Genomic DNA, 115343 nt, shown 5'->3' with positions numbered 1-115343 from the left:
AGGAAGACCTTCTTGTTCCACGCCAGGATCTGCAGAAGATCTTCGTTCTTCGCCGTATTCTTGCGCCCATGGGCACGACCGATGCGATCGAATTCCTCATCGACAAACTCAAACAGACGAAGAATAATTCGGACTTCTTCGACTCGATGAACACCTGATCCTTAGTCGGATTCAACTTTATGAGAGCTGGCGCATCGTCTCGGTGTCGCCAGCTTTTTGTTTGAGCGAGTTGATTCTAACTCGAACTGAAAACCGGGCTCATGGCCATGTTGAATGATACGATCTATGCGCTTTCGAGCGGTGCTCCACCCTCGGGTGTTTCTGTTGTCCGCATCAGCGGTCGGTCGACCAGAGATATATTGGTTCGGCTGGTCGGATCCGTACCGGTCGATCGAGTGGGTTCGTACCGAACGATTCGGAATCGTAACAACCGACCGGTCGACAGCGGCCTTGTGCTGTTTTTTCCCGCCCCGCACTCTTTCACCGGCGAGGATGTGGCGGAATTGCAGATCCACGGCAGCAAGGCCGTGCTGGCGGCATTGTTTAACGAACTCGGCGATATTCCGAATGTTCGTATGGCGATTGAAGGCGAGTTTTCGCGACGAGCCTTCGAAAACGGCAAGCTTGATCTCGTGGAAGTCGAGGGTCTCGCCGATCTGATCAGCGCCGAAACCGAGATGCAGCGCCGCCTTGCGGTCGAACAGAGCGCCGGCGGCGTTTCGGCAATTTATGATTCGTGGGCGGAACGATTGACCCGGGCGCGGGCCTTGATCGAAGCGGAACTGGATTTTCCAGACGAGGACGACGTTCCAGGCTCGGTTTCGGATATGGTCTGGACCGACATGAAGCGGCTTCGCGACGATATCGGGGATCATCTCAAAGCGGCCTCGGCGGGCGAGATCATCAGGGACGGTTTCAAGGTGGTGATCGCCGGCGCTCCGAACGCCGGAAAATCGAGCCTGCTGAACGCACTCGCCCGGCGTGACGTCGCCATCGTCACCGATATCGCCGGAACGACTCGCGATGTTCTGCAGGTCGATCTCGATATTGACGGCTATCTTGTCAAACTTTATGACACCGCCGGTCTGCGCGAGGCGGACGACCGGGTGGAGATCGAAGGAGTACGGCGCGCTCGCGTTGCGCTTCGCGATGCCGATCTTGCGCTGTTGTTGGTCGACATGAGCAATCCCGTGATTCCCGTCAACTTGGAGCAGGCTTTGCCCCATGTTACTGTCGGAACGAAGAAGGACCTCATCAAGATCGGTTCCGGTGGCTATGATCTGGAGATTTCGACGGCGACCGGTGATGGTCTGGCGGAGTTGCGGCAGCTGATCGGGCGCATCGTCGCGGAACGCTTCGGCGGTCTGTCTCTAGCCATTCCCAGCCGACAGCGGCACAGGGATTCGCTGGCGAAATGTTTGGCGGCGCTCGACGCGGCAATATCGGAGCCTGATGCAGATCTTGAATTGCGTACCGAGCAGCTGCGACTGGCGGCTGAGTACCTAGGAAGAATCACGGGGCGGGTGGATGTCGAACAACTGCTAGACGTGATCTTCTCGGAGTTTTGCATCGGCAAGTGATTCACGTGAAACCTTTTGCCGCGCGCCTGGGAGTTTCAAGTGAAATTCTGCTGTTTTGGAGTTTGATATGACCGGTAATGCCTATGATGTGATCGTAATCGGCGGCGGCCATGCAGGCACCGAGGCGGCCAGCGCGGCTGCCCGGCTCGGCGCGAAAACCGCGCTTGTTACCCACAGGCGGGACACGATTGGTGTCATGTCCTGCAATCCGGCGATCGGCGGGCTCGGCAAGGGACATCTGGTGCGCGAGATCGACGCGATGGACGGGCTGATGGGCCGCGTTGCCGATGTGGCCGGCATTCAGTTCAGAATGTTAAACCGGAAGAAGGGTGCGGCTGTGCGGGGTCCACGGACCCAGGCAGATCGAAGGCTTTACCGGCTGGCGATGCTGGCCGCAATCGAAGCGACGCCAGGCCTAGACATCGTCGAGGGTGACGCATTCGATCTCGACGTGCTCGATGGCCGGATCGCTGGTGTCATTATGAAAGACGGCCGGCAGCTTAAGGCGCCAGCCGTGGTCTTGACAACCGGCACCTTCCTGCGCGGTCTTATTCATATCGGCTCAGAAAAGACACCTGCTGGCCGTGTCGGCGAAGCTCCGTCAGTCGGACTATCCGCCACGCTGGCGCGGCTGGGTCTCCGGCTGGGGCGGCTGAAAACCGGGACACCGGCCCGGTTGGATGGCAAGACGATCGACTGGCTGTCCGTCGGCCGACAGGGTCCGGATGAGGAACTCGTGCCCTTTTCCTTCATGACCGATGCCATTACAACCCGTCAGGTCGAATGCGGCGTTACCCGGACAACCGAGGCGACTCACCGCATCATTGTCGACAATATCAAGCGCTCGGCGATGTATTCTGGGCAGATCGAAGGCGTCGGTCCACGTTACTGCCCGTCCATCGAAGATAAGCTGGTCAAATTCGGAGAGCGCGACGGACATCAGGTCTTTCTTGAACCCGAAGGACTGGATGATGATACGGTTTATCCTAACGGCATTTCAACGTCGCTGCCGGCCGAAGTTCAAGCCGCTTTCATCAAGACCATTCCGGGTCTCGAATCGGCAAGGATACTTCAGCCGGGTTATGCTATTGAATATGACCATGTCGATCCAAGAGAACTTACCCCATCACTTGAGGTCCGGCGACTTCGAGGTTTGTTTCTCGCCGGCCAGATCAATGGCACCACCGGTTATGAAGAGGCAGCCGCCCAAGGGCTAGCAGCTGGAATGAATGCGGCCCTACGCAGTTCCGATTCGGAACCGTTCCATTTCAGCAGGACGAGTTCCTACATCGGAGTCATGATTGACGATCTGACATCCCGCGGTGTTACGGAACCGTATCGAATGTTCACCTCGCGTGCGGAATACCGCCTGACATTGCGGGCCGACAACGCCGATATGCGGCTGACACCACTGGCTGTGGAGCTTGGATGCGTGAGCGCCGAGCGCGCCAAGCGATTCGCGACCTATCAGGCGGAGATTGATGCTGGGCGTGCTCAGTTGACGGCGCTTACGCTGACGCCGAACGAGGCCCGACGGGCGGGCTTGAACATCAATCTCGACGGTCAGCGCCGGACCGCTTATGATCTCCTTTCCTATCCGGCCTATGATTTTGCCACACTTCGAGACGTTTGGCCGGAAGAATTGGGTAGGCTTAGATCGAAGGTCGCGGAGGCGCTGGAGATCGAGGCGGGCTACTCGGTTTATCTCGAGCGGCAGGCGGCGGCGATTGCCGATCAGCGGCGCGACGAGGAGCGACGGATACCGACAGATTTTAATTACGACGCGCTGTCGGGCCTCTCTAACGAACTCAAATCGAAGCTAAGCATTGCTCGCCCCTTTAACGTTGCCCAGGCGGCAATTGTCGAGGGTATGACCCCCGCCGCCATTGCGCTGCTGCTCGTGCACCTGCGCCGGCAGCAGGAATTCGCGCGCCAGAGCGCCTGATACAAGATTTGAGAGTCCTTGAGAATGGAACTGAACGGTTTACGTGTTTCACGTGAAACACAGGAACGACTTCAACATTTCGCGATACTGTTTCAGAAATGGGCAAAAACCATCAACTTGGTGGCGCCATCGACGCTCGATGCGCTGTGGCACCGCCATATCGCTGATAGCAGTCAAATTTTTCAAATCTATCCTCGGCCCGTCACTTGGGTCGACCTCGGCAGTGGTGGCGGCTTTCCGGGTGTCATCACCGCCATCTTCTTGGCAGAGCTGCAAGAGGGGTGGGTACATCTTGTCGAAAGCAACCATAAGAAGGCTGCGTTTCTACGTACGGCTCTGCGGGAGACGAATGCACGAGGGAGTGTTCACGCCAGTCGAATCGAAGACGCTCATGGCGAGATCGGCGATTGTGACGCGATTTCGGCGCGAGCTCTTGCCGATCTTGATGGGTTGATCGCCTATTCGGCCCCCTGGATGCTTGGCAAAGAAAATTGTCGGGGGTTTTTTCACAAAGGCCGGGATTACCTGAGGGAAATAGCCGAAGCCCGTGGCCGGTGGGAATTCGATCTGGTAGAACATAAGAGCGCCGTCGAGCATGAATCCGTGATTTTGGAAGTATCGAATCTCCGGCGCTTGGTTTAACAGATCGGATATTGCGGTAATGGCTGGCGAACGACATCGGATAATAACCATCGCAAATCAGAAAGGTGGCGTTGGCAAAACGACCACTGCAATCAATCTGGCAACGGCGCTGGCCGCCATCGGCGAGCGTGTCCTGATCGTAGATCTCGATCCGCAGGGCAATGCCAGCACCGGCCTCGGTATCGACCGCCGCGATCGAAAGCTCTCCTCCTATGACCTGATGGTCGGCGAACGCGGAATCAGCGACGTGACGCTGGAGACAGCCGTTCCCAACCTCTGCATCGTTCCTTCAACGATGGATTTGCTCGGCATAGAGATGGAAATATCGCAGCAGAGCGATCGGGTCTTTAAATTGCGGAAAGCATTGTCCACACCCGAGGCGATGGCATTCTCCTACATTCTTCTCGATTGCCCGCCCTCTTTTAATCTGCTGACGATGAATGCCATGGCCGCCGCCCATTCGGTATTGGTGCCGCTGCAATGCGAATTTTTTGCGCTGGAGGGGCTTAGCCAGTTGCTGGAAACTGTCAATCAGGTTCGCCGGACAGTAAATCCGCGGCTAGACATCCAGGGCATCGTCCTGACGATGTTCGATGCGCGTAACAATTTGGCCCAGCAGGTCGTCAATGACGTGCGGACGCATCTTGGCGAAAAGGTTTACCATACGTTAATCCCGCGCAATGTGCGGGTGTCCGAAGCGCCGTCCTACGGCAAACCCGCTATTCTCTATGATCTGAAGTGCGCGGGCAGCCAGGCCTATCTGCAGCTGGCCTCCGAGGTCATCCAGCGTGAGCGCCAGAGACTGGCCGCGTAAGATTATTTCCGGCGTGAGGTGAGTGTAGATTATGAATGACGATGTATCAAAAAGACGACTGGGCCGTGGGCTTGCGGCGTTGATCGGAGAAATGGATCAACCTGTCCCGGTTGAAGCCGAACGAACTGTCAGCGCCGACCGGATGATCCCGATCGAATTCGTCAGCCGCAACCCTCGTAATCCCCGTCGTTTTTTCGATGACACCGAACTGCACGACCTTGCGAGTTCCATTCGTCAGCACGGCATCGTCCAGCCAATCGTGGTGCGGACGATGTCGCAAGACAGATATGAAATCATTGCCGGGGAGCGGCGGTGGCGGGCGGCTCAACTCGCTGGCCTGATTGAAATCCCGGTCATTATCCGTGACGTTGACGACAAGACCGCGCTTGAAATCGCCATTGTGGAAAACGTGCAGCGGGCGGATCTGAATCCCCTCGAAGAGGCATTGGGCTATGAGCAGCTTATTGCTGAATATGGCTATACCCAAAACGATCTCGGTGAGATTATCGGCAAGAGCCGCAGCCATGTCGCCAACTCCTTGCGCCTACTGAAATTGCCCGACCCGGTTCGCGATCTTCTTGCAGCCGGCAGTCTTTCAGCCGGACATGCGCGCGCGCTTGTTTCAACGCCCGACCCGGCAAGCCTTGCCCGTACGATCGTCGCGAAGGGCATGTCGGTCCGCGATGCAGAGAAACTGGCGCAGAACAATATCAAGGCTCAATCCGAGCCGCAGCAACCGGCCTTGCGCCGCGATCAGAAGGATTCGGATACGCTGGCGCTCGAGCGAACGCTGTCGGATGCCCTCGGTCTTGACGTGTCCATCAATCACAGAAGCAGCGGCGGCCAGATCAAGATTTCCTATAAGTCGCTGGAACAGCTCGAGGAAATCTGCCGCCTGCTGGAAAGGCGATAATCACGCGGATTTGCGGCCGGATTGAAGGGTGGTGGAGAGAAGTGTTTGCATGGCAATGCTGTCTTCCAATACCTGGCGCCGACGGCTCTGAAGGATCGCCGTCTGCAGGCGGTTGGATTCACGCGCAATGCTTTCCGCCGACCAGTTGCGAAGTGCCTGCTCAATGATCGGTTTGCGGCGAAAATGCAGATGCCGGCCCATCGTTTGCATGACTTGAGGCGCCTGCACCCGTTTTTCCTCCATTTCGGCACGCATCATATCCAGAAGCTGGAATTGCCTCAGGCAGGCCTGCAGCACCAGAAAGATCGCGGTTTTTGAACTGCTGATCTTTTGCATGGCATGGAGGAAGCCGTTGAGATCACCGCTGAGGATTGCGTCAACGGCATCATCAATGGAGATCGCGCTGGCGTCCCCGATTATTTCGTTAACGTGATGTTCCTCGACTGTATCGAGGCCGCGGCAATAGAGGGCCAGCTTCCGCACTTCATTTCGAGAAGCGATTCGGTCACCGCCTATCAGGGCGAGCAGCGCCTGGCGGGCCGCCGGCGTAATGCCAAGACTCTCCGCCCCGAGTTCGACGTCGATCAAGCCGTTCAGAGCGCGGCTGTCGTCGGCGTAGGAGGGGATGGTCATGACGGATCGGGCGGCTTCCGCGGCCTTGCGAAGCGGGGATCCCTTCTTCAGATCCCCGGCCTCCACGATCAGGTAGGCGGCTTCGAGCGGTTTCTCGGCCAATAGCGCCAGGGAATCGACGAGGTATTTTTCGTTTGCTGCGCCGCGGATCCAGATGAGTTTTTCGCCGCCGAACAAGCCGATGGACTGAACCTCGTCGACCAGTCGTCCGGGGTCCTTCTGCAGATCGCCTATATCGAGTTTCGTCAGCGAAAAAGGGTCGTCCAGCGCCACGCCGGTCTTCCCGGCGAGCTGACCGGCGCGTTCGGAAACCAAGCCCCGATCCGGGCCGTAAATGACGAATATCCGATAATTCCGCGCCGATTTCTGCAGGAAGGTCTCGAATTCATGGGACTTTATCTCCGCCACCTCGCCGCCCTCAGCGGCTGAGGGCAGCGGCGAGGTCGGCTCCTACGAATTCCGCCGCCTGATCCGCGGCGCGGTTCTCGGCATCGCGGATCGCCCTTTGCTTGGCAAATTCCTGCTCGGAGAAATCCACCAGCGCCGTCGCCTGGCGACTGCCGGCCTTGATCACGTGACCGTCGGCTATTGCGCTCAGCGTATAGGTGACGGTGACGGTTACACGACCGGCGCGCGACGTATCGCCGGATTGCCGGAGGAGCGTATCGGCGACGCTCGAGATGGCGCGCATCTCGACGTGATATTGCGGATTTACCGCTTCGCCGGCGCCCCGCGACGCCAGGAAGATCAGGCGATTGCGAACTTGCTGTTCGACACGACCGGATGCGTCGGAAAAGCCGACTGTGGACAGCTTTTCGGCGACGCCTGAGCTTTCGGAATAAAGCGGCCGGACCTGGCAGGCCGAAAGAAACGCCGAGGCGGCAAGGATCACGGCGAGGCCGGCATTGCGGATGATATCAGACGACAATGTTTACAATCCTTTGGGGAACCACGATGATTTTTTTCGGTGCCTGACCGTTCAGCACGTTCTTCACCGCATCCAGTTCCAGCACGGCGTTGGTGACGGCATTCTGATCCGCATCCCGAGAAATTGTCAATTCGGCGCGCTTCTTGCCATTGATCTGCACGGGCAGAACGACGTCGTTTTCCATGACAAGCGCTTCAACGTAATGCGGCCAACCTGTGCGGGCAAGCAGCCTTGTATTGCCAAGCGTGGCCCAGCATTCCTCGGCAAGATGCGGCGTCATCGGTGCGACGATCTGGATCAGAATCTCGGCGGCGTCGCGCACGGCGGCACGATAGGCGGCATCGCCTTCACCCGCCGCAACCCTCGCCAGCGGCGCGGCTAGCGCATTGACGAGCTCGTAGATGCGGGCGACGGCCTTGTTGAACCAAAGCTTGTCGTAGTCGTTCTGAACGGCCTTCAGCGTCTTATGCGCCGCCTGAGAGATCGCCAGCGCCTCCCCTTCGCTCGCCGGTACGGGTGCAACGGTGGACAGGACGTCGGCCGCTTCCGAAATCAGCCGCCACAGGCGCTGGGTGAAACGATGAGCACCTTCGACACCCGCCTCGGACCAAATGACGTCACGCTCCGGCGGCGAATCGGAGAGAACGAAGAAGCGGGCGGTGTCGGCGCCATAGGAGGCGATGATATCGTCGGGATCCACGACGTTCTTCTTCGATTTCGACATCTTCTCGATCGAGCCGATGGTGACCTCCTCGTCGGTCGCCAACAGCAGGGCGCGGCGTTTGCCGTCGATCTCCTCGATGCGGATATCGACGGGCGCCACCCATTCGCGACCGGCTCCGGAACCGCGGCTGTAGGTTTCATGAACCACCATGCCCTGCGTGAAAAGGCCCTTGAAGGGCTCGGTGGCGGCGACGTGGCCGGTCTCGCGCATGGCGCGGGTGAAAAAGCGGGAATAGAGCAGATGCAGAATCGCATGCTCGATGCCGCCGATATATTGATCGACCGGCAGCCAGCGATTAGCCGCCTCAGGATCAGTGGGCTTTCCTTCCCAGGGTGCGGTGAAGCGGGTGAAATACCAGCTCGAATCGACGAAGGTATCCATCGTATCAGTCTCGCGGCGAGCCTCCTTGCCGCAACTCGGGCATGCTACGTGACGCCAAGTCGGATGTCGGTCGAGCGGATTGCCGGGCTGGTCGAAGGTCACATCCTCCGGCAGTTTCACCGGCAGGTCCTTCTTCGGCACCGGCACGACTCCGCAGGCTTCGCAGTGGATGACCGGGATGGGGCAGCCCCAATACCGCTGGCGCGAAATGCCCCAGTCGCGCAGGCGGAAATTGATCTTCCGCTCGCCCTGCGGCGTGTTGCCGAGCGAAGCCGCCGACAGCCGGTCGGCGACGATATTAAAGGCCTCCTCGGTCGTCTTGCCGTCGAGGAAACGCGAGTTGATCATCACGCCATCGCCGTCATAAGCGGTGTCGCCGATCGAAAAGCTCGCGGCGTCGCCATCCCTCGGCATGACGACCGGAACAAACGGCAGGCCATATTTCCGGGCAAAATCGAGGTCGCGCTGGTCCCCGGACGGGCAGCCGAAGATCGCGCCGGTGCCGTAATCCATCAGGACGAAATTGGCGATGTAGACCGGCAGCTCCCATGAGGGATCGAGCGGGTGCCTGACGCGGATACCGGTATCCATGCCCTTCTTCTCGGCGGTCTCCAGCGCGGCGAGCGAGGTACCGGCGCGGCGGCACTCCTCGCAGAAGGCTTCGATCTCAACATTCCTGGCGGCCGCATCCTTGGCCAGCGGATGATCGGCGGCGATTGCCAGGAAGGAAGCGCCGAACAACGTGTCCGGCCGCGTCGTATAGACCGTGACTTCGGTCTCGCCGGCGGGCGCAGTTTCCGGCACGATCTCCCAGCTCACCGTCAGGCCTTCGGAACGGCCGATCCAGTTCTTCTGCATCAGGCGCACTTTTTCCGGCCACTGGTCGAGCGTATCCAGCGCGTCCAGCAGGTCCTGGCTGAAGTCGGTGATCTTGAAGAACCATTGGGTCAGTTCGCGCTGTTCGACCAGCGCGCCGGAACGCCAGCCGCGGCCGTCGATCACCTGTTCGTTGGCAAGCACGGTATTGTCCACCGGGTCCCAGTTCACCTTGGACTGCTTGCGGTAGACCAGCCCCTTTTCCAGGAAGTCCAGGAACAGATGCTGCTGTTGCTGGTAATATTCGACGTCGCAAGTGGCGAATTCACGGCTCCAGTCCAGCGAAAGCCCCATGGCCTTCAGCTGCGCCTTCATCGAAGCGATATTCTGGTAGGTCCAGGAAGCGGGGTGCACGCCGCGCTCCATAGCGGCATTCTCGGCCGGCATCCCGAAGGCGTCCCAGCCCATCGGGTGCAGCACGTTATAGCCGCGAGCACGCTTGTAGCGGGCAACGACGTCGCCCATCGCGTAATTGCGGACATGGCCCATATGGATGCGCCCCGAAGGATAGGGGAACATTTCGAGGACGTAATATTTTTCGCGCGGATCCGAGTTATCGGTTTCGAAGACCTTGTCTTCATTCCATTTCTGCTGCCAGCGGGGCTCGGCATCGCGCGGATTATAACGTTCGGTAGCCATGGTATTCGAATTTCCGGAAAATCAGGGGAGATTGGTCGAGACCTTCACCATGAAACCACGGTAGCGTCAAGTTTTGCAGCCGCTGCAGGCGTCCGATCTGCATCACAGCCGCGAGATTTCGCCAGCGCGGGTCTTGGCAAGCACAGAATGGCTGGCTAAAGCGCGTCGCTATCCTACAATTTCGCCCGGCAGGTCTGAGGTCTTTGTCTTACGCGACATGCTTTAGTTCATTGCCGATCCTTTTACCCCGATATGTCGAGGCACAATGATGGACCTTCAAGAGCGCTTGCACGACGTGCGGTCGCGAATTGCCGCCGCAGAACGGGAGGCGGGTCGTCCGGTGGGTTCGGTTCAGCTCGTCGCCGTGTCGAAGACCTTCGAAGCTGATGCGATCCGCCCCGCCATCGACGCGGGACAGCGGATCTTCGGCGAGAACAGGGTGCAGGAAAGCCAGGGGAAATGGCCCGCGCTGAAAGCCGGACATCCCGATATCGAGCTGCATCTAATCGGACCGCTGCAATCGAACAAGGCGGCAGATGCCGTGGCGCTTTTCGACGTCATCGAAACCGTCGACCGGGAAAAGATCGCCCGTGCGCTCGCCGAGGAAATGAAGCGGCAAGGCAAGACGCCGCGGCTCTACGTCCAGGTCAATACCGGACTCGAGCCGCAGAAGGCCGGCATTGTCCCTGACGACGCGCCAGCCTTCGTCTCGCTTTGCCGCGGCGAGCTCGGCCTGTTGATCGAAGGCCTGATGTGCATTCCTCCGGCCGAGGAAAATCCCGGGCCGCATTTTGCCCTCCTGGCAAAGCTCGCGCGCAAATGCGGTGTCGAAAAACTATCCATGGGCATGTCGGGCGACTACCAGACGGCCATTTCCTTCGGCGCCACCAGCGTACGCGTGGGATCTGCGATTTTCGGCGCGCGCTGACACGCTGCTTTGGTCGGGCTTCCCTCCCCGCTCAACCCGCTTTAGCCTCTGCATGTCGCGCCAAACTGCTGCGCACTTTGCGCGACATGCAGTAGACTGATCTTGCGGCTTGCATGTCCTGGGGAGGAGCAGATGCAGAACGGCTATCATCAGGCCTATGCGGCCTGGAAACGCGATCCGGAAGCCTTCTGGCGCGAAGCCGCCGCCGCCATCGACTGGTTCAAGCCGCCGGAGCAGGTATTTTCACCTGATGAGGGTATATACGGCCGCTGGTTCTCAGGGGCGGAAACCAACACCTGTCACAATTGCCTGGACCGGCATGTTGCGACGGGACGCGGCGGCGAGACGGCGATCATCTTCGACAGCGCCATGACCGGCGAAAAGCGCAGGTTTTCATACGAGGAGGTACTCGGCGAGGTGAAGGCCATCGCCGCGACGCTGCTCGAACTCGGCGTCGGCAGAGGCGACCGCGTGATCCTTTATATGCCGATGCTGCCGGAGGCGGTGTTTTCCATGCTCGCCTGCGCCCGTATCGGTGCAGTCCATTCCGTGGTTTTCGGCGGGTTTGCCGCCAGCGAGCTTGCCGCACGCATCGACGACAGCGGCGCGAAGCTGGTAATCACCGCGAGCTGCGGGCTCGAGCCCGGCCGTGTGGTCGCTTATAAGCCGCTGGTCGATCAGGCGATCGAGCTTGCGCGGATAAAGCCGGAGCGCTGCCTGGTGCTGCAGCGGCCGCAGCTTCAGGCAGAACTCGCGAGCGGCCGCGACCAGGATTTCGAGGCGGCGGTGGCGCCCCATCGCGGCGCGGAGGTCGCCTGTGTTTCCGTCAAGGCGACTGATCCCCTCTACATCCTCTACACCTCGGGCACGACGGGCCAGCCGAAGGGCGTTGTGCGCGACACCGGCGGCCATATGGTCGCGCTCAACTGGTCGATGCGCAATATCTACGGCCTGAAGCCGGGCGAGGTCTTCTGGACAGCGTCCGATATCGGCTGGGTCGTCGGCCATTCCTATATCGTCTATGCACCGCTGATCGCGGGCGTGACCACGCTGATCTTCGAGGGAAAGCCGATCGGCACTCCGGATGCCGGCGTATTCTGGCGGATCGTCTCGGAATACAAGGTGCGCGTGCTTTTTACGGCGCCGACCGCATTCCGCGCCATCCGGCGGGAGGATGGTGAGGGCGAGATGCTGCGCAAATACAAGATGCCGGATTTCCGGGCGCTGTTTCTGGCCGGCGAGAGGGCGGACCCCGAGACGCTGAAATGGGCGGAGCGCATGCTCGGCGTGCCGGTCATAGATCACTGGTGGCAGACGGAGACCGGCTGGCCGATCGCCGCCAATCCGCTCGGGCTCGGCCCCCTCCGCGTCAAGCATGGGTCACCGACATTGCCGATGCCCGGTTATGACGTCGCCGTACTCGACGATGCCGGCCACCCGACCGAGGCGGGAAGGCTTGGTAATATTGTCATAAAGCTGCCCTTGCCGCCGGGTTGCCTGCCGACCCTCTGGAACGCCAACGATCGTTTCCGGTCGGCTTACCTCGGTGAATTTCCCGGTTACTACAAGACAGCCGATGCCGGCTATGTCGACGAGGACGGGTATCTCTTCATCATGTCGCGCACCGACGACATCATCAATTGCGCCGGTCACCGGCTTTCGACCGGGGCGATGGAGGAGGTTTGCGCGCGGCATCCCGACGTTGCCGAATGTGCTGTGATCGGCGTGACCGATGCGCTGAAGGGTCAGGCGCCCTGTGGTTTCCTGGTACTGAAACGGGACATTTCTCGTGAAGCGGCGGCGATCGAATCAGAGGTCGTGGCGATGATTCGCCAGTCGATCGGCCCGGTCGCAGCCTTCAAAACGGCCATCACCGTTAATCGCTTGCCGAAAACGCGCTCCGGTAAAATCCTACGCGGAACGATGCAGAAAATTGCCGACGGCATACCCTGGAAAATGCCGGCAACCATTGATGATCCCGCGATTCTGGAAGAGATTGCCGAGGCACTGCGCAAGCGCGGTTTCGGCTCGTTACCGATGTAAATTAAGGATGGACGGGTTAAAGCGCGTCGCGATCTTTCGCTCCTCGCGCTTTAGCTCCTTGTTTCCGCATGTCGTTATTGCAATAAAAAACCCCGCCGAAGCCGGCGGGGTTTTGCATGAGACTGCTGGTATTCTCAGTACTGGTCGTCCTCGTCTTCATCCTTCGGGGCCGAGCGCAGCGAGCTCAGCTTGCGGAAGACGGCGTCGGCGTCGATTTCCTTTTCCTCTTCGCGCTCGTAGCTCGGGCTCAGGCGTTCGGTCTCCTGCGCCGATTGCAGCGTTGCGCCAAGCTCGGCGGCGGTCGGCAGCGGACGGCCCTTGGACGCCTTTTCGACTTCCATGTCGAGATCGATCTGGCTGCAGAGGCCGAGCGTGACCGGGTCCATCGGCGCCAGGTTGGCGGAGTTCCAGTGGGTGCGCTCGCGGATCTGCTCGATCGTCGATTTCGTCGTGCCGACGAGGCGGGAAATCTGCGCGTCCTTCAGCTCCGGATGGTTGCGAACGAGCCAGAGAATGGCGTTCGGGCGGTCCTGACGCTTGGAAACCGGCGTATAACGCGGGCCGCGGCGCTTGGATTCCGGCACGCGCACCTTCGGTTCGGAAAGTTTCAGCTTGTGGTTCGGATTGGCTTCGGCGCGGGCGATCTCGTCGCGGGAGAGCTGTCCCGTCGAGATCGGGTCGAGGCCCTTGATGCCCTGCGCTGCTTCGCCATCGGCGATCGCCTTGACCTCGAGCGGGTGCAGTTTGCAGAAGTGCGCGATCTGATCGAAAGACAGCGCCGTGTTGTCGACAAGCCAGATGGCAGTCGCCTTCGGCATGAGCAGTGTTTGAGCCATGGATATAGTCCTTCTATCGTCCGCGCCGGTCGCGGTCCGTGGATTGTCACCACAATGTCCGGGAAATATGCCGCTATATAACCGGACTGTCGCAGAATTGCAATTCTTCCGAAATCAAATGACCTTTGTCTAATTGCCGTGGCGATGCGAACTGCTATGAATTGCCGTGATTTGAAGTTCGGGCCCTGTACAGCTCGCGGTCCGTCGCATGTCCCATGAGGAGGAGTTCCATGTCGGAGAAGATCTATCCGGTCACGAAGCCGGTGAAGGCGCGCGCCCTGATCGATAAGGAGAAGTACCTGAAATGGTACGAGGAAAGCATCGAGGATCCGGACAAGTTCTGGGGCAAGCACGGCAAGCGGATCGACTGGTTCAAGCCTTACACGAAGGTCAAGAACACCTCCTTTACCGGCAAGGTCTCGATCAAATGGTTCGAAGACGGCCAGACGAACGTCTCCTACAATTGCATCGACCGCCATCTGAAGACGAATGGCGACCAGGTGGCGATCATCTGGGAAGGCGATAACCCTTACGTCGACAAGAAGATCACCTATAACGAGCTCTACGAGCATGTTTGCCGGACGGCGAACGTGTTGAAGAAGCATGGCGTCAAGAAGGGTGATCGCGTTACCATCTACATGCCGATGATCCCGGAGGCAGCCTATGCGATGCTCGCCTGTGCTCGCATCGGCGCGGTGCATTCCGTCGTCTTCGGCGGCTTTTCGCCGGAGGCGCTGGCAGGGCGCATCGTCGATTGCGAATCCACCTTCGTCATCACCTGCGACGAAGGCGTTCGCGGCGGCAAGCCGGTACCGCTGAAGGACAACACCGACACTGCGATCCATATCGCCGCCCGTCAACACGTCACCGTCAGCAAGGTCCTCGTCGTTCGCCGCACCGGCGGCAAGACCGGCTGGGCGCCCGGACGCGACCTCTGGTATCATCAGGAAATCGCCAGCGTGAAGGCGGAATGCCCGCCGGTGAAGATGAAGGCGGAAGATCCGCTGTTCATTCTCTACACGTCAGGTTCCACCGGCAAGCCGAAGGGCGTGCTGCATACGACGGGCGGTTACCTCGTCTATGCGGCGATGACGCATGAATATGTGTTCGACTACCATCACGGCGAGATTTACTGGTGCACGGCCGATGTCGGCTGGGTCACCGGTCACTCCTATATCGTCTACGGGCCGCTGGCGAACTGTGCGACGACACTGATGTTCGAAGGTGTGCCGAACTTCCCCGACCAGGGCCGTTTCTGGGAAGTCGTCGACAAGCACAAGGTCAATATCTTCTATACGGCGCCGACGGCGATCCGTTCGCTGATGGGCGCGGGCGACGAATTCGTCACGCGCTCCTCCCGCTCTTCGCTGCGCCTGCTAGGCACTGTGGGCGAACCGATCAACCCGGAAGCCTGGGAATGGTATTACAATGTCGTCGGCGACAAGCGCTGCCCGGTCATCGATACATGGTGGCAGACGGAAACCGGCGGCCACATGATCACGCCGCTGCCGGGCGCCACCGACCTGAAACCGGGTTCGGCGACGACGCCGTTCTTCGGCGTAAAGCCGCAACTGGTCGACAATGAAGGCAAGGTGCTGGAAGGTCCGGCCGATGGCAATCTCTGCATCACCGACAGCTGGCCGGGGCAGATGCGCACCGTCTATGGCGACCATGACCGCTTCATCCAGACCTATTTCTCCACCTACAAGGGCAAGTATTTCACCGGCGACGGCTGCCGGCGCGATGCGGACGGTTATTATTGGATCACCGGCCGCGTCGACGACGTGCTCAACGTCTCCGGCCACCGGCTGGGTACCGCCGAAGTGGAATCCGCCCTCGTCTCGCACAATCTGGTTTCAGAAGCGGCGGTCGTCGGCTATCCGCATTCGATCAAGGGCCAGGGAATTTATTGCTATGTGACCTTGATGGCCGGACACGAAGGCACCGACACGCTTCGCCAGGAACTGGTGAAGCATGTGCGCGCCGAAATCGGCCCGATCGCCGCGCCCGATAAGATCCAGTTCGCGCCCGGCCTGCCGAAGACCCGCTCCGGCAAGATCATGCGGCGCATCCTGCGCAAGATCGCCGAGGACGACTTCGGCGCTCTCGGCGATACCTCGACGCTTGCCGATCCGGCCGTCGTCGACGACCTGATCGCCAACCGGCAGAACAAGGTAACTGCCTGATATAAAGAGCCGCCCCGACCATCCGAGTCCCGAGGCGGCTCACTTTGCTTTGGCTGGCTGAATTTGGACGGCCTGCACGAGGCCCGGATTTGGGCCCGACAATCCGGGCTTAAAAATCGATTGCCCGGCCGTTGATCTCGTAATCCCCGAAGCGGGCGGGCTCGGCGCCGCCGCGGCCGCCGATCTCAGGTGGCAGATCCAGCGGCTTCTGATTCATGCGTCTTTCTTCAGCCTCGGCAAGCGCACGTCGGGCGGCCGGAGACAGTACCTTGCGCGGCGGCTCCGATCCCTCCACCGTCGGCGTTTGGCTATTGTCGTTATCGGCGTCCTGCATGGCCTTCTCCTGCCGGAAATATTGAAAATGGCGGGTGAATAACCAAATCATAATGCGCAGTCGCCGGGATTGAAAGCTTGCGACGCCAAATTCGGAGTTGGAGATTCGCAATGAACCTCGTTCGCACTGCCATGTTGCTTGCCTTCATGACGGCGCTTTTCATGTTCGTCGGTTTTCTGATCGGCGGTCGAGGCGGCATGATGATCGCATTCGTCATTGCCGCCGGCATGAATTTCTTCTCCTATTGGAACTCTGATCGGATGGTGCTTGCGGCCTATCGCGCGCAGCAGATCGATGAGCGAAATGCGCCGGAATTCTTTGCGATCGTGCGCGATCTCGCCCGCAATGCCGGCCTGCCGATGCCGAAGGTCTATCTCTACGACAGCCCGCAGCCGAATGCTTTCGCCACCGGCCGCAACCCCGAAAATGCGGCCGTTGCCGCCTCGACCGGCCTGCTCGCTGCCTTGTCTCCCGAGGAGGTGGCAGGCGTGATGGCGCATGAGCTCGCTCATATCCAGAACCGCGACACGCTGACCATGACGATCACGGCAACGCTTGCCGGCGCGATCTCGATGCTCGGCAACTTCGCCTTCTTCTTCGGCGGCAACCGCGAGAACAATAATCCGCTCGGCTTTATCGGCGTCCTTGTCGCGATGATCGTAGCACCGCTCGCCGCCATGCTGGTGCAGATGGCGATCAGCCGCACGCGCGAATATTCGGCTGACCGCCGCGGCGCCGAAATCTGCGGCAACCCGCTCTGGCTCGCTTCCGCACTCGGAAAGATTGCTCGCGGTGCGGCCCATGTGCCGAATGAGGATGCCGAGCGCAATCCAGCGACGGCCCATATGTTCATCATCAATCCGCTTTCCGGCGAACGCATGGACAATCTGTTTTCCACCCATCCGAACACGGAAAACCGTATTGCTGCGCTCCATGAGATGGCGCAAAGCGGCATGAATGTCTCGACGGGACCGGTGCGTACTGCTAATCCGTCGCGCAAATCGCGCTCTGTTCCGAATACGGGTCGCGGTGGTTCGCAACCGCCAAAAGGTCCGTGGTCTTGAATTCAGACGGAACGACAAAGCCATTCCGCAACCAGAAATCCTCCGCCGGCCGGTCGGCGCCAGCCAAGCCCGGCCTGCAGGCCCGGGCGGCGGCCGCAAAGATTCTGGCCGCCGTCGTCGACCGCAAGCTGCCGCTCGACGGCGCTCTCGATCATGAACATGGCAACCCGGCCTATAAGGCCCTTGGCGAAAGTGATCGGGCGCTTGTGCGTGCCATTTTGAACACGACGCTGCGCCATCTGCCGCGCATTGACGCCGCAATTGACTCGCTGCTGGAGTCGCCGTTGCCGGAGGGGGCGCGGGCCTTGCACCATGTTCTGGCAATCGGGGCTGCGCAGATCCTCTATCTCGACGTGCCGGATCATTCCGCGGTCGATCTTGCCGTCGAGCAGGCCAACCAGGATCCTCGCAATCGCCGCTTCGCAAAGCTGGTCAACGCCGTGCTGCGCCGGCTCGGCCGCGAAAAGGACGAGGTGCTGGTGCGGATCGAAAAAGTTCCGCCGATGCCAACCTGGTTCCTCTCAAGGCTGGAAAAGGCCTATGGGCGCGACGCGGCGCTGGCGATCTCGCAATCGCAGCTCGAACCCGCGGCGATCGATTTGACCGTCAAAGCCGACGCAGAAGCCTGGGCGAAGAGGCTGAACGGCGTTGCCCTGCCCACGGGCGGCGTGCGGCTTGCCGCCTTTGAAGGCGGTATTCCTTCACTCGAGGGCTTCGACGAGGGTGCGTGGTGGGTGCAGGATGCGGCGGCAAGCATTCCGGCCAGGCTTTTCGGCAATCTCTCGGGCAAACGTGCTGCCGACCTCTGTGCTGCGCCCGGCGGAAAGACAGCCCAACTCATCCTTGCCGGCGGCGTGGTGACCGCACTCGATCAGTCGGAAAGCCGGCTAAGACGGCTGCGGTCGAATCTCGACCGGCTAGGCCTCGAGGCGGACACGGTTGCGACAGACCTGACGACATTCAGGCCAACGGAAGGCTTCGATGCGATCCTGCTCGACGCCCCCTGCTCTTCCACCGGCACGACGCGCCGGCACCCCGACGTGCTTTGGACCAAGGGGCCGGATGATATAGCCAGGCTGGCGGCGCTGCAGGAGCGGCTGCTGCGTCATGCGCTGACGCTGCTGAAGCCAGGCGGCACGCTGGTATTTTCGAACTGCTCGCTCGATCCCGCCGAGGGTGAGGAAGTCGTTGCCCGCGTTCTTTCCGATGCGGACGCAATCGAGCGTGTGCCGATCAGCGCTGGCGACTGGCCAGGTCTCGAAGCGGCGATCACGCCGCTCGGCGAATTCCGCACGCTTCCAACCATGCTGAAAATGCCTGAAGGCATCGCCTCCGGCCTCGACGGCTTCTACGCGGCGGTGCTGCGGCGAGCGGCCTGATTCCTCAAATGCATCACCCAAATCCGTACCATGTGAGGATTACACCTTCGCAGAACGTCAGTCGTTCTTTGCAAAACGCCAGAATATCCGCCGATGACACGCAACAATTTTTGTATATTCGAACTTTGTCACGAATTAATTCATTGCGGACGATGAAATCGGCTGCCTTTCACCTATTCTTAACCACGAGGGTCAATAGACAATAGAATATGCAGTCCGGTCGGCGTTTTGCGAGCATGTATGTTCGGGAGGCTTGGCGGCGCGCCTTGCGCCGCGTCGCGCTGCTGCGCCTGAAGCTCATTCGCCCTTCGATCAAGCCGCCCGAGCGTCTGATCGTCGCCCCGACCGATCTTCGCAGCATTGATCCACATGTGGCCGACGAGATTCTCAACGGACGGTTCCTCCTGGCCGGCCGCATGCTGGAAACGGACGGCAAATCGCCCTTCACCTTCACCTTGCCCTCCCGGCCCTTTGCTATCCGCCTGCACAGCTTCGGCTGGCTGCGACACATGCGGGCGCACAAGACGGAACGCAGCTCGGCGGCCGCCCGCGCGATCGTCGACAGCTGGCTTTCCATCCATGCCGGCCGTGTGGAAGGAATTGCCTGGGAGACGGACGTCACGGCCCAGCGAGTCATCGCCTGGCTGTCGCATTCGCCGGTCGTGCTGCAGAATGCCGATCGCGGCTTTTATCGCCGCTTCATGAAGTCGCTTGCTTTTCAGGTCAGGTTCCTGCATCGCATGGCGCCCTATACGCTCGGTGGCCTGGAGCTGTTTCGGCTGCGCATCGCGCTCGCCATGGCCTCTGTCGCCATGCCGGCCCGACCATCTACGCTTCGAAGAGCGGCACAGGCGCTCGACCGCCAATTCGATAGCCAGATTCTCCCGGATGGCGGTCATATCTCGCGCAATCCGCGCGTCGGCTTGGAACTGCTGCTCGACCTGCTGCCATTGCGGCAGACTTACGTCAATCTCGGCCATGATCTGCCGCAGAAGCTGATTTCGGGCATCGACCGCATGTATCCGGCTTTGCGGTTCTTCCGCCATCAGGACGGGGACCTGGCGCTCTTCAACGGCGCGACCTCGACGCTCGCCAATGAGCTGATGTCGGTGCTCAGATATGACGAGACCGCTGGCCAGCCATTCAAGGCTTTGCCGCAGTCACGCTATCAGCGGCTTTCCGGGGGCAAGACGGTTATCATCGCCGATACCGGCACGCCGCCCTCGGGCGGCGCGCTGCGCACCGCGCATGCCGGGAGCCTGTCCTTCGAGATGTCGTCGGGCCGCCATCGCTTCATCGTCAATTCCGGCTCGCCGAAATTTGCCGGACACCGTTATGTGCAGATGGCGCGCACGACCGCGGCGCATTCGACCGTCATCCTCAACGACACGTCGTCCAGCCGTTTTTCACACTCGCCTTTCCTCGATCATGCAATCACCGAACCGGTGAAAACCGTCACCGTCGAACGTGTCGAAATGGAGGATGGGCGCGACAGCATCAAGCTCAGCCATGACGGTTATCTCAGGACGTTCGGCGTGCTGCACGAGCGAGAGCTGACGCTCAATGCGGCAGGTTCGATGGTGACAGGCCACGACCGGCTCATCCGGCGTGAAGGATACGAACGCGGCGAGCCGCTGAAGGCCGTCGCCCGTTTTCATATTCATCCCTCCATCGTTCTGCAGCAGAGCGATGGAGAATCCGTGCTGCTGACGGCGCCGGACGGCGAAAGCTGGCTGTTTTCCGCGCCCGGCAACGAAGTGCTGATTTCCGAGGACATCTTCTTCGCCGACAGCTCCGGCATCTGCGGCTCTGACCAGATCCAGATCGATTTCGATCTGGCCGGGAAGACGGAGATCCGCTGGTTCCTGTCCCGTAAAGCTTAGACGGGATCGCCGGCTCGCCAAATTCGAATCCGGGATTAAATCGAAAGGGAGAGCAAGAGCGCTGTTTGCGCGGCGGCAAAGCTGTGCTAACGCGGCGCCAGCAAGAAACGTCCCCTAAGGCAGGATCTCGTCCGAAAGCCGCTTCCACTTTTCGGCCTCATGCTCTAGCGGATATCTCCCGAAGCCCGAACGGAGAAGGTTCATGGCCGTCATTTCCAAGAAGATCCCCGCCCCCGACAAGGTCGAAATCAGGACCGCTCTCCTCTCCGTCTTCGACAAGACCGGCATCGTCGAGCTCGCCCAGACATTGTCTGAAAGAGGCGTGCGTCTGCTGTCGACCGGCGGCACCTACAAGGCGATCGCCGCGGCCGGGCTTGATGTCACCGATGTTTCCGAGATCACCGGTTTTCCTGAGATCATGGATGGGCGCGTCAAGACGCTGCATCCGACGGTGCATGGCGGCCTGCTGGCGATCCGCGACGATGGCGAACACCAGGAGGCGATGAAAAAGCACGGCATCGAGGGCATCGATCTTGCCGTCATCAACCTCTACCCATTCGAGGAGGTGCGGGCGGCCGGTGGCGATTACCCGACGACCGTCGAGAATATCGACATTGGCGGTCCGGCGATGATCCGTGCATCGGCCAAGAACCATGCCTATGTAACCATCCTGACCGATCCCGACGATTATGCGGAGTTCAAGGAGCAGCTTTCGGCAGATGATGGCAAGACGGCCTATGCCTTCCGCCAGCGCATGGCCGCCAAAGCCTATGCGCGTACCGCGGCCTATGATGCTGCGATTTCCAACTGGTTTGCCGAAGCCCTGGCGGTCGACACGCCGCGCCACCGCGTCGTCGGCGGCGTGCTGAAGGAAGAAATGCGTTACGGCGAGAATCCGCATCAGAAGGCCGCCTTCTATGTCACGGGCGAGAAGCGCCCGGGAGTTTCGACAGCCGTCCTTCTCCAGGGCAAGCAGCTCTCCTATAACAATATCAACGACACCGATGCCGCCTACGAGCTCGTCGCCGAATTCCTGCCCGAAAAGGCGCCCGCCTGCGCGATCATCAAACATGCCAATCCCTGCGGCGTCGCTACCGGTTCGAGCCTGATGGAAGCCTATCAGCGGGCGTTGGCCTGCGATTCCGTTTCCGCCTTCGGCGGCATTATCGCGCTCAACCGTGTCTTGGATGCCGAAACGGCCGAGGAGATCGTCAAGCTCTTCACCGAAGTGATCATCGCCCCTGATGTCACCGAAGAGGCAAAGGCGATCGTGGCCCGTAAGCCGAACCTGCGGCTTCTGTCCGCAGGTGGCCTGCCTGATCCACGCGCTGCGGGTTTGACTGCGAAAACCGTCTCCGGCGGCCTCCTGGTCCAGAGCCGCGACAACGGCATGGTCGAGGATCTGGAGCTCAAGGTCGTCACCAAGCGCGCGCCGACGGCGCAGGAGCTTGATGATATGAAGTTTGCCTTCAAAGTCGGCAAACATGTCAAATCGAACGCCGTGGTCTATGCCAAGGACGGCCAGACGGCCGGTATCGGCGCCGGGCAAATGAGCCGGGTGGATTCCGCCCGCATCGCCGCGCTGAAGGCCGAAGAGGCCGCCAAGGCGCTTGGCCTCACGGTGCCGATGACGCATGGTTCGGCGGTTGCTTCCGAGGCCTTCCTGCCGTTTGCCGATGGTCTTTTGTCGATGATCGCCGCAGGGGCGACGGCCGTTATCCAGCCCGGCGGCTCGATGCGCGACCAGGAGGTCATCGATGCCGCAAACGAACACGGCATTGCCATGGTCTTCACCGGCATGCGCCATTTCCGGCACTGACGCGTGCCGGAGACTTGTCAGGTCCGATCGGCCGGATAGGGCGTGCGGATCAGCAGCACCAGCCCGCCGGCGAGAAACAGTACCAGCGTTGCCATTCCGAGCCGCGGTGAGCCGCTGATATAGGTCGCCAGCGAAAAGAGCAGCGTCGCCATGAAGCTCGTGGCGCGCCCTGAAAGTGCGTAGAGGCCGAAGTACCGGCCGGCTTCCTCAAGGCTGACGCTGCGCGCGAGGTAAGAGCGCGACGAGGCCTGCACCGGCCCGAAGGCGAGCCCGATCAGCAGGCCATAAAGGATATAGGCCTTTTCGGCGGCGGTGCCGAAGAGGCCGCCGGAATCGGTCGTCGGCAGCGGCATCAAACCAAACAGGGTGTAACCCGGCCCGGTCGAGATGATGCCGATGGTGGCGAGAAGCAGCATGGTGAGGCTGATGACGACGGTCACCTTGGAACCGACGCCCCTGTCGATCCGTCCGGCGATCAGGCAGCCGAAGATCGCGACGACGTTCAGGATGATGCCGTAGAGACCGATCTCGATCGTCGCCCAGCCGAACATGCCGGCGGCGAAAACGCCTCCGAGGATCAACAGGCCGTTGACGCCGTCCTGATAGATCATGCGGGCGATGAGGAATCTCAGGATGCCGCGGCGTTCTCTGAGTTCGCCGAGCGTGTTTCTCAGTTCCCGCAGGCCGGCGCGAATGGCGGCGCCGAATGGCAGGCCTCTGCCGACATCGGGTGTGAAGATGAACATCGGCAGGATGAAAATCAGATACCAGACGGCCGAGATCGGCCCGGTAACGCGCGCGTCCTGGCCGGTCTTGGGGTCGAGGCCGAAAAGCGGGTCGAGGCCGAGAACGGTCTTGCCGCTTTCCGGGCTTGCCGCCAAAAGCGTGACGACGGCAATCAGCACGATCATGCCGCCGAGATAGCCAAGCCCCCAGGCGGTGTTGGAGAGCTTGCCCACCTCGTGCTTGGCGACCAGCCGCGGCATCATCGAATCATTGAAGACGATCGAAAACTCGGCCGAAACCGAGGCGAGAATCATGAAGATTACGGGATAAAGGACAGGCGAACCCGGGGCTGCAAACCACAGGCAGAACAGGCTGGCGATCTTGATGATCGCGAAGAAGCCGATCCACGGTTTGCGCGCCCCCGACTGGTCGGCGATCGAGCCGAGTACGGGCGACAGCAGGGCGATGATCACAGACGAGATCGTCGCCATGTTGCTCCACGTCGTCTGGGCCGACACAGGATCATCCGTCAGGCGGGAGACGAAATAGGGCCCGAAGATGAAGGTGGTGACCACAGTGAAGAAAGGCTGGGCCGCCCAATCGAAGAACATCCACCCCCAGATGCCCTTCTCCGTGGCTTTCGGCGGCTGTGTTCCTGTCCAGTCTATGCGATTCAACATCCGCTCCTTTTTCGCGGACTGTCTCACCTCGCCCGGTCGCGCGCAAGATCGGTGAGGATGCCTGCGGCAACGGTAATGCGCGCAAGATTGGGATCACCGCTGTCGCTCAGGCTGGAAAGCTCCTCGACGATGCGGTTGATGCGAACGCGATCCTGCGCATGCCAGGCCTGGACGGGCAGCTTCTCCTTGCCGTGGTCGCAAAGGGCCGAGATGACGATGTCGCGCCGGGCGCTGGCGATCTGGTCGATGCTGCGTGCAAGCGCCAGATTTTCGTAGTGGTCGGAGGTGAGAATTCGGCTGCCGGCCGCCAGCAGCCGGGCTATCCGAAAGGTTTTCGACACCGCAAAATAATTCTCGGCTGCGCGCACCAGCGGCTCGCCGGTGCGCTCGGCAATCTGCATGATCTCCGGCACCAGCGCGAAGCTCTGGAGGTTGGCGATTTCGGCCGCAAGCTTTTCGGGCACGCCCACCTCGACATATTCCGCCTGGCGGGCGGCAGCATCGCCGGCGGCCTGTTCGGCGAAAGCAGGTCTTAATTTCTTCAGTGCGGCCTGCAGCCGGCTAATTACCTCCGCCATATCGGCTTTGGTCATCGCGGTTTTCAACAGCAGGCGCGTGAGAACGGTAAAGCTGTGGCTGATTTCTTCGTAGATGCGGTTCTGCACCTCGCCCGGTATTTTGCCGTCGAGCGCATCCGTGTCGGCCCATAGGCGGGTGAGGTCGAAACCGTCGCGTGCGACGATCGCGGCGCGCACCACTTCCGGCGCCGAAGCCGCCGTCGCGTCCATCATGGCGACGATGAAGCTCGGCCCGCCGCGGTTGATCGCTTCATTGGCAAGCACGGTGGCGATGATTTCCCGCCGCAGCCGATGGCTTGCTATATCGCCGGCGTTCGACTTCTGCATCTTGACGGGGAAATAATTGGAGAGCGTCGCCGCAAAATAGGGGTCGTCAGGCAGATCGCTTGCGGCGAGCGCATCGAAGAGCACGATCTTGGCATAGGACAGCAGCACGCCAATTTCCGGCCGCGTCAGCGGGTTGCCAGCCGTGTAACGTTCAGCCAGCGTCTGCTCATCCGGCAAGGTCTCGACCTTACGGTTCAGCTGGCCGGCGGTCTCGAGCACACTCATAAAGCGGGCGAGTTCCAAGCCGTTTGCCGTGCCCTTGCGTTCGGTGAGCGAGATCGCCAGCGACTGGAGATAGTTGTTGCGCAAGACGAGCGCCGCCACTTCGGCGGTCATCGACGAAAGAAGCTGGTCTCGTTTTGCCCGCGTCAGCCGCCCGTCATGCATGGCGGCCGCCAGCGCGATCTTGATGTTGACCTCGACGTCCGAGGTGTTGACGCCGGCCGAGTTGTCGATGGCGTCGGAATTGCAGCGCCCGCCCCTGAGCCCGTAGGCGATGCGGCCCTTCTGGGTGACGCCGAGGTTTGCGCCCTCGCCGATCACCTTGGCGCGCACCTCCGCCGCCGTAATGCGGATTGGGTCGTTGCTGCGGTCGCCGACCTCGGTATCGGTTTCGGAGGCAGCTTTCACATAGGTGCCGATGCCGCCGAACCAGAGCAGGTCGACCGGGCTCTTCAGGATTGCCGTCATAATCTCGAAGGGCGTGGCCACAGCTTTGTCTATGCCGATCGTTGCGATCGCTTCCGGCGTCAGGGTCACCGATTTCGCTGCGCGGGAAATGATCATCGCCCCCTTGGAAAGGGCGTTTCTGTCAAAATCCTGCCAGCTCGAGCGTGGCAGGTCGAAGAGCCGCCGGCGCTCGGCCAGCGTCTTTTCCATGTCGGGATCGGGATCGATGATGATGTCACGGTGGTCGAAGGCGGCGACGAGCCGGATCTTAGGGGAGAGCAGCATGCCGTTGCCGAAGACGTCGCCCGACATATCGCCGACGCCGGCGACGGTGAACGGCGTCGTCTGGATGTCAACGTCCATTTCGCGGAAATGGCGTTTCACGGTTTCCCAGGCGCCGCGGGCGGTGATGCCCATCTTCTTGTGATCGTAACCGGCCGAGCCGCCCGAGGCGAAGGCGTCGTCCAGCCAGAAGCCTGCCTCCTGCGCCAGAGCATTGGCGGTGTCGGAAAAGGTCGCTGTGCCCTTGTCGGCGGCGACGACGAAATAGGGATCGTCGCCGTCGAGCCTGATCGTATCCTTCGGCGGCACGATCTCGGCGCCTGAGATATTGTCGGTGATCGAAAGCAGCGTACGGATATAGGTCTTGTAAGCTTCGCGGCCGGCATTGAAGATCTCGTCGCGGCTGCCGTTAGCCGGAAGCTTCTTCGGATAAAAGCCGCCTTTGGCGCCGACCGGCACGATAACGGCGTTCTTCACCTGCTGCGCCTTGACGAGGCCGAGCACCTCGGTGCGGTAATCCTCGGCGCGGTCCGACCAGCGCAGGCCGCCGCGCGCCACCTTGCCGAAGCGCAGGTGCACGCCTTCCACCTCGACGCCGTAGACGAACATCTCGCGGAAGGGTTTCGGTTGCGGCAGCCCGTCGACCAGGTTCGGATCGAGCTTGAAGGCCAGCATGGCTTTCGGCGACCCATCGGGGTTCTTCTGAAAATAATTGGTGCGCAGCGTCGCGTCGACGATGTTGACGTAGCGTCGCAAGATACGGTCGTCGTCAAGGCTCGGAACGTCTGCAAGGTCTGCCTCGACCGCCTGGTGCAGGTCGGCGATCTTCCTAACGCGGGCTTTGTCGGAAAGCTTAGGATCAAGCGTGTCGTGAAACAGTCGGAAGATGGCGGCGGCCACACCAGGATATTTGTCCAGTGTCGTTGCGATGTAATCCTGCGAATAGGCGATGCCGGCCTGGCGGAGATAACGGGCATAGGCACGCAACACATTGGCTTCGCGCGCCGAGAGCCCGGCCGAAAGAATCAGCCGGTTGAAGCTGTCATTGTCGATCGTGCCGGCGAAGGCGGCGACGAAGGCTTCCTCGAGCGCCGCGCCATAACGATGCAGGTCGATGTCGCCGCCGTTGCGGGTCTCGAGCTCCATGTCGTGCAGCACGACGAGTTTGGTTTCGCCATCGGCGGTCCGCACTCCGATGTCGAAGGTGCGTTCGCTGACGACATTGAAGCCGAGGTTCTCGAGAAGCGGCACGCGGCGCGACAAGGCGAGTTGACCGCCGGCGTGGAAGATCTTCAGCGAAAGGATAGGCCCTTGTGCTTCCTGGCGATGATAAAACTGGATGCGGAGCGGCTCCCCGGCGGCGCAGGCGCCGATATCGGCAAGGTCGGCCACGGTTTCTTCAGGGGTAAAAGAATCCTGGAAGGCTTGATCGACCGATAGTTTGGGCGACTTGGGTCCGGCGAGCGCTTCGAAACGGTCGTCCCAGCGGGCGGTGATTTCGCGGATCGTCTGCTCGAGCTTTGCCTGCGGGATGCGCGGCGTCTTGCCGCCGGAGCGGCCGATGATGAAATGCACGCGGGCGACGCCGCCTTCGGGGAAAGCCGGGTAATAGGCGGAGACACGACCGTCATAGACCGTCTTCAGATAGGTGCCGATCCGCTCGCGCACGATCGAGTCATATTCCTCACGCGGCACATAGACGATCACCGAGACGAAGCGGTCGAAATGGTCGATGCGCGGCAGGACGCGGACGCGCGGCCGGTCGGCGAGATCGTTGATCTGCTCGGCAAAGCTTGCAAGCAGCGTCGTGTCGATCTGGAAAAGGTCGTCGCGCGGATAGGATTCCAGCGTGTTATCGAGCATTCGGCCGGAATGGCTCATCGGGTCGAAGCCGAAATGCTCCTTCACCTTTTCGATCTTGGACCGCAGCAGCGGGATTTCGGAGGCGAGCGAGGTATAGGCTGTCGAGGTGAAGAGGCCAACGATGCGGAGTTCCCCTGTGACATTGCCCTGAGCGTCGAAGCGCTTGACGCCAACGTAATCCATATAGGCGCGGCGATGAACGATCGACTTTACGTTCGCCTTGGTGACGATCAAAAAGTCGGGGCCGTCGAGGAAGGCGAGAATCTCCGGCGTCGTGGTCACGGCGTCCTTGCCGGTGCGCAGCACGAGAACGTCGGGGTTGGAAAGGATGCCAAGGCCGGCGCCCTTGTCCCGCTCGACCTTGGCGTCGGCCCCCTTGCCCGAATAGACATATTCGCGCATGCCGAGGAAGGTGAAATTTTCGTCGCGCAGCCAGGCCAGGAAGGCAACCGCTTCGGCATGTTCGGCCTTCCTGCGGCCGGCGCCATTGGCCGAAAGTTCGGCGATCACCCCGTCGAGCTTGGCAAGCATCGGCTTCCAGTCCGAGACCGAAAGGCGGACCTGTTCGAGCACGGCCTGGACGCGTTTGACGAGATCGGCAGCCTGGGCGGAGTTCAGCGGGGCGATATGCAGCTGGATATGGCTGACGCGCGTGGCCGGATCGCTCGGGTGGTCGGCGGAATAGAGCGCGGGGGCTTTGCCCTTTTCCATGACGAGGATGGGATGCACGGCCATGAAGAGATCGCGGTAGGTGCTCGTCACCTCACCCATGACCGACTCATATAGGAAAGGCATGTTGTGGTCAGTCACCGACAGCACCGAGACGGCGGTGCCGCCAGGCGTCACCTCGGCAATTGTGTCGATGCTGACGCGGGGCGCCTTGCCGTTCCACGCAGCAAGTTCCTTTGCCGAATGTACGGCGGCGCGCGCCAGCATGTCGGGCGCATAGAGTTCGAGGTCATCATTGCTGGCGCGGCCGAAAAGAATTTCCGGATCGAGATGAGGTTCGCTCACCGCCTCAGCGATCTTGCGCGCAGTTTCGATCTGCTTTTCTCGTTTCGGATTGTTTCTGGCAGCCATGAGTCGCCTCCCCGCAATGGACTGATTTTGTCGCAAGCTAGCAGAAGATTTCTCGAAAAAATCCCTAAAATCGTGGCCGCGGTGATTGTTTTGATGCTTTTCTGACCGCGGAAATGGGAATTATCAGAGATTTTTCGCTTTCGAAGCGAGTTTGGACGGCCCTCTCCGGGGTTTGCTTCCGCTGCACATTTTCATGCTCACGTGAAGAATGGTTGACAGGCCGGCGTCAAAAAGATCATCAAACGCCATCATCATTTCGGACCTCGGTTTCATGTCGGAAAATGCAGCGGGAGCAGTCATTGTTATTTCCAGCCATGTCGTGCGCGGCTCGGTTGGGAACCGGGCGGCGGTGTTTGCGCTGGAGACGCTCGGCCATCCGGTCTGGGCGCTGCCGACCGTCGTTCTGCCCTGGCATCCCGGCCATGGCCGTTCGACGCGGCTGACATTTGCCGAAGCGGACTTCGACGCGGCGATCGACGATCTGATCCGCGCGCCGTGGATCGGTGAAGTGAGGGCGGTGCTTTCGGGCTATTTCGGCAATGCCGCCCAGGCACGCTCCGTCGCCCGGCTGATCGCTGCGCTCCGGCAGAACAATCCCGAACTGCTTTATGTCTGTGACCCTGTCATGGGCGATCTCGGCGGCCTCTACGTGCCCGAAGCGACGGCGGAGGCCATTCGCGATCATCTCATCCCGCTGGCTTCGCTCGCGACGCCGAATCGGTACGAGCTCGCCTGGCTGTCGGGAGCAGCGCTCGACGACAACAGCGCAATCATGGAGGCGGCACTGGCGCTCGGACCGTCGCGTATGCTCGTCACCTCGGCGGTGCCCATGATGGCAGGCGGCACCGGCAATCTCTACCTTTCCGGCCGTCACGCGCTGCTTGCCGAGCACCGCGTCGTCGAGAACCCGCCGAATGGCCTCGGCGATCTGCTGGCCGCCGTTTTTCTGTCGCGCCTGCTGTCAGGCCTCGAGGATGAAAAGGCATTGCAGCTTGCCACAGCCAGCGTGTTCGAAGTTCTTGCACGTGCGGTCAAGCGCGGCAGCAATGAGTTGATGCTGGCAAGCGATGCGTCCAGTCTTTCGACGCCAATGGCCATGGTGCAGATGCGCCGGTTGGTTCACCCCGCGCAACGGCGGAAAAATTGACGCATTTGCCAATGCGCCCATTTTGCGGTGCAGCAGTTGATCTTGTCCTCGGCGCGCGCTAATCCAGAGGCATGCAGCGTTTTCCAAACACTCTTCTGAACGGTTATCGCAACTTCATGAACGGGCGTTATGCCGACGCCCGCGACAGGTATCGGCAACTTGCCGAAAACGGTCAGAGTCCCAGCACGCTGGTCATTGCCTGTTCGGACTCGCGTGCGGCTCCCGAGCTGATCTTCGATGCCGGCCCGGGCGAGCTTTTCGTCGTCCGCAATGTAGCCAATATGGTGCCGCCCTATGAGCCGGACGGCAATTTCCATTCGACATCGGCCGCTCTGGAATTTGCCGTGCAGGCGCTGAAGGTTTCGGATATCGTGGTGATGGGCCATGGCCGCTGCGGGGGGATCCGTGCGGCACTTGATCCGAATGCCGAGCCGTTGTCACCCGGCGATTTCATCGGACGGTGGATGTCGCTGGTCAAACCGGCAGCCGAGCAGATCCAGAGCAATGACGTGATGACCGCGGCCGAGCGGCAAACTGCGCTCGAGCGTGTCTCCATCCGCAACTCGATCGACAATCTCAGAAGCTTTCCGAATATCAAGGCGCTCGAAGAAGCGGGAAATCTTCATCTTCATGGCGCCTGGTTCGACATTTCGACGGGTGAACTCTGGGTGATGGACGCCGATACCCGTGACTTCATTCGCCCGGAAATCCAGGGATAGGCGGGTTTAGCAGTTTTTTAACGATTGCTGCTAAGCTTCTTCGGAATTGGTCGCGCACGACCGACGTTTGATCAACGTGGCGATTGGCGATGAAGTTCGAGACCATCAAAAAGGTAATCCTGGCTGCCATCATGCTGCCCTTCGTCTTCATGGTCATTGAAGGCGTCATCCTCCTGCGGTCTTCGCTCAAGGAATACAGGGATCTTGAGAAGGATCGGCAGTTTGCCGATGTGCTTGCCCGCGCTGGGTCCATCGCCGCCACTGAGATCCTGGCTGAAATCGGCGCCACGCGTCGGTATATCGCCCAGCCAAGCGGCCCGGCCGCCGCCGAGATGCAGCGAAGCCGGGCGATGCTCGATCACGAACGCCGCGCTTTCTATGCCAGCCTCCCCTCTCGCGATGTGCTGGACAAGGGGCTTGTCGACGAATTGTCGGCTCTCAACCTTGCCTACAGCCGTATTGTGGCTGCGCGAAGCGCAGTCGACCAAGGCCGTTATATCAACAGCGATCCCGGCTACATCTACTGGTATGCGGCCCAGAAGCAGCTCGCCGTCGTCGATGCGCTTTCGCCGTTGATCAGTGATCCGGTACTGCTGCAGAAGTCCAACCAGCTGATGGGCATCCTGCTGACCTATTACGGTGAAAGGCTGATCACCGTCGTCGGTACCCGTTATCTTGACCATGGTTTCGTCGCCAGGTTTCCGGTGGAGTTGTTCGTGCAGGGCAAGGTCATGCTCGGCGATGGGATGGACCATATGGTCTTCCATTCCTCAGACTCAACCGTACGCGACATCACTGCCTATCTCGGCCGTAGCAACCAAGTGAAGGCGAATGCGATTACCGATTCCATCCTTGCCGGATCGCGGCCTACGCGCGAGGCGCGCGATATCTGGGCGGTGGCGCAGAACGAGCGCATGGCCTTCCTCCAGCACAAGATCGTCGAAGCCGCCAATGATATCCACGAGACCGGCGAAAGCCTTTCGGCGCGTGCGCACGTTCACCTGACGCTGATCTTCGCGCTCTGCGCCGGCCTGCTCATTCTCGCCACCCTGGTGATGCTTCTGGCGGCAAGGGGGCTGCGTCTTATTGATCGACTGACCAGGGATCGCGAGACGCTGGTGGGCGAGTTGCGCAACGCTGCCCAAACCGACCTTCTGACCGGTCTTTACAACAGGCGTGGCTTCGAAGTCGCTGCGTCAGCGCTTCTTACCCAAGCCGAACACGGGTCCCGTTGGATCTCGGTCGTGCTCTTCGACCTCGATCATTTCAAGAAGATCAACGATGTTCACGGCCATGACGCCGGCGATGCCGTGCTACGACATGTTGCGAGAGTGGCGCGTGAGAATTTCCGTTCTTTCGATCTCCTGGTGCGCCACGGCGGCGAGGAATTCCTGGTGCTTCTGCCGGATTCGACGCCCAATGACGCAGCAGTCATCGCCCAACGCGTGCGCCTGGCGATCGAGATGGCGGAAATTCCTCTGCCGAGCGGCGAATTGATCAAGGTGACGGCGAGCTTCGGATGCGCTGGCCGGGCGAACAACGCCGCCAACCGGAACTTCGAGGATCTGGTCAAACGGGCCGATCTGGCACTTTACGCCGCCAAGGCCTCCGGCCGCAATTGTGTCATTTCCGAGCCGGTCGTGCCGGCCCTTCCGCAGGAGGAGCGACGCAAGGCGGGATCGGTCGGCGGTTTTGATTCCCGCATATGAAAAACGCCGCATATCGCAGCGGCGTTTCCGGGTGTCGTTATCAATGAAGGCTTATCTGCCGCCGTCGATCTGCTGGCCGATATAGGCGATCGCCTGCTGATAGACGCTGGCCGCGTTCCAGCCCTGGATAGCGGCGAAATTCGGCTCGCCCGGCTGATAGCCGGCGCCGGCGCGCCAGCCGTGGCCCTTGAGGAAATTTGCGGTCGAGGCCAGTGCATCGGCGCGGGAGCCGACCATGTCGACCCGGCCGTCGCCATCGCCGTCGGCGCCGAACCGCACGACGTTGCGCGGCAGAAACTGCGTCTGGCCGATTTCGCCATGGGCGGCGCCCCTGGCCTGCGGGCTCAGATAACCCTCGGAGACCAACTGGAGCGCCGCATAGAGCTGGTCGGTGAAATATTCCGAACGGCGGCAGTCGTAAGCCAGCGTCGAAACAGCTGACAGCGTATGCTGGTTGCCCATATAGCTGCCAAAACCGGTCTCCATGCCCCAGATGGCAATCAGAGGGCCGGCCGGGACACCGAAACGGCGCTCGATCGACGCAAACAGAGCCTGGTTGGCGGCCTTCATACTGCGGCCGCGGGAGATGATTGCGGCGCCTCCGCGCTTCTTCATGAAGGCGTCGAAGGATAGCTTGAAGCTTTTCTGGCCACGGTCGGCAGCGATGGTCGGCTTGTTGTAGCTGACATTGGCGAAAGCGCGATTGAGAACCGACTGGCTGACGCCGCTTGCGGCTGCCGTCTGCTTGAAATCGCTAACCCAGGCCTCGAAGCCGGCGCCGGTATTGCCACATTGTGCACCCTGCGCGAATGCCGGTATCGCGTGGAGGACGCCCATTGCCGCAGCGGCCGCCAGAAACAACTTTGTCATGCGCATTGAGAAACCCCGCTCTCGATCTGCATAGTTTTTAGGCGGGCAAGAGAATGCCAGCCGCTCGCGATTTTCTCACGATCGCCTTTTAGCGAGCGCTTATACAGTTGTATTTGCCCCCGGAAAAAGCCCCGCTCGACGAGCAGGGCTTTAACATATTATGGTTTACAAATGGTATCAGGCTGCCTGCTTGCGCGGCTTGACCAGGCCGCGATTGACGAGAAGCTCGGCGATCTGGATGGCGTTCAGCGCCGCGCCCTTGCGCAGGTTGTCGGAAACCACCCACATATTGAGGCCATTTTCGACCGTTGCATCCTCGCGGATGCGTGAGATGTAGGTCGCGTCTTCGCCGGCGGATTCATACGGCGTGATGTAGCCGCCGTTCTCGCGCTTGTCGATGACGAGGCAGCCCGGCGCGTCGCGCAGGATATCGCGAGCCTGATCGGCGGTGATCTCGTTTTCGAATTCGATGTTGACCGATTCCGAATGACCGATGAAGACGGGCACACGCACCGCCGTGCAGGTCACCTTGATCTTCGGGTCGAGCATCTTCTTCGTCTCGGCCAGCACCTTCCACTCTTCCTTGGTATAGCCATCCTCCATGAAGACGTCGATATGCGGGATGACGTTGAAGGCGATACGCTTGGTGAACTTCTTGTTCTCGATCGGGTCGGCAACGAAGACGGCGCGCGTCTGGTTGAAGAGTTCGTCCATGCCGTCCTTGCCGGCGCCGGAGACCGACTGATAGGTGGAGACGACGACGCGCTTGATCTTGGCGAAGTCGTGCAGCGGCTTCAGCGCCACAACCAGCTGCGCGGTCGAGCAATTCGGATTGGCGATGATGTTGCGCTTGGTGAACTGCGTGACGGCGTCCGGGTTGACTTCCGGCACGATCAGCGGCACGTCGGCGTCATAGCGCCAGGCCGAGGAATTGTCGATGACGACGCAGCCCTGCTGGCCGATCTTCGGGGAGAACTTCTTGGAGACCTCGCCGCCGGCCGACATCAGGCAGATGTCGGTATCGGAGAAATCGTAATTCTCCAGATTGGAGACCTTCAGCGTCCGGTCGCCATAGGACACCTCAGTGCCCTGGGAACGCGCCGAGGCGAGCGCCACGACTTCATCGGCGGGGAAGCCGCGTTCGGAGAGGATGTTGAGCATCTCCCGGCCGACATTTCCGGTGGCTCCCGCAACTGCTACTTTGAAACCCATTTCTCAAGCTCTCTTTCTCTTCTCTCCTCTTGTCCGGTGAGGGGAAAGGCGCGACGGATCGCGTCTTCCTGTCCCCAGCCGAGCCGGGGAGAGAGCGGCAGGCCAGAGACGTCAGACGGTTTTCGTCGTCGTTTTGGCCTTAGTTTTGGAAGAAACCGGAACGGCAATTTCCACCCCGGCAACCCGTGCCCGGTCATCGCATGCGGCAATGGCGTGTTCGTCGCGAACCATGGAGATTCCTTTTCCGCTGTTGCTCTTAGAAGGTTTTCCACAGGAGTCAAGGTTTTTGCTTGAGCAGTCGGCAGGCGAAAGGAACCGCCGCAAGCCGGGCGTTTTGACATACCGGAAGATATCCCGACCAGGTTAATGTCGCGCCACCAATATCGGCCTCGTCCTGCGGCGATACCGACCGTCACCTTGTCAGCACCCGTGCTTCTGCCTGTCGGCGGCTTGCCACGCCAATCGCCGGCGCAGGCGCTGAGTATAGCAGGTCTGCTTTCGCAAACCAGGTGAGGCCCGTCCGCCTCCAAAATCGCGTTGCGCGCAGGAGGTCGAACAACCGCCCGATGCGGACCACGAAGCGCGCCGCCATTAGACTAAAGTCATAATCCCAAAGCATCTCTCTTTGCGGGCCATATTTTCTGGCACACTCTCGTCAGGCGTGTCGCGGCCAGGGGTATGCTTTGAGGAAAGCAGGTCGCGCGCGTTGCTCATCACTCTGTGGAGGACAGACAATGGCAAATGTCGCAAGCATCGACGGCGCGAAGGCCGGCCCGATGACCGGCGAGGAGAAGAAGGTCATCTTCGCCTCTTCGCTCGGCACTGTTTTCGAATGGTATGACTTCTATCTCTACGGTTCGCTCGCCACTTATATCGGCGCGACCTACTTCACCCAATATCCCGAGGCAACGCGCAATATCTTCACACTTCTCGCCTTTGCCGCCGGCTTCCTGGTGCGGCCCTTCGGCGCATTGGTGTTCGGCCGTCTCGGCGACCTCGTAGGACGTAAATACACCTTCCTGGTGACGATCCTGATCATGGGTTTTTCAACCTTCCTCGTCGGCATCCTGCCAGGTGCGGCCAGCATCGGCATCGCAGCTCCCATCATCCTGATCGGCCTTCGGCTGCTGCAGGGCCTGGCGCTCGGTGGTGAATATGGCGGCGCGGCAACCTATGTCGCCGAACATGCGCCGAACGGGCGGCGCGGCTACTTCACCTCATGGATTCAGACGACGGCGACTCTCGGCCTCTTCCTGTCGCTGATCGTCATCATCCTGGTTCAGTCGCTGATGGGTCCGGTTCAATTTGCGGCCTGGGGCTGGCGTATTCCGTTCCTGGTCTCGGTCGTGCTGCTCGGCATTTCCGTCTGGATCCGCCTGAAGATGAACGAATCGCCTGCGTTCCAACGCATGAAGGCGGAAGGCAAGGGTTCAAAGGCGCCGCTCAGCGAAGCCTTCGGCCAATGGAAGAACGCCAAGATCGCCATCATCGCGCTTCTCGGCGCCACAATGGGCCAGGCGGTCGTCTGGTACGGCGGCCAGTTCTATGCGCTGTTCTTCCTGCAGAACGTACTCAAGGTGGATCTGCAATCGGCCAATATCATGGTCGCGATCGCCCTGTTGCTGGGAACGCCGTTCTTCGTCATCTTCGGCGGCCTCTCCGACAAGATCGGCCGCAAGCCGATCATCATGGCGGGCCTTCTCATAGCCGCGGTGACCTATCACCCGCTGTTCAAGGCGATGACCTGGACGGCGAATCCGGCGCTTGCCGAGGCACAAGCCTCGATCCGCGCGACGGTCACGGCCGATCCGGCGGATTGCAGGTTCCAGTTCAACCCGACGGGCACGGCGAAATTCACCAGCTCCTGCGATGTGGCAACGGCCTTCCTGACGAAAAACTCGGTGCCATACGATGTCGTGCCAGGTCCTGCCGGGCAGCCGGCAACGGTGAAGGTCGGTAACCAGACGGTCACGAGCTTCGACGCCCTTGCCGCCGGCGACAAAGCGAAGAGCATGACCGCCGCCTTCGAAAAGGGCGTGAACATTGCGCTTCACGATGCCGGTTATCCGCTTAAGCGCGGCGCCGCCAAGGTGCCGGACTCCAAGCTAGATGCCTTCATCGCCGCCAATCCGGAACTGGCGCTCAATGCCGAAGCCGTGCGCGCGGGCGAGAAAGAAACGATGCCGGTCGCCAAGCTGGTGGAAGGCAAGCTGCTGACCGCCGATGAGGCCAATGGCGTCACCGACATGGCAGTCTATAACATCGCCAATGCCGGCAACTTCGCCATGACCGCCGATCCCGCCCGTGTCAACTGGGTCGGCACGGTTGCGATCCTCTTCGTCCTCGTCCTCTATGTGACGATGGTCTACGGCCCGATCGCAGCCCTTCTGGTCGAGCTCTTCCCAACCCGTATCCGCTATACCGGCATGTCGCTGCCCTATCATATCGGAAACGGTTGGTTTGGCGGCCTGCTGCCGGCGACGGCCTTTGCGATGAGCGCCGCTGCGGGCGACATCTATTACGGTCTCTGGTATCCGATCGTGTTTGCGGCGATCACGCTGGTGATCGGCCTGATCTTCCTGCCCGAAACGAAGAACAGGGACATCCACGCAATGGATTGATGACGCGTTCGCTTCTGACAAGCTTTCAGAAAACGGCCCGGCGCTCACAAGGCGTCGGGCTTTTTCCTATTACAGCGCCGCGCGTCTTATTGGACGCGCAAAGGACGCTGTAACATTCAAATGGCTGCATCATTTATGCTTAAATCGATTCTGATTTAAGGAATTATGCAGTGCGGAACAGGCGCTTGGCGAGCGGCCAGCCATCCGGCGCCAGTTTGAAGAGCAGACCGCAACGGGCATAGACGATCGCGGTCAGCAGGGAGAACCAGCCGCCAAAGGCAAGACCGGCGATGACGTCGCTCGGATAATGAGCGCCGACCATGACCCGTGTCATGCCGAACCAGATGGCACAGGCGATAAAGGCAACGCGGTAGCGCGGAAACAGAAGCGCGAAGGCGGCGAAGAAGGCGCCGACCGTGGTGGAATGGCCGGAGGGAAAACTTTCGAAAGCCGCACGGCCTGAAAAAGGCGTGAAAGAAAAGATACCGTAATCGTGGAAGTGATCGGGACGCGCCCTTCCAATCGCCCGTTTCAGGAGATTGGCGAGAAGCCCGGAGAAGACGACCGTGGTGAAGAGATAGGCGCCGATCCAGCTGATATAAAGCGCCTGTGCCTTCGAACGCGCCGCCTTCAAGAGCTTGTAGCCCGCCCTGCCCTGAAAGAAGAGCAGGATGCTGGTGCAGATCAGCCAGGCGGAATCGCCGAAACCGGTCAGGAACTCGCCCAGCTGCTTCACCGACGCGGGAGGCTCGCTGGCGCCGATCGGCGCGTCGAAGAGCAGCATGGAAAGGAGCACGGCGTTGATCGTGATGAAGAGACAAGCCTGCCAGCGCAAAGGCGGCATCGTGGCGTCACTCCGGCGCCAGCGCCTGTCCAGGGAAATCCAAAATGCCCGCATTCAGTCGTCCGTTCGAATTAGAATTCGAGCGCCGCGCGTCCGACAGGCGCTCCATCACTTTGAACTGGCGCATAAGCCGGAAAATCGTTTCCAGCTGGAAGTATGCACCGTGAAATCCGGCGCAAAAATACACGAGATTATGGCCAAGGATAGCCCGTTTTGGCTAATTCGACCGAACCGGCGGTTGTCATCCCTGAAAAAGCCCTCCGCATACGTGATGCGAAGGGCGTGAAACTGTTTCACGTGAAATATATCAGGCCGCCAGCGCCTTGAACTCGGCAAGGATCGCATCGCCCATTTCGACGGTGCCGACCTGTCTGCAGCCGTCGGCCATGATGTCGCCGGTGCGGATGCCCTTGTCGAGCACGTTGGCAATCGCCCTTTCCAGATCGTCGGCTTCCTTCACCATGTTGAAGGAGTAACGCAGGCACATGGCGAAGGAGGCGATCATGGCGATTGGATTGGCGATGCCCTTGCCGGCAATATCGGGGGCCGAGCCGTGCACCGGCTCATAGAGCGCCTTGCGCTTGCCGGTCTTGCCGTCGGGCGCGCCGAGCGAGGCCGAAGGCAGCATGCCGAGGGAGCCAGTCAGCATGGCGGCGACGTCGGAGAGCATGTCGCCGAAGAGATTGTCGGTGACAATGACGTCGAACTGCTTGGGCTGGCGCACGAGCTGCATGCCGCCGGCGTCGGCCAGCATATGTTCGAGCTGGACGTCGGAATATTTCGCCCTGTGCGTCTCGGTCACCACCTGGTTCCAGAGCACGCCCGACTTCATGACGTTGCGCTTTTCCATGGAGCAGACGCGGTTCTGGCGCGTGCGGGCCATTTCGAAGGCCACGCCGGCGATGCGTTCGATCTCGTAGGTATCGTAGACCTGCGTGTCGATGCCGCGCTTCTGGCCGTTGCCGAGGTCGATGATCTCCTTCGGCTCGCCGAAATAGACGCCGCCCGTCAGCTCGCGGATGATCAGAATATCAAGGCCTTCGACCAGTTCCGGCTTCAGCGACGAGGCCGAGGCGAGGGCCGGATAGCATATGGCGGGGCGCAGGTTTGCGAAGAGCTGCAGGTCCTTGCGCAGGCGAAGCAGGCCGGCTTCCGGGCGCACGTCGTAAGGCACGCTATCCCATTTCGGGCCGCCGACGGCTCCGAAGAGAACGGCATCGGCGGCAAGCGCCTTCTGCATGTCGGCTTCCGAGATCGCCGCGCCATGGGCGTCATAGGCAGAACCGCCGACAAGGCCTTCCTCGGTGACAAAACCGGCATCCATCGTCTCGTTCATATAGGTGATGATCTTGCGGACCTCGCCCATGGCCTCGGGACCGATGCCGTCACCCGGCAGCAGGAAAAGATTGCGCGCTGTCATGAAACCCTCCTGGAAAAACAAGTTGCGGCTTCTTAGACCCCGGAAATGGGCATTTCAAGCGAGAGAAAGGGTGAATCGGTACGCTTCGCTCTCAGCGCGCCGATGGTTGCTCCGAGGCCGGCAACCGGATTAGAACGGCAGGCTCAGTATTTATTTTCCCGGATGTCGCCCATGCCTTCAGCACCCCTTCATCTCGACACGCCTCTGGTTCGAACAGCATCTGGCTACAGCGCCAGCGGCAAGCCGCTCTGGCTGAAGCTCGATGCACTTCAGCCTTCCGGCAGCTTCAAGCTGCGTGGCGTTGGCCGGCTTTGCCAGCACGAGGTGGAAAAAGGCGCGCGCGAGATCTTCTGCGCCTCGGGCGGCAATGCCGGTATTGCCGCGGCCTTTGCCGGCCGGGCGCTCGGCGTGCCGGTCACGATCGTCGTGCCGGAGACGACGGCGGCCGATGTTCGGGAGACGATTGCCGCAACCGGTGCGAATGTGCTTGTCCATGGAGCGGTTTTCAACGAAGCCAATGCCTATGCGATCGAACTCGCCCGCAGCTGCAAGGCGAGCTATGTGCATCCGTTCGACCATCCGCTTCTGTGGGATGGTCATGCCACGCTGATCGATGAGGTCGTGGCCAAGGGTGCGACATTCGACTGCGTCGTCACCAGTGTCGGCGGCGGCGGACTGCTTGCCGGCATTGTCGAAGGGCTGAAGCGAAACGGCCTAACCGACGTGCCCGTCATCGCGGTTGAAACCGAAGGGGCGGCTTCGCTACATAAAAGCCTGCAGGCGAACGAGCGTGTTACCCTCCCAGCCATCACCTCAATCGCCACGTCGCTCGGTGCACGGCAGGTGGCGCAGCATGTCTTCGAGCTGCCGAAGCAGCATCCGATCGAAAGCGTCGTCGTCAGCGACGGCGATGCCGTTGCCGCCTGCCTGAAGTTTGCCGATGCGCACCGCCTCCTCGTGGAGCCGGCCTGCGGTGCGGCGCTGGCCGTTGCCGATGTGCATGCCGGTCTGCTTCAGCGCTTTGACAGCCCGCTCATCGAAGTCTGCGGCGGCATCGGCGTGTCGCTGGAAAAACTGAAACTCTGGAAAGAGAAATTTCTCTGAGCTGCGGCGAGGATGTTGCAGCGTCCTTGCGCGTGTGAAAGAAAAAGCCGGGCGAAAGCCCGGCTTGATCAATCGGCAATTCGTCAGGGCTTAAGCGGCCCATGGGTGCGACGCGGCGTTCTTCTTTTCGAACTCATCGATCGCCTTGCCCTTTTCCAGCGTCAGACCGATATCATCGAGGCCGTTCAGCAGGCAGTGGCGCTTGAACTCGTCGAGATCAAATTTGATGGAGCCGCCATCGGGGCCGGTGATCTCGAGGTTCTCGAGGTCCACCGTGAGGATGGCATTGGAGCCGCGCGAGGCGTCGTCCATCAGCTTGTCGAGATCTTCCTGGCTGACCTTGATCGGCAGGATGCCGTTCTTGAAGCAGTTGTTGTAGAAAATGTCGGCGAAGCTCGTGGAGATCACGCAGCGGATGCCGAAATCGAGCAGCGCCCAAGGAGCGTGTTCGCGCGAGGAACCGCAGCCGAAATTGTCGCCGGCGACAAGGATCTTGGCGTCGCGATAGGCCGGCTTGTTCAGCACGAAATCGGGATTTTCGGAGCCGTCTTCATTGTAGCGGGCTTCGGCGAAAAGGCCCTTGCCGAGACCCGTACGCTTGATGGTCTTCAGATAGTCCTTCGGAATGATCATGTCGGTGTCGATGTTGACGACCGGCAGGGGCGCTGCAACGCCCGTGAGCTTCACGAATTTATCCATGACCCATGCTCCATTCAGCAAATCTACTTTCCTGAATGTGCATCTAGTCCAGTTTTTTGCCGAAATGAAGGAGAATCTTTCTAAAGTGGCGGCCACGCGACGTTCGCGTGGCCTGGCGACGGTGCACGGCCTGTTACTCGGCGGGCGCGTTCAAGCCCCAGAGGACGCCGAACGGATCGCGAAGCTGGCCGTAGCGGTCACCCCAGAACATCAGTTCGACCGGCATGACGACTTCAGCGCCGGCGGCCACCGCACGATCCCACCAGAAATCGATATCGTCGATAACAAGCTGGATGGCGAAGCCTTCATGGCCTTTGAAGGGATGGCCGTATTCAGGATAGGCATCCGCCAGCATGAGGGAGCTGTCATTGATATAGAGATGAATGTGCATCGTCCGGCCGCTTTCATCGACCGGCACCCTGTGGGCCTCTTCGGCGCCGAAGGCCTTCTTGTAGAATTCCGCGGCTTTTACTGCGCCATCGACAGTGAGATAGGGCAGCAGGCCATTCTTCACCGGCGGCAACTTGGCCGGTTTGTTTTCCGTCGTCGTATCCATGCTCGTCCTCCATCGTTTTTGAGCGCCGGCTGAAAGCCTGGCTGCTTCAAAGACGTATCACGGAAGCATGATCCGACAGTGTCGGCGAGTTTTTTTGAAGGCAGGTCTTAGAGATCGATGATCGTGCCGCGACCATCGTTCCAGATGCGCATTTCCGGCTTACCGTTGTTTGCCTTGGCGCGGACGGGGGCGGGCTTCATCTTCATCGAAAGCGCGCGTCCGACCATGAGCACGGTCAGGATGCCGCCGACGGCAAGCGTCACCGAGAAGGTGAGAAGCAGCATGGCGACAAAGAAGGTGGCGCCGGCAAGCATGAAGAAGATGGAGCGAATGTTCTGCATGGTTTGAAACCTTTCTACCGAAAGGAATGTGGTTCTTCTTTTTTCTGTCTGCAAGGCAAGCATGGCTTTTTGTTGTCTTGCCGCGTTCTGAGAAGCTTGGCACTAATGGCTGATGAACCAAATCCCGCCTTTCCGTTCCTTAAGTCTGCGCCGCTCGGTGCTGAGTGTGCCCGCCATCAATCTGCGCGCCCTCGAAAAGAGCCATTCCCTTGATTGTGATGCCGTTATTTTCGATCTGGAGGATTCGGTCGCGCCCGAGAACAAGGGGCAAGCGCGGGAAAATCTGCGTGCTTTTTTTGCCGGGCCGCCGCTTGCGGGCAAGGAAAGGGTCATCCGCATCAATTCTTTGTCATCTGAATTCGGGGCGGCGGATCTCGATCTGGTCAAGGCGCTTTTGCCCGACGCCGTTCTCCTGCCGAAGGTGGACGAGCCTCGAGTTATCGCTGAGACCAGCGATCTGCTTGCCGATGCACAGGCGCCGGAGGAGCTGCGCATCTGGGCGATGATCGAGACGCCGCGCGGCGTGCTGAATGTCGGGGCGATCGCCGAATCCGGCTGCATGCCGGGGGCACGGCTCGATTGCCTCGTCGTCGGCCTCAACGACCTGCGCAAGGAAACGGACGTCCTGTCGCAGCCTGGGCGAAGCTTTCTCGTGCCCTGGCTGATGCAGATCATCCTGGCGGCCAAGGCTTATGGGCTTGATGCGCTCGACAGCGTCTTCAACGATTTCCGGGATGCCGAAGGTTTCGACGTCGAATGCGGGCAGGGTCGCGCCATGGGTTTTTCCGGCAAGATGTTGATCCACCCCTCGCAGATTTCGGCCGCCAACCGGCATTTCGGCCCGAGCGAGGAGGAGATTGCCGAAGCGCAGGCAATCATATCAGCCTTTGCGGATCCGGCTGCCAGGGGCCTCAACGTCATCAATGCGAACGGGCGGATGATCGAGCGGCTGCATCTTGTCCAGGCCGAAGCTCTGGTTCATAAAGCTCACCTGATTTCTGCAAGAAAGCCCGCCTGATGAAACTCTATCGCTTCCTGACCGGCCCCGACGACGCTTCCTTCTGCCACAAGGTCACCGCCGCCCTCAACAAGGGCTGGTCGCTGGAGGGTTCGCCGACCTATGCCTTCAATGCGGCAACCGGCGCGATGCAGTGCGGCCAGGCAGTCGTCAAGACTGTCGAAGGCAAGGATTACGATCCGGAGATGAAGCTCTCCGAGCAATAGCGTCTTCTGCCGGACGCGCGGTTTCAGCGTTCGGCGGCTTCCTCGGCGCTGGCCTCGATCCGCTCCATATCCTCGTCGCTCAGCCCAAAATGGTGGCCGATCTCGTGGATCAGGACGTGGGTGATGATATCGCCGAGCGTCTCGTCGTTCTCGGCCCAATAATCGAGAATGGGGCGCCGGTAGAGGCGGATGTGATTCGGCATTTCGCCGGTTTCCACCGTGAAACGTTCGGAAATGCCCCTGCCCTCGAAAAGGCCGAGCAGATCGAAAGGGGTTTCCAGCGCCATATCCTCGAAAACGTCGTCATCGGGAAAATCCTCGATCTCGATCGTGAGGTTGGTCGTCAGCTGGCGGAATTCATCGGGCAGATGGCTGTAAGCCTCCATGGCCAGCGACTCGAAAGTGCTGATCGTCGGCGCATGGCGGTCCCGCCAATCATCGCTCTGGTCTATGCGGGCCATGAATATTCCTTCCTTTGCGGGCCCATATAGAACCTTTGCCGCCGATTTTCGAGTGCGGAATCAAAGGCAGGAATAAATTCATAGAAAATGGTTGTTGACTCTTCCTCAGCTCTCTGGAATCCATAAGAACATAACAGGAACAAGACGGACGGAGTAAACGCCATGGCGCAGAACGCCTTGGCGCGCGAGCGGCTTTTTGCGCTCCGCGAAACCATCGCCAAGCTGGAAGGAAAACCTGCGCCGGCACTTGCGGCAGCGGAGCGGGAAGCCCTGGCTTCGGGGAGGACCGGGCGGCAGGATGCGGAACGGAATGGGCGCGGACAGCGCCTGCCGTTCGGCGTGACACCGCTCGACGAAGCGATGGAAGGCGGGCTGCCGCTCGATGCGATAACGGAAATCCGTTCCACGCTTTTGCGGGATGCGGGAGCCGCCTGTGGGTTCGCACTTGCGGCCGCAGCGCTGCTGCAGCGGGTGGAGGAGGAGGCGAGCGACTGTTCGCCAATACTCTGGATCGGCGATACGGTCTCGACGATGGAGGCTGGCCTTCCCTATGCGGTAGGTCTGCAGGATTTCGGCTTGCGGCCCGAGCGTTTCCTGCAGGCTTTGCCGCGCAAGCTCGATGAGGCGCTCTGGCTTGCGGAAACCGCGGTGGAAAGCGGTGCCTTTTCGGTCGTCATCCTGGAGATCAGGGGCAATCCTGTACATTTCGGTCTGACCGAGAGCCGGCGGCTCGGTCTTCGCGCCAAGGCGGCCGGCCGGCCTCTCTTCCTGCTTCGGCAGGCGGGAGAGGAGGAGGCAAGCAGCGCCGTCTTCCGGCTGCTTGCCCAGCCCGCACCGTCCGGCATGCGGGCTCTGTCAGATGGATCGAGGCTTGCCGGCAGCATCGGCAATCCGGTTTTTCGTCTCAGCCTGGAGAAGAGCCGTAACCCGGCTCCGCTCTCCCTTCTTCTGGAGTGGAACCCTCATGAACGTCAGTTTTTCCCCATCGGCGAACCAAGGCACGCTCTTACTCCAGACGAACGGTCAGCGTATCCTGGCGCTCAGCTTTCCGCATCTTCCGACGGACAGGATCGCCCGCAGAAAATGGGGCCTTTCCTGGCGTTTGAAAGGGCGTCCTGAGGCTGCGCCGATCGTCTGTGCCGGAAAGCACGAGAATGCCATGCGGCTGACGGCGCTGGACGAGGCCGCGGAAGCGCTTGGCCTGAAGAAGGGTCAAGGCGTCGCGGAAGCGCGCGCCATGCACCCGAAGATCGATATCGTCGAGGAGGATCCGGCCGCCGACGCGCGGTTGCTCGAAGCCATCGCCGACTGGTGCGACCGCTATACGCCGCTGGTGGCGATCGACGGACGAGACGGGCTGTTTCTCGATATTAGCGGATGCGTCCATCTTTTCGGCGGCGAGAGAGCGCTGCTGAATGATATTCTCCTCAGGCTCTTCCATATGGGGCTCGACGTCCAGGGTTCGATCTCCTCTTCGCCCGGCCTTTCCTCGGCCGTCGCCCGTTTCGGCAATGGCGGCGTCATCGAAGACGAGGAAATGGAAGATGTGCTGGCGCCGCTGCCGGTCGCCGCGCTTCGGCTGAACGAAGAAACCGTGGCATCGCTGAAGAAGCTCGGGCTGAAATATATCGGCGATGTCATGAACGCGCCGCGGGCGCCGCTGACCCGCCGTTTTGGAGCAAGCTTGCTTTTGCGGCTCGATCAGGCGCTCGGACATGACGAGGAACCGGTTTCGCCGCGCCTGCCGGTTGCGAGCCTTTCGGCCGAGCGGCGGCTGGCCGAACCGATCGGCACCGAAGAGGATATTCTCGCCCTTGCCGGCCAGATCGCCATGTCGCTGAAACCCTCCCTGGAAGCCCGCGGCGCCGGCGGCCGCGTCTTCGAACTCGTGCTGTTTCGGGTCGATGGCCGGATTTTCCGGATTTCTGTCGGCGCTTCACGGCCGCTCAGGGAGCCGAAGCGGATCGCGGATCTTTTTTCCCAGCGTCTGCAGGCAATCCATGACGATCTCGATGCCGGATACGGTTTCGAGATCCTGCGGCTGAATGTCGTGCGCCATGAGCCCTTCGAGGACACGCAGGGCGATTTCGATGGCGGCCGGCAAAGAGAGATATCGCTTGCAGCTTTCATCGACCGCGTCTCGGCGCGCCTTGGCGCGGACTGTCTTCAAAGCTTTCAGCTCCGCGAAAGCCATGTGCCGGAGCGTGCGGTTATCGCATGCCCACTCATGGAGAATTTTCCGCCGCAGCGCAGGAGCGGGGAAAGTCGTCTTTTCCCCGCTCGGAGCGAGCGGCCCCTGAGGCTTTTTGCCAAGCCGGAACCGGTGGAGGCTTTGCTTGCCGAAGTTCCGGAGGGGCCGCCGCAAAGTTTTCGGTGGCGCCGCATTCAGCATCAGGTTCAGCGCAGCGAAGGCCCGGAACGGCTTGCCATGGAGTGGTGGATCGATGGCGCCGACGCCAAAACGCGTGACTATTTCCGTGTCGAAGACAATTCCGGGCATCGTTTCTGGATTTACCGCGAAGGCTTTTACGGTGAAGAGCCGCCGCCGCGCTGGTTCATGCATGGGATTTTCGCATGAGCGCGGCACCTGCATTTTTCGAGATCGGCGCCCGCACCAATTTCTCCTTTCTGGAGGGTGCCTCGAAGCCTGAGGAAATGGTGGTGCAGGCCGCCGCACTGAAACTTTCCGGTCTTGGAATCGCCGATCGGAACTCAGTTGCCGGCGTCGTCAGGGCGCATGCGCAGGCGCAGGAGATCGAAGAGAAATTCAGAAGAAGGTACGAGAAGAATCTCGATGACAGAGAGGAGGAGAAGGTTCTCGACCCAATCCGGATTCAGCCGGGCGCCCGCCTCGTCTTTTCGGATGGAACGCCTGATATCCTTGCCTATCCTGAGAATAGGCGAGGGTGGGCGCATCTCTGCCGTTTGCTGAGTGCGGGAAATCTGAGAGCAGAAAAGGGATCCTGCCTGCTTTACGAGGCGGATATCATGGAATGGGGAGACGAGATGATGCTCGCCCTTGTTCCCAGCCAGGCCGCGGCCATAGGATTTGCGGCCCAACAGGAATTGGAAGCCTGTCTCGCACGTTTCCGGAACCGTTTCGGCAAGGCGTTTCACGTGGCGCTGGCGCCTGCCTATGATGGCCGCGACAGGCAGGTTTTCGCAGCACTTTCCGTGATCGCCGCCCGCTACCGCATTCCTGTCATCGCGACCAATCAGCCGCTCTATCACCATACGGATCGCCGTCCCCTTTCCGATATTGTCATCTCGATCCGCGAGCATGTGCCGATTGCCGAGGCAGGTTTTCTTCTTGCTCCGAATGCCGAGCGTTATCTCAAGGGCCAACGTGAAATGTCCCGGCTCTTTCGGGACTATCCGGAGGCGATTGCCAATACCGGGACATTTTTCGGCAGACTTTCGTTTTCGCTCGATGAGTTGAAACACAATTATCCGCCGGAAAACGATCCTGGCGAGACACCTTATGAAACCCTCGAACGTTTGACGAGGGAGGGGGCTAAGAAGCGCTATCCGGATGGCGTTCCTTCTGAAATCCAGACCCAGATCGACTATGAACTCAATCTCATTCGGGAGAAGAAATACGAGCCTTATTTCCTGACGGTCCATAAGCTCATCCAGCATGCACGTTATGAATTGAAGATCCTGTGCCAGGGCCGCGGTTCTGCCGCCAATTCAGTCATCTGCTATTGCCTCGAGATCACGGAAGTCGATCCGACCAAAAGCACGTTGCTTTTCGACCGCTTCATTTCGATGGATCGCGACGAGCCGCCTGACATCGATGTGGATTTCGAGCATGACCGGCGCGAAGAAGTCATCCAGTACATCTACAGAAAGTATACCAGGGAGCATGCCGGGCTGACGGCCGGTGTCACCACCTATCGCACCCGTTCCGCCGGCCGCGAGGTCTCCAAGGCCTTCGGGCTTTCAGAGGACGTCCAGTCGGCGATCAGCAGCCTGGTCTGGGGCTGGTCGGAGGATAATCTGTCGGAGCGTGATGCCAAGGCGGCGGGGCTCGAGATTTCGGATCCGGTGACATCAAACGTTCTGCGCTATGCGTCCGAGCTTCTCGGATTTCCGCGTCATCTGACCCAGCATGTCGGCGGCTTCGTCATCACACGGGACCGGCTCGATGAAGTCGTGCCGATCATGAAGACGGCGATGCCGGACCGCTACATGATTGAATGGGACAAGGACGATCTCGACAACGTCAAGATCCTGAAGGTTGACGTTCTGGCTCTTGGAATGCTGACCTGCCTCAGAAAGGCTTTTTCACTGCTCGAACTGCATTATGACGTGAAGAAAACCCTTGCCGATCTCGGCAACAGGGAACACGGAGACGAGGGCGTACCGGTTTATGACATGATGTGCCGGGCCGATACGCTGGGCGTCTTTCAGATCGAAAGCAGGGCGCAGATGAGCATGCTGCCCCGGCTGAAGCCGCGACGATTCTACGATCTCGTGATCGAAGTGGCGATCGTCCGTCCGGGACCTATTCAGGGCAATATGGTTCATCCCTACCTGACCCGGCGGGAGCAGTCGCATTCTCCCGGCTTCAAGATCGACTATCCGAAAGACGAGATGATTCCGATCCTCAAACGGACGCTCGGCGTGCCCCTGTTTCAGGAACAGGCGATGCAGATCGCGATCACGGCGGCGGGATTCTCACCTGCCAAGGCCGACCGCCTGCGCCGCTCGATGGCGACCTTCAAGCGGTTGGGAAAGGTCAATGAGTTCAAGGACGATCTGATCAATGGCATGACCAGCAGAGGCTATCCGAGGGATTTCGCCGAACGCTGCTTCAGCCAGATCGAAGGCTTCGGCGAATATGGCTTTCCGGAAAGCCACGCGGCTTCCTTCGCGCTGCTGGTCTATGCCTCGTCCTGGATCAAGGCCTATTATCCCGACGTCTTTTGCGCTGCCATGCTCAATTCGCAGCCGATGGGCTTTTACGCACCGGCGCAGCTCGTTCGGGACGCCAGGGAACACGGGGTCGAAATCCGGCCTGTCGACGTCAATAGATCCAATTGGGATTGCCATCTCGAAGAGGCGGTGTTCGACAGAAATGCCGTCGACAGGCGGCATGCCGATATGCGGGACATCATCAAGGCAAAGCGAGCCGTCCGCCTCGGCTTTCGGCAGGTCAAGGGTCTGTCCGAGAAAGCGCTGGAGAGCCTTCTCGCCAATAGAGGCGATGGTTATGGCTCGGTTCGCGATCTCTGGCTGCGGTCCGGCCTCGACAGAGGCGATATCGAAAGGCTGGCGGATGCCGATGCCTTCGGCTCGATCGGCCTGTCGAGACGTGAGGCGCTTTGGGCGGCAAGAGCCCTTGATACGAAATACGCTCCTGAAAAATTGCCCCTGTTCGACCGGGTGAACCATATCGATCTGCAGGTCGAACCGAAGGCCAGCCTGCCTGACATGCCGCCGGGCGAGCAGGTGATCGAGGACTATCGTTATCTGTCATTATCGCTGAAGGCGCATCCGGTGTCCTTCCTGCGGGAAGAATTCCGGAAGATCGGCATCACGCGCAATGTCGATCTCCTGACGGTGCCGAACGGAAAGAGGGTGACAATTGCCGGTCTGGTGCTGGTACGCCAGCGCCCGGGTTCGGCCAAGGGCGTCATCTTCATGACGCTGGAGGATGAGACCGGCGTTGCCAATGCAATCGTCTGGAGCAAGATATTTGACAAATACCGGGCGGTCGTCATGGGCGCCCGGCTCGTGAAAATCCGTGGCAGGCTGCAAAGCCATAGCGGCGTAATCCATACGGTCGTCGAGCATATCGAGGATATGACGCCGGCTCTTGGCATCCTGCAACGCGAGGCCCGACGTTTCGGGGCCTGCGAGCGCGCCGACGAGGTGCTGAGACCAGGGGTCGACGCACGGCAGAGAAGGCTTGCGAATGCGACGGAGAGGGCGGAATTGGAAAGGCGGGCGAGTGTCACAGGCCGCCATGCCGGTGCGGAGGAAACCGCCGAGGTCATGCCGCGCGGGCGGAACTTTCATTGAGCGGCCGGATCGACCGGGGCATGCGCTCATCCTGTGATCGCCGTACAATTCCACTCGATTTGCAACAGGCCTCGCCCATCGATTCCAATCGATGCGTCGGATTCGAATTTTTTCTTGACAGCCACCATCTTCTTTAGCAGAAAACACGATAGTCAGTGTCATGTTTGGAAATGAAGACGTGCTTGTCTGCAGCTGCAATTACATAACCGACAAGGAAATCCGGGAGGTTATCACCAGCCTTCTCGATGAAGACTGCTGGCAGCTTATCGTGCCTGCGAAGGTCTATCACGCCATGGAAAAACGCGGCCGTTGCTGCGGCTGCTTCCCTAACGTGGTCGACATCATCATCCAGACGACCGAGGAATATCACGCCCGTCGCCACTCGACGGAAGCCGAAATATTTGATTTCATGTCACGCTTGAAGCAATTCCATGAGGAAAACAGGAGAGCGGACATTGAAAGGCGACAAAAAGGTCATCGAGCGGCTTAACGAGGCACTGTTCCTCGAACTCGGTGCGGTCAACCAATATTGGGTTCACTATCGTCTTCTCGAGGACTGGGGCTACACCAAGCTCGCCAAGAAGGAACGCGCCGAATCCATCGAAGAGATGCACCACGCCGATCGGCTCGTTGCACGCATCATCTTCCTCGAAGGCCATCCCAATCTGCAGACGCTCGCACCGCTGCGCATCGGCCAGAACGTCAAGGAAGTCCTGGAAGCCGATCTCGCCGGCGAGTACGACGCCCGCACGGCCTACAAGAAGTCGCGCGATATCTGTCATGAGGCCGGCGATTACGTTTCCATGAAGCTTTTCGAAGAGCTGCTGATGGATGAGGAAGGCCATATCGACTTCCTTGAAACCCAGCTCGATCTGCTCGAGAAAATCGGCGAAAGCAAATACGGCCAGCTCAACGCCGATTCCGCCAACGAAGCCGAATGAATTCCTAAGCAATATCGGCCGTCTCTGACGGCCGGTACTCCCGATCTGAGGTTGTCGGAGACGATCCAGCTGCCAGGCATTCGAATGCACCAGCCATGCCTTCCTCCTGCTGCAAGCCCAAACGCGGTCGCCCTGCCGCAATCAGTCTTCCGATTGAAGCGTTGCCAGGTGCTGAAATTCGGCGACCACCTGGTCGTAGACGGCGCGCTTGAAGGGCACGATCAATCCCGGCAGTTCCTGCATCGGCTTCCACTCCCAGGCATCGAATTCCGGCTCGTGGCCGCCAGGCGGCGGGTTGATGGCAATCTCGCCTTCTTCGCCTTCGAAGCGGAAGGCGAACCAGCGTTGCGTCTGGCCGCGGAATTTTCCCTTCAGCCCGATGCCGATCAGTGCCGGCGGCAGGTCGTAATTGATCCAGTTCCGCGCTTCGGCGAGCAGGGTCACCGTCTTGATGCCGGTCTCCTCGTAAAGCTCGCGATAGGCGGCATCCAGGGGATCCTCGCCTCTGTCGATGCCTCCCTGGGGCATTTGCCAGAGCTGCGGTGAGCCGTCATATTCGGAATTGCCGTCGGGAATGCGTCGCCCGGCCCAGACCAGACCATCGCGGTTCAGGATCATCACGCCGACGCATGGGCGATAGGGCAGATCCTCGGCTTTCACGGTCGCCTGGCTCATCTTCTTCTCCATTCAGGACATCATCTCAGGGGTTTTTAGGATCGTTGGACAACGCCGCGACACCGACGATTTCGATCCCGCGCATCGACGCCTCCTCGCTCCACTTCGCAATGGCGTCGATGCTTTCGTCAAAAGCCGAAGCGATACCAATCGCCTGGCCGTTCTTGCGAGCGACGCGCTCGAGTTCGTCGAGTTTTTTCAAGATGGCGTTGACATCGAGCTGGCCGTCAAGCTGCAGATCGGCAATCGCATAGGGTAGCTCGGTTCCCTTGGCGACCGCCGCCGTTTTCGACTGGGCCGAAGTCCCATCGTCGAGGAAGAGCAGGCCGCGCTTGCGGATGTCGCGCATGACAGGCTCCATGGCGGCGGGGTCGGAGAGGAAACGGCCACCGAGATAGTTCATGATGCCGGTATAGTTGGTGATCTCGCCCATCGCCTTGTGCAAGTTCTCGATATTGCGGGCGACCGGTTTGCTTGTCAGCAGGGTTTCCGGGCCCGGATCATTGGCCGGGTAATCAAACGGCTCAAGCGGCACCTGCAGGAGAATCTCGTGGCCGCCGCGGCGGGCTTCCTGCATCCAGCGCTGCAGACTGTTGCCGCTCGCGGCAAAGGCGAGGGTGATTTCCTCCGGCAGTTCGGCGATGGCGCGCTGCGTTCCCGTCTGGCTGAGCCCAAGGCCGCTGACCACGATGGCGATGCGGATGCCGCGCGCTTGGGATGAAGGACGGGCATATTGGTCCATCGGCCGCCGACCGTCCGGGCCGACGATCGGCAGCCTGCCAAACGCGGTCTCTTCGAGCAAGGCTTCGTTGGGTTGAGCTGCCAGGCGCGGATCCTGGCCGATCTGCATGGCATCGACCAGCACCGGCCCGCTGCCGTCGCGCGGGCGGGGACTGTATTTGGTGACGACGGAGCCATCTCCGGTGACCGTCTGCTCGACATTGGCGCCCGAGCGTGGATCGGCGCGAGGAATGCCGTTCGCCGCCTGATTGGCAGCGGTCGTCGGTGGCGTACCGGACTGTTCATTTGCTGCCTGTTCGGCCGCAGGCGACCTGGCGCGCTCAAGCCCATCGCCACGAAAGGCGGTATAAATAGAAAAGCCGCCTATCGCGAAGAGGCACAGGCTGGCGGCGATGCGGCCGACGCGCAGCACACCCGGACGCCGGCTGCCGGTTTTGCGGTTGCGCCCTAAAGGCGCATGCAGGTCCGTTCCCAATTTTCTCGCCCGCTCCAAAACCGGGAAACAGCAGAAAGGGTCAAGGCCGGGCGAGTGCCCGGCCTTGCGATCATCGATTACTTGGCGACGACGGCCTTATCCGGGTTCGGCGGGAAGGCTGGATCGTTCTTCTTGCCGCGCAGAAGGTCGAGCGCATAGTTCAGCTGAACGTCATCCTTCGGGTCCGGCGGCACATAGGCAACGGAGCCCGAACCCTCGTCGGTTTCGCTCTGGCCCTTGATGTGGCCGCGCAGGCTGGATTCGCCCTCGGTCACCATCTTGCCCTGCAGTTCCTCCGGCAGCGGCTCCTCTACCTTGATGTCGGGCGTAATGCCGGTGCCCTGGATCGAGCGACCGGATGGCGTGTAATAGAGCGCCGTGGTCAGGCGCAGCGCGCCGTTTTCGCCGAGCGGAATGATCGTCTGGACCGAACCCTTGCCGAAGGAACGGGTTCCGAGAATGGTGGCGCGGCGCAGATCCTGAAGGGCGCCGGCGACAATTTCCGATGCGGACGCGGAACCGCCGTTGATCAGGACGATGACCGGCTTGCCATCGGTAAGGTCGCCCGGGCCGGCATTGAAGCGGCGGGTTTCATCCGGATTGCGGCCGCGCGTCGAAACGACCTCGCCACGCTGCAACAGGGCGTCGGAGACGTTAATCGCCTGGTCGAGCAGGCCGCCCGGATTGAGGCGCAGGTCGAGGACATAACCCTTCAGCTTGTCGGCCGGAACGGCGTCCTTGATCTTCTTGATCGCCGTTTCCATGTCGGGATAGGTCTTTTCGGTGAAGGAGATGATGCGGAGGTAACCGACATCGTCCTCGACGCGCGACTTGACTGCCTGGACGGCGACGACGTCACGGACGATCGTCAGCTCGATCGGCTTGTCGGCGCCCTTGCGGATCAGCGTCAGCTTGATCGGCGTGTTGACGGCGCCGCGCATCTTTTCGACAGCGTCTTCCAGCTTCAGGCCACGAACGGACTGCCCGTCAATCTCGGAGATGTAATCGCCGGCGAGAACGCCGGCCTTGGCGGCGGGCGTGTCATCGATCGGGGTGATGACCTTGACCAGCTCGTCTTCCATGGTGACTTCGATGCCGAGGCCGCCGAACTCACCCTTCGTCTGGGTGCGCATGTCTTCGGCGTCCTTCGCATTCATATAGCTCGAATGCGGGTCGAGCGAGGACAGCATGCCGTTAATGGCGTTCTCGATCAGCTTGTCTTCGGCCGGCGGTGTGACGTATTGCGCGCGCACGCGTTCGAAAACGTCGCCAAATACCGACAGCTCCTTGTATGTGGAGGATCCGGCTGCTTCTGCAGGCACACCTGCCGAGTAGATGACGCTCATCGCGGTCGCACCCATCAATGCGCCGACCAGAACAAGAGAAGCCCTACGAATCATTGCGTGCCTTTCCAGTGTCCTTGGCGGTCCACCACGGTCGGGAATCGACCGGTTTACCGTCTTTTCGAAATTCAATGTAAAGCGTTGGCCGGTCCGTTTCCAGCGCCAATGCGGTTGCGCTTGCCACTCTTTTCGCTCCCATCACGGCGAGCGGCTCGCCGGAGAAAACGAATTTTCCCTGACGGGTATTGATCGTATCCATTCCCGAGAGAACCAGGTGATATCCGTCGCCCACGTCGAGAATGATCATCTGACCGTAGCTGCGGAAAGCACCGGCGAAAACCACCAGGCCATCTGCCGGCGCAGTCACCACCGTCTCCGGGTTGGCGGCGACCGTCATTCCCATGGCTTCGTGCCCGGTGCCATCGGCATCGCCGAACTGGCGCAGGATATCGCCTGCCACGGGCAGTTCCAATTTCGCCCTCAATTCTGCGAAGGGATATGCGGGCGCAATGCGGTTTTTATCGGGCACGCCGCTCTCGGCCAGCGCCTTCGCCTGAGCCCGTTGCTCGTCCGTCAGGAGCTTGCGGTTCTCCTCGGCCTGGCGGGCGGCGGCGGCCGCTTCCCGTACTGAAGCGATCTCGGATTCCATAGAGGCGACAAGGCCTTCCAGGCTGGTCGCCTTGCCTGCCAGTTCCTCCGACCGCTTCCTCTCGGCCTCCAGTTCGGCGGCGTTGCTGCGGCTGAGCTTGTCGTTTTCGGCGAGCAACAGGTCCATGCGCCGCTCTTCCTCGATGCCGTCAGCCATCGTCGCCGTGAGCGCAGTCTTCTCGGCGGCGCTTGCCGTCTGCAGTGCCGCCAGGCTTGCGAGATCGGCGACGAGCTTGTCGGTCTTCTTGCGCATGCCGGGCACGACGGCACCGAGAAGAATGGCGCTGCGCACGGAAGCAAGCGCGTCGTCAGGCGTGACGAGCAAAGCCGGCGGTGGATTGCGGCCCATGCGCTGGAGCGCCGCCAGCACTTCCGCCAGCAGACCGCGGCGCTCATGCAGGGAACGGCGGATGCCATCCTCCTTGACGCCGAGATCGGCAAGCTTCTTCTCGCTCTCGAGGATCTGCGTTTCGAGCCCCTTGCGGCGGGCGGCGGAATCGATCAGCGCCTGGCGAATGCTCTGCGTGTTCTTTTCCAGATTGCTGATGCTTTGCTGGAGTTCGCTCACCTTGTCCGAGGAGAGGCTGATTGTCTTCGACAGGGTTTCTAGCTCGGCGCGGGTCTGATCCCGTTTGGCGGCGAGTTCGGCGGCCGGATCGGGCGGCGGCGGCTCGGCCGCCGGCGCGTTAAAAGATTGCGCCGCCTCCGGAGCGGCATCCTGGGCCTGTACTGAAAACGGGCTTGTCGACACGAGGGTGACCGCAACACCGAAACCGGCCGCAAGTGCCGGCAGGATCACGCGGTGTCGCCTGGTTGGAGTCGTCGTCATGCTTGTCCGGGCACTCTCTCAAATCGCGCGGAGACTAAGCTGATTTGGCATGCTTTGCCAGGAAGTTTGCAGGAGAATGGCTGCCTGAGCAAAACACGGCTGCGTGACAATGCGACGCATATTGCCAAAGGCATGGGCGGAAACGGAATGGTCAGACGCGGTGATAGGGGTGGCCGGAGAGGATGGTGACGGCGCGGTAGAGCTGCTCGGCGATCAGCGTGCGCACGAGCTGGTGCGGCCAGGTCATCTTGCCCAGGCAAAGCGTGGCGTCGGCCCGGTCGTAAAGGGCGGGATCAAGGCCGTCGGCTCCGCCGATTGCGATCGTCAGCTCGCGCTTGCCCTGGTCACGATAACTGGCAAGCAGGTTTGCGAAGGCTTCGCTGTCGAGCGCTTTGCCGCGTTCGTCGAGAAGAATGAGAATGCTGCCCTCGGCCAGCGACTTCAAAAGCATCGCCGCTTCCTCGCGCTTGCGGGTCTCCGCATTGGATGCGCGGCTTTCGCCAACTTCGGCAACACGGGTGAATTCGAGGCCGACGGCGGAGCCGGCCTTGGCAAAGCGGTCTAGGTAACGGGCCACAAGATCCTTTTCAGGGCCGGACTTCAGCCGTCCCACCGCAAAAAGGCCAATTCGCATTCCCCGCTCCTGCTCATGACGGCATTTCAGGCACACGATGCGCCACGGCCGGCTTCTCATCTTTTCCGGCCAGTCAAATGCCGCGACTCAGGCGCCGGACGATGCCGGTTCGCCGGTCAATGCCGTGTTTCTTCATCCATATCCGGAGCCGCCCACATCTTTTCGATGTTGTAGAACTCGCGGATTTCAGGGCGGAACACATGCACGATAATGTCACCGGTGTCGATCAGGATCCAGTCGCCGCCTTCCTGACCTTCGACGCGGGCCGTACCGAAGCCTTCGTCCTTGAGATCGGTGAGCAGGTGATCTGCGATCGCCAGGACATGCCTGTTCGAGCGGCCGGAGACGACGACCATGTAGTCTCCAAGCGCCGATTTTCCGGCAATGTCGATGGTGACGATATCTTCAGCTTTGGAGTCCTCAAGGCTGGTGAGGACGGCTTCTAAAGCGCGGGCAGCGGCATCGGCGCCACGTTCCGCACTCTTCGGGATAACGGCGAGCGTTTTTCCCTTGGCGTGTACTGTTGTCAGTTTTTTCCCTTTCCTGGAATGACAAACCATGCACAACACGAGATCCGATCGAGACCGGATCATGGTTAAGATAGGCATCAAACCATCAATGTTTCAAGACGTGCTAAGGTACAGAGCGGCCGAAAATCCGATCTGCCGTCCGAATTGAAGAATATTGCTGCCCAGGCTGCTTGTGCGGTCGGTGTACAGTTTCCGTGCCGCGGCGTAAAGTGCGGCAAATTCCTCGATTTCTCGATTCGATGACCGACCCAGCCGCAAAAACACCTGTTCCCGTCCTGCGAATCAGCTTTCCGAATGAGCATCGTCTCGGTCACGGCAAGATGGAGTTGCTGGAGCATATCCGCGTGACCGGATCGATCTCGGCGGCCGGGCGGGCGATGGACATGTCCTATCGCCGCGCATGGCTGCTCGTCAGCGAGATGAACGGGATGTTCCGCGAACAGGTGGTGGAGCCGCAACGCGGCGGCCAGAAGGGCGGCGGCGCGGCGCTGACGCCCTTCGGCGAAGAATTGCTCACGCGCTTTCGTCGGATGGAAAGAACCCTGCGCGCAAGTCTTGCCGACGATCTCACCTGGCTCGAAGACAAGTGCAAGTAGCCTACCGACCTGACGCGGCCGACTGATCAGGTCTCCAGAGCAACCGTCTTGATGATGGCGAAGACGGTTTTGCCAGGCTGGAGATCGAGGCGTTCGCAGGAAAGCGCGGTGATGCGCGAGAGAATGGCGACGCCGCCGCAGTCGAGCCGGATTTCAACCGTCCCGTCCTCATCCGACGAGATCTGGTCGATTCTGCCGTCGAGAATGTTCAGCGCACTGAGGCCCTCCGGTCTTGCGGTCGCCAGCATGACGTCGCGCGAGGGGATGCGGATGCGGACCGGCTTGCCCGGCGCAAGCGGCGCACCGGGAACATGCAGCCGACAGGATTTCAGGGCGACGATCGACAGATTGTGATGCGCGTCGGAGCTTTCGACGACGCCCTGCAGCAGCGCGCCCGCCTCCCGCCGGTCGGCAGTCGCCGAGGAGCGGCTCAAAATGTCGACGGCCGGGCCAGCTGCCTCCACCCTGCCGTCGCGCATGACGATCACTTGGTTTGCGAGCCGCGCCACCTCGGCGATCGAATGGCTGACATAGACGATTGGGATTTCGGTCTCATCGCGCAACCGCTCAAGATAGGGCAGGATCTCGGCCTTGCGCGCCTCGTCGAGGGCAGCAAGCGGCTCGTCCATCAAGAGCAGGCGGGGCGAGGAGAGGAGGGCGCGACCGATCGCGACCCGCTGTTTTTCGCCACCGGAAAGTCTTGCGGGGCTGCGTTCCAACAGCGTTTCGATGCCCAGCAGCTCGACGATGCGATCGAGGCTCTCCCCGCGCGCAGCCCTCGGTGCGAACCAGCGACCGTAGGAAAGATTGGCGCGGACGCTCAAATGCGGGAACAGCCGTGCCTCTTGAAAGACGTAACCGAAACGGCGGCGGTGTTTCGGGACGAAGATGCCGGCTGCCGTGTCGGTGAGCCGTTCGCCGTCAAGGGCGACGAGCGCCTCATCCGGACGCGCGAGACCCGCGATGATGCGGATCAGCGAGGTCTTGCCGGAGCCGGAGCGGCCGAACAATGCGGTGACACCGCCTTCGGAGGTGAAAGCGGCGTCGAGCGAGAAGGCGCCGAGCCTTTGTCTTGCCTCGACGATCAGCGTCATTCCGGATCGATCCTCCGGCCGGCGAGACGAGCGAGGAATTCGGAGGCGAGCAGGGCGGCCATGGAAATGACGACGGCGACCAGCGTCAGCCGCAGCGCGCCGGCATCACCGCCCGGCAGTTGGGTGAAGGTATAGATCGCTGCAGGCAGCGTCTGCGTCTCGCCCGGAATGTTGGAGACGAAGGTGATGGTTGCGCCGAACTCCCCCATCGCCTTGGCGAAGGAAAGGATCATCCCGGTGATAATGCCGGGCAGGGTCAGCGGCAGAGTAATTGTCAGGAAAACCCAGGCAGGACTGGCACCGAGGGTTCCGGCCGCCTCTTCCAGCTTGCGGTCGACCGCCTCGATCGACAGGCGGATGCTGCGCACCATCAGCGGAAAGGCCATGACGGCGCAGGCGAGAGCCGCGCCAGTCCAGCGGAAGGAAAAGACGATGCCGAAATGCTGGTCAAGCAGGCTGCCGATCGGGCCGCGACGGCCGAAGAGGATGAGAAGAAGGAAACCCGTGACGACGGGAGGCAGGATCAGCGGCAGGTGAACGGCGCCGTTCAGCACCGACTTGCCCCAGAAGCGGCCGCGGGCCAGCAGCAGGGCAACGAGAATGCCGAAGGGCAGGCTCGCCAGCATGGCGACGATCGAAACGCGCAGGCTGAGCAGGATCGCCGTCCATTCCTCATTGCTCAGACCCAGTGTATCCAATCGAAACCGTCTCCCTGAAAATCGAAGTCGCCGAAGCAAGCCTCAGTTTGATGACGAGCCTGCGGTGTCACCCAACGCCCCTCATCCGCCTGCCGGCACCTCCCCCGCGTGAGGGGAGAAGAGATTTACCGCACCGTCTTCCTCAAACTCAACGCGTTTGCCACGCCCGAGTTACGGGAGAGGGTTAGGGTGAGGGGCAGCCGCGGCTTGATGCCTGACACCTGCTGTACATCAACCGATTGCCGATGCTCGGGACAAGCCCCGAGTATGACGAAAGTAATTGGTCGATTTTGTCAGGAGCCTCGACTGACGCTAGGCTGCCGCCCCTGATTCCGCAACCATCTCAATCCTTCAATCACTTCAAAACAATAAAACCCTGGGCAGCGAAGAAGGCGGCACCCTTTTCGGACTTCAGGAAGTCGAGATAGGCTGATGCATCCGGATTCGTGCTCTCGGCAAGAATTGCGATCGGATAAATGATCGGCGGGTGGGACTCGGCCGGGAACGTGCCGACGATCGCGACACCCTTATCGGCTGCCGCGTCGGTCTGGTAGACGATGCCGTAAGGCGCTTCTCCACGGGAGACGAGGGCGAGGGCGGCGCGCACGCTTTCGGCGCCGGCCACCTTTGATTCAACCGATGTCCAGACGCCGAGCTTTTCCAGCGCGGCCATGCCGTATTTGCCTGCCGGGACCGATTTCGGCTCACCCATGGCAAGCCTGCCGTCACCGAGCAAGCCGGCGAGATCGAAACCATCCTTGATCTCAACCGGCTTTGCCCTGTCCTTTTCGGCAACGAGCACGATCCGGTTACCGAGCAGGTCCGAACGGGTGCCGGCTTTGATCAGCTTCTTCTCCGCGAGATAATCCATCCAATCGCCATCGGCCGAAATGAAGATATCAGCCGGGGCGGCGTTTTCGATCTGCTTGGCAAGCGCCCCGCTCGCCGCATAGGAGGCGACGGCTTCCTTGCCGCTCTCCTTGGCCCAGGCGGCACTGGCGGGGTCGAGCGCATTCTTGAGGCTCGCGGCGGCAAAGACGGTCAGTTTTTCAGCGGCTGCGGCCGACGCCGGCAGCGCTGCCGCGCCTAACCAGAGAGTCGTGATCGCGGCGGTTGCCAGTTTCATCCATTGGCAGCGGTTCTGCATGCCGTCACTCCCGGGATTCGAAATATCTCGAGGAATATAACGACGCTCCCAGTTTGGCTAGGGATATATCTAGGAAAATATAACCGTATCGATGGACAAACGGCCCTACCTATTCATGAGGTGCATTGCTTTCTAAGACGAAGATGTTCGCGGGGCTGCAATGAGCCGCGGACGGCGAGCGGTCAGGCAGAAGACCCGCAGGGGCAAAGACGCTGTTTTGCAGGACTTGCCGATTAAAGAGGCAGCATTCCAGGGGTAGTTACCCGCAGTATTGCATCGTCTGCATTGCTGCGTTGCACAAAATGATATTCACCTTCCCGCGGAATATGGTACAACACACCTATCGAAACGGCTTTCTCCTCCTCCCATAGCCGTTCGACAGGATCGGCAACACTCCTCCTCCCAGTTGTCGGTCGAGTTTATAAGCCCGACGGATCTCCTCCCCCGTCGGGCTTTCTCGTTTCCGGGATTTCTCTGAAAATCAGCTATCTGACCGTGCCCGGCAACGCGCCGTTGCGGATTGCCGTCGAGCTCAGGCCGGAGCGCGGCCCGTGGATGAAGGTCCAGGCCGGCGCTCGCTTCTTCCAGAGTACCCGCGCGTCGTCCTCGTCAATGCGGGCAAAATCGAAGGTCCTCGTCATTTTCGAAGAGAGGTAGGAGAGCGTTGCGCCCGGCCGGTCGATCACCGCGATTGGAAAGGTGCGGGCGATCTCCTGCCATTTCTGCCATTTGTGAAAGGTTTGCAGGCTGTCGGCGCCCATGATCCAGATGAAATGCACATGCGGATTGCGGGCCCTGACGCGGGCCAAAGTGTTGGCGGTAAAGCTGACGCCGAACGCCTGCTCGAAAGCAGTGACCTTGATGCGCGGATCGGCGGCGACACGCTCGCTTTCGGCAACGCGCTCGGCGAGAGGCGCGAGAAAATTGCGGCTTTTAAGCGGGTTGCCGGGAGTCACCATCCACCAGAGCTGGTCGAGGCCGAGCCGCTTGATGGCGATTTCGGCGACGAGCGCATGGCCCTCATGCGGCGGATTGAACGACCCGCCGAACAGGCCGACAATCATGCCGCGCTCGCTGTGCGGCATGCGGAGATAACGTCGGTCCAGCTTTTCCGTCGTCACGTCAGGGTCGGGTCTGTCCGGCACCGCGCACCCGGTATTTGAAGGAGGTGAGCTGCTCGACGCCGACGGGGCCGCGGGCATGCATCTTGCCGGTGGCGATGCCGATTTCCGCGCCCATGCCGAACTCGCCACCGTCGGCAAACTGGGTCGAGGCATTGTGCAGCAGGATCGCCGAATCGACTTCGGTGAAGAAGCGCTGAACGACAGCGGGATCCTCGGCAATGACGGCCTCGGTGTGGTTCGATGAGTATGTCTGGATGTGGGAGATCGCGCCCGATATGCCGTCAACGGTGGCGACCGAGATAATCGCGTCGAGATATTCAGTCGACCAGTCTTCCTCCGTCGCGGCTTTCATGCCGGGTACGACTTCCAGCACCGTTGCGGAGCCTCGGATTTCGCAGCCGGCCTCGGTGAGAACCTCGAGCAACGGGGCCAGGTGCGTGCCGATGGCGGCATTGTCGATCAGCAGGGTTTCGACCGCGCCGCAGATGCCGGTGCGGCGCATCTTGGCGTTGACGACGATCTTCTTCGCCATCTCGATATCGGCTGATGCATCGACATAGATGTGGCAGAGGCCTTCAAGGTGAGCAAAGACCGGCACGCGCGCCTCGCTCTGGACACGGGCCACCAGGCTCTTGCCGCCACGCGGTACGATGACGTCGATTGCCCCATCCAGCCCGCGCAGCATGGCGCCGACGGCGGCGCGATCTGTGACCGGAACAAGCTGGATAGCATGCTCTGGAAGCCCTGCGGCCTTCAGCCCCTCGACAAGGCAGGCATGGATAGCGCGCGATGAACGACGCGAATCGGAGCCGCAGCGCAGGATAACCGCATTGCCAGCCTTCAGGCAGAGGGCGCCGGCATCGGCCGTGACGTTGGGGCGGCTCTCGAAGATGACGCCGATGACGCCGAGCGGGGTGCGGACGCGCTCGATCTTCAGGCCGTTCGGCCGGTCCCAGGCGGCGATGACTTCGCCGACCGGATCGGCAAGCGCCGCGATGGCGCGGATTCCCTCAGCCATCTCGGCGATGCGCTTGTCGTTCAGCGTCAGCCGGTCGACAAAGGAGGCGAGGGTTTCGCTGCCTTCGATATCCTTCAGATCCTTGGCATTCTCAGCGAGAATATGCGCCTTGTTCGTGAGGATTGCGTCGGCCATGGCGCTCAACGCCTTGTTCTTTGCTTCGGTAGACGCAAAGCCCAGCGGTCGCGCGGCAGCCTTCGCCTTGCAGCCGATGTCATTCATCAGCGCATCAATGTCAGGGCCTGGCGCAACGGTATCAAGCATAGCTTGCGTCCTTCTTCTGCCTTTCAGATTTCTGTCCAATCTGGGCGGTCATCACCATGTCGTCGCGATGGACCATGGCGGCGCGCCCGGCATAACCGAGGATGGCTTCGATCTCCGCCGACTTGCGGCCGGCGATGCGGCGGGCGTCCTCGGCGTCGTAGCTTGCCAGGCCGCGGGCGATCTCGCGGCCGGCAGGGCCGATGATCGCCACCGTATCGCCGCGGCTGAAAAGCCCGGAGATGCTGCGCACGCCGGCGGGAAGCAGGCTCTTGCCAGCGCCGAGCGCCGTCACGGCGCCGTCATCGACGTGCAGTTCGCCAGCCGGCTGCAGCTGCCCGGCTATCCAGGTCTTGCGGGCGGTGACGGGCGTTCCGGAGGGAGCGAACCAGGAGGAGCGCGCGCCGTTTTCGATCGCCGAGAGCGGGCTTTCCGTCTTACCCGAGGCAATGATCATGGCGCAGCCCGAGGTCGTCGCGATCTTGCCCGCATCGATCTTGGTACGCATGCCGCCGCGCGAAAGCTCGGAGGCCGCGCCGCCGGCCATTGCTTCGATCTCGGGGGTGATTTCGGCGATCGTTTCCAGGAAGGTCGCGTTCGGATCGAGATGCGGCGGCGCGGTATAGAGGCCGTCGATATCGGAGAGAAGAATGAGCAGGTCGGCGCCCGTCATCGTCGCCACCCGGGCGGCGAGACGGTCATTGTCGCCATAGCGGATCTCGCTGGTCGCGACAGTGTCGTTCTCGTTGATGATCGGCACGGCGCCGATCTTCAGCAGCTGGTTGATGGTGGCGCGCGCATTGAGATAGCGGCGGCGCTCCTCGGTATCGCCGAGCGTCAGCAGGATCTGACCGGCGACGATCTCGTCGTGCGACAGGCTCTCCGACCAGGCGCGCGCTAAGGCGATCTGGCCGACGGCGGCGGCAGCCTGGCTTTCCTCGAGCTTCAGTGCGCCCGAGGGCAGGTCGAGCACCGAACGGCCGAGCGCGATTGCCCCTGAGGAGACGACGAGCACGTCGATCCCCTTGGCCTTCAGCCCCGCAATATCGGCGCACATGGCATCAAGCCAAGCCTTCTTCAGCCCGGCTTTGCGATCGACCAACAAAGCGGAGCCGATCTTGATGACGATGCGGCGGTAGCGGCCGAGCGGCTTACGGCTGGTCATCGGCCCCATCCTCGTCCTCGCCCTCTTCGCTGACGATCATGTCCCGATGCCGGAGTTTCGGCGCCTTGGCCGGCTTTTCCTCGGCATTGTTCTCGACGATGATGTCGCGCAGCGCCCGCAGAACCTCGGTCATGCCCCTTCCTGTCACAGCCGAGATCTGGAAGGGGGTCTTGCCGCAGGCCTTGGCCAATTCCTTCGTCTTCTTCTTCAGTTCCGCCTCATCGAGCACGTCGATCTGCGACAGCGCCACGATCTCGGGCTTGTCGGTGAGCTCATTGCCATAGGCTTCGAGCTCGTGTTTGACCGTCTTATAGGCCTTTCCGACCTTTTCCTCCTGGGCGGAGACGAGATGGAGCAGCACCCGGGTGCGCTCGACGTGGCCGAGGAAACGGTCGCCGATGCCCACACCCTCATGGGCGCCTTCTATGAGGCCCGGAATATCGGCGAGAATGAACTCCCGTTCATCAACGGTGGCAACGCCGAGATTGGGATGCAGCGTGGTGAATGGGTAGTTGGCGATCTTCGGCCGGGCGCGGGTAACCGATGCGAGGAAGGTCGACTTGCCGGCATTGGGCAGGCCGACGAGGCCGGCATCGGCAATCAGCTTTAGCCGCAGCCAGATGGTTTTTTCCTCGCCGGGCAGGCCGGGATTGGCCCAATCCGGCGCCTGGTTGACCGAGGTTTTGAAATGGGCGTTGCCGAAGCCGCCATTGCCGCCATGGGCGAGGCAGTAACGCTGGCCTTCCTCGGTCAGGTCGCAGATCATCGTTTCCCGGTCTTCCTCGAAGATCTGGGTTCCCACCGGGACCTTCAGCGTCACGTCGCTGCCGTTGGCGCCGGTGCGGTTGCGGCCCATGCCATGGGTGCCGATCGTCGCCTTGAAATGCTGCTGATAGCGGAAATCGATCAGCGTGTTGAGGCCATTGACGGCCTCGACCCAAACGTCGCCGCCGCGTCCGCCGTCGCCGCCATCGGGGCCGCCGAATTCGATGAACTTCTCGCGCCGGAAGGAAACGCTGCCCGCGCCACCATCTCCGGATCGGATATAGACCTTTGCTTCGTCGAGAAATTTCATTTTACTTCCAATATTCGTGGCAGTTGGACGGCCCGTCTTGGCCCATTCGATATAGGCGGTTCCGACGGAGGTCAAAGATTATCGTGAATTTCGTGAGCTATAACATACAGTACGGCTTCGGTCTCGACGGCCGATACGATCTCAAGCGCATTGCCCAAAGCCTCGAAGGCGCCGATGTCATCGCGCTCCAGGAGGTAACCCGCGGCTTCTGGCGCAACGGTTTTGCCGACATGGTGGCTGACATTGCCGCCTTCTTTCCCGACCATTTCTGGGTGTATGGGCCGGCCTGCGACATCCATATCGAGGGGGGCGAAGGCGGCCTGCAGCCGGTGCGCGGCACGCGCTTTCAGTTCGGCAACATGGTGCTGTCGCGCTGGCCGATCCTTTCGACCCGGACGCTGCTTCTGCCGCGCAGCCGGACGATCGCCAAGATCAACCTGCAGCGCGGCGCAACCGAGGCGCTGATCGCCGCGCCCAGGGAAGCGGTCCGTCTCTATTCCGTTCATCTCGACCATGTCTCGGCGGACGAGCGCATCCGCCAGCTGCATTTCTTGAACGCGCGTATCAACGCCTTCGTACAGGAGGGCGGATCGCTGACGGGGGGAAGCGAGCTTGAGCTGCCGGAGCCGCCGCTGCCCACGGATTATATCATTATGGGCGATTTCAATATGGAGCCCGAATCGCCCGAATATTGTGCGCTTGCCGGCGCCGGCGGCGGATATTACGGCCGTGTCGCCAGAATCGGCACGCCGGTCGACGCCTTTTCGGCGCTCGGCGCCTATCCCCCGGGAAGCTACAGCTGGATGGATCCCGAGGATCGCGGCAAACGCATGCATCTCGATTATTGTTTCGTCAGTTGCGGCCTGGAGGGCCGGTTGAAATCCGCCCGGATCGATACGCAATCCGTCGGTTCCGATCACTTTCCCGTTTGGGTCGAGATCGGCGATTGACGGAGACGCCGCCGAGCCGGCGGCGTCTCCTCTTAACTATGAGAGCACGACGTTGTCCGAAAACCGCTCACAGTTTTCGGCATCATGCTCGGTTATGCGACCTTGCGCGGCTGCAGCGCGCCCGGCTGCAGCACGGTTTCGATGTGCGACACCATGGTGTTGCGGGCGAAACAATAGATTTCGCCGCAACCCGTCATGCGGAACCCGAGCTTCTCCTGCAGTCGCAGCGAAGCCGGGTTGTCGGCGAAGACACCGGAATGAACAGGCGTCTCCGGCATGCGGCGCGAGAAGCGCTCGATGATCGCCGCCACCGCCTCGCTCATATAGCCGCGCCGCCAGTAGTAGCGGTTCAGCCAGTAGCCGAGGTGCCAGCGGCCGTGGCGCAGCTCGATCGAGACGTTGCCGATATGGACATCGTCCGTGCAGGTGATCGCAAGCGGCCAGTCCGGCAGGGCGCCAGAGGTGACCGGCACCAGCCAGTCCAGCGCATCCTGCCGATCGAAGGGCGCGGGCACGCGGGAGAGCATGCGCGTCACCGCAAAATCGGAAAGCGATTCCGCGATGGCGGGCGCGTCGCTCAGCCTGTGCGGGCGGAGCGTCAGCCGGGCGGTCGAGATAACAGGCGCGGGGCCGGGCATCATCGACTTGGAATCCGGCCTTTGCAGTGCCGTCGTGCTCATGCGATGTTCCCCCAGCTTCGGAGGGACATCCAGGTCTTGCGGTCGAGCCTGTACCACTCCACCGGCACGTTGCTGCCGAGCGCAAGCGAGGCCGCAAGTCCCGATCCCTGGAACTGGAAGCCGCACTTCTGGATGACGCGCCGAGAGGCGACGTTCATCACCCGGCAGCGGGCATCGATCTGGTCGACGTCCTGCCGCGTCCTGAACACCATGTCGACGAGGGCATGGCAGGCCTCGGTCGTATAGCCCTGGTTCCAATAGGGCTCGCCCAGCCAGTAACCGATCTCGACGGTCTTGCCGTCGCTATGCGGTTCGACGCCGCAGCACCCCATGAAGGCGCCGTTTTCGGCCTTGGTGATGGCATAGACGCACTTACCAATCTCGCCATTTCGCGAACGCCAAACAAAGTCGGCGGCATCATTGGCGGTATAGGGGTGCGGCATACGCGATACCATGGTGGCGACTTTGGCGTTGTTGGCGAGATGGGCAAGGGCGTCGATGTCTTCTTCGTGGGGCGCGCGCATGACGAGCCTTTCCGATAACAAGACAGGGCAATCGGTCCTTAACCGCTCCGGCCTCAGCCGTTCCTTGGAAGACCGCTGGTCTTCCCGGGAAGACCGGGATTGGTCTACCCTTATCAATTCGCCTTGCATGTTCAGTCCTCCTGTTTGGACAAAGAAAAAGGGGAGATGGCGCCCCATCTCCCCTGTTTTCTGGACTGAACCTGGTACGGTCAGCCGGGTCGATGAGACGCCGGCTGTTTTTGAGCGCTACCGGCTTATTCCGCTGCTTCCGCTTTCGGCATGACAGACACGTAGACGCGACCGTTGGCCTTCGTTCGGTAGTCCACATTGCCGGCGGTAAGTGCAAAGATCGTATGATCCTTGCCGAGGCCGACGTTGGAACCGGGATGCCACTGCGTACCGCGCTGACGCACGATGATGTTGCCTGCGATGACGGCTTCGCCGCCGAACTTCTTCACGCCAAGGCGCTTGGATTCGGAATCGCGACCGTTGCGCGAGGAACCGCCAGCTTTTTTGTGTGCCATTGGAGTTCTCCTTTAAACCTGAAACCCGTTGATCTTACTTGGCAGCCACGATGTCCGTGATACGGACGACCGTGTGATGCTGGCGATGGCCGCGCGAACGCTTCGAATTCTGACGACGGCGCTTCTTGAAGGCGATGACCTTCTTGCCGCGGGTCTGGTCGACGACTTCCGCCTTGACGGAGGCGCCGGCAACGAAGGGCGCACCGATCGCCGCGTCGGCGCCTTCGCCGATCACGAGGACTTCGGTGAATTCAATGGAGTCGCCAGCGGATGCTTCAAGCTTCTCGATGGTCAGCACGTCGTTGGCTGCCACACGGTACTGCTTACCGCCGGTCTTGATGACTGCGAACATTTTTTATCCTTTCATGTTCGTTCCGGCGCTCCCCGCTATTTCAGCAGGTGGCCGTCTTTTTATCAGTCGAAGTTAAGCAGGGATTTCAGGGAACTAGCCCGGAACTCTGGTCTGCCGGTGAAACCCCGCGCGAGCGCGGAGCGGGCAAGGCGGGACTACTCCACACCTATTGCGCAAGCGGGATACGCGAGTGACGGAATGGTGTCAAGGCAAAAGGATGGAATGTTTCGACTTTTCGGCTTGCCAACCTGTCATATGCCCGTTATGAGAACGCCCGCGCCGAACAAGCGCCGACCAAGACCGCGGAGAGGTGGCAGAGTGGTCGAATGCACCGCACTCGAAATGCGGCATACCTGCAAGGGTATCGTGGGTTCAAATCCCACCCTCTCCGCCATAAGCACCGTTTTTTCAGTTGGCTGACGCCGCAATCCCGCATGAGCCCATGTCTTGCACAACATTTTGATGGCCGTTGATCCGGCGGTAATATTCTTGCGGCGGTCGGGATAGCTGCCGGTCGGCCTCTTCGCCTTGATCTTGTCCATTATCCCACGCAGCTCCATGTCTCGCGGTCTTTGAAGCCACTCTCGAGCGATATAGACCAGATCTCGCTCCCGCTTGCGCTCCGTTTGTGAGCGACCGTGACATCAATCCCATAGCGCGCTTTTATGTGGAACAGCCACCATTGACGTCAGCGGCGTCATGATAGGCGGATAGATATTCCGGGGCGTGCAAAAGTGGGGACGAGTTGCATGAAAAAATTCTTATTGCTTTGCGCCGGGATTGGATTTCTCGCGTCAGGGGTGATTGCACAAGTTGCGACGCCGGGGTCGTTCGAGGAGTTCATGAACGACGTTGCAAGCACCAACCCTTTAGCCCACGCGATTTTCACAGATCACATGGATGGAGCGAAGGAAATTCACGCGAAGCTTCAGGCTGGAGACGAGGAGGCCGCGCTGAAAGCCGCGTACGACATGATCCAAAAATACGGCCACGCCGCATTCTCGGGTGCGAGCGACGCTTCTGCGATTGAGGTGTTCAAGAAGGGAGGCGATGTCATTGACGCTCTGGGCGATCACTATCCGCGTGGTTGCATGGAGTTTGTTCGAAATGACATCTCTTCTGAAGCCCTGTCTATTCCCAGCGTGAATGAGGCCTATCGGAAGTATCAGGAGGCTCAGCGTCTCGCATATGAGGATGGAAAGCTCCACGAGCCGATTCCGAGGATGGAGATCGCAGATATGTATAAGGTGGTTACTGAGGATCTAGGAGAAACCAGTGCCGAGCGGCGTATGTTACTGAATCCTGGGAACGCTCACGCCATCGCACTATGCGCAATCATCAGAAAGAACTTCAACATATCAGCAGTGCGGGAGCCACTGCGTGGGTCATACGCGAGGGCAAATTGACATCGAAGAAATAGCACCGTCTCTGCCACTCATTCACTGTCCATCTGGCTGCACAAGCCTGATTTTCAAGTGAAATCAGCCCGACTCTCCCTAAATGCGATTTCCGGTCAGGGCCGGCGGTAGCTCGCCGCCAGCAACGCCGCCAATTGGGCGCGGCACTCGCGGAGGGGGCCGACATCCTGGCTTGCCTTTGCCATTGTCATGGCGCCTGAATAGGCGGCAATGACCAGCGTTGCGACTGTCCGGGGATTGAGCCCGATGGCGCGTTTTTCCTCCAGATCTGCCGCAAACTTGGCGGAAAGCGCTTCGTGCCAGTCTCCGAATACGGCATCGACAAGTGCGCGCATTTCGGCGTCATGCTGTGAAACTTCCATTGCCATGTTGTTGAGCGGACAACCGGAGACCCGGTCCTTTTGTGTCAGTTCACCGATGATGGCTTCAAAAATAAGGTCTATGGCGGTCGGTGTATCCGCACATGTGCGCAGCGGTTCGATCCATGTCTGCCGAACGGCAGCAGCGACGCGGTCACGGATGACCGCAAGCCCGAGGTCGCGCTTTGCAGGAAAATGATGCGCCATTGCGCCGCCCGACACGGAAGCCCGCTCGCGCAGCTCAAGCATGCCGGTTGCGAGATAACCCTGCGTTACAAAGGCGTCATAGGCAGCATCGATAATCCTGCGGCGCACGCCCCCGGGGTCGTTGATTCTCTTGTTTTCGATCATCGCGTCTCACGTGAATCCGTACGTACACTAGCAGCTTGACAAAACAGGTCAATTGTCCTGTCTATAACAGGATGATCGACCTGTCAGGAAAAGCCATGAACCCTCATATCGTATTCGAACTTCGGCGCTATCGGCTTCTTCCCGCGCGCAGAGAGGCATTGATCGAGCTGTTCGATCGCGAGTTCGTTGAGCCCCAGGAGGCGCTGGGCATGCGCGTCGAAGGGGAATTTCGCGATCTCGGCGATCCCGATTGCTTTGTGTGGGTTCGATCCTTCAAGAACATGGACGCCAGAACGGATGCGCTCGCATCCTTTTATTCGGGCCCGGTCTGGAAGCAGCATGGATCGGCCGCCAACGCGACGATGCTGAATTCCGACAATGTTCTGCTGCTGAAGCCGGCGGCCGGCGTTCTTCCATTTGCGCATAACCTGCCGAGGCAGAAAGAGGCGGAGCGCGCGGGAGCACAAGGGCTGATCGTCGTGAATATCTGCTCGCTCGCACCCGGAACGGAGGAAGATTTTTCGGAATTTTTCCGCGACAGGGCGATGCCGGCCATGTTGGCGGCCGGTGCGCGGATCGAGGCGGTGTTTATGGCCGAGCGAAACAGGAACGGTTTTCCTCGCTTGCCGGTTCGCGAGGGAGAAACGGTGTTCGTCTGGTTTGAAGCTCACGCGGATCAAAGCGGTGCAGCCGCCTACCAGCACCGATTGCGGCAGAACCCGATCTGGACGGCGCAGATTTATCCATGGATGGACAGCCGGTGCTGGCGGAGTATCGATGTCGCACTGTTGACGCCGACGTCGCGGTCGCTTTGCGCCTGGTGAGCGATCTTGCCCGCACGTCGACGTAATTTCTTCCCCGGCAGTCACTGAAAAGATATTTTAGGATCGATCCGGATCGATTTTGTCATGCAATCCAGTTGATCGGCTCGTTTTGCGAACTATCATCAGGGTCGGATAATGGCGGCACGTCTGCAGAAATCGCCTCCGTCTTCACCTTCATCTCATCGTCGCCCGTCAAGTCCTGATCGCTCCCACTTTCAATCGAGGTTTCCCATGCGCATCGCCGTCGGCGGCATTCATATCGAGTGCAGCACATACAATCCCGTTCTGAACGAGGAGAAGGATTTTCGGGTGTTGCGCGGGGAGGGGCTGATGGAATCACCCTATTTCGCCTTCCTGAAGGATTATGGTGCCGAGTTCCTGCCGACGATCCATGCCCGCGCCATTGCCGGTGGGCCGGTATCGCGTGCCACCTATGAGGGCTTCAAGAGCGAATTTCTCGAGGGGCTGAAGCCGCTGCTGCCGCTCGATGGCCTCTATCTTGCCATGCACGGCGCCATGTATGTCGAGGGCATGGAGGATGCCGAAGGCGACTGGATCAGTGCGGCCCGCGCGCTCGTCGGCGAGGCATGCACCGTCTCGGCAAGCTACGACCTGCACGGCAACGTCACCCAGCGCATCATCGATGCGCTCGACATCTACTCCACCTATCGCACCGCCCCGCATATTGATGTCGAGGAGACGATGCGCCGCTCGGTCTCGATGCTGGTCAAGAGCTTGAAAACCGGCACAAGGCCGTTCGTTCTCTGGGCGCCGATCCCGGTCGTCCTGCCGGGAGAGCGCACCAGCACCGTGGATGAGCCGGCTAAGAGCCTCTATGCCAGGCTGCCCGAGATCGATGTCATTGATGGCGTCTGGGACGCATCGCTGATGGTCGGTTACGTCTGGGCCGACGAACCGCGCGCCACGGCCGCCGCTATCATGACCGGTACCGATCGTGCCGTGCTGGAGCGCGAGGCGAGACGTCTCGCCAAGGCCTATTGGGATGCCCGCGAAGACTTCGTCTTCGGCTGCGAGACAGGTTCAGTCGAGGAATGCGTTGCCAAAGCGATCACCAGCCCGACCGCTCCTGTCGTGCTCGCCGAATCCGGCGACAACCCGACCGGCGGCGGCGTCGGAGACCGGGCCGATGTCTTGGCCGAGCTGATAGCAAGAGGTGCCGACGGTGTCGTATTTGCCGGCATCGCCGACAAGGCGGCGACCGAGGCCTGTTATGCGGCAGGTGTCGGTGCGGAGCTTGCCTTGAGCGTCGGCGCCTCACTCGATACCAAGGGCAGCAGACCGGTCCATGCCCGCTTCACCGTCAAATTCCTGCATGAGACCCCCGACCCCGCCGATCGGCAGGCAGTCGTTTCGATCGACGGCATCGATCTCGTGCTTTCGGCCAAGCGGCGGCCCTACCACAATATCGCCGATTTCACCCGGCTCGGCCTCAATCCGCACGCAGCCAAGATCGTCGTCGTCAAATCGGGCTATCTCTCGCCGGAACTGGCGCCGATCGCCAATCCCAACCTGATGGCGCTGTCGGAGGGCGTGGTCGATCAGTTCGTCGAGCGCCTGCCGCGGCTGCGCAAGCAGCGTCCGACCTATCCCTTCGACAAGGATTTTGGCTTCGAGCCGCAGGTCTTCTTCTCCGCTCGTTCGCATCGCATTTGAGGCTCAATCGAGCAGAACGATATGGTTCGGCCAAAAAGGATGTTCGGCATGACCGGATTTACGACCCGTCCTGAAATTCTCGGCACTTTCGGCGTCGTCACCTCGACGCACTGGATCGGCTCGGCGGTCGGCATGAGCATTCTCGAAAAGGGCGGCAACGCTTTCGATGCGGCGGTGGCGACCGGTTTCGTGCTGCAGATCGTCGAGCCGCATCTCTGCGGCCCCGGTGGCGACCTGCCGGCGGTGATTTATTCAAAGAAGAAGGACAAGGTCGAGGTCATCTCAGCCCAAGGGCCAGCACCCGCCGGTGCGACGATCGAGCACTATACGAGGGAAGGCCTGACGCTTATCCCCGGTGACGGCCTGCTTGCGACGGTCATTCCCGGCGCCTTCGACGGCTGGATGCTGATGCTGCGCGACTACGGCACGATGAGCTTGCGCGAGGTGCTGGAACCGGCGATCTACTACGCGGAGCATGGCCATCCCCTGCTGCCGCGCGTCTCGGCCACCATCAAGGGGCTGGCGACTTTCTTCGAGAAGGAATGGCCGACCTCTTACCAAACCTGGATGCCTGGTGGCCTCGTGCCCGAGGCGCATGCGAACTTCCGCAATCCGGTGCTTGCTGCGACCTGGAAGCGCGTCATTGCCGAGGCCGAGGCGAAAAGCGGTCGGGAGGCGCAGGTGGAAGCGGCGCGCGACGCCTTTTATCGCGGCTTCATCGCCGAAATGATCGATGAGTATATTAAGGCCGCCGAGGTGATGGATGCAAGCGGAAGCCGCCACAAGGGCGTGCTGACAGCAGACGATATGGCCAACTGGTCGGCGACGATCGAGGCGCCGCTGACCTATGATTATCACGGCTGGACGATCGCCAAGACCGGGCCATGGGGCCAGGGGCCGGTCTTCCTGCAGACCCTGTCGATCCTGAAGGGTTTCGACCTCGCCGCGATAAGATCGGATGGCGCCGATTTCGTTCATACCGTCGTCGAAGCGATGAAACTCGCCTTTGCCGACCGCGAGGTCTATTACGGCGATCCCAGTTTTTCCGAGATCCCCGTCGCACATCTGCTGTCGGAGAGCTACGCTTCCGAACGCCGAAAACTCGTCGGCGCGGATGCCTCCTTCGACCTTCGCCCCGGCATCATTCCGGGTTTCGAAGCGCAGCATGATCTGACGATGAAGATGCTCGGCGCCGAGTCCAAGACCGGCGCCGTCTACGAGCCCACCATGGCGCATCTGTCTGAAAAGCGCGGCGACACCGTACATATCGACGTGATCGACCGTGAGGGCAACATGGTCTCCGTCACGCCGTCCGGCGGTTGGCTGCAGTCGTCGCCCACCGTGCCGGGCCTCGGCTTCTGCCTCAATTCGCGCGCGCAGATGTTCTGGCTAAAGCCAGGTTTGCCGACATCGCTTGCTCCGGGAAAACGGCCGCGCACGACGCTGACGCCCTCCCTCGGCCTCCATGAAGGCCGCCCAGCCCTTGCCTTCGGCACGCCGGGCGGCGATCAGCAGGAGCAATGGCAGCTTTCCTTCTTCCTTCGCCACGTCAATCACAAGTTGAACCTGCAGGCGGCAATCGATCAGCCGCTCTTTCACACCGCTCATTTTCCGAGCTCCTTCTATCCGCGCACCCGCGAACCCGGCAGCCTGATGGCGGAAGCGAATTTCGGTCCTGATGTGCTCGACGCGCTCGCCCGAAAGGGCCACAAGCTCACGATCACAGATGCCTGGACGATCGGCCGGTTGACCGCCGCACGGCGCGATGCCGACGGGCTTATGCGCGCCGCAGCCACCCCGCGCCTCATGCAGGCCTATGCAGTCGGCCGATAGCGGCCGCTTCGCAGAGGGCTTGCAAGGCTTCAAGCATTGCCGGAAATCCGCTGTGCCGGTGCGGTGCGCAGCCGTCCTTTTGCTGCACCGCTTATATGACTTATGCTAGATATTATTTCACCGATAATTGTTAACGACCAATCGCCTCCGTTTGTGTTCTCTTATCCTTGCGAATCAAAAAGGTTTGATTTGCCCGGGGACGACCACCATGTTCAAGCATGGGGCGGTGCAACAGTTGGGTAGGAGCCTATGCTGCAACGGATCGAAGACATTGATGCAGCCCTCATCGACAGGCTGCAGCATTCGGCTTTCAAGTACTTCCTGAAATATTCCAATCCCGAAAATGGCCTGGTGGCCGATACCTCGATCGGCGGCGTGCCGGCCAGCATTGCGGCTGTCGGCTTCGCTCTTTCCTCCTATCCCGTTGCTGTCGAGCGTTGTTGGATCACCCGCAAGGAAGCAGCCGAGCGCACGGTCAATACGCTGCGTTTCTTCGCCGAGGCACGCCAGGGCGAGGAGCGCCATGCGACCGGCCATCGCGGCTTCTTCTACCATTTCCTCCATATGGATAGCGGCAACCGCGCCTGGAACAGCGAGCTTTCGACGATCGACACCGCGCTGCTCATCGCCGGCGTGCTGACATCAGCGCAATATTTCAATCGCGAAGACGACGAGACGGAGACAGAAATCCGTGAACTCGCAACCTTCATCTACGAACGTGTCGACTGGCGCTGGGCGCTGAACAAGGGTGACACCATTTCCATGGGCTGGAAGCCCTCATCTGGTTTCCTGCGCTGGCGTTATCACGGCTTCGACGAGGCTATCATCCTTTATGCGCTGGCGCTCGCCTCGCCGACGCATCCCATTCCGCAGTCGAGCTACGACGCCTTCACATCGAGCTATTCCTGGATGACGTTCGGTGACCAGCCGTATCTCTATGCCGGTCCGCTGTTCATTCACCTCTTCTCGCATGCCTGGATCGATTTCCGCGGCATTCAGGACAGGCCGATGACGGAGCGTAACTGGGATTACTTCCGCAATACCCAGGTCGTGATCAACATGCAGCGTGACTATGCCGAGCGCAATCCCGGCGGTTTCGTCGGATACAACAGGAATGTCTGGGGCTTTACCGCCTGTGACGGCCCACCGCCGACCCGGCGCATGCGCGGCGGCCGCCAGCCCAAGGTCCTGGGTTATGCCGCACGCGGCGCCCCACTCGGACCCGATGACGGCACGATCGCACCCTGGGCCGCGCTTGCCTGCCTGCCCTATGACCGGCAGGCGGCCCTCGACGGCACCAAGGCGCTTCTGACCACCTATCCTAACCTGCTGTTGGAAGGCGGCTTCCCCGGCGGCTTCAATCCCACCGTCCAGACCAAACGGCCGGAAGGCTGGGTCGACGACCGAACCGTCGGCATCGACCAGGGGCTTGTCGTCATGACCGTGGAAAACGAGCGTTCCGATTTCATCTGGAAGCTGATGCGCCAATCGCCGGTCATCCGCCTCGGGCTCGAGCGCGCCGGCTTTACCGGTGGCTGGCTTGAGGGCATCGAGCCGCAAGAGCTGGTGCGCAGGGCCGGTTAGATCATGCTTAGCGCTCGAAGACGTGCGCCTTGCCCGATATATCCAGGCGAACGAGGTCGCCTCGCGAGGGAAGGGCGACGCTCGAGGTCTTGATCCGAATCGGCGGCAGGGCAACGCCATCCAGCGAGACGGCGACGGTGCAGACCGCGCCGCCGAACTCCACCTCGACCACCCGCCCGCCATAGTCGCGATTGCTTCCATCAGCAATGACACGGATCTGCTCGGGCCGCAGCATGATTTCCGCCTTACCTTGCCGGCTGCCCTCGACGGCGACGCGGCCGAGGGCGCAGTCGGCCTCGCCGTTCCGGATGATGGCCGGAAGCAGCACCGCATCACCGAGGAACAGCGCGGTCTCGCGATCCCTCGGATGCAGATACAGGGATTGCGGCGATCCGGCCTGGATCAGCCGCCCTTCCCTCAAGACCGCGACCTGATCGGCAAAGCTCAGCGCCTCTTCCTGATCGTGCGTCACGAGAACGGCGGTGATGCCGGCCGCCTGCAGCACACGCGCGACGGCCTTGCGCATGTTTTCACGCAAGCCGGTATCGAGCGCCGAGAATGGCTCGTCGAGCAGCATCAGCCGCGGCTTGCGACCGAGCGCGCGGGCGAGCGCCACGCGCTGCTGCTGACCGCCGGAAAGCTGGTGCGGGCGCCGCGCCAGCATGCCGCGGTCGAGCTCGACCAAATCGAGCAGCTCGGCGATGCGCCGGTCACGATCGGCCGCACCCCGTTCAAAACCGAAGCCGATATTCTCGGCCACGCTCAAGTGCGGAAACAGCGCGCCATCCTGCGAGACGATGCCGATGCCCCGCTTGTGAGCCGGCACCGCCGCCGGGCCATCGGCCAGCACGTCGCCATCCAGTGTAACCTTGCCGGCATCGGCTTGCTCGAAGCCGGCGATGATGCGCAGCAGCGTCGTCTTGCCCGAGCCGGACGGGCCGACGACGGCGGTGCGGCTGCCGGCCTGAACGTCGAGCGAAATATGCTGCAACGCCTGGACGGGCCCATAACGCTTGCTGATGTTTTCGATCGTGAGCAGTGTCATTGGCCGGCGGTCCGTTTCGATTGGGCATAAAGCGTCAGAGTGAGCGGCAGCGACAGCACGACCATCATGAAGGCGTAGGGGGCGGCCGAGACATAATCGATCTCGCTCGTCAGCGACCAGAATTTCGTCGCCAGCGTATCGATGCCGTTGGGCGAGAGCATCAGCGTCGCCGTCAGTTCGTTGGTGATACCAAGTGCAGTCAAGGCAACGCTGGCGGCTGCTCCCGGTGCGGCAAGCCGCATGGTGATTTGCCGTACGGCCTGACCTGGGGTTCGGCCAAGGCCCATCGCGGCTCGCTCCAGCTCCACCGGTGCCTGGGCAATGCTGGCGCGCAACCCGACCATGGCGCGCGGCAGGAAAAGCATGACATAGGCGACGAGCAGCGTTGCGAAGGTCTGATAGAGCGGCAGCACCAGGCGTACGGTGATCGTCACCAGCGCCAGCGCCACGACGACGCCCGGCAACGAGCCGACATAATAATGGCAGGCTTCGAGCACGCGCTGGAAGCGCCCGGGCGCGCGCACGGAGAGCCAGGCCATGGGTGCTGCGGCAATCGTCGCCAGCACGCCACCGGCAACGGCAAGAACGATCGTCTGCACGAAGGCGCTGCCGACCTCGATGCGCCAGATCTCGCTGCCGCCGAGATAGAGCCAGCGGCCGAGCGTCATCAACGGCACGCCGAGCGTCAGCACCGCCAGGACTAAAGGCAGCAGGATGGCCGGGATCACGAACCAGCCGAGACGCCGGCGATCGGCCGGACGCGGCGAGCCGGAACCGACGCGGGCATAGCGTTCATTGCCGCGCAAGAGAATTTCGAGGCCGAGCAGGAAAAGACAGCAAGCGACGAGAACGCCGCCGAGCATGTTGGAGGCCGGGCTGTTGTAGGAGGATTGAAACTGGTCAACGATCGCGGTTGCGAAAGTATCGAACCGGATCATGACGAACAGGCCGTATTCCGACAGCAGATGCAGCGCAATCAGCAACGAGCCGCCGCAAACGGCAAACCGCAGTTGCGGCAGCACGGTGCGGAAGAAGACGCGCCAGGGATCGAGACCAAGCGAGGCCGCGGCATCTTCGATGGCCGGATCGAGACGGCGCAGCGCTGCGGCAACCGGCAGATAGAGGAAGGGATAATAGGCGATGACCGAAACGAAGACGCCGCTTTGAAGGCCGCGCATGCCGGGAATGAGGCTGACCCAGGCATAGCTGTGCACGAAGGCGGGCACCGCGAGCGGCGCGATCGCCAGCCAGGCCCAGAGCCTGGCGAATGGAATATCCGTGCGCTCGGTTAGCCAGGCAAGCGTCACGGCAAGCGCGACCGACAGCGGAATGGTAATCGATTCCAGCAGAACCGTATTGACGAGAAGGTCGCCGACGCGCGGCCGGAAGACCAGCGCCTTCACCGTTTCCCAGCCGACATCATAGGTGACCCAGCCGATGAAGCCGAGCGGCACGAGGCTGAAGATCGCGAGGACGGTTGCGAGAAGCACCACGGAAGCGTGCGGCATGCGCCCGCGCGGCAAAACCATTCGCATGGTCCGGGGCGCGGCCGGCGCATCGTTGCCGGATGCGAGCAATCTGTTGTCCTGCAGCAAGGCCGATGCCTTCACACGCTGAAAAAGTGAGGCAACCGCCTTCGAGAGGACGGTTGCCGGATATCGTCATGCCCTAAGGTTTTCTTGACCCAAAAGCAATAGTTTTGGCCGGAAGGAGCCTGCGGCAGAAGGTCAGATAAGACCCGCGGCCGTCATCAGCTCCACGACCTTCTTGCTGTCGAGGGTGGAAGCTTCGACCTTTGGAGCGTTGAGATCGGCCAGCGGAGTGAGCTTGTCGTTAGAGGGTGCATCCTTGCCGATGGCATATTCATAGGACGTGCCGTCCTTGAGAATTGCCTGGCCGGCCTTGCCGGTGACGAATTTCAGGAAAGCCTGGGCTTCCTTCATGTGCTGGGTGGACTTCAGGACGCCGCCGCCCGAAACACTGACGAAAGCGCCCGGATCCTGGTTCTTGAAATAGTGCAGCCCGACATTCTTGCTGTTCTCGCCGGTTTTGGCCTGATCGCCGAACCAGTAATAATGGTAGATGACCGCGCCTTCGACTTCGCCTGAATTGACGGCCTTCATGGCGACGCTGTTGCCCTTGTAGGGGGTGGCGTTGTCCTTGAGGCCCTTCAGCCATGCCTTGGTGGCGTCTTCGCCCTTCAACTGCAGCAGGGAGGCGACGATAGCCTGGAAGTCGGCGCCGGCGGGTGCTGCACCCCAGCGGCCCTTCCAGGCCGGATCGGCCAGGTCGAGCAACGACTTCGGCAGCTTGTCTTCGCTGAGCTTCGTCTTGTCATAGACGAAAACCGTGGTGCGGGCGGCGATGCCGGTCCACATGCCGTCGGCCGGGCGATACTGCTCCGGGACCTGGTCCAGTGTTTCCTTTTCGACCGGCGCAAAGAGACCCGCTCCATCGACCAGCGCCATGGCCGGCGAATTCTCCGTCAGGAATATGTCCGCGGGAGAAGCATCGCCTTCCTGGACGATCTGGTTGGCGAATTGCATGTCGCTGCCCTGTCGCATGGTGACCTTGATGCCGGTCTCCTTGGTGAAGGCATCGATCCATTCGCGGCCGAGGCTTTCGTGCTGGGCGTTGTAGACGACGAGGCCTTCGTCCTGCGCATTGGCGCCGCCTGCGAGCGCCGTGGCGGTGAGAAGCGAAGCGGCGAGCGCCAGCAGGTGGGGAAAACGGTTAACAGCAACAGTCATGATGGCCTCCATGGCAATGTCACCCGGCGGGGTAAGAGGCGTATATTTTTCTGGACAAGCTATTTCAAGTTTCGCCGCCGGGAAAGAGCATCAAAATATCTTGACCCTATGATTCAAACCACGAGGGAAGAAATCTCGATTCAGCCAGAAGGCGACGCTCGGCCAGCATCGCCTTTTTCGAGATGCTTATTCGACGTCGAACTTGACGCCTTGGGCGAGCGGCAGCGTGCTGCCGTAATTGATCGTGTTGGTCGCGCGGCGCATGTAAGCCTTCCAAGCGTCGGAGCCGGATTCGCGCCCGCCGCCGGTCTCTTTTTCGCCGCCGAAGGCGCCGCCGATCTCGGCTCCCGAAGGCCCGAGGTTGACGTTGGCGATGCCGCAATCCGAGCCGCGCGCCGAAACGAAGGTTTCCGCCTCGCGCATGTCGTTGGTGAAGATCGACGACGACAATCCCTGCGGCACGGCATTGTGCAAGTCCAGCACTGCGTCGAAATCGCTGTATTTCATCACATAGAGGATCGGGGCGAAGGTCTCGTGCTCGACCGGGCCGGTCTGCGCGGGCATTTCGACAAGCGCGGGACGTACGTAGAAGGCATCGGCCGAGCCATTGTCGACGCGTTCGCCGCCGGTCACCTTGCCGCCGACCGATGCCGCCTCGCGAAGCGCTGCCTGCATCTTCTCGAAAGCCTGGCCGTCGATCAGCGGTCCCACAAGCGTGCCGGCTTCCAGCGGATTGCCAATGGTGACCGAGCCGTAGGCCTTCTGCAGGCGTGGCACCAGTTGGTCGTAGACGCTTTCATGGACGAAGAGACGGCGCAGCGTCGTGCAGCGCTGGCCAGCCGTTCCCATGGCGGAGAAAGCGACGCCGCGCAGCGTCAGGTCCAGATCGGCGCTCGGGCAGACGATCGCTGCATTGTTACCCCCAAGTTCGAGGATGGCGCGGGCAAAACGCTGCGACAGGCGCGGGCCCACGGCGCGGCCCATGGCCGTCGAGCCGGTGGCTGATACAAGCGGGATTTTCGGGTGGTCGACCAGCACCTCGCCGACCTCACGGCCGCCGATGATCAAGGTGGACAGATTGGCGGGCGCCTTGCCGCCCTCGGCGACGAAGCGCTTCAGGGCCTTTTCGAACAGCGCCTGCACGGCAAGCGCGGTCAACGGCGTTTTTTCCGACGGTTTCCAGACGGTGGAATTGCCGCAGACCATCGCAAGCGCTGCGTTCCACGACCAGACGGCGACCGGGAAGTTGAAGGCGGAAATGATGCCGATTGCGCCCAGCGGGTGCCAGCTTTCCATCATCCGGTGTTCGGAGCGCTCAGTGGCGATCGTCAGGCCATAGAGCTGACGCGACAGGCCGACGGCGAAATCGCAGATGTCGATCATCTCCTGAACCTCGCCGAGGCCTTCGGAGGTGATCTTGCCGACTTCGATCGAGACGAGGCGGCCGAGCGCCGTCTTGGCGCTGCGCAGCTCCTCTCCGAGCAGGCGGATCAGCTCGCCGCGCTTGGGCGCAGGCACGGAACGCCATTCGAGGAAAGCCTTATGCGCCTCTTCGATCGCCGTTTTCGTTTCGGAGACGGAATGTTCTCTGAGTTTGCCGATTTCCTTGCCCGTGACCGGCGAGGCGACGGACAGCGTGCCGCCATGATAGCGGCCGGCATCGACGCCGAGTTCGGCGAGCAGCTTGGCGGTTTCGGTGGCGAGGTCGAGGACGGCGATGGTCATTGTCGTGTTTCCAATCTTATTGTTCTCAGGAGCGCTGTCGGTTCTCAGAAGCGGGCATCGGCGAAATGGGCGACCTGAGCGCCGGCTTCGTACCATAGTTCCTTGAGCGCACGGAAGCTCGGTTCGGTGGGTGACGTCAGCGGCAGCGGCAGATCGGCCTCGGCAAGCCGGCCGAGAATATGTTCGGCCAGAGTTCGGCCGAAGACCGTGCCGGGGGCTATGCCGCGGCCATTATAGCCCGAAAAGCCGATGACATTGGGGGCGAATTTGTGAAAGCGCGGCAGCGCATTGTCGGTCATGCCGATCTGCCCGTACCATTCGCATTCGAATTCGACGTCGCCGATATCGGGAAAGAGCCGCTTCAAGGCGCGCTTGGCCCAGCCCTTGTGCACCGCAAGCCCGGTATTGCGCAACGCGCCGACGCTGCCGAAAACGAGCCGTCCAGCCTGATCCATGCGGAAGGAGGACAGAATATCCTTGGTATCCCACGCGCCTTCCCGCCCCGGCAGTATCGACTGACGCAGATTGTGGCCGAGCGGCACGGTGGCGAAATTGAAATAAGGCAGATAGACCTGCTCGTTGCGGACCTGCTCGAATGGGCCGGTGCTATAGGCATCGGTCGCGACGATGATCCATTCCGCGCTGACCTCGCCGCTCTCCGTCTTCACGGTCCAGCGGCTGCCGCGACGCTCCGTTGCGATGACGGGGCTCGATGTATGGATGACGACGCCCGCCTTGACGGCGGCATGGGCGAGGCCGCGCGCATAGGCAAGCGGCTGCAGCGTTCCGGCGCGCATGTCGAGCAGTGAGCAGGCATAGGCCTCGCTGCCGGTGCGCTTGGCCGTCTCAGCTGCATCGAGCAGCACGACGGGCGCGCCGCGGGCTGACCATTGCGCCGCGCGCTCCTCGACCTCCTTCAGCCCGTCGGCGCCGACGGCGCAGTGCAGAGTGCCGTTGCGTTCGAGTTCGCAGGCGATTCCATGTTTGTCGATCAGTTCCATGACGAGCTTCGGCGCATTGCCGAGCAATTCGAGCAGGCGTTCGCCATGGATTGGGCCGAGCACGCCGGGCAGGTCGTTGGGCATCACCCACATGCCGGCATTGATCAGGCCGACATTGCGCCCCGCGCCGCCGAAACCGATCTCTTTCGCCTCCAGGAGCACCACCTTCGACCCGGCTTCGGCAAGATGCAGGGCTGCGGAAAGACCGGTATAGCCACCGCCAACGATGACCACGTCGACCGGCACCGCGCCTTGGAGAGCCGAGGTCGCCGGCGGTTTGCCTGCGGTCTTTTCCCAGAGGCCGTGGGAGCGCGGATCATTCAGCATGGCACGGTCCGATCGGATTGAAACCGGAATACTCTAGCGCATAAGAACAGGTGTTGAAGCGGTGATTTCACGCAACGGTCCTCAGCTGCAGGCCCGTGAGCCCGAGCGCCTCCATCGCGGCATCCAGCGACGCGGCCTGCCGTTCCGCATAAAGCGCCAGTTCGTCCTGAACGGTCGCTCCGAGTGCGGTCTCGAAGGCGTCGCGGTTCGAGCGCGTCGCATAATTCTGCTGCTGGTCGGTGCCGAGATTCGACTGGAAGATGCCGGCCGCACTGACGGGCAGGAAGTCTTCATAGACAATCGGCGCAAAGGCGAGGTAGCCCTTGGCGATCAGCGCTTCGGGATCGCGCGGCAACGTGCTGGCCACGGCAGCTTCGATGCCGGCAGGTGTGGCGGAATAACGGAAGAAGGCGAGATCCTGCCTGCGCAGCTCATCCCAGCTGTCCGGCAGCGCCTTGAAGCGCTCGGCCAGTTCCTGATCATAGGCGCCGGCCTTGGCGCCGCCGGCGCCGACCTGCACTTCGCCGCGCACAGAAGCCAGCAGCTGGTCGTAGAGTGTCCGGCCCTTCGCCGTCAACGCCACGCCGCGTTGTTCGATCTCGCCGAAGCGGGCGGTATGCGTACCCTGGACCGCGCCCTCGTCTCCTAAGAAGACGATCGCCTCCTCCAGCGCCTTGAAGCTCGTCTGCCGCAGCAGGATATCGCATTGCCGGCGCGGCGGCCCTTCGATCACGGCCTTGGGCGTGATGCCGCGTTCCGGCATTCGGGCCTGCACGGCATCGATATCGAGCGTGCGCGGCGTCAGGTGGTTGATGTGCGGCCCCTTGAAGCTGACGACGTCGGCAATCAGACGATGCGCGTCGTGCAGGCGCTTGTAGGTTTCGGCACTGACCGTCGCCTCGCCGTGCCAGCGGAAGGTTTCAAGCGCTTCGGCGACGAATTCGGTCGCTTCCGCCTCGGTCAGGCCGCCATTCTGCTCGTGGCGCTCGATCAGTGCGATGGCGCGCGGCGTATAGATGCGCCGCGCTGCCAGAATGGTTTCGGCCTCCCGACGCAGGCTTTCATCCTCGATCAGTTCCAGGCGCAGCAGCGAGGTGAAGACGCGGAAAGGATTGATGTTGAGCGCCGTCTCGTCGATCGGCCGGAAGCAGGTGGAGTGAACCGGTACGCCGGCAACCGAAAGATCGTAATAACCGACCGCCTGCATACCCATGACGGCAAACAGCCGGCGTATGGTGAAAAGCTCTTCCGCCGTACCGAGCCGGATGGCGCCGTGGCGCTCGACATCGATGCGATCAAGCTCACCGGCACGCGCCAGGCGCTCGCGTAGATCCGGATTGCTTTCGAGGAAGCCGGCATTCACATCCGCCACCAGTTCGATCAGCGTGCCGTATTGCGGCACCTCCGTCCGGTACATCTGCGACATCGCTTCGGTGAATAGCGAACGGATACGGTCTGTGGAAACGAAGGCTTGCGGCATCTTGGAAAACTCCGGCTCATTCCGTTTTTGCAGGATGAAACTCTTTACAATCTCTAGAAAGCCGAAAATATCGATATTTCGGAAATAGCCCATTCTGAAACGGAATGACAGAATGACAATGCGCGCTTCAAGACGTTTCCTGCCGTCGATTTCGCACCTCGCCGCCTTCGAGGCGGTCGCCCGTACGGGCAGCGTGACCGCGGCGGCGCGCGAGCTCGATCTGACGCAGAGCGCCGTCAGCCGTCAGGTGAGCGCGCTGGAGGAGCAGCTTGGCGTCGAACTCTTCCTGCGCGAACGCCAGACCATGCGGCTGACGCTGGCCGGCGACAGCTATGCCCGGGAGATTCGCGAGGCGCTGCGGCGCATCTCGAGCGCCTCCCTGAACCTGCGCGCCAATCCGCATGGCGGCACGCTGAATCTCGCCATCCTGCCGACCTTCGGCACACGCTGGCTGGCGCCGCGCCTAGGGCGCTTTCTCGGCGCCAATCCCGGTGTGACCATCAACCTCGCCACCCGGCTTTCGCCCTTCGACTTCCGGCTCGATTCGATCGACGCCGCGATCCACTTCGGCCACCCGCACTGGCCCGGCGCGGAACTGACCTTGCTGATGTCGGAGCGCACGGTGCCGGCCTGCAGTCCTGATTTTCTGAAACAGCACCGGATTTCGCGGCCAGAGGATCTGCTTGCCGTACCGCTTCTGCATCTGACGACGCGCCCTGACGCCTGGGAGCAATGGTTCGCCGGCAACGGCGTTTCCTTCGAAAACGTGAACGGTATGCTCTTCGACCAGTTCGCCACCGCCGCGCAAGCGGCGATCGCCGGCCTCGGGGTGGCGCTGTTGCCGACATTCCTGATGCAGGAAGAGCTCAAGCGCGGCGATCTCGTCGCCGCCGTCGGCCGGGAGATGGAGAGCCGCGAGCGCTATTATCTCGCCTTTCCCAGCGAGCGCGCCGATTATGCGCCGCTTGCCGCCTTTCGCGACTGGATCGTCGCGGAAGCGGCCGCGCGCCCGGCCGCGTGAGGAACGGCTTGCATCGGCATGGTGCTTTCGACCATTATGCGCGCCAAACAACGTTGCAGGAAATTTCCATGAAGCCGATCTTCGTCCAGCTCCAATGCGCACCCGGCAAGACCTATGAGGTCGCCGACGCCATCTACCAGACCGAGCTGGTCTCGGAGCTCTATTCCACAAGCGGCGATTACGATCTGCTGTTGAAGGTCTATATCGAGGAAGGCCAGGACATCGGCAAATTCATCAACGACAATATCGCCAATATTCCGGGCATCGTCCGGTCGTTGACGACGCTCACCTTCAAAGCCTTCTGAATTCCCGTCAGACACGGTTAACCCTGTCGCGAAGAATCGCTTCCCCAGGACGTCGCTGAAACCACGCCTTAACGCCTGCGATATCTGGTCGCTGCTATAAAATCCGCGCCAACACGCGTTTTGGCATGCGCAGCGATAGGTGGAAAATGGCGATCGTCGAGGCAGATAGGGCGTGCGAGAATCCGCAGCCGCAAACGGCTCCGCTGATCGTCCATGTCGTACGCCAGTTCCTGCCCAATCGCGGCGGCTTGGAAGACGTCGTCGCCAATCTCAGCCGCCAGACCCTCCGGCGTGGCTATCGTGTCCGCGTCGTCACGCTGAACTCGCTGTTCACCGCGCCTGAGGATAGGCTGCCGGCTCGGGAGAATATCGACGGCATGGAGGTGGTGCGCATCCCCTGGTCCGGCAGCAGCCGTTATCCGCTGGCGCTGGAGGTTTTTCGCCATCTCGGTGATGCCGATCTGCTGCACGTCCATGCCATCGACTTCTTCTTCGACGCGCTCGCCTGGGGCCGGATGCTGCACGGCAAACCGATGATCGTCACCACCCATGGCGGCTTCTTCCACACCAGGAAATACGCGGCGATCAAGAAGATATGGTTCCGCACGCTGACCCGCGTCTCGGCGAGGGCCTATCGCCGCGTCGTCTGCTGCAGCGCCTCCGATCTCAAGCAGTTCTCCGAGATCGCGCCTGATAGCGTGCTGATCGAGAACGGCGCCGATATCGGCAAGTTCGCCGATACCGCGTCGCGTCGCGCAAGGCGCCGCATCGTCACCATCGGCCGATTTTCGGTGAACAAGCGGCTGGACCACCTGCTTGACGCGATGGCGGTGCTGAAGAGCGGCGATCCGGAATGGCATCTCGACATTGTCGGGGCCGAATCCGACCTGAACCGGGTGGATATCGAAGGCGAGATCGAAAGCCGGAACCTGACCGGCCGCGTCACCCTGCACGTGTCGCCAGACAATGATACCATCCGCCGCATCATCACTGAGGCTTCACTCTTCGCCTCCGCCTCGGAATATGAAGGTTTCGGGCTGGTGGCGCTGGAGGCGATGAGCGCCGGCCTGTTGCCGGTGCTGAACGCCAACGATGCCTTTCAAACGCTCGCCGGCCGGCATCCCATCATCAGGCTTGCCGATTTCACCAGTCCGCAGACCGCCGCGGCCGCCATGGAATCGGTCTATGACGACCTTGCGCGCCGACAGGACGCCGTTCGCTCGGAGCTTCTCGACGCCGCTCGCGGCTATTCCTGGGATATCGTCGCCGGGCGCTACATCGATCTCTACAGATCGCTTGATATCGTCGCCGCGGAAAGCCTCTGATCCCCGCCTGCCGGAAGATCTGCTTACGCTCTGGCGAGACGAACGATCTCGTCGAGCACGAACTTGCGTGATTGCGGCGGCGTCAGATTGTGGTCGGCATCCGGCAGCATCAGCAGCCGCACATTGGGATAGCGGGAAAGTCTGGCGCCGCGCGGGCCGAAATGGAAATAGACATGGTCGAGGCCGACGTCGCCTTCGCTGTAAATCAGCGTCAGCGGCACTTTGCGCTTGCCGAACAGGGCGAAGGACTGCCGGACCTCGCGGGCGATGTGACGCCTGTCGGGAAGCAGTTCGAGCAAGGGCGCGATGAAGGGCGACAGTCGCCGGCCGCCGGCGATGACGATGTTTCGCAGTGCCGACACCACGTCCACCTGCCCGCGCAGAAGCCGCTTCAGCGTGTCGAGCCGCGCCAGGCGCTGGCCGTAATCGTCGAGGCTGCGGGGAACGGAGACGACATGCTCGCGGCGCACCGGCACCTTCGGATCCCAGTAATAGACGAAGGGATTGATCGAGACGACCGCCTTCAGCCGCTCGTCGGCGACGCCGGCGCGGAAGGCGACATAGCCGCCGCTGCACCGGCCGGCGACCATGACGGGGCCGGCAACGACGCTTTCGAGCAGATCGAGAGCGGCGATCGCGTCGTCGGTCTGCGTCATCGAGTAAAGCACCTGCTCCGGCGCATCCGGCCGCGGCGGACTGTCGCCGACATTGGCGGAATCAAAGCGCAGAGAAACGACGCCCTGGCGCGCGAGTTCCCGCGCCATATCCACTGTCGTCCGCCCCCATCCGGCATGCCGGTCATAAGCAGTCGACAGGAAGAGCACGGCATTGCCCTTGATCTCTCCGAGCGGCCGGCTGACGACACCGACCAGATGATCGTGGCTTCCGAAACGCACCGGTGTTTCCACGAAACCTTCGCCGGCAAGCGGCGTGGTTTCGATCGCTGCCGGCGAATGCGCGGCGGATCTCTCCGCCGTCGTCGCCTTCAGCCAAGCCGTCAGAAGCTCGACGACGGCCATGGGTGTCTTGGCGAAGAGCGGATTGGTGACGAGCTCGTCATAGCCGTCGAAGACTTTCTGTTCGACATCGGCGCCAAGCGCCTTCAGCGCATCGGCAAAGCCGGTATCCTCCGCCCTGACCGGGCGTTCCAAGATCAGATAACGCGACGCTGCCAACCCTTGCGGCGAACCGATGTTGAGTTTGCCGAGCTCGGCGGCGATCTCTTCCGGCATGACAAGCCCAGCGATCTGCACCTTTGCCGCCTGCACGTGCTGCTGGCCGAGGCCGAGATCGGCGTCGATGATCTTGGACCACATGTTGAGTTCACGCAGATAGGCGCGGCCGCTTAGCACCGGCGCCAGCATGACGAGGCTGTCGACGCCATCGATCGAGGAGCCGATGCGCTGGGCAAGGGTTGCGCCAAGACCTTGTCCGATCAGGATGATGCGGTCGCAGCCGGTAAGCGATTTCAGCTTGGCGGCCGCCGCGCGAATCGAGTTTTCCCAGGTTTCCAGCTTTGCCGGCAGCGCCCCGAAATCGAGCGCATCGCCAGTGCCGCGGTAATCGAAGCGCAGGCTGGGTACACCAATATCGGAGAAATGTTCGGCCGCGACGCGGAAGAATTTGCGGCTGCACATTTCCTCGAAGCCCCATGGGCTGACGAAGAGCACCGCGGCCGAGCGCTTCCTGGTCTCAGGATTTTCAGGCATGAACAGGCCGATCGTGCCGTCGAAGACGACAGGCAAGGCGGCGTTGCGTCCCGCACCTTCGGCCGGTTCGAGCGAAAATTCGCCGGGCGCGACCTTGGCGCGGTCGGGATCGCCGGGGCGCCCCGGCGCGATGAAGTCGACAACGCGGCCGACCGACCGCCGCAGCGCCGACGGCATCTTTTCGACAATGGAGCGCATGACCTCGACATCCTCGGCAGGCACGGCCCGCAGCACCCGGAGTGCTGCGAAATGGGCGAGCGTACCGGCGATAATCGCGAAGACAAGACCGATCAGGCCTTGGACGAATTCCAGCACCGATATCGCCGCGCAGGCGCACAATATGGCGGCGAGCGTCACCTTCGTCAGGCTTGCGTAGAGACCCGAAAGCTGGGACCCGAATCCTGTCTGTCTGATCATCATCACCGACATCGCCACGAACACGAGAATGCGCACGAGTGCGGCCCCCTCGGCGGCAAGCCTAGGTATGATCAGTAAACAACCCGCTACCATGAGGAGGCCACCTATCACACTGATGTTGAGGCGGGAGCGGGCTTTGTCCATCGACAGCAGATAGAGGCTGAGGATCTGCATAAAGGTATAGGCAGGCGCGACGAGCGCGAGCAGCGCGACCACCGTGCCGCTGCGGCGGAAAGCTTCCCCGAACACCACGAGCACCAGTTCGCTGGAGATCGCGGCAAGCCCGAAGCTCATCGGCAGCACGATATAGGCCATGCTGCGCGTGACGGCGGCGAAGACCTCGACGGGCAGGGTCGAATCGTCGCTGCTGTGCCGCCGTTCGGAATAATAGGGCAGCAGGCTGCCGGTCATTTGGATCGGCAGCTGCAGCGCAATGTTGGCGATCGACAGGCCGACCGCATAATAGCCGACCATTTCCACCGACCAGAACTGCTGCAGGAAGAGCAGTTCGAGCCGGTTGAGGAAGATGGAATCGATGATGAACTGGATCGACAGGATGACCGAGGAGGAGGCGAGATACTTCAGCGAAACCCCGCACCAGTCGCGCCGTGCAAGAAGGATCGGCAGTGTGGCGAAAAACAGCACGAGCTGGCCAAGTGCATAACCGACGAGAACGCCCTCGACGCCATAGAGAACGGCGCCGGCGGCGACGCCGGCGAGCTGTATGATGGAGACCGCAACTGTCAGCTTGAAGAAGGTGCCGAGCTTCTTTTCGCCGATCAGGTAGAATTTGACGAAAGACCCGATCGCCTGGACGAAAAACAGCGCGCCGGTGACGAGCGCGACGGAAGGCGCGGTTTCCGCCCAGTGCATCTCCTCGGAAGTCAGGAAAAACAGGGCGTAGAGCGCCAGCAGCAGCACCGTCGAAAATATCATGAAGCTGACGAGAATGGCGGCGAACCCCCGCCGCCGGCGCGCGTCATAGCCCTCCGCCGAAAGCTGCGGCAGGGTCTTCAACAGCGTGATGCTGGACCCAAGCTCGGCGATCGAGGCACCTGTCATCACCAGCCAAAGCGAGAAGGCGACGATGCCGTTGGCCTCCGGCCCAAGCAGCCGCGCGGTGATGATTGAGGAAACGAAGCCCGTCAGCAAAAGCAGCATGCCTGCCGCCGCATTCATCACCGAATTTGCGATAATACCCTTCGACATCTGTCCATCCGTCAGGATCGACCCAAAGCGCGTTGCGATCCTTCAGATTCGCTTCTCACGCTCTAGCTCTTTGTTTTTACGCTTATCGTTATCGCAACCGCTGCGCATTTTTTTGCGCGATGTGCTCTAAGCCGCATACCCGCCATCTCTAATGCGAAAATGTTAAAATAAAGCGGAGTGAGGACGTCACCTTAGCTGGCCTGCATCGCCGCCAGCTTCTGGAGCGCCTTCTCATAGCTGTTCTCTGCGAGGTAGCGCAGCAGGAACTCCCGCGCCTTCGTGGCCTTCTCTCGTGCGCGCTCGGGCGCACGGAAGATATCGCCGAGATGCGCGGCCGCGATTTCAGGAGAGGGATTCGCCCAGACCGCGCTCGGCAACCCCGCAAATTCTGGATGGCAATCGACGACGGGAATGAGGGGAGAGGCGACCAGCCAGCTGTTCTCGGGATCGCAGAAATCTTCGGTCCCTGACCAGGCGGTGGAAACGACCGGGGTGCGATGCATGATCGCCTCGGCTACAGTCAGCCCGAAGCCTTCCGAGCGATGCAGCGAAAGATAAGCGTCGGAAGAGCGGATAAGGCCATTGATCTCGGCGTTCGAGAGCTTGTCCGTGACGATCTTGATGCGGGCGTTGCCGGCGACCGAAGCAATCAGTTCGCGCAAGCCCTCATCCCTGCCGATATCGCCGCTCGCCTTCATCAGCAAAAAGGCGCTCGGGCATTCGGCGCTGAACAATCTGAAGGCCTCGATCACCGCCTGCGGGTTCTTTCGGTTGATCGAAGAGCCGGCGCTGAAGATGAAGCTGACGAGAAAGGCATCTTTCTCGACGCCGAACTTCTCCCGCATGCCCTCCGTCGCCGGCTTCTCGGTTACGGGATGCGGAACCACGATGACGGGTGCCGCCGTCAGCGGCGCAATCGCCCGTCTGGTGAATTCCGAGGGTACGAAGACGGCATTCATGTAACGCAGCCCATTGCGCCATTCCGCAGGCACGACCTCGAGCTCCCAGGCGAAATAGCCGATGTTGAAAGTGCGGGTAAAATTCGCGAGCCCTTTCTTCGCGATGGCGCGCGGCAGCATCGGCGGATTGAGATGCCAGATCCGGCTTCCCGGCAGGTCGTTGGAAACATGCGGCGGCGCCCATCCGGCGAAGGATTTCTCATCCGGATGCGTGCTGACGTCGGATAGCAAAATCGCCCGCCCGGCCTCGGAAAGAGCGCCGGCGCAAAGCCTTGCCGATTCGCCGACGCCGACAGGCATCGAGAGATAGCCGATGATCTCCACCGGCTTGCGGGGATTGAAGGCGACACGCGACCGTGGGATAAGGCGCTGCAGGACGTGGGCGCGCAGAAAGCGGTATGTCTTTCTCAAATCACGATCTTTCGGTGGATTTGTATCATTCTTAGCAGGCAGCATAGTTTGCACGACATACTCTAGCCCGCGAACCCGACGCGTCGTGAACTGCCCAGATTTCTGATTTCGCCCGTCGGCGGAGCATCGCTCTCCGTGCCGGGTAGTGGATGGAGCCTCACGCGCCGCAATGCACCCGGAGCAAGGTGGAACCAGTCGTCGTCGGGCCTATAACCGCCCACGTCGATATGCACTGATTGCGCCAGCCGATCGCTCCTGAGATCGACGACCCAGTCGTCGCCGTCCTTGGCCAATGATGCCTCGATCGTGGCGTCATGCAGCGCCTTGCCTCGTCCGCAGGGGAAGTGGAAGCTTTCTGCGAGAACGACGCCGTCGGCGAGGGAGCGCAGCCGAGCGACGCTTGCGTCATGCGCCGGCGGACCGAAACGGAAGGCATAGGTCGTATCGAAGAAAGCGCCGAACAGCGCGGTGCAGGCAAAACGTTCCACGCTCCTTGCCGCCAGCTTGAGCCCCATGTTGCCGCTGACGACCTGTTGCCTTCCATTGCGCAGGCAGAGGACCTCGAGTTCCAGGTCGAGGGCGCTGTCCGTCTCGTTGATGACATGCACGTCGAGACCATTGGTTCCCTCATCAGTGAAGACCGCCTGGATCGGCCGGAAGGCGCGGCGCATCGCATACCAGACGGGTTTCGGCTCCCCTGTGGAATCGATGACGCCCCAGCCGGGGCCGGGCAGCAGATCCTGCAGCGTCCAGACCAGCGCGCCGTTGCAGCCGGAGCCTTTGCGCCTCCATTCGGCGAAGGATTCCTCGATCACCTCGCCGGTAACGGCGCGGGAAAGATCGAGATATCGTTCCAGATCTTCGCGCCGCAGCCGGGCCGGGTCGAAATCGTAGAGAAGCTCCAGATAGAAGTCGCGCACATCCTCGAAATCCCACGATGCGCTGCGGTCGCGGGGCACACGCGCCTTCCACAGCGGGCTGTGGACGGCGGGGACGTCGAGATGGCGCTGCAGCGTCCTTTGCTGCGGCACATGCGCAAAGGCAAGGCATTCCGAGGCAAAGCGCACATCGGCGCGGCGGGCGTCGGCAATCGGCCGCATATAGGCGCCGACGCCGTAATAATGCGCGACGCCTGAATTGGGCGAGAACGGCATCGCTCCGCCATGAGGCGAGTTTGGAACATAGGGCACGTCGGGACGCATGCGTGCGGCGATGGCCGGAATGATCTCGTCGGTGACCGGCCCGCTCCAGAATTCCATAGGCAGGCCGAGCATCGCCGCCTGCTGGTGGATCTCGCTGCCGCCGCAAAGCACCGCCAGGGAAGGTGACGCCTGGACGCCGTGCAGGAATTCCTCGACCTCGGCATGCACATGACCGAGAAACGCCTTGTCGTTGCGCGGATAGTCGAAATTGGCGAACATGAAATCCTGCCACACGAGCAGGCCGAGCTCGTCGCAGAGCGCAAAGAAATCAGGCGTCTCGTAAGCCATGGTGCCGGCGATGCGGATCATGTTCATGCCGGCTTGGGAGGCAAGTCCCAGGAACGGTTCATAATCCGCCCGCCCTCCCGGCAGCCGCGCAATATCGGCAGTCGTCCAAACTGCGCCGCGGCAGAAGATGCGCTCGCCGTTGACAATGAGCGAGAAGTCTTCGCCATCGGCAGAGCGGTCGACGTCGATGCGCCGGAAGCCGGTCCTGCCGAGCGAATATTCCGCGCCGTCAAAAACCAGCGTCATTTCATAAAGACGCGGTGTGCCGTGCGTATGCGGCCACCAGGGCTCGATATCGGACAGCTTGAGGATAGCCGAGTAATGATTTTCGCCAATCTTCTCGAAGGGCTGCTCCATGCCGGCGCAGCGCAGCAGCATTGCTGGATCTTCGGCATTGGTATGCAGGGAGACGCTCAGCCGGCCGACGCCGTTTTCCTCCAGGACCGCGCGGATGGAGACATTATCGATCGACACGGTATCGCGTTGCACCAGTGAGATCGGCCGCCACGGCCCGACGGCGTGAATATCGGGGCACCAGCCCGGCATATGGCCGAGCAGCGTCGTGCGGAAATTCTTCAAACCAACCGGCGTGATCATCTGCGGCCGCCAGCGCGCCCGCGGGCCGGGCTCGGACAGGCGTGGCCCGAGCGCTCGGAAGCAGAGCGCCAACTCGTCACCCCCCAGGAGTGTCACCGGGAGTTCGTGCGCCGTGAACATGCTTTCGGAAAAGAGGATTTCTTCGCCGTTGAGGAAGACATTGCAAACCGTGGCAAGCCCGCCGAAACGCAGAATTGCTTCGCCGGGTTCGGCATCAAAAAGCCGGCAGAGATACCAGGCGTCTTTCGTGTTCAGCGGCTCGGGATTTTCCCGGTCAAACAGCCCGGCCTTTTCAAGCGCTGCCGCAACGGTACCCGGGACGGGGGCAGGAATGAACTGCGCGGAAAGATGAATATCGTGCGGTACGGCGCAGGCGCCCGGCTCCGTCAGGACCAGATTCCAGCCTTCGGAAAGCACGCTTTCCCGGGCTCCGATGCTTGCCAAACGCCCCCGCATTGTCTGATCTCCGGCCTCAGATTCGCTCCGCAAGCGATGCCATCATGGAATCCCATGCATCGGCGGCCGGATCAAGTGCCGCCTGAAGCGGCTCGAACTTCCTGCGGGCGACAGCGCGGGCAAGTTGGAACTGCACGGATTTCGCCGCGTCGGAAATTCGCCGGGCATCCTCGGCGGCCGCCGCGAATTCGGTTGAGGACAGCCAGCTCAGATAATCAGCCGCCAGCTCGAAATTGGCGCCCACCTGACGGAGCGTGTTGAAGGCGTATTTGTGGAAGAATCCGAACGGCCGCTCCGCCACCGCTTCCACCTGCTGCGGGAAGACGCGGGCAAAGGCGCGGAGCGGGTTTTGGCGGGGGCGCCTGGCGAAGTGAAAACCTGCAAGGCGCCGCGCGGTCGCGCGAAGATGCGCTTCATCGGCGGGCTTTTCCGGAAAACGCGCAAATTCCGTATAGGGGAGGAACGGCGGGTCGCTCTCCGTCAGCTGCTGCTGGAACAGCCCGTCGAAATCCTCGCCTTCGAGGTGGAAATAGCCGGCATTGTGAAAATATTCGACGCGCTTTGCCGCAACGTCCAACCGGTTGACCGCAACCGTCGTCTTCCCGTGCTCCTGCCGATAGGCGGTGCCACGGGTATCCGGCATATAAAAGGAATCCATTTCGATCAGGCAAAGACGACCCCGCGCGATCTGCACTTCGACATGCCGTTCGACGCGGTCGTAGAGCGCAAGCTCGGTCGCGCGGATGCCGTAGAGCGCTTCGAGATCTTCGAGCGGAACTTTGAAGAAGGTGAATTGGTCGCCCTCGAAATCCTGCGCCAGGGTGAAACCCAGCATCGCCTCGGGGGCAGCGCCTGAAGTCGCCAGCACTTCGATCCAGAGATCGACATAACAGTTGGTTTCCGGCCATGCGCGCTCGCCGGAATGCAGCGCGTGCTGCCGGTAGGTTTCCGGACTTATCCCCGGGAAGACCGATGTCACCGATGTCATCAGCCCCACAGCGTTTTCCGTATGCTGGCCGGCCATTCCTTCACGTCGAGACCATGATGGTGGAAGAGGGCGAGCGCGATACGCTCCAAACCGAAGCCGACGCAGGCGGTGTGCGCAACGCTGCCGTCTTCGAGATTGAGGCCCCACTTCAGTCCGAAGGAGTCCTGATGGTAATTGAAGCTCATGCAGGCGGTCGGCTTGGCAACTGAGGTAATCGGAATCAGCAGTTCGAACTTCAGGTTCTGGTCACGCTGATTGTTGACCATCATCTTGCCGGCGCGGCCGAAGAACGGATCGTTGGCAACGTCGATGGTCACGTCGAGGCCGACCTGCTTCATCATTTCGAGGCCGCGGTCCATCCACTTCTGGCGGAAATCGGTGACGTGCTGCTCAGTTCCCATGCAGACATATTCGCGCATGCGGAAGAGCTGCTGGCGGGCCGGATCGTTCGACGGTTCGTGGCGGAAGCAATAGGACTGCAGATCGAACAGGCCGCCGGTCTTCGGCAGGTTGCCGCGCTTGGCGACTGTCGGATAAAGCGGGTAGCAGGCAGCCGGCGTCAGCACGATATCGGTCGCCTGCTGGCCCTTGGTCCAGTCGTCTCCGACCTCCATGCATTCAAGCAGGCTCATATGATCGAGCTCGCTGCCGCAGAAACTGTGCACGGTGCCGGCCAGCTGCGGGAAGCTCTTCATGTAGCCGCTCTTTTCGAAGAGCGCGCGGTTCATGCCGGGCGGAAAACGCATCGCCTCGGCGCCGTCGGCGCCGCCGAACGTATCGATCAGCCGTTCGAAGGCGGTGATGACATCTTCGAACTGGCCGCTGCGGCCATAGAGACCGTCAACGCCGGTGTCGATCAGCAGGCCGGATTCGAAGAGCCGGTCGAGAAAAGAGGTCTGCATATCCATGGCTTTACCCCAGTAGGCTAGTGTCCTGCTTGTGGACGAGAAGCATGCTCGACGTATTGCCGAGGATGCGGTCGTTCGAGATCATCAACTGTGCGGAATGCGCGTCGCGCAGATGCCGCCCGAGGCTGAAGGGCGTGCCATTTTTATAACCCATGATGCCGCAGATCAGCATGGCGTGGTTGACGATCTCCAGGATCGTCTCGGAAGAGGCGATCTTGACATTGTTCATCGCCACGGCAAAACCCATCGACGACAGCCGGTCGGGATTGGCTTTGGCGTCCTCGTAGGCCTTTAGGCCGGCAACGACGTTGGATTTCACCATCTGCAGCAGATTCGAAACCTCGGCGAGGCGTAGTGCTCCGGGCGGCTGGGCGTCAGGGGCCTTGCGGGCGGCGGCGCGCACGAAGGCCTGGGCGCGCGCTACGGCGTCGACCGCGATGCCGTACCAGACGCCACTCCAGAGCAGATGCGAGGAAGCGAGCATGGATTGCGCGGCGATCTCAGCGAAAGGCTTCGGCAGGATTTGCCGCGCCGGTGCTTCGCCTTTGAAGAGGAAGCCGTCCGAGCAGGTGCCGCGCATTCCGAGCGTATTCCAGACATGCGTTTTCTCGAGCGTGTACTGATCCTTGAGGAAAGCCGTCAGTACCTGGTCGGAAGAGGCGGCCTGCGCATGGGCACGCGAAGTGATGAGGATGGCGTCAGCATGCGACCCATAGGAAATGACCGTTGCATCCTTTTCGAGTCGGCAGATATCCCCGTCGACCTCGATGGCGCAAATGCTGTTGCGGAGGTTGCCTCCGATGCCGCCTTCGGTGGTGGCCGATGCGATCAGCAGCTGGTCGGCAGCGATGCCGCGCATGAAGCCGCAATGCCATTCGCTATCGGCGCCGTGTTCGACGAGGCTGGACAGCTTGATGTGGTGCATGGCGAAGACCATGGCGCTTGCCGCGCAGGCCTGGCTGAGCATCGAGCACAATTCGGCGATTTCAGTGATCGAGGCCGATTCCCCGCCGAGATGGCGCGGCACCTGAATGCCGAGCAGCCTTTCGGCCTTCATCGCATCCACGGCTTCCCGTGGGAAGCGGCCTTCGACGTCGACCGCATCCGCGTGTTTCGCCGCGACTTCAGCGACGCGGGCGACCCTTGCGACAAGCCCGTCTTCAATGATCTTGACGGGGAAATTCATCAGGCGACCTTCCGGCCGTCCCGTATGAGATCGACGGTTTTGGCGATGGCCGAAATACTTGCAAAGGATTTGCGGTTCAGCAGATTGTCGGGAAATTCGATGTCGAATGCCTCTTCAATGCCCAGCATCAGCTGCACCGAAGCAAAGGACGTCAGACCTGCCGCATAAAGATCGGCGTCGTCGGCGATCTGGTCGACCGACGTCGGAAGTTTGCCGAATTTGGCTACGAGGTCGCGGATTGTCTTATTCATCCCATCACTCCAAGATACTCATGATCCCGAACCGGCGTTCATCGCCTTGTCATGAGCGTTCTTTTAGTGCGGAAAACAGAACATTCCGCTAATTTGTTGGGTTAAATATGATTGTCACTCACAGTTAGAACTTTAGCGATCATCCCGATACAGGCTCGAATATTAATTTTATTTCAATGGGCTAATATCATTTGAGCAATTATGCGCGACACAGCTTCCGACGCGGCGAGTACAGAAATGACACGGAAAGTATGACTTCGCGTCATCAGGCCGGCGGATAGGAATGCTCGCCGCCGCGGTAATCCGAAACGGAATAACAGCCGTCGCCCGTGGCCTGAACAGTGCTTCCGCTGACGACGGCCTTGCCGTGACCGCCTGGGATATCGAGGATGTAGGTCGGCTGGCAGAGGCCGGAAATCCGCCCGCGCAGCGCCGCCACGATCCTCTGGCCCTCCTCGATCGTCAATCTGAAATGGCCAGTGCCGGGCGCAAGATCGGGATGATGGAGGTAATAGGGTTTGACGCGGATTTCGACGAAGGCCTTCATCAGTTCGGCCAGCACCTCGGGATCATCGTTGATGCCCTTGAGCAGCACCGTTTGGCTGACCATCGCGATGCCGGCATCGACGAGGCGCGCGCAGGCCGCGCGCGCTTCCGTCGTCAGTTCCCTGACATGGTTGGCATGCAGCGCCACATAGACGGTCTTGCCGCTCGCCTTCAGCGCGGCGATCAGCGCCGCATCGATCTTCTCGGGATCGACGACCGGAACGCGGGTGTGGAAGCGCACGATCTTCACATGCGCGATCGCGGCAAGCGCCTCCATGATGTCGCGGAGCCGGCGCGGCGAAAGCACCAGCGGATCGCCGCCGGTCAGGATGACCTCCCAGATCTCCGGGCGGCCGCCGATATAATCGAGAGCTGCCTGCATCGCCGCCGCATCGAGCGTGCCCAAACCCTGCGGCCCGACCATTTCGCGGCGGAAGCAGAAGCGGCAATAAACCGGGCAGACATGCACGGCCTTGAGCAACACGCGGTCGGGATAACGATGGACGATGCCTTCGACAGGGCTGTGGGCATGGTCGCCGATCGGATCGGCGCGTTCTTCGTGGGCGACGATAAGTTCGGCAGCGTCAGGCACGAACTGCCGCGCGATCGGATCATCAGGATCGGCGCTGTCAATCAGTCTGGTCATCGCGGGCGTCAAGGCAATGGCGTAACGAGCGGCTATTTCGTCAAGAATTGCGCGATCGCCAGCCGTGGCTAACCCCGCCTTTAGAAGATCGTCGACGCTCTTGACCGGTTTGAGGACGTTCATCGTCCATACTCCGCAACCGGCGCCCAGAGCACCTGATCGATGCGCGACGCTCCAGTGGCCAACATCACCAAGCGGTCAAAGCCAAGCGCAATGCCGCTTGCTTCGGGCATCAGCGAAAGTGCCGCCAGGAAGTCTTCGTCGATTGGGTAGCTCTCGCCGTAGACACGGGCCTTTTCCGCCATCTCGATCTCGAACCGGCGCCGCTGCTCGTCGGCATTGGTAAGCTCGCCGAATCCGTTGGCGAGCTCGACGCCGCAGGCATAGAGCTCGAAACGTTCGGCAACTCTGGGGTCGCGTCTCGAGGGACGCGCAAGTGCGGCCTCGGAAATCGGATATTCGTCGAGAATGGTGATGCGGTCGAAGCCGAGATGCGGCTCGATCTTTTCGACCAGCACCCGGCTGAAAAGATCGGCCCAGCCGTCATCATCGGCAACACGCATGCCGATACGCTTGAGCTCGATTGCCAGATGTTCGCGATCGGTTGATCCGTCGGCGGCGACGGAGGCGAGGAGATCAATGCCGGCATGGCGTTCGAACGCTTCGGCGACGCTGAGCCGCTCCGGCCCGGCAAAGGGATCGCACTGCCCGCCGCGATAGGTCAGCTTGTCGGCCTTTACCGTTTCGGCCGCCAGCGCCAGGATCCGCACGCAATCCATCATCAGGCTCTCGTAGCTTTCGCCGGCCCTATACCATTCGAGCATGGTGAACTCGGGATGATGCAGCGGCCCGCGCTCGCGATTGCGATAGACATGGGCAAAGCAGGAAATGCGCTGCTCGCCCGCCGCAAGCAGCTTCTTGCAGGCGAATTCCGGCGAAGTGTGCAGGTAAAACGGCGCCGTCTGGCCGTCCGTCGTTACCGCTTCTGTCGCGAAGGCATGCAGATGCGCTTCGTTGCCGGGTGAGATCTGCAGTACCGCGGTATCGACCTCGATGAAATTCTCGCGCGCGAAAAACCCCCGCAATGCCGCCTGGACCGCATTGCGCCCGATCAGGAACGGGCGGCGATCGGCATGCACGGACGGGGTCCACCAGGGAGACGCTTTGGCCGAAAAGTTCATTCCAAGCTTTCTTCGCCGGAGAAACCGGTATGGGGGTGGCTATTTCCCGGATTTTAGGTTAGTTGCGCCCCAAGAAAAACATCTGTGTCTTCGGGGCGTCTCGACAGTCCTCTACGACGCCGAAAGCCGAGTTACAAGGAAGTCTTATGGTCAAGGTCATCGCCTCTTCGGTCCGCAAGGGCAACGTTCTCGACGTGGACGGCAAGCTCTACGTCGTTCTCACCGCCCAGAACTTTCATCCGGGCAAGGGAACGCCGGTCACCCAGGTCGACATGCGCCGCATCGTCGATGGCGTGAAGGTTTCCGAACGCTGGCGCACCACTGAACAGGTCGAGCGCGCCTTCGTGGAAGACGTCAACTTCCAGTATCTCTATGAGGACGGCGAAGGCTTCCACTTCATGAATCCGGCAACCTACGACCAGGTGGTCGTCAGCCAGGAAACCATGGGTGACCAGAAGGCCTATCTCCAGGAAGGCATGACCTGCATCCTGTCGATCCACGAAGGTATCCCGCTGGCGCTCGAGCTGCCGCGCCACGTGACCCTCGAAATCACCGAGACCGAACCGGTCGTCAAAGGTCAGACGGCATCCTCTTCCTACAAGCCGGCTATGCTGTCCAACGGCATCCGCACCATGGTGCCGCCGCACATCGACGCCGGTACCCGTGTCGTCATCGCGACGGAAGACAACTCCTACGTCGAACGCGCCAAGGATTGATTTGTGATTTGACTGCATCACAAGGCCGGTTCCGACCGGCCTTTTATGTATCTGCTTGTCAGAGATGCGGGTTGCGCGACCGGTATTTCTTGACGAGCTTCTGGTTGATCTCGGCTGCGCCCGGCATATTGGCGCTGAGATAGACCGGCGCATCGCCGGATTTCGAAAGCTCCGAGGCGACTTCGGCAAAAATCGCGTTGATGACCGTCACCCCGACCGCCGTCGAGACAGGCCCAACCCGAAGCCCCGTGCCTTCGAGCTCGACAACGGCGTCTCCCGGCGGCAGTCCGTTGTCCAGCACCACATCGGCGACGTCGGCAAGGCGCCGGCGGCCATTGGCGATCGCTGAGGAATAGGCAATCGACGTGATGGCGATCACCTTTGCGCCAATTTCGCGCGCATAGTCGGCGGCTTCGATCGGGGCGGCGTTCACGCCCGAATTGGAGGCGATGATGATGACATCGCCCGGCTGCATGCCGTAACGCTCCAGCATCGGCCGCACCAAGCCCTGTGTGCGCTCATAGACCGAGCTGATCACCGCCCCCTCGTGCAGCATGGCCGACCCGACGAGCACCGGCACGGTGAAGGCGAGCCCGCCGGCGCGATAGTGCACTTCTTCCGCCAGCATATGCGAATGGCCGGTACCGAAGACATAGACGCGTTTGTCGCCGCGGGCAGCATCGAGGATGACCGCCGCTGCTCTGGCCATCGGCTCGGCAAGCGTCTGCTTCAGCTCTTCAAGCCGGCCGATCAGATTGGAGAAATAGGCGTCCGTGATGTCAGTCATCCCACGTCTCCTTGATCTCAGGCGGCCTCGCCGGCAAGCCAGGTGGATGTAACAGTGAGGGCATCGGTCAGATGGACAAGATCGGCGCGCGCGCCCGGCGAGAGATAGCCGCGGTCGGCAAGCCTCAGGAAACGCGCGGGATAAAGGGTCGCCATGCGCAAAGCTTCGGCGAGCGTCAGATCGAGATAAGTGACGCCGTAGCGGATTGCCGAAATCATGTCGATGTCGGAGCCCGCGAGCGTCCCGTCGGAAAGCACGAGCTTCGAACAGAATCCCCCCCTTTCGCGCCGGACGGTGCGTCCATTCAGCGTGAACGAGTCCTGCTGCGAGCCGACAAGCGACATGGCATCGGTGACGAAGAACAGCTTGCCTTCGCCGCGCTTGGCGCGCAGGGCCGTGCGCAGTGCCTTCGGATCGACGTGATGGCCGTCGGCAATGATGCCGCACCAGGTCGCGGGATGATCAATGGCTGCGCCGACGAGCCCGGGAGCACGGTGCCCCATCTGGCTCATGGCGTTGAAGAGGTGGGTGACGCCACGCGCTCCGGCATCGAAACGCTCCTCCGCCGCCTCGCTCGAACAATCGGAATGACCAAGACTGACGATGACGCCGGCTTCGGCAAGCTCGCGCACCTGGGCGACCGTCACTTGCTCGGCCGCAATCGTGACGAGCAGCGTGCCGATTGCCTCACGTGCCCGAATAAATGCCTTGACGTCGCCGTCCTCCACCGGCCGCATCAGCTCGGCCAGATGAGCACCCTTGCGGGCTGGCGCCAGATGCGGGCCTTCGAGATGCAGTCCGGCGACGCCGCGGTTTTCCTTGACAGCCTCCTTCGCCGCCTCAATGGCGGCATTGGTCGCCTCCGATGTATCGGTAATCAAGGTCGGCAACAGCGATGTCGTGCCATAGGGCCGGTGCCCGCCGGCGATAATAGCCATCGATGTCGCGGAAGGCTCGTCGTTCAGCATCCGGCCGCCGCCGCCATTGACCTGCGCATCGATGAAGCCGGCCGACAGGACGCCACCCTCAAGTTCAACCTTCTCGCCATCAGGCCGGTCATTTGCCGCGGCGATCCTTTCGACGCGGCCGTCGGCAACGATGAGCACCTTGTCGTCATGGAAGTGCTCGCCGTCAAAAATGCGAGCGCCGACGAAGATCTTGCGCCCCATCAGACCGTCTCCGTCACTTTGAGCAGATTCGCTGGCCGGTCGGGGTCGAAGCCCTTGCGGCGCGTCACCGACTCGATCAGCCGGTAATAGACGAGCAGCGACACCAGCGGATCGATCAGGCCGTTGCCCGTCGTCGGCACACGCAGATTGATGCCGGAGAGCGGCTGCGTGGAGAAACCGACCGTGGTGGCGCCGAGCTTCTGCAGGCGCTCCAGCGCCTGGCCGTTATTGGCGAAGGCCGCGTCGTCAGGGGAGAAGGCGACGATCGGAAAGCCCGGCTGCACCAGGCGCATCGGGCCATGCATCAGTTCCGCCAGCGAAAAGGCCTCGGCATGCAGGCCGGATGTTTCCTTGGCCTTCAATGCTGCTTCGAGCGCGATCGCAAAGGCCGGGCCGCGGCCGGCCGTGTAGAGCGAGGTCGCATTGAACAGCACCTCCTCGGCCGCCGCCGTGTCGATCCCGGCGGTCGCCGAAAGCGCCTCCGGCAGCTTGCCGAGTGCCGTCTGCAGGTCGGACGCGTTACCGATTGCCGCCGTCACGCCGGAAAGCGCGGCGACGGAGGCGATGAAGGACTTCGTTGCCGCAACACTTCTTTCCGCGCCGGCATTGAGACCGAGGACGATGTCTGCCTGTTTCGCAAGCGGGCTATCGGTAACGTTGACGATGGCGATCGTCGTTGCGCCGCCCTTTTTGGCCGCCTCCTGCAGGGCGACGATATCGGGACTTGCACCCGACTGCGAGACGGTGAAATGCACACCGCCCTTCAGGTTAAGGGCGGCGCCATAGACGGACGCAATCGACGGGCCGACCGATGCGACCGGCACACCGCAGGTGATCTCGAAGAGATATTTGAAGAAGGTGGCGGCATGGTCCGAGGAGCCGCGCGCCGCCGTCGTCACCACGCTCGGGCGGGAGGACGAAAACAGCCTGGTGATTTCGGCAAAGACCGGCTTTTCCTTTTCGAGAAGCATGGCCACCACCTCCGGCGACTGGCCGGCTTCCTGCAGCATCAGCGACTGGTTTTCACTCATGGTCATCTCCAATTCTCAATTCGGCGACGAAATCATAGGCATCGCCGCGATAGTGCGAGCGGGTGTATTCGACGACACGCTGGTCTTCCAGCCGCGAGACACGTTCGATCAGGAGCGCCGGCGCTCCTGTTTTGACGTTCAGCATTGCAGCGTAGGACGCATCCAGTGTGACGGCGGTCAGACGCTGCAGCGCGCGCACCGGCCGATGGCCGTTTGCCGCCAGCGCATCGTAAAGCGATCCCTCGCCGCCGGCGTTCTCCCCGAGAAATTTGACCGGCACCACGGCGCGCTCGATCGCCAGCGGCAGCCCGTCGGCGAGGCGCAGCCGGTCGAGCCTCAGCACCGGCTCGTCGCCGCCGAGTCCGAGCAGGAAGGATTCTTCCGGCGACGGCGTGTTGACCTCCTGCGACAATATTCGTGCGGCCGGCAGACGCCCGCGCGAGCGCATGTCGGCGGAGAAGGAGGAAAGCCGCCAGAGCGACTGTTCCATGCGCTCCACCTTGCCCGATACGAAGGTACCGCTTCCATGGCGCGATTCCAGCGCGCCCGCCGCCATCAGGTCGCGATAGGCGGTGCGTACGGTGACGCGGCCGAGCTTGAGAGCCTCCGCAAGGTCGCGCTCGCCCGGCAGCGCCGCGCCGGGCTTCAGCAATCCTTCCTGAATGAGACTGGTCAGCGCCTGAGCCAGCCGCTTGTAGAGCGGGCCGGCCAGAGCGTCGTCGCGCAGGCCGCGTCTGCTCAGTTCCGCTATCAGACTGGTTCTATTCATGGGTTGGCAATAGAACCTATATAGAACCAATGAGCAAGGGTAAATCGAAGGTGGAGATGAAAAAACCCTCCCCGGTTGGCCGGAGAGGGTTCACAACGATCTAATTTGAAAGCCGCGCGTCCGTGGGGCGCGCGCCTCTTTCAGCTCTTGGTGAAGATATAATCCGTCTCCTGGCGCAGCACCTCGCCCGGACGTAGGACCGCATTCGGGAAGCCCTCGTGGTTGATCGCATCCGGCCAGACCTGGGTCTCCAGGCAGAAGCCTGCGAACGGGCCGTATTTACGCCCGTCGAGGCCGGGAGCCCCTGTGTTGAGCTTAAAGCCGGCATAGAACTGCACGCCCGGCTCGGTGCTGCGCACTTCCAGCGACACGCCGGAATAGAGGCTGCGGGCGAGCGCGACGGTCCGCTTGGCGGTGCGTTCGCGGGACAGGCAGAAATTATGGTCGTACAACACCTGTTCGCTGCCGACGAAACGCTTCATCGGGGCCATCTCGCGGAAATCGAATTCGGTTCCGTCGACGGGCCGGATCTCGCCGGTCGGCACCTGCTTCTCGTCGGTCGGCAGATAGTGATCGGCGGCGATCATGATGTCGTGGCCCAGCGCATCCTCGCGGCCGTCGAGATTGAAATAAGCGTGCTGGCAGACATTGGCGAGCGTCGGCCGATCGCTGGTCGATTCGTAGGTGATCGACAGTTCCCCATTGCCATGCACCCGGAATGTCGCCTGGATGGTGCAATTGCCGGGATAGCCGGCGCGGCCGTCAGGATCGACGATCTTCATTATCAGGCGGTCGACTTCATGCTCGACGATCGTCCAGTTGCGCTTGGCGATATTGTCGCTGCCACCATGCAGATGCGTGACGCCGTTTTCGTTTTGCTCGAGCTGGTAGTCCTTGCCATCGAGCGTGAACCTGCCGCCGCCGACGCGGTTGGCGCAGCGGCCGGGTGTCGCGCCGAAATAGGCCGAATAGAGGGGGTAGCTGTCGAAATCCTCAAAGCCGAGCTGCAGCGGCGCGTCATGGCCCGCAAGGCGCAGATCCTGGATAACCGCACCCCAGGTGATGATTCTGGCCGTCAGCCCTCCGCCCTTAATCTCTGCGCGGTAGACGGTTTCACCCGCCTTCGTCTGCCCGAAAACTTCTCGCTCCAACTTCTCCGACATAATCGACATCCGTTCCGTTCTTTTCCTGGGGGTAGGTCGGGAACCTGCCTTCATTTGCTCCAAACCGCAACCGGTACGACCAGAAAGAAATGCGGCAGCGGCAATGCTGCGGGCCTTGATGTGAAATGCGGCCAGCGACGCTCAGAGATCCATACCAATCTCTTCGAGATCGTAGGGCGTCGTCTGATAGATCTCGTTGATCCAATTGCCGAACAGCAGATGCGCATGGCTGCGCCAGCGGTTCTGCGGCGCAAGCGATGGGTCATTATGCGGGAAGTAATTGTGCGGCATCTTGATCGGCACGCCGGCATCCACATCGCGGAAATACTCGTCGGAAAGCGAGGTGGAGTCATATTCGACGTGGTTGAACATGTAGAGCCGACGGCCCCTCTTTTCGTGCACGAGGCATACGCCCATCTCGCTGGACTCCATCAGGATTTCCAGGCTTTCGGATTTTTCGATATCTTCGCGGCGTACCTCGGTCCATCGGGACACCGGCACCTCGAAGTTGTCGGAAAAGCCGTTCAGATAGATGGAGGAAGGTTTGAGGTTCCGGTGGCGGTAGACCCCGAAGGCCTTTTCCTTCAGCTCGTATTTCGGAACGCCGTGGAAGTGATAGATCGCCGCCATAGCGCCCCAGCAGACGTTCATCGTCGAATGGACGTTGGTCTCCGTCCAATTGAAGATCTCCTGCATCTCTCCCCAATAGGTAACGTCCTCATAGGGCAGAAGCTCGATCGGCGCCCCGGTGATGATGAAACCGTCGAACTTGCGCTGCTTTACCTCTTCCCAGGTCTGGTAGAAGGCGAGCAGGTGATCTTCGGACGTGTTCTTCGCCTTGTGCCCGCCGATGCGGATGAGCGACAGCTCCACCTGCAGCGGCGAAGCGCCGACGAGGCGGGCCATCTGCAGTTCTGTCTTGATCTTGTTGGGCATCAGGTTGAGCAGGCCGATCTGCAACGGTCTTATATCCTGACGGATCGCCATCGTCTCGGTCATCACCCGCACACCTTCCTGAACCAGGGTTTCGAAGGCGGGCAGAGTATCGGGGATCTTGATGGGCATTGAGGTCACTCGATCAAAAATAAAAAACCGGCGGCGACAAAAAATCGCTACCGGTCCGCACGCGGCCCTTTAGCGACTTTTTTAACGTGGCTGCAAGCCGGCCGGCCAAATCACCACGGAGTGCCTTAATTAGTCCCAGTTGAGCCGCGAATCAACTGCCGAATGCATGCGAGAGCGGCCCGCGCAAGCATCATCACAGTTTAATGACTGATAGAATCTGTTGATAGACCGCTAACGCCACCATGTTAATAATGACAGCATGGGCGTTGTTGGAAAAGCATGATGGCAGATAAGATCGAGGGGAGGCCGAGCGCCAGGAGGCAAGACAGGGTTGGTTACGATTTCAGCCTGACATATCGCCTCGGAGTAATGTTCTCGGCATTCTGGAATTCTGAAGTGCGTGGCAAGGTGCTGTTTTTGGCCACCGTGCTGATCCTCGTCATCCTGGCGACGGCTTATGGCCAGGTCATCCTCAACGAGTGGAACGCCCCCTTCTACGATTCGCTCGAGCGCCGGGATCTCGGCGAATTCTTCCACCAGCTCGAAATCTTCGCGATGATCGCCGGCACGCTGCTGCTGCTCAACGTGCTGCAGGCCTGGCTGAACCAGATGACGGCGCTCTATATGCGTGAGGGCCTGTCGCGCGATCTCGTCGACCAGTGGCTGAAGCGTAAGCGGGCGCTGCGGCTCGCCTCCAGCGGCCTGATCGGCGTCAACCCGGACCAGCGCCTGCACGAGGATTCCCGCAATCTTGCTGAAAGCACCACTGGCCTGGTCCTCGGCCTCTTACAGTCGACCATTCTTCTGGTGAGTTTCATCGGCGTGCTTTGGGAGCTGTCGAGCGGCTTCGTCTTCCGCATCAGTGGCCACAGTTTCTCCATTCCTGGATATATGGTCTGGGCAGCGATTTTCTATGCCGCTTCCGCCTCGGTGCTGAGCCAGGTTGTCGGCCGCAAGCTGGTCAAGCTCAATGCCGACCGGTTCTCGAAAGAGGCCGAACTCCGTTTCACGCTGATGCATGCCAATGAGAACATGCCAGCCATCACCGTCGCGCGGGGCGAAGAGAACGAGCGCCGGCGCATCAACACCGATATCAGCTCGGTGCTGCGGGTCGTCAGGCGACTTGCCATGGCCAACACCAACCTCACCTGGGTTTCGGCCGGCTACGGCTGGCTGGTGATCGTCATCCCGATCATCGTTGCAGCCCCGGCATATTTCTCCGGCGGCCTCACCCTCGGCCAGCTGATGATGTCGGTCGGCGCCTTCAACCAGGTCAATACGGCGCTGCGCTGGTATGTCGCCAATTTCGGCCCGATCGCCGAATGGCGTGCCACGCTGATGCGCGTTACCGACTTCCGCCAGGCATTGCTCGATATGGACGAGGACTTCGATCTGAAGGGCAGCATTGCCTATGAGAACACCGCATCCGACACGCTGACGATGAAGGATGTAGTGATCAATGCCAAGATCGGCGAAGACATCGAGGAATGCGGCGGTTTTCGCCTGCGCGAAACCGATGTCGTGATCAAGGCCGGCGAGAAAATCATGATCAACGGCGATCATAGCGTCAACCGAAAGCTGCTGTTCCAGGCCATGGCCGGGCTCTGGCCGTGCGGCAGCGGCACGATGGGCTTGCCGCCGGTCGACGACATGCTGTTCGTTCCGCAGATCGCCTATGTTCCCGGCGGCACGCTGCGCGAGGCGCTGGCCTTCCCCGAAAGTCCCGATGCCTATGAGAAGGCCGCCGTCGAGGCGGCCCTCGAAAAGGCCGGCCTGCACTCTCTCGTCGCACGGCTGGATACCCGCGCCCGCTGGGACAAGCTGCTCGACGGCGACGAACAGAAGGCGATCGGTTTCGCCCGTCTGCTGCTGGTACGCCCGCGCTGGATCATCTTCGACGAAGTGCTTGAGGGCATGGAGCCGGAATGGCAGGAGACGATGTGCCGAGTGCTGGCTTCGATGCCCGAAACCGGCATGATCTATATCGGCCGCTCTGAAACCTATCTGGAGGCGCTGCAGCCGCGCGTGCTGCATCTGCAGGCGCTGCCTTCGAGGTCCGAGGAGCCGCAGCAGCAGGCCGCCAGGACCGGCGCCAGCGCCAGCGCCGGCGCTTCAGAGCGCCGCGTCATCCGGCTGGACCCTGCCCGCACCGATTGACGCGAGCGGCTGAGTGCGAAAATCTCAGCCTTCCAGCTCTTCCCGCAGCATTTCGAGCTCCAGCCACTCCTCTTCCATCTTGGTCAGGCTGGCGCGCAGCTTTTCCATCTCGCTTGCAAGCCGGTTGAAGGCAGCGGGGTCGCGCGTGAAGAGATTGGGATCGGCCATGACAAGTTCGCGCTTGGCGATCTCGGCTTCGGCTTTGGCGATCTCCTTCGGCAGATTGTCAAGCGCGAATTTCTGCTTGAAGGAGAGCTTACTCTTCGAGCCTCCGCCGGAAGCTGCTGTCTCCTGCGTCTTCGGCTTCTCCGCCGCCTTCTCGGCCTTCCTGCGCTCTTCGAGCGCGCCTTTGCGCTGTGCCAACATATCCGTGTAGCCGCCGGCATATTCGATCCATCGACCGTCGGGCGCATCCGGCACGGCGGGCGCGATCGTCGAGGTCACGGTGCGGTCGAGGAAGTCGCGATCGTGGCTGACGAGGATGACGGTGCCGGGAAAACCGGCGACAATTTCCTGCAAGAGATCGAGCGTCTCGATGTCGAGATCGTTGGTGGGTTCGTCGAGGATCAGGAGATTTGCCGGGCGGGAGAGGATGCGCGCCAGCATCAGCCGGGCGCGCTCGCCGCCTGAGAGGCTTTTGATGGGCGTACGCGCCTGTTCCGGCTGGAACAGGAATTCCTTCATGTAGCCGGTGACATGGCGCTGCTCGCCATTGACGAGCAGGTTTTCGCCGCGCCCGTCCGTCAGGTAGTTCGCGAGCGTATCCCCGGGGTCGAGGTCTTCTCGCTTCTGGTCGAGGGTGGCGATCTCCAGATTGGTGCCGAGCTTAATGGTGCCGCTGTCCGGCGAAAGCTGGCCGGTCAACATCTTCAGGAGTGTCGTCTTGCCGGCGCCGTTCGGCCCGACGAGACCGATGCAATCGCCGCGGTGCACGCGGATCGAGAACGGCGTGACGATTGCCCGGTCGCCGAAGCTCTTGGTGATCTTCTCGGCCTCGATCACCAGCTTGCCGGATTCCTGTGCGTCCGAAACGGTCGCCTGGACCGTGCCCTGCGGCCCTTTGTGGCCGCGATATTGCGAACGGATCGTCTGCAGCTCGCCAAGCCGGCGCATGTTGCGTTTGCGCCGTGCCGTGACGCCGTAGCGCAGCCAGTGTTCCTCGCGCTCAATTGCCTTGCCGAGCTTGTGCTGCTCCAGCTCCTCGGCCTCCAGCACCTGGTCGCGCCAGGCTTCGAAATGTGCAAAGCCCCTGTCGAGCCGGCGCGAGGTGCCGCGGTCGAGCCAGACGGTCGCGGTCGAAACCTTTTCGAGGAAACGACGGTCGTGCGAAATCAGCACCAGGGCGCTGCGTGTTTTCTGCAGCTCGCCTTCCAGCCATTCGATGGTCGGCAGGTCGAGATGGTTGGTCGGCTCGTCGAGCAGAAGAATGTCGGGCTCCGGCGCCAGCACGCGGGCAAGCGCGGCCCGGCGCGATTCGCCGCCGGAAAGGGTGTTCGGATCTTCCTCGCCGGTGAGGCCGAGATGCGACAGGAGATAGGCAACGCGATAGGGGTCGTCGCCCGGTCCCAGCCCAGCCTCGGCATAGGCCTGTACCGTGCTGAAACCGGCAAAATCCGGTGCCTGTTCGAGATAACGCACCGTCGAGGAGGGATGGCGGAAGACTTCGCCGGACTGCGCCTCGACCATACCGGCGGCGATCTTCAACAGCGTCGATTTTCCCGAGCCGTTGCGCCCGACGAGACAGATCTTGTCGCCGGGCTCGACCTGCAGGGAAGCACCCGCCAGCAACGGCGCGCCGCCAAAGCTCAGGAAGATGTCGTCGAGTTTCAGAATGGGAGGGGCCAAAAATCAGACTCCGGAAAGATCATAGGGTCGGGCAAGCACGATCGCCCGGCCGCTCTTGAGCGAAAAGCGAACCTTGCCTTCCGCGACGTTGGAAATTGTGCGTGACGAGCCGAAAGGCAGCTGGAAATCTGCGAGCTGATAACGCGCATTCTCGATGGAGAGCCCCTTCAGCTCGCTGAACCCGGAGACTGAGAACAGGCTGCCTTTGGGAAGGTCCAACTCGATCGTGCCGGCAAGCAGCGGCACGGCCTCTTCCTTGCCAGAGGTCAGCAGCACGTCGAAACCCTCTTCGGCAAGGCCAACGGCCGACAGCAGGTGCTGAAGCGCGTGGTCGGAGCGTTCGCCGGCGAGCGCGCCCGCCAGGATGAGCCGCCGCGCGCCCCGGGCGACCGCTTCCAATACGGCGATTTCGCCGTCTGTTGCCGCCTTCGCTGCGGGATAGGGCTGTTTCGGCACATCGAGAAAATCCCCTTCGAGCTCGGGGGGCGTGGAATCGAAATCGCCGACCCAGAGCTCAGGGATGACACCAAGCGCCATCGCATGCCGCATGCCGCCATCGGCCGCGATGAAGCGGCTGCCGCCGATGGCGCGACGCAGGCGCTCCGTCGGGCTGAGTTCGCCGCCGAGCAGAATGGTGAAGGTGGATTGGCTCATGGGCACTGCCCTTAGCGCAAACGGGGGGGCGAGGGGAAGAGGCACCGACAGATCGGCGCCGCCACCTCAGCCCGGCGTATCCTTGTCACGCGACAGGAATATCGCCTCGTAACCGGTGATGAAGCGCTCGAAGAGCGTCGCGAAGCGCTCGACATCCGCCGCTGGCCAGTCGGAGACGATCTCGGAGATGATGGCCATTTTCTGCGCGTGGATCTCGGCAAGCAGCGCCTGGCCGGCGTCGGTGATGACCACGACGATCCGCCGTGCATCCGCCTGGGAGGCCTCACGGCGCAACACGTTGCGTCCGACCATCTCGGCCACCACCCGGCTGGCGCGCGACGGGTCGATGCGCAGCATCTCGGCGATCATGCCGACGGTGACCTCGCCGACGGGCTCAGCCCGCCGCACGGCGTCGAGCACGTCGAGATGGGAAAGTTCAAGGCCCGGCGCGGCACTCTGGATCGCCAGCCTGCCGATAAGCCGCCGCCCGGTCATCAGACGCATGCGCGCCATGCTCCGGCCAATGCGAGGCAGGTTCTCGTCGCCCGGCTCGGCCCGGCGGTTGGACAGAATCTTCGTCAGGGTCTCGTTCATGACGGAATCATAACAGAGCGGGCGTCAAAATTGAATATGCCGAGGTCATTCATATGCCATTGACAAATACATGCTGATAGCACATAAAGCGGGTCGAACCGGAAATACGCCCTCATGGACATGCAACCCGCGTCTGCGCCGCTCGTGACGGATCCCCGTCGCCTGCTTATCCTCTTCTTCTTTCTGATGACCGCCATGTTCATGGCGACACTTGATAATCAGATCGTCTCCACGGCGCTGCCGACAATCGTTGGCGAGTTCGGCCATCTCGAACGTTTCGGCTGGATCGGCTCGGCCTACCTCCTGGCGCTCAGCGCCGTCATGCCGCTCTACGGCAAGCTCGGCGATCTTTTCGGCCGCAAGTATGTGATGATGACCGCGATCGCAATCTTCACCGCCGGCTCCGCGGTCTGTGGCCTCGCCGTCTCGATGAACACGCTGATCGCCGCGCGTGTGCTGCAGGGTCTCGGTGGTGGCGGGATCATGGTATCGATCTTTGCCGTCAACGCCGATCTGTTCGAGCCGCGTGAGCGGGCGCGCTATCAAAGCTACTCCAGCCTCGTGCTGATGGCTTCGGGCGCGATCGGCCCGGTGCTCGGAGGGACGATGAGCGACCTCTTCGGCTGGCGCTCGATCTTCCTCGTCAACGTGCCGATCGGTTTCATCGTACTGGCCGGCCTTGCTTTCATGCTGCCCTACCGCAAGCCGAATCGACGCCCGAAGATCGATTATGCCGGCGCGCTCCTGATCGCGCTCACGACGACGAGCATCGTGCTTGCCACAGACAGCAGCGAATTGTTCGGTTCGTTGATTTCACCACAGAGCATGGGGATCGTCGCCTTCGGCGTCGTCTGCGCCGTGAGCTGGGTGTTCGTCGAGCGTCGCGCGCCGGAGCCGATCGTTCCGCTGCAGCTCTTTCGCAACTCGACTTTCAGTCTGCTCCTGGTGATATCGGTCATGGGAGGTGCGATCGCCATCGGCATGGTCAACTATCTCGCTCTCTTCCTGCAGACGACGACCGGCCTTTCGCCATCGGCCGCCGGCCTTCTGTTCATCCTGCTGACCGGTGGTCTCGTCTGCGGCTCGCTGTCCGCCGGCCGTATCATCTCGATGACCGGCCGCTACAAACCCTTCGCTATCGCAAGCTTCACCTGCAGCGCTACTGCCTTCGCGCTGATGTCGCAGGTCCACGCGGGAACGCCGATCGCCTTCATCGGCGCGATCATGATGCTGCATGGCATCGGCATCGGTCTTGCGCAGCAGGTTCCCGTCATCGGCGTGCAGAATGCCGCACCGGCCCGCGACGTCGGCGCCGCGACCGGCTCGGTCACGCTCTCTCGCATGGGCGGCGCCTCGATCGCCATCTCAATCTACGGCGCCATCATCGCCACCGGCCTCGGCAAGGTCGGCGCTCCCATTCCCGGCGCTGCCGATATCGAAAAGCTCACGCCGAAAATGATGGCCGCCCTCCCCGAAGCCAGCCGCCGGGCTGTCGCTGATATCTATGCCGCCGCCTTCTCGCCTCTTTTCATGACTTCCTGCGCGATTGCCGTAATCGGCCTTGCCGCCGCCATGATGCTGAAACCCGTGCAGTTGCCCCGCGCCAGCGAAACGAAGCGACCGCAACAGGCCACGGCGGAAGCAGCGGAATAACCTGCCGGCGTGTAGGGGTCATATTCACCGGCACGCGTCCCTCGTGGCAGTCATAACTAGTAGTTGCAGTTTTCCCGCAGTGCTGCCGCTTTCCGTCCGGTTGTCTCAATCGTTCCGTTCTTTTTCCGCGCCGTCGACAAATCTGCGCGTCGTGACGGAACTTTCGCCATAATTTCATTCGAGCGAAGGGAGACCTTGATGTCCGAGGCTTGCCAAAATGCAACGACGCCACAATTAAACAGAGTTTCGCTATGCAACCGATGCGAAAATCAGCTACAGCAACGACTTGTATCGGCCTAGAGTGCAGCGCGAGATCAGGGGTGCGCACCTGTTGAGTTCCCCTTGCCAAGGCCGGTCCCAATCTGCGGTAAACCGGCAAAACAGCGACATGATGCGGAGAACCAGACTGGACAGCTTGACGACGTGGAAATCGCCCGCGCTTTCCAGTGATGCCATCTCCGCGACGCGTCGCTTCGCCCGTCGCCTCGTGCTGCTTTCAACCGTCGCGGTGGCGTTGAACGGGTGTCAGTCGCTGATCGAACAATCCTACCAGCCGAGCATCTCGCCTTCCTCCAATCCCCAGATCGTTGACGAGGTGCAGAAGAACGATCCCCGTGCGGCGATGGGCGCCCGGGAGCATCCGCGTATCGTGGCGAGTTACGGCGGCGAATATAAGGATGCCAAGACCGAGCGCCTCGTCGCCCGCATCGCCGGCGCGCTGACGGCGGTGTCGGAAAATCCGAGTCAGTCCTACCGGATCACCATCCTGAACTCGCCCGCGATCAACGCCTTCGCGCTGCCAGGCGGTTACCTCTACGTCACCCGTGGCCTACTCGCCCTTGCCAACGACGCCTCGGAAGTCGCCGCTGTGCTGTCGCACGAAATGGGCCACGTGACGGCGAATCACGGTATCGAGCGGCAGAAGCGCGAGGAAGCCGAAGTCATTGCCAGCCGCGTCGTCGCCGAGGTCCTCTCCAGCGATATAGCCGGCAAGCAGGCGCTTGCCCGGGGCAAGCTGCGGCTTGCCGCCTTCTCTCGTCAACAGGAGCTGCAGGCCGATGTCATCGGCGTGCGCATGCTCGGCGAAGCCGGATACGACCCCTATGCCGCCGCCCGCTTCCTCGATTCCATGGCGGCGTACAGCCGCTTCATGTCGGTAGACCCGGAAGCCGACCAGAGCCTCGACTTCCTCTCGAGCCATCCGAATTCCGCTCAGCGCATCGAGCTTGCCCGCACACATGCGCGCGCTTTCGGCCAGGAAGGGACCGTCGGCGACAAGGGCCGCGATTATTATCTCGACGGCATAGACGGCCTGCTCTACGGCGACAGCCCGGAAGAAGGATACGTGCGCGGTCAGACTTTCCTGCATGGCGGCCTCGGCATCCGCTTCGACGTGCCGGCGGACTTCAAGATCGACAACAAGGTCGAGGCCGTAATGGCCACCGGCCCCAACGACATCGCCGTCCGCTTCGATGGCGTCGCCGACAACCAGAACCAGAGCCTCACAAATTATATCTCCAGCGGCTGGGTGACCGGCCTCGATCCATCGACCATTCAGCAAATCACTGTCAATGGCATGGAAGCAGCCACCGCGCGCGCAAGTGCCGACCGCTGGGATTTCGATGTCACCGTCATTCGCAACAATGCGCAGATCTTCCGGTTTCTGACCGCCGTGCCGAAAGGCAGCGGCGCCCTCGAACCGACGGCCAATGTTTTGCGCGCCAGTTTCCGACGCATGACCCCGGCGGAAGCCGCCTCGCTGAAGCCGCTGCGCATTCGCGTCGTTGCCGTCCGGCCCGGCGAGAACATATCGACCCTCGCTGCCCGGATGATGGGCACAGACCGAAAGCTGGATCTCTTCAAGCTCATCAATGCCTTGCCGACGGGTGCGGCGGTTTCCCCTGGCGATCGCGTCAAAATCATCGCTGAATAAAAAAAGCCCGGCTTGCGCCGGGCCCAGACTGCTGACAAACCCGTCGATTTTTTCGGCGGGTTTTGCTTTTTTGGCGATTGGATTCTTTGCCGGTCGTGTTG

Annotated in this window: 96 protein-coding genes, 1 tRNA gene, 1 pseudogene and 1 riboswitch (1 of these 99 running past the window's edge); of the genes and pseudogenes, 40 read left to right on the top strand and 58 right to left on the bottom strand. The window is 61.3% G+C overall.

Features of this window, described 5'->3' with window-relative positions; genetic code table 11:
• The 6 genes from rho to FFR93_RS32840 all read left to right on the top strand — a co-directional run.
• Window positions 1–158 carry the final stretch of a transcription termination factor Rho gene (gene rho / locus FFR93_RS32865; RefSeq protein ID WP_003571435.1) on the top strand. Its footprint begins 1108 nt before the window's first position, so 158 of the gene's 1266 nt are visible here — the last part of the coding sequence; the start codon falls outside the window, past its left edge; the stop codon is at window positions 156–158.
• A gap of 102 nt (window positions 159–260) precedes the next feature.
• Complete coding sequence (mnmE, locus tag FFR93_RS32860) at window positions 261–1580, top strand: tRNA uridine-5-carboxymethylaminomethyl(34) synthesis GTPase MnmE (RefSeq protein WP_138396280.1); 1320 nt, start codon at window positions 261–263, stop codon at window positions 1578–1580.
• Window positions 1581–1647: 67 nt separating this feature from the next.
• Window positions 1648–3525, top strand: coding sequence for a tRNA uridine-5-carboxymethylaminomethyl(34) synthesis enzyme MnmG (mnmG, locus tag FFR93_RS32855; RefSeq protein WP_138396279.1), 1878 nt, complete (start codon window positions 1648–1650; stop codon window positions 3523–3525).
• Between the two features lie 24 nt (window positions 3526–3549).
• The gene (gene rsmG / locus FFR93_RS32850) at window positions 3550–4167 is read left to right on the top strand and encodes a 16S rRNA (guanine(527)-N(7))-methyltransferase RsmG (protein WP_082930559.1); all 618 of its coding nucleotides are present in this window, start codon (window positions 3550–3552) and stop codon (window positions 4165–4167) included.
• Between the two features lie 19 nt (window positions 4168–4186).
• Window positions 4187–4981, top strand: a complete 795-nt coding sequence (locus FFR93_RS32845) for a ParA family protein (RefSeq protein WP_064708155.1) — start codon at window positions 4187–4189, stop codon at window positions 4979–4981.
• Window positions 4982–5012: 31 nt separating this feature from the next.
• Entirely contained in the window at window positions 5013–5894 is an 882-nt protein-coding gene (locus tag FFR93_RS32840) for a ParB/RepB/Spo0J family partition protein (RefSeq protein WP_064708154.1), read from the top strand.
• Here the strand turns inward: FFR93_RS32840 and holA are convergent, their stop codons facing one another.
• The 3 genes from holA to leuS are packed head-to-tail and all read right to left on the bottom strand — an operon-like array spanning window position 5895 to window position 10075.
• Window positions 5895–6935: a DNA polymerase III subunit delta gene (gene holA / locus FFR93_RS32835; protein WP_138396278.1), complete on the bottom strand. Its 1041-nt coding sequence runs from the start codon at window positions 6933–6935 to the stop codon at window positions 5895–5897.
• 10 nt (window positions 6936–6945) lie between these two features.
• Complete coding sequence (gene lptE, locus FFR93_RS32830; RefSeq protein WP_064708152.1) at window positions 6946–7455, bottom strand: LPS assembly lipoprotein LptE; 510 nt, start codon at window positions 7453–7455, stop codon at window positions 6946–6948.
• Window positions 7445–10075 (bottom strand): leucine--tRNA ligase, encoded by a 2631-nt coding sequence (leuS, locus tag FFR93_RS32825; RefSeq protein WP_138396277.1) that lies wholly within the window; start codon window positions 10073–10075, stop codon window positions 7445–7447. The genes lptE and leuS overlap by 11 nt, the downstream gene beginning before the upstream one ends.
• Window positions 10076–10343: 268 nt before the next feature.
• Between leuS and FFR93_RS32820 the strand changes: the two genes are divergently transcribed.
• Both FFR93_RS32820 and FFR93_RS32815 read left to right on the top strand, forming a co-directional pair.
• Entirely contained in the window at window positions 10344–11003 is a 660-nt protein-coding gene (locus tag FFR93_RS32820) for a YggS family pyridoxal phosphate-dependent enzyme (RefSeq protein ID WP_064708150.1), read from the top strand.
• A 132-nt stretch (window positions 11004–11135) separates the two neighbouring features.
• On the top strand, window positions 11136–13046 hold the full coding sequence (locus FFR93_RS32815) for a propionyl-CoA synthetase (protein WP_138396276.1): 1911 nt from the start codon (window positions 11136–11138) through the stop codon (window positions 13044–13046).
• A gap of 134 nt (window positions 13047–13180) precedes the next feature.
• Here FFR93_RS32815 and FFR93_RS32810 read toward each other — a convergent pair whose 3' ends face one another.
• Complete coding sequence (locus tag FFR93_RS32810) at window positions 13181–13882, bottom strand: DUF1013 domain-containing protein (protein ID WP_138396275.1); 702 nt, start codon at window positions 13880–13882, stop codon at window positions 13181–13183.
• A gap of 230 nt (window positions 13883–14112) precedes the next feature.
• Between FFR93_RS32810 and acs the strand changes: the two genes are divergently transcribed.
• On the top strand, window positions 14113–16068 hold the full coding sequence (gene acs, locus FFR93_RS32805; RefSeq protein WP_138396274.1) for an acetate--CoA ligase: 1956 nt from the start codon (window positions 14113–14115) through the stop codon (window positions 16066–16068).
• Between the two features lie 109 nt (window positions 16069–16177).
• Here acs and FFR93_RS32800 read toward each other — a convergent pair whose 3' ends face one another.
• Window positions 16178–16402 (bottom strand): DUF1674 domain-containing protein, encoded by a 225-nt coding sequence (locus tag FFR93_RS32800; protein WP_138396273.1) that lies wholly within the window; start codon window positions 16400–16402, stop codon window positions 16178–16180.
• A gap of 110 nt (window positions 16403–16512) precedes the next feature.
• Here FFR93_RS32800 and htpX point away from each other — a divergent pair, with 110 nt between their 5' ends.
• From htpX to purH, 4 genes are all read left to right on the top strand, one after another.
• Window positions 16513–17466, top strand: coding sequence for a zinc metalloprotease HtpX (gene htpX, locus FFR93_RS32795; RefSeq protein WP_064708145.1), 954 nt, complete (start codon window positions 16513–16515; stop codon window positions 17464–17466).
• Window positions 17457–18845 (top strand): RsmB/NOP family class I SAM-dependent RNA methyltransferase, encoded by a 1389-nt coding sequence (locus FFR93_RS32790; RefSeq protein WP_064712465.1) that lies wholly within the window; start codon window positions 17457–17459, stop codon window positions 18843–18845. Before htpX ends, FFR93_RS32790 begins: the two co-directional genes overlap by 10 nt.
• 209 nt (window positions 18846–19054) lie before the next feature.
• A complete protein-coding gene (locus tag FFR93_RS32785) occupies window positions 19055–20728 on the top strand; it encodes a heparinase II/III family protein (protein WP_138396272.1) in 1674 nt (557 codons plus the stop codon).
• 202 nt (window positions 20729–20930) lie between these two features.
• A complete protein-coding gene (gene purH, locus FFR93_RS32780; protein ID WP_138396271.1) occupies window positions 20931–22547 on the top strand; it encodes a bifunctional phosphoribosylaminoimidazolecarboxamide formyltransferase/IMP cyclohydrolase in 1617 nt (538 codons plus the stop codon).
• Window positions 22548–22564: 17 nt separating this feature from the next.
• Here purH and FFR93_RS32775 read toward each other — a convergent pair whose 3' ends face one another.
• Window positions 22565–23953: an MFS transporter gene (locus tag FFR93_RS32775; protein ID WP_138396270.1), complete on the bottom strand. Its 1389-nt coding sequence runs from the start codon at window positions 23951–23953 to the stop codon at window positions 22565–22567.
• A 23-nt stretch (window positions 23954–23976) separates the two neighbouring features.
• Window positions 23977–28752 carry an NAD-glutamate dehydrogenase gene (locus FFR93_RS32770; protein ID WP_138396316.1) on the bottom strand — a complete coding sequence of 1592 codons (4776 nt, stop codon included), beginning with the start codon at window positions 28750–28752 and terminating at the stop codon, window positions 23977–23979.
• 271 nt (window positions 28753–29023) lie between these two features.
• Between FFR93_RS32770 and pdxY the strand changes: the two genes are divergently transcribed.
• The 3 genes from pdxY to FFR93_RS32750 all read left to right on the top strand — a co-directional run bounded on the left by pdxY (window position 29024) and on the right by FFR93_RS32750 (window position 32327).
• On the top strand, window positions 29024–29899 hold the full coding sequence (gene pdxY, locus FFR93_RS32760) for a pyridoxal kinase PdxY (RefSeq protein WP_064708241.1): 876 nt from the start codon (window positions 29024–29026) through the stop codon (window positions 29897–29899).
• A gap of 71 nt (window positions 29900–29970) precedes the next feature.
• A complete protein-coding gene (locus FFR93_RS32755) occupies window positions 29971–30618 on the top strand; it encodes a carbonic anhydrase (protein WP_064708139.1) in 648 nt (215 codons plus the stop codon).
• 89 nt (window positions 30619–30707) lie between these two features.
• Entirely contained in the window at window positions 30708–32327 is a 1620-nt protein-coding gene (locus tag FFR93_RS32750) for a GGDEF domain-containing protein (protein WP_138396269.1), read from the top strand.
• 51 nt (window positions 32328–32378) lie between these two features.
• Here the strand turns inward: FFR93_RS32750 and FFR93_RS32745 are convergent, their stop codons facing one another.
• From FFR93_RS32745 to FFR93_RS32735, 3 genes are all read right to left on the bottom strand, one after another.
• Window positions 32379–33203, bottom strand: a complete 825-nt coding sequence (locus tag FFR93_RS32745) for a lytic transglycosylase domain-containing protein (protein WP_064712467.1) — start codon at window positions 33201–33203, stop codon at window positions 32379–32381.
• A 171-nt stretch (window positions 33204–33374) separates the two neighbouring features.
• On the bottom strand, window positions 33375–34409 hold the full coding sequence (locus tag FFR93_RS32740) for an aspartate-semialdehyde dehydrogenase (protein WP_064708136.1): 1035 nt from the start codon (window positions 34407–34409) through the stop codon (window positions 33375–33377).
• A gap of 111 nt (window positions 34410–34520) precedes the next feature.
• The gene (locus FFR93_RS32735; RefSeq protein WP_138396268.1) at window positions 34521–34733 is read right to left on the bottom strand and encodes a hypothetical protein; all 213 of its coding nucleotides are present in this window, start codon (window positions 34731–34733) and stop codon (window positions 34521–34523) included.
• A gap of 410 nt (window positions 34734–35143) precedes the next feature.
• On the opposite strand from FFR93_RS32735, the gene FFR93_RS32730 reads away from it, so the two are divergent.
• On the top strand, window positions 35144–37030 hold the full coding sequence (locus tag FFR93_RS32730) for an MFS transporter (protein WP_064712469.1): 1887 nt from the start codon (window positions 35144–35146) through the stop codon (window positions 37028–37030).
• Between the two features lie 163 nt (window positions 37031–37193).
• Here the strand turns inward: FFR93_RS32730 and lpxE are convergent, their stop codons facing one another.
• Window positions 37194–37928, bottom strand: a complete 735-nt coding sequence (gene lpxE, locus FFR93_RS32725) for a lipid A 1-phosphatase LpxE (RefSeq protein WP_197491964.1) — start codon at window positions 37926–37928, stop codon at window positions 37194–37196.
• A 253-nt stretch (window positions 37929–38181) separates the two neighbouring features.
• The gene (gene leuB / locus FFR93_RS32720; RefSeq protein ID WP_064712470.1) at window positions 38182–39294 is read right to left on the bottom strand and encodes a 3-isopropylmalate dehydrogenase; all 1113 of its coding nucleotides are present in this window, start codon (window positions 39292–39294) and stop codon (window positions 38182–38184) included.
• Between the two features lie 171 nt (window positions 39295–39465).
• On the opposite strand from leuB, the gene FFR93_RS32715 reads away from it, so the two are divergent.
• On the top strand, window positions 39466–40398 hold the full coding sequence (locus FFR93_RS32715; RefSeq protein ID WP_138396267.1) for a pyridoxal-phosphate dependent enzyme: 933 nt from the start codon (window positions 39466–39468) through the stop codon (window positions 40396–40398).
• A 90-nt stretch (window positions 40399–40488) separates the two neighbouring features.
• Here the strand turns inward: FFR93_RS32715 and leuD are convergent, their stop codons facing one another.
• The 3 genes from leuD to FFR93_RS32700 all read right to left on the bottom strand — a co-directional run bounded on the left by leuD (window position 40489) and on the right by FFR93_RS32700 (window position 41994).
• Window positions 40489–41097 (bottom strand): 3-isopropylmalate dehydratase small subunit, encoded by a 609-nt coding sequence (gene leuD / locus FFR93_RS32710; RefSeq protein ID WP_064708129.1) that lies wholly within the window; start codon window positions 41095–41097, stop codon window positions 40489–40491.
• Between the two features lie 133 nt (window positions 41098–41230).
• On the bottom strand, window positions 41231–41653 hold the full coding sequence (locus FFR93_RS32705) for a glyoxalase/bleomycin resistance/extradiol dioxygenase family protein (protein WP_064708128.1): 423 nt from the start codon (window positions 41651–41653) through the stop codon (window positions 41231–41233).
• Window positions 41654–41760: 107 nt separating this feature from the next.
• Complete coding sequence (locus FFR93_RS32700) at window positions 41761–41994, bottom strand: hypothetical protein (protein ID WP_064708240.1); 234 nt, start codon at window positions 41992–41994, stop codon at window positions 41761–41763.
• Window positions 41995–42106: 112 nt separating this feature from the next.
• Between FFR93_RS32700 and FFR93_RS32695 the strand changes: the two genes are divergently transcribed.
• Window positions 42107–43012, top strand: coding sequence for a CoA ester lyase (locus tag FFR93_RS32695; RefSeq protein ID WP_138396266.1), 906 nt, complete (start codon window positions 42107–42109; stop codon window positions 43010–43012).
• Window positions 43012–43218 (top strand): DUF1737 domain-containing protein, encoded by a 207-nt coding sequence (locus FFR93_RS32690; protein WP_009996762.1) that lies wholly within the window; start codon window positions 43012–43014, stop codon window positions 43216–43218. The genes FFR93_RS32695 and FFR93_RS32690 overlap by 1 nt, the downstream gene beginning before the upstream one ends.
• Window positions 43219–43241: 23 nt before the next feature.
• On the opposite strand, the gene FFR93_RS32685 is transcribed toward FFR93_RS32690, so the two are convergent.
• A complete protein-coding gene (locus FFR93_RS32685) occupies window positions 43242–43679 on the bottom strand; it encodes a metallopeptidase family protein (RefSeq protein WP_138396265.1) in 438 nt (145 codons plus the stop codon).
• A gap of 162 nt (window positions 43680–43841) precedes the next feature.
• Between FFR93_RS32685 and FFR93_RS41655 the strand changes: the two genes are divergently transcribed.
• From FFR93_RS41655 to bfr, 5 genes and pseudogenes are all read left to right on the top strand, one after another.
• Window positions 43842–44798, top strand: a complete 957-nt coding sequence (locus FFR93_RS41655) for a hypothetical protein (protein WP_064712474.1) — start codon at window positions 43842–43844, stop codon at window positions 44796–44798.
• Window positions 44782–46257, top strand: coding sequence for a DNA polymerase Y family protein (locus FFR93_RS32680; RefSeq protein WP_281407920.1), 1476 nt, complete (start codon window positions 44782–44784; stop codon window positions 46255–46257). The genes FFR93_RS41655 and FFR93_RS32680 overlap by 17 nt, the downstream gene beginning before the upstream one ends.
• On the top strand, window positions 46254–49706 hold the full coding sequence (locus FFR93_RS32675; RefSeq protein WP_138396263.1) for an error-prone DNA polymerase: 3453 nt from the start codon (window positions 46254–46256) through the stop codon (window positions 49704–49706). The genes FFR93_RS32680 and FFR93_RS32675 overlap by 4 nt, the downstream gene beginning before the upstream one ends.
• A gap of 87 nt (window positions 49707–49793) precedes the next feature.
• Window positions 49794–50196 (top strand): annotated as a pseudogene (locus tag FFR93_RS32670) ((2Fe-2S)-binding protein).
• The gene (bfr, locus tag FFR93_RS32665) at window positions 50162–50647 is read left to right on the top strand and encodes a bacterioferritin (RefSeq protein WP_064696427.1); all 486 of its coding nucleotides are present in this window, start codon (window positions 50162–50164) and stop codon (window positions 50645–50647) included. The pseudogene FFR93_RS32670 and the gene bfr overlap by 35 nt, the downstream one beginning before the upstream one ends.
• A gap of 141 nt (window positions 50648–50788) precedes the next feature.
• Here the strand turns inward: bfr and FFR93_RS32660 are convergent, their stop codons facing one another.
• The 6 genes from FFR93_RS32660 to rsfS form a co-directional block, all read right to left on the bottom strand.
• On the bottom strand, window positions 50789–51322 hold the full coding sequence (locus FFR93_RS32660) for an RNA pyrophosphohydrolase (RefSeq protein ID WP_064708122.1): 534 nt from the start codon (window positions 51320–51322) through the stop codon (window positions 50789–50791).
• A gap of 25 nt (window positions 51323–51347) precedes the next feature.
• Entirely contained in the window at window positions 51348–52538 is a 1191-nt protein-coding gene (locus FFR93_RS32655; protein WP_138396262.1) for a divergent polysaccharide deacetylase family protein, read from the bottom strand.
• A 77-nt stretch (window positions 52539–52615) separates the two neighbouring features.
• A complete protein-coding gene (locus tag FFR93_RS32650; RefSeq protein ID WP_138396261.1) occupies window positions 52616–53938 on the bottom strand; it encodes a S41 family peptidase in 1323 nt (440 codons plus the stop codon).
• Entirely contained in the window at window positions 53928–55328 is a 1401-nt protein-coding gene (locus tag FFR93_RS32645) for a murein hydrolase activator EnvC (protein WP_138396315.1), read from the bottom strand. The genes FFR93_RS32650 and FFR93_RS32645 overlap by 11 nt, the downstream gene beginning before the upstream one ends.
• Before the next feature lie 181 nt (window positions 55329–55509).
• A complete protein-coding gene (gene rlmH / locus FFR93_RS32640) occupies window positions 55510–55992 on the bottom strand; it encodes a 23S rRNA (pseudouridine(1915)-N(3))-methyltransferase RlmH (protein ID WP_064708118.1) in 483 nt (160 codons plus the stop codon).
• Window positions 55993–56108: 116 nt separating this feature from the next.
• Window positions 56109–56552, bottom strand: coding sequence for a ribosome silencing factor (gene rsfS, locus FFR93_RS32635; protein ID WP_064708117.1), 444 nt, complete (start codon window positions 56550–56552; stop codon window positions 56109–56111).
• A 209-nt stretch (window positions 56553–56761) separates the two neighbouring features.
• On the opposite strand from rsfS, the gene FFR93_RS32630 reads away from it, so the two are divergent.
• Window positions 56762–57118 carry a winged helix-turn-helix domain-containing protein gene (locus tag FFR93_RS32630; protein ID WP_138396260.1) on the top strand — a complete coding sequence of 119 codons (357 nt, stop codon included), beginning with the start codon at window positions 56762–56764 and terminating at the stop codon, window positions 57116–57118.
• A 26-nt stretch (window positions 57119–57144) separates the two neighbouring features.
• Here FFR93_RS32630 and modC read toward each other — a convergent pair whose 3' ends face one another.
• From modC to obgE, 7 genes are all read right to left on the bottom strand, one after another.
• Window positions 57145–58212, bottom strand: coding sequence for a molybdenum ABC transporter ATP-binding protein (gene modC, locus FFR93_RS32625; protein ID WP_138396259.1), 1068 nt, complete (start codon window positions 58210–58212; stop codon window positions 57145–57147).
• A complete protein-coding gene (modB, locus tag FFR93_RS32620) occupies window positions 58209–58910 on the bottom strand; it encodes a molybdate ABC transporter permease subunit (RefSeq protein WP_064712483.1) in 702 nt (233 codons plus the stop codon). Before modB ends, modC begins: the two co-directional genes overlap by 4 nt.
• 355 nt (window positions 58911–59265) lie before the next feature.
• Entirely contained in the window at window positions 59266–60057 is a 792-nt protein-coding gene (gene modA, locus FFR93_RS32615) for a molybdate ABC transporter substrate-binding protein (protein WP_138396258.1), read from the bottom strand.
• Window positions 60058–60542: 485 nt separating this feature from the next.
• Complete coding sequence (locus FFR93_RS32610; RefSeq protein WP_246569430.1) at window positions 60543–61142, bottom strand: nicotinate-nucleotide adenylyltransferase; 600 nt, start codon at window positions 61140–61142, stop codon at window positions 60543–60545.
• 37 nt (window positions 61143–61179) lie between these two features.
• A complete protein-coding gene (locus FFR93_RS32605) occupies window positions 61180–62463 on the bottom strand; it encodes a glutamate-5-semialdehyde dehydrogenase (protein ID WP_138396256.1) in 1284 nt (427 codons plus the stop codon).
• On the bottom strand, window positions 62456–63625 hold the full coding sequence (gene proB, locus FFR93_RS32600) for a glutamate 5-kinase (RefSeq protein WP_064708110.1): 1170 nt from the start codon (window positions 63623–63625) through the stop codon (window positions 62456–62458). The genes FFR93_RS32605 and proB overlap by 8 nt, the downstream gene beginning before the upstream one ends.
• A complete protein-coding gene (obgE, locus tag FFR93_RS32595; protein WP_138396255.1) occupies window positions 63612–64700 on the bottom strand; it encodes a GTPase ObgE in 1089 nt (362 codons plus the stop codon). The genes proB and obgE overlap by 14 nt, the downstream gene beginning before the upstream one ends.
• Window positions 64701–64783: 83 nt before the next feature.
• On the opposite strand from obgE, the gene FFR93_RS32590 reads away from it, so the two are divergent.
• Window positions 64784–65650 (top strand): endonuclease/exonuclease/phosphatase family protein, encoded by an 867-nt coding sequence (locus FFR93_RS32590; protein ID WP_138396254.1) that lies wholly within the window; start codon window positions 64784–64786, stop codon window positions 65648–65650.
• A 92-nt stretch (window positions 65651–65742) separates the two neighbouring features.
• Here FFR93_RS32590 and FFR93_RS32585 read toward each other — a convergent pair whose 3' ends face one another.
• The 4 genes from FFR93_RS32585 to rplU all read right to left on the bottom strand — a co-directional run bounded on the left by FFR93_RS32585 (window position 65743) and on the right by rplU (window position 67730).
• A complete protein-coding gene (locus FFR93_RS32585) occupies window positions 65743–66330 on the bottom strand; it encodes a GNAT family N-acetyltransferase (RefSeq protein ID WP_138396253.1) in 588 nt (195 codons plus the stop codon).
• Window positions 66327–66983 carry a GNAT family protein gene (locus tag FFR93_RS32580; protein ID WP_011427247.1) on the bottom strand — a complete coding sequence of 219 codons (657 nt, stop codon included), beginning with the start codon at window positions 66981–66983 and terminating at the stop codon, window positions 66327–66329. The genes FFR93_RS32585 and FFR93_RS32580 overlap by 4 nt, the downstream gene beginning before the upstream one ends.
• Window positions 66984–67108: 125 nt before the next feature.
• Complete coding sequence (rpmA, locus tag FFR93_RS32575; protein WP_004676172.1) at window positions 67109–67378, bottom strand: 50S ribosomal protein L27; 270 nt, start codon at window positions 67376–67378, stop codon at window positions 67109–67111.
• 34 nt (window positions 67379–67412) lie between these two features.
• Window positions 67413–67730: a 50S ribosomal protein L21 gene (rplU, locus tag FFR93_RS32570; RefSeq protein ID WP_007824851.1), complete on the bottom strand. Its 318-nt coding sequence runs from the start codon at window positions 67728–67730 to the stop codon at window positions 67413–67415.
• Between the two features lie 304 nt (window positions 67731–68034).
• Between rplU and FFR93_RS32565 the strand changes: the two genes are divergently transcribed.
• Both FFR93_RS32565 and FFR93_RS32560 read left to right on the top strand, forming a co-directional pair.
• Window positions 68035–68124 (top strand) — tRNA-Ser (locus FFR93_RS32565).
• Between the two features lie 355 nt (window positions 68125–68479).
• A complete protein-coding gene (locus FFR93_RS32560) occupies window positions 68480–69136 on the top strand; it encodes a hypothetical protein (RefSeq protein WP_138396252.1) in 657 nt (218 codons plus the stop codon).
• Between the two features lie 107 nt (window positions 69137–69243).
• Here FFR93_RS32560 and FFR93_RS32555 read toward each other — a convergent pair whose 3' ends face one another.
• On the bottom strand, window positions 69244–69858 hold the full coding sequence (locus FFR93_RS32555) for a TetR/AcrR family transcriptional regulator (RefSeq protein ID WP_138396251.1): 615 nt from the start codon (window positions 69856–69858) through the stop codon (window positions 69244–69246).
• A gap of 95 nt (window positions 69859–69953) precedes the next feature.
• Between FFR93_RS32555 and FFR93_RS32550 the strand changes: the two genes are divergently transcribed.
• The 4 genes from FFR93_RS32550 (at window position 69954) to FFR93_RS32535 (ending at window position 75773) form a co-directional block, all read left to right on the top strand.
• The gene (locus FFR93_RS32550) at window positions 69954–70682 is read left to right on the top strand and encodes an NIPSNAP family protein (protein ID WP_064708104.1); all 729 of its coding nucleotides are present in this window, start codon (window positions 69954–69956) and stop codon (window positions 70680–70682) included.
• 231 nt (window positions 70683–70913) lie between these two features.
• Window positions 70914–72356 carry a M81 family metallopeptidase gene (locus tag FFR93_RS32545; protein WP_138396250.1) on the top strand — a complete coding sequence of 481 codons (1443 nt, stop codon included), beginning with the start codon at window positions 70914–70916 and terminating at the stop codon, window positions 72354–72356.
• 48 nt (window positions 72357–72404) lie between these two features.
• On the top strand, window positions 72405–74189 hold the full coding sequence (locus tag FFR93_RS32540) for a gamma-glutamyltransferase family protein (RefSeq protein WP_138396249.1): 1785 nt from the start codon (window positions 72405–72407) through the stop codon (window positions 74187–74189).
• 249 nt (window positions 74190–74438) lie between these two features.
• The gene (locus FFR93_RS32535) at window positions 74439–75773 is read left to right on the top strand and encodes a glucoamylase family protein (protein ID WP_138396248.1); all 1335 of its coding nucleotides are present in this window, start codon (window positions 74439–74441) and stop codon (window positions 75771–75773) included.
• Window positions 75774–75780: 7 nt separating this feature from the next.
• On the opposite strand, the gene FFR93_RS32530 is transcribed toward FFR93_RS32535, so the two are convergent.
• From FFR93_RS32530 to FFR93_RS32505, 6 genes are all read right to left on the bottom strand, one after another.
• Window positions 75781–76818 carry an ABC transporter ATP-binding protein gene (locus tag FFR93_RS32530; protein ID WP_138396247.1) on the bottom strand — a complete coding sequence of 346 codons (1038 nt, stop codon included), beginning with the start codon at window positions 76816–76818 and terminating at the stop codon, window positions 75781–75783.
• On the bottom strand, window positions 76815–78395 hold the full coding sequence (locus tag FFR93_RS32525) for an iron ABC transporter permease (RefSeq protein ID WP_138396314.1): 1581 nt from the start codon (window positions 78393–78395) through the stop codon (window positions 76815–76817). The genes FFR93_RS32530 and FFR93_RS32525 overlap by 4 nt, the downstream gene beginning before the upstream one ends.
• Window positions 78396–78545: 150 nt before the next feature.
• Entirely contained in the window at window positions 78546–79568 is a 1023-nt protein-coding gene (locus FFR93_RS32520; protein WP_138396246.1) for an iron ABC transporter substrate-binding protein, read from the bottom strand.
• Between the two features lie 186 nt (window positions 79569–79754).
• Window positions 79755–81293, bottom strand: a complete 1539-nt coding sequence (locus FFR93_RS32515; protein ID WP_138396245.1) for an aldehyde dehydrogenase family protein — start codon at window positions 81291–81293, stop codon at window positions 79755–79757.
• Between the two features lie 44 nt (window positions 81294–81337).
• Window positions 81338–82621: an FAD-binding oxidoreductase gene (locus FFR93_RS32510; RefSeq protein ID WP_138396244.1), complete on the bottom strand. Its 1284-nt coding sequence runs from the start codon at window positions 82619–82621 to the stop codon at window positions 81338–81340.
• Between the two features lie 67 nt (window positions 82622–82688).
• The gene (locus tag FFR93_RS32505) at window positions 82689–84101 is read right to left on the bottom strand and encodes a VOC family protein (RefSeq protein WP_138396243.1); all 1413 of its coding nucleotides are present in this window, start codon (window positions 84099–84101) and stop codon (window positions 82689–82691) included.
• 112 nt (window positions 84102–84213) lie between these two features.
• On the opposite strand from FFR93_RS32505, the gene FFR93_RS32500 reads away from it, so the two are divergent.
• The 3 genes from FFR93_RS32500 to FFR93_RS32490 all read left to right on the top strand — a co-directional run bounded on the left by FFR93_RS32500 (window position 84214) and on the right by FFR93_RS32490 (window position 86752).
• Window positions 84214–85122: a LysR family transcriptional regulator gene (locus FFR93_RS32500; protein ID WP_138396242.1), complete on the top strand. Its 909-nt coding sequence runs from the start codon at window positions 84214–84216 to the stop codon at window positions 85120–85122.
• A 68-nt stretch (window positions 85123–85190) separates the two neighbouring features.
• A complete protein-coding gene (locus FFR93_RS32495; RefSeq protein ID WP_003567502.1) occupies window positions 85191–85427 on the top strand; it encodes an Lrp/AsnC ligand binding domain-containing protein in 237 nt (78 codons plus the stop codon).
• Window positions 85428–85573: 146 nt separating this feature from the next.
• Window positions 85574–86752 (top strand): glycosyltransferase family 4 protein, encoded by a 1179-nt coding sequence (locus FFR93_RS32490; protein ID WP_138396313.1) that lies wholly within the window; start codon window positions 85574–85576, stop codon window positions 86750–86752.
• A 23-nt stretch (window positions 86753–86775) separates the two neighbouring features.
• On the opposite strand, the gene FFR93_RS32485 is transcribed toward FFR93_RS32490, so the two are convergent.
• The 9 genes from FFR93_RS32485 to epmA all read right to left on the bottom strand — a co-directional run bounded on the left by FFR93_RS32485 (window position 86776) and on the right by epmA (window position 99706).
• A complete protein-coding gene (locus FFR93_RS32485; RefSeq protein WP_138396241.1) occupies window positions 86776–90087 on the bottom strand; it encodes an alpha/beta fold hydrolase in 3312 nt (1103 codons plus the stop codon).
• A gap of 191 nt (window positions 90088–90278) precedes the next feature.
• Window positions 90279–91457, bottom strand: coding sequence for a glycosyltransferase family 4 protein (locus tag FFR93_RS32480; RefSeq protein ID WP_138396240.1), 1179 nt, complete (start codon window positions 91455–91457; stop codon window positions 90279–90281).
• Window positions 91458–91519: 62 nt separating this feature from the next.
• Window positions 91520–94000: a glycoside hydrolase family 2 protein gene (locus FFR93_RS32475; protein ID WP_138396239.1), complete on the bottom strand. Its 2481-nt coding sequence runs from the start codon at window positions 93998–94000 to the stop codon at window positions 91520–91522.
• Window positions 94001–94016: 16 nt separating this feature from the next.
• A complete protein-coding gene (locus FFR93_RS32470) occupies window positions 94017–94997 on the bottom strand; it encodes a DUF1839 family protein (protein WP_171049290.1) in 981 nt (326 codons plus the stop codon).
• Entirely contained in the window at window positions 94988–95896 is a 909-nt protein-coding gene (locus FFR93_RS32465; protein WP_138396238.1) for an amino acid--[acyl-carrier-protein] ligase, read from the bottom strand. Before FFR93_RS32465 ends, FFR93_RS32470 begins: the two co-directional genes overlap by 10 nt.
• 4 nt (window positions 95897–95900) lie before the next feature.
• A complete protein-coding gene (locus FFR93_RS32460; protein WP_138396237.1) occupies window positions 95901–97082 on the bottom strand; it encodes an acyl-CoA dehydrogenase family protein in 1182 nt (393 codons plus the stop codon).
• Window positions 97082–97333, bottom strand: a complete 252-nt coding sequence (locus FFR93_RS32455) for an acyl carrier protein (protein ID WP_064708090.1) — start codon at window positions 97331–97333, stop codon at window positions 97082–97084. The genes FFR93_RS32460 and FFR93_RS32455 overlap by 1 nt, the downstream gene beginning before the upstream one ends.
• A 265-nt stretch (window positions 97334–97598) precedes the next feature.
• A complete protein-coding gene (locus FFR93_RS32450) occupies window positions 97599–98648 on the bottom strand; it encodes a lysine-2,3-aminomutase-like protein (protein WP_138396236.1) in 1050 nt (349 codons plus the stop codon).
• The gene (gene epmA / locus FFR93_RS32445; protein ID WP_138396235.1) at window positions 98645–99706 is read right to left on the bottom strand and encodes an EF-P lysine aminoacylase EpmA; all 1062 of its coding nucleotides are present in this window, start codon (window positions 99704–99706) and stop codon (window positions 98645–98647) included. Before epmA ends, FFR93_RS32450 begins: the two co-directional genes overlap by 4 nt.
• A 146-nt stretch (window positions 99707–99852) precedes the next feature.
• Between epmA and efp the strand changes: the two genes are divergently transcribed.
• Window positions 99853–100422 (top strand): elongation factor P, encoded by a 570-nt coding sequence (gene efp, locus FFR93_RS32440; protein WP_064708087.1) that lies wholly within the window; start codon window positions 99853–99855, stop codon window positions 100420–100422.
• A 58-nt stretch (window positions 100423–100480) separates the two neighbouring features.
• Here the strand turns inward: efp and FFR93_RS32435 are convergent, their stop codons facing one another.
• From FFR93_RS32435 to metA, 6 genes are all read right to left on the bottom strand, one after another.
• Window positions 100481–101209: an SIS domain-containing protein gene (locus FFR93_RS32435; RefSeq protein WP_064712497.1), complete on the bottom strand. Its 729-nt coding sequence runs from the start codon at window positions 101207–101209 to the stop codon at window positions 100481–100483.
• Between the two features lie 17 nt (window positions 101210–101226).
• Window positions 101227–102378, bottom strand: a complete 1152-nt coding sequence (gene nagA / locus FFR93_RS32430; RefSeq protein ID WP_138396234.1) for an N-acetylglucosamine-6-phosphate deacetylase — start codon at window positions 102376–102378, stop codon at window positions 101227–101229.
• Complete coding sequence (locus FFR93_RS32425; RefSeq protein ID WP_138396233.1) at window positions 102378–103409, bottom strand: SIS domain-containing protein; 1032 nt, start codon at window positions 103407–103409, stop codon at window positions 102378–102380. The genes nagA and FFR93_RS32425 overlap by 1 nt, the downstream gene beginning before the upstream one ends.
• Window positions 103402–104178: a GntR family transcriptional regulator gene (locus FFR93_RS32420; RefSeq protein WP_064708084.1), complete on the bottom strand. Its 777-nt coding sequence runs from the start codon at window positions 104176–104178 to the stop codon at window positions 103402–103404. The genes FFR93_RS32425 and FFR93_RS32420 overlap by 8 nt, the downstream gene beginning before the upstream one ends.
• Before the next feature lie 140 nt (window positions 104179–104318).
• On the bottom strand, window positions 104319–105341 hold the full coding sequence (locus FFR93_RS32415) for an aldose epimerase family protein (protein WP_138396232.1): 1023 nt from the start codon (window positions 105339–105341) through the stop codon (window positions 104319–104321).
• Window positions 105342–105482: 141 nt separating this feature from the next.
• A complete protein-coding gene (metA, locus tag FFR93_RS32410; RefSeq protein WP_064708083.1) occupies window positions 105483–106406 on the bottom strand; it encodes a homoserine O-succinyltransferase in 924 nt (307 codons plus the stop codon).
• A gap of 49 nt (window positions 106407–106455) precedes the next feature.
• A riboswitch (SAM riboswitch) is annotated at window positions 106456–106533 on the bottom strand.
• A gap of 155 nt (window positions 106534–106688) precedes the next feature.
• Between metA and FFR93_RS32405 the strand changes: the two genes are divergently transcribed.
• Entirely contained in the window at window positions 106689–108563 is a 1875-nt protein-coding gene (locus FFR93_RS32405) for an ABC transporter ATP-binding protein/permease (protein ID WP_064708082.1), read from the top strand.
• A gap of 24 nt (window positions 108564–108587) precedes the next feature.
• Here FFR93_RS32405 and FFR93_RS32400 read toward each other — a convergent pair whose 3' ends face one another.
• The 3 genes from FFR93_RS32400 to FFR93_RS32390 form a co-directional block, all read right to left on the bottom strand.
• Window positions 108588–110408 (bottom strand): ABC-F family ATP-binding cassette domain-containing protein, encoded by a 1821-nt coding sequence (locus tag FFR93_RS32400; protein ID WP_138396231.1) that lies wholly within the window; start codon window positions 110406–110408, stop codon window positions 108588–108590.
• A 3-nt stretch (window positions 110409–110411) separates the two neighbouring features.
• The gene (locus FFR93_RS32395; RefSeq protein ID WP_138396230.1) at window positions 110412–111062 is read right to left on the bottom strand and encodes a thiamine diphosphokinase; all 651 of its coding nucleotides are present in this window, start codon (window positions 111060–111062) and stop codon (window positions 110412–110414) included.
• 66 nt (window positions 111063–111128) lie between these two features.
• Window positions 111129–111656, bottom strand: coding sequence for a MarR family transcriptional regulator (locus tag FFR93_RS32390; protein ID WP_138396229.1), 528 nt, complete (start codon window positions 111654–111656; stop codon window positions 111129–111131).
• A 114-nt stretch (window positions 111657–111770) separates the two neighbouring features.
• On the opposite strand from FFR93_RS32390, the gene FFR93_RS32385 reads away from it, so the two are divergent.
• Window positions 111771–113309, top strand: a complete 1539-nt coding sequence (locus FFR93_RS32385) for an MDR family MFS transporter (protein WP_138396228.1) — start codon at window positions 111771–111773, stop codon at window positions 113307–113309.
• A 388-nt stretch (window positions 113310–113697) separates the two neighbouring features.
• Window positions 113698–115242 (top strand): M48 family metalloprotease, encoded by a 1545-nt coding sequence (locus tag FFR93_RS32380; RefSeq protein WP_064708077.1) that lies wholly within the window; start codon window positions 113698–113700, stop codon window positions 115240–115242.
• Window positions 115243–115343: the final 101 nt, after the last annotated feature.

Source organism: Rhizobium sp. MHM7A, from assembly GCF_005862215.1.
Lineage (GTDB): Bacteria > Pseudomonadota > Alphaproteobacteria > Rhizobiales > Rhizobiaceae > Rhizobium > Rhizobium bangladeshense.
Note: the sequence above shows the minus strand (reverse complement) of the source record. Positions and strands in the feature narration are given on the sequence as shown.

Coding starts and splice junctions, on each gene's coding strand:
- FFR93_RS32520 (WP_138396246.1), bottom strand. CDS start 79,568: ATGACTGTTGCTGTTAACCGTTTTCCCCACCTGCTGGCGCTCGCCGCT.
- FFR93_RS32705 (WP_064708128.1), bottom strand. CDS start 41,653: ATGGATACGACGACGGAAAACAAACCGGCCAAGTTGCCGCCGGTGAAG.
- FFR93_RS32380 (WP_064708077.1), top strand. CDS start 113,698: ATGATGCGGAGAACCAGACTGGACAGCTTGACGACGTGGAAATCGCCC.
- rlmH (WP_064708118.1), bottom strand. CDS start 55,992: ATGCGAATTGGCCTTTTTGCGGTGGGACGGCTGAAGTCCGGCCCTGAA.
- FFR93_RS32605 (WP_138396256.1), bottom strand. CDS start 62,463: ATGCTTGATACCGTTGCGCCAGGCCCTGACATTGATGCGCTGATGAAT.
- mnmG (WP_138396279.1), top strand. CDS start 1,648: ATGACCGGTAATGCCTATGATGTGATCGTAATCGGCGGCGGCCATGCA.
- metA (WP_064708083.1), bottom strand. CDS start 106,406: ATGCCCATCAAGATCCCCGATACTCTGCCCGCCTTCGAAACCCTGGTT.
- FFR93_RS32700 (WP_064708240.1), bottom strand. CDS start 41,994: ATGCAGAACATTCGCTCCATCTTCTTCATGCTTGCCGGCGCCACCTTC.
- FFR93_RS32450 (WP_138396236.1), bottom strand. CDS start 98,648: ATGAACGTCCTCAAACCGGTCAAGAGCGTCGACGATCTTCTAAAGGCG.
- FFR93_RS32650 (WP_138396261.1), bottom strand. CDS start 53,938: ATGATTCGTAGGGCTTCTCTTGTTCTGGTCGGCGCATTGATGGGTGCG.
- FFR93_RS32660 (WP_064708122.1), bottom strand. CDS start 51,322: ATGAGCCAGGCGACCGTGAAAGCCGAGGATCTGCCCTATCGCCCATGC.
- FFR93_RS32395 (WP_138396230.1), bottom strand. CDS start 111,062: ATGAGCCAATCCACCTTCACCATTCTGCTCGGCGGCGAACTCAGCCCG.
- nagA (WP_138396234.1), bottom strand. CDS start 102,378: ATGGGGCGCAAGATCTTCGTCGGCGCTCGCATTTTTGACGGCGAGCAC.
- FFR93_RS32770 (WP_138396316.1), bottom strand. CDS start 28,752: ATGGCTGCCAGAAACAATCCGAAACGAGAAAAGCAGATCGAAACTGCG.
- FFR93_RS32820 (WP_064708150.1), top strand. CDS start 10,344: ATGGACCTTCAAGAGCGCTTGCACGACGTGCGGTCGCGAATTGCCGCC.
- FFR93_RS32490 (WP_138396313.1), top strand. CDS start 85,574: ATGGCGATCGTCGAGGCAGATAGGGCGTGCGAGAATCCGCAGCCGCAA.
- FFR93_RS32610 (WP_246569430.1), bottom strand. CDS start 61,142: ATGCCGCACAGCGAGCGCGGCATGATTGTCGGCCTGTTCGGCGGGTCG.
- FFR93_RS32485 (WP_138396241.1), bottom strand. CDS start 90,087: ATGTCGAAGGGTATTATCGCAAATTCGGTGATGAATGCGGCGGCAGGC.
- FFR93_RS32840 (WP_064708154.1), top strand. CDS start 5,013: ATGAATGACGATGTATCAAAAAGACGACTGGGCCGTGGGCTTGCGGCG.
- FFR93_RS32385 (WP_138396228.1), top strand. CDS start 111,771: ATGGACATGCAACCCGCGTCTGCGCCGCTCGTGACGGATCCCCGTCGC.
- FFR93_RS32715 (WP_138396267.1), top strand. CDS start 39,466: ATGCCTTCAGCACCCCTTCATCTCGACACGCCTCTGGTTCGAACAGCA.
- FFR93_RS32730 (WP_064712469.1), top strand. CDS start 35,144: ATGGCAAATGTCGCAAGCATCGACGGCGCGAAGGCCGGCCCGATGACC.
- FFR93_RS32500 (WP_138396242.1), top strand. CDS start 84,214: ATGACAATGCGCGCTTCAAGACGTTTCCTGCCGTCGATTTCGCACCTC.
- FFR93_RS32685 (WP_138396265.1), bottom strand. CDS start 43,679: ATGGCCCGCATAGACCAGAGCGATGATTGGCGGGACCGCCATGCGCCG.
- leuS (WP_138396277.1), bottom strand. CDS start 10,075: ATGGCTACCGAACGTTATAATCCGCGCGATGCCGAGCCCCGCTGGCAG.
- obgE (WP_138396255.1), bottom strand. CDS start 64,700: ATGAAATTTCTCGACGAAGCAAAGGTCTATATCCGATCCGGAGATGGT.
- FFR93_RS32550 (WP_064708104.1), top strand. CDS start 69,954: ATGAACCCTCATATCGTATTCGAACTTCGGCGCTATCGGCTTCTTCCC.
- FFR93_RS32435 (WP_064712497.1), bottom strand. CDS start 101,209: ATGACTGACATCACGGACGCCTATTTCTCCAATCTGATCGGCCGGCTT.
- rsfS (WP_064708117.1), bottom strand. CDS start 56,552: ATGGTTTGTCATTCCAGGAAAGGGAAAAAACTGACAACAGTACACGCC.
- FFR93_RS32390 (WP_138396229.1), bottom strand. CDS start 111,656: ATGAACGAGACCCTGACGAAGATTCTGTCCAACCGCCGGGCCGAGCCG.
- FFR93_RS32560 (WP_138396252.1), top strand. CDS start 68,480: ATGAAAAAATTCTTATTGCTTTGCGCCGGGATTGGATTTCTCGCGTCA.
- lpxE (WP_197491964.1), bottom strand. CDS start 37,928: ATGCGGGCATTTTGGATTTCCCTGGACAGGCGCTGGCGCCGGAGTGAC.
- FFR93_RS32580 (WP_011427247.1), bottom strand. CDS start 66,983: ATGCAAGGCGAATTGATAAGGGTAGACCAATCCCGGTCTTCCCGGGAA.
- FFR93_RS32455 (WP_064708090.1), bottom strand. CDS start 97,333: ATGAATAAGACAATCCGCGACCTCGTAGCCAAATTCGGCAAACTTCCG.
- FFR93_RS32775 (WP_138396270.1), bottom strand. CDS start 23,953: ATGTTGAATCGCATAGACTGGACAGGAACACAGCCGCCGAAAGCCACG.
- leuD (WP_064708129.1), bottom strand. CDS start 41,097: ATGGATAAATTCGTGAAGCTCACGGGCGTTGCAGCGCCCCTGCCGGTC.
- rpmA (WP_004676172.1), bottom strand. CDS start 67,378: ATGGCACACAAAAAAGCTGGCGGTTCCTCGCGCAACGGTCGCGATTCC.
- FFR93_RS32510 (WP_138396244.1), bottom strand. CDS start 82,621: ATGCTGAATGATCCGCGCTCCCACGGCCTCTGGGAAAAGACCGCAGGC.
- FFR93_RS32420 (WP_064708084.1), bottom strand. CDS start 104,178: ATGAATAGAACCAGTCTGATAGCGGAACTGAGCAGACGCGGCCTGCGC.
- FFR93_RS32585 (WP_138396253.1), bottom strand. CDS start 66,330: ATGAGCACGACGGCACTGCAAAGGCCGGATTCCAAGTCGATGATGCCC.
- FFR93_RS32630 (WP_138396260.1), top strand. CDS start 56,762: ATGACCGACCCAGCCGCAAAAACACCTGTTCCCGTCCTGCGAATCAGC.
- FFR93_RS32695 (WP_138396266.1), top strand. CDS start 42,107: ATGAACCAAATCCCGCCTTTCCGTTCCTTAAGTCTGCGCCGCTCGGTG.
- FFR93_RS32740 (WP_064708136.1), bottom strand. CDS start 34,409: ATGGGTTTCAAAGTAGCAGTTGCGGGAGCCACCGGAAATGTCGGCCGG.
- proB (WP_064708110.1), bottom strand. CDS start 63,625: ATGACCAGCCGTAAGCCGCTCGGCCGCTACCGCCGCATCGTCATCAAG.
- FFR93_RS32555 (WP_138396251.1), bottom strand. CDS start 69,858: ATGATCGAAAACAAGAGAATCAACGACCCCGGGGGCGTGCGCCGCAGG.
- FFR93_RS32690 (WP_009996762.1), top strand. CDS start 43,012: ATGAAACTCTATCGCTTCCTGACCGGCCCCGACGACGCTTCCTTCTGC.
- FFR93_RS41655 (WP_064712474.1), top strand. CDS start 43,842: ATGGCGCAGAACGCCTTGGCGCGCGAGCGGCTTTTTGCGCTCCGCGAA.
- FFR93_RS32675 (WP_138396263.1), top strand. CDS start 46,254: ATGAGCGCGGCACCTGCATTTTTCGAGATCGGCGCCCGCACCAATTTC.
- FFR93_RS32460 (WP_138396237.1), bottom strand. CDS start 97,082: ATGAATTTCCCCGTCAAGATCATTGAAGACGGGCTTGTCGCAAGGGTC.
- FFR93_RS32815 (WP_138396276.1), top strand. CDS start 11,136: ATGCAGAACGGCTATCATCAGGCCTATGCGGCCTGGAAACGCGATCCG.
- FFR93_RS32530 (WP_138396247.1), bottom strand. CDS start 76,818: ATGACACTGCTCACGATCGAAAACATCAGCAAGCGTTATGGGCCCGTC.
- pdxY (WP_064708241.1), top strand. CDS start 29,024: ATGTCGGAAAATGCAGCGGGAGCAGTCATTGTTATTTCCAGCCATGTC.
- htpX (WP_064708145.1), top strand. CDS start 16,513: ATGAACCTCGTTCGCACTGCCATGTTGCTTGCCTTCATGACGGCGCTT.
- FFR93_RS32800 (WP_138396273.1), bottom strand. CDS start 16,402: ATGCAGGACGCCGATAACGACAATAGCCAAACGCCGACGGTGGAGGGA.
- FFR93_RS32545 (WP_138396250.1), top strand. CDS start 70,914: ATGCGCATCGCCGTCGGCGGCATTCATATCGAGTGCAGCACATACAAT.
- rsmG (WP_082930559.1), top strand. CDS start 3,550: ATGGAACTGAACGGTTTACGTGTTTCACGTGAAACACAGGAACGACTT.
- FFR93_RS32465 (WP_138396238.1), bottom strand. CDS start 95,896: ATGGATATGCAGACCTCTTTTCTCGACCGGCTCTTCGAATCCGGCCTG.
- FFR93_RS32745 (WP_064712467.1), bottom strand. CDS start 33,203: ATGCGCATGACAAAGTTGTTTCTGGCGGCCGCTGCGGCAATGGGCGTC.
- FFR93_RS32475 (WP_138396239.1), bottom strand. CDS start 94,000: ATGCGGGGGCGTTTGGCAAGCATCGGAGCCCGGGAAAGCGTGCTTTCC.
- acs (WP_138396274.1), top strand. CDS start 14,113: ATGTCGGAGAAGATCTATCCGGTCACGAAGCCGGTGAAGGCGCGCGCC.
- modC (WP_138396259.1), bottom strand. CDS start 58,212: ATGACGCTGATCGTCGAGGCAAGACAAAGGCTCGGCGCCTTCTCGCTC.
- FFR93_RS32535 (WP_138396248.1), top strand. CDS start 74,439: ATGCTGCAACGGATCGAAGACATTGATGCAGCCCTCATCGACAGGCTG.
- FFR93_RS32495 (WP_003567502.1), top strand. CDS start 85,191: ATGAAGCCGATCTTCGTCCAGCTCCAATGCGCACCCGGCAAGACCTAT.
- FFR93_RS32810 (WP_138396275.1), bottom strand. CDS start 13,882: ATGGCTCAAACACTGCTCATGCCGAAGGCGACTGCCATCTGGCTTGTC.
- rplU (WP_007824851.1), bottom strand. CDS start 67,730: ATGTTCGCAGTCATCAAGACCGGCGGTAAGCAGTACCGTGTGGCAGCC.
- purH (WP_138396271.1), top strand. CDS start 20,931: ATGGCCGTCATTTCCAAGAAGATCCCCGCCCCCGACAAGGTCGAAATC.
- FFR93_RS32750 (WP_138396269.1), top strand. CDS start 30,708: ATGAAGTTCGAGACCATCAAAAAGGTAATCCTGGCTGCCATCATGCTG.
- FFR93_RS32405 (WP_064708082.1), top strand. CDS start 106,689: ATGGCAGATAAGATCGAGGGGAGGCCGAGCGCCAGGAGGCAAGACAGG.
- FFR93_RS32755 (WP_064708139.1), top strand. CDS start 29,971: ATGCAGCGTTTTCCAAACACTCTTCTGAACGGTTATCGCAACTTCATG.
- FFR93_RS32515 (WP_138396245.1), bottom strand. CDS start 81,293: ATGACCATCGCCGTCCTCGACCTCGCCACCGAAACCGCCAAGCTGCTC.
- modA (WP_138396258.1), bottom strand. CDS start 60,057: ATGCAGAACCGCTGCCAATGGATGAAACTGGCAACCGCCGCGATCACG.
- FFR93_RS32845 (WP_064708155.1), top strand. CDS start 4,187: ATGGCTGGCGAACGACATCGGATAATAACCATCGCAAATCAGAAAGGT.
- FFR93_RS32540 (WP_138396249.1), top strand. CDS start 72,405: ATGACCGGATTTACGACCCGTCCTGAAATTCTCGGCACTTTCGGCGTC.
- leuB (WP_064712470.1), bottom strand. CDS start 39,294: ATGACAGCGCGCAATCTTTTCCTGCTGCCGGGTGACGGCATCGGTCCC.
- efp (WP_064708087.1), top strand. CDS start 99,853: ATGGTCAAGGTCATCGCCTCTTCGGTCCGCAAGGGCAACGTTCTCGAC.
- FFR93_RS32425 (WP_138396233.1), bottom strand. CDS start 103,409: ATGAGTGAAAACCAGTCGCTGATGCTGCAGGAAGCCGGCCAGTCGCCG.
- FFR93_RS32415 (WP_138396232.1), bottom strand. CDS start 105,341: ATGTCGGAGAAGTTGGAGCGAGAAGTTTTCGGGCAGACGAAGGCGGGT.
- FFR93_RS32785 (WP_138396272.1), top strand. CDS start 19,055: ATGCAGTCCGGTCGGCGTTTTGCGAGCATGTATGTTCGGGAGGCTTGG.
- mnmE (WP_138396280.1), top strand. CDS start 261: ATGGCCATGTTGAATGATACGATCTATGCGCTTTCGAGCGGTGCTCCA.
- FFR93_RS32505 (WP_138396243.1), bottom strand. CDS start 84,101: ATGCCGCAAGCCTTCGTTTCCACAGACCGTATCCGTTCGCTATTCACC.
- epmA (WP_138396235.1), bottom strand. CDS start 99,706: ATGAACTTTTCGGCCAAAGCGTCTCCCTGGTGGACCCCGTCCGTGCAT.